81 protein-coding genes and 1 tRNA gene (1 of these 82 only partly in view) are annotated in these 100,840 nt (G+C 43.6%); 43 read left to right on the plus strand and 39 right to left on the minus strand.

The annotated features are described in order from the left end of the window. From AC1XUD_RS13030 to AC1XUD_RS13080, 11 genes are all read left to right on the plus strand, one after another. A protein-coding gene (locus AC1XUD_RS13030) for an MFS transporter (protein ID WP_483361445.1) crosses the window boundary here: on the plus strand, positions 1 to 54 show its end. The gene continues 1,188 nt to the left of window position 1, outside the view; 54 of the gene's 1,242 nt are visible here — the last part of the coding sequence; its start codon lies beyond the left edge, outside the window; its stop codon occupies positions 52 to 54. A gap of 190 nt (positions 55 to 244) precedes the next feature. Beyond that, positions 245 to 766 carry a gluconate 2-dehydrogenase subunit 3 family protein gene (locus AC1XUD_RS13035; RefSeq protein ID WP_483361446.1) on the plus strand — a complete coding sequence of 174 codons (522 nt, stop codon included), beginning with the start codon at positions 245 to 247 and terminating at the stop codon, positions 764 to 766. A gap of 144 nt (positions 767 to 910) precedes the next feature. Further along, complete coding sequence (locus AC1XUD_RS13040) at positions 911 to 2,623, plus strand: GMC oxidoreductase (protein ID WP_483361447.1); 1,713 nt, start codon at positions 911 to 913, stop codon at positions 2,621 to 2,623. Between the two features lie 250 nt (positions 2,624 to 2,873). Further along, the gene (locus tag AC1XUD_RS13045; protein ID WP_483361448.1) at positions 2,874 to 5,225 is read left to right on the plus strand and encodes a TonB-dependent receptor; all 2,352 of its coding nucleotides are present in this window, start codon (positions 2,874 to 2,876) and stop codon (positions 5,223 to 5,225) included. 12 nt (positions 5,226 to 5,237) lie between these two features. Beyond that, on the plus strand, positions 5,238 to 6,398 hold the full coding sequence (locus AC1XUD_RS13050; protein ID WP_483361449.1) for a PepSY-associated TM helix domain-containing protein: 1,161 nt from the start codon (positions 5,238 to 5,240) through the stop codon (positions 6,396 to 6,398). Between the two features lie 252 nt (positions 6,399 to 6,650). Next, positions 6,651 to 10,313 carry a phosphoribosylformylglycinamidine synthase gene (purL, locus tag AC1XUD_RS13055; RefSeq protein WP_483361450.1) on the plus strand — a complete coding sequence of 1,221 codons (3,663 nt, stop codon included), beginning with the start codon at positions 6,651 to 6,653 and terminating at the stop codon, positions 10,311 to 10,313. A 336-nt stretch (positions 10,314 to 10,649) separates the two neighbouring features. Next, the gene (locus AC1XUD_RS13060; RefSeq protein WP_483361451.1) at positions 10,650 to 11,327 is read left to right on the plus strand and encodes an RNA polymerase sigma-70 factor; all 678 of its coding nucleotides are present in this window, start codon (positions 10,650 to 10,652) and stop codon (positions 11,325 to 11,327) included. A gap of 30 nt (positions 11,328 to 11,357) precedes the next feature. Continuing rightward, positions 11,358 to 12,350 (plus strand): FecR family protein, encoded by a 993-nt coding sequence (locus AC1XUD_RS13065; protein ID WP_483361452.1) that lies wholly within the window; start codon positions 11,358 to 11,360, stop codon positions 12,348 to 12,350. A 19-nt stretch (positions 12,351 to 12,369) separates the two neighbouring features. Next, the gene (locus tag AC1XUD_RS13070) at positions 12,370 to 15,849 is read left to right on the plus strand and encodes a SusC/RagA family TonB-linked outer membrane protein (RefSeq protein WP_483361453.1); all 3,480 of its coding nucleotides are present in this window, start codon (positions 12,370 to 12,372) and stop codon (positions 15,847 to 15,849) included. A 40-nt stretch (positions 15,850 to 15,889) separates the two neighbouring features. Further along, positions 15,890 to 17,383: a RagB/SusD family nutrient uptake outer membrane protein gene (locus AC1XUD_RS13075; protein ID WP_483361454.1), complete on the plus strand. Its 1,494-nt coding sequence runs from the start codon at positions 15,890 to 15,892 to the stop codon at positions 17,381 to 17,383. A gap of 207 nt (positions 17,384 to 17,590) precedes the next feature. Next, complete coding sequence (locus AC1XUD_RS13080) at positions 17,591 to 18,451, plus strand: alpha/beta hydrolase (RefSeq protein WP_483361455.1); 861 nt, start codon at positions 17,591 to 17,593, stop codon at positions 18,449 to 18,451. 55 nt (positions 18,452 to 18,506) lie between these two features. Here AC1XUD_RS13080 and AC1XUD_RS13085 read toward each other — a convergent pair whose 3' ends face one another. The 13 genes from AC1XUD_RS13085 to AC1XUD_RS13145 all read right to left on the minus strand — a co-directional run bounded on the left by AC1XUD_RS13085 (position 18,507) and on the right by AC1XUD_RS13145 (position 34,571). Further along, the gene (locus AC1XUD_RS13085) at positions 18,507 to 19,913 is read right to left on the minus strand and encodes a carboxylesterase family protein (protein ID WP_483361456.1); all 1,407 of its coding nucleotides are present in this window, start codon (positions 19,911 to 19,913) and stop codon (positions 18,507 to 18,509) included. A gap of 143 nt (positions 19,914 to 20,056) precedes the next feature. Continuing rightward, positions 20,057 to 21,649 (minus strand): L-aspartate oxidase, encoded by a 1,593-nt coding sequence (gene nadB / locus AC1XUD_RS13090; RefSeq protein ID WP_483361457.1) that lies wholly within the window; start codon positions 21,647 to 21,649, stop codon positions 20,057 to 20,059. A gap of 49 nt (positions 21,650 to 21,698) precedes the next feature. Continuing rightward, complete coding sequence (nadA, locus tag AC1XUD_RS13095; RefSeq protein WP_483361458.1) at positions 21,699 to 22,694, minus strand: quinolinate synthase NadA; 996 nt, start codon at positions 22,692 to 22,694, stop codon at positions 21,699 to 21,701. 301 nt (positions 22,695 to 22,995) lie between these two features. After that, entirely contained in the window at positions 22,996 to 24,417 is a 1,422-nt protein-coding gene (locus AC1XUD_RS13100; RefSeq protein ID WP_483361459.1) for an inorganic phosphate transporter, read from the minus strand. Positions 24,418 to 24,706: 289 nt separating this feature from the next. Next, a complete protein-coding gene (gene rlmN / locus AC1XUD_RS13105) occupies positions 24,707 to 25,765 on the minus strand; it encodes a dual-specificity RNA methyltransferase RlmN (RefSeq protein WP_483361460.1) in 1,059 nt (352 codons plus the stop codon). A gap of 90 nt (positions 25,766 to 25,855) precedes the next feature. Continuing rightward, positions 25,856 to 27,124: an acyltransferase family protein gene (locus AC1XUD_RS13110; RefSeq protein WP_483361461.1), complete on the minus strand. Its 1,269-nt coding sequence runs from the start codon at positions 27,122 to 27,124 to the stop codon at positions 25,856 to 25,858. Positions 27,125 to 27,352: 228 nt separating this feature from the next. Further along, complete coding sequence (locus tag AC1XUD_RS13115; RefSeq protein WP_483361462.1) at positions 27,353 to 27,721, minus strand: DMT family protein; 369 nt, start codon at positions 27,719 to 27,721, stop codon at positions 27,353 to 27,355. Then, entirely contained in the window at positions 27,721 to 28,911 is a 1,191-nt protein-coding gene (locus tag AC1XUD_RS13120) for a nucleoside permease (protein WP_483361463.1), read from the minus strand. Before AC1XUD_RS13120 ends, AC1XUD_RS13115 begins: the two co-directional genes overlap by 1 nt. A gap of 100 nt (positions 28,912 to 29,011) precedes the next feature. Continuing rightward, positions 29,012 to 31,651: a DNA mismatch repair protein MutS gene (gene mutS, locus AC1XUD_RS13125; RefSeq protein WP_483361464.1), complete on the minus strand. Its 2,640-nt coding sequence runs from the start codon at positions 31,649 to 31,651 to the stop codon at positions 29,012 to 29,014. A 198-nt stretch (positions 31,652 to 31,849) separates the two neighbouring features. Further along, positions 31,850 to 32,437 (minus strand): pseudouridine synthase, encoded by a 588-nt coding sequence (locus AC1XUD_RS13130; RefSeq protein ID WP_483361465.1) that lies wholly within the window; start codon positions 32,435 to 32,437, stop codon positions 31,850 to 31,852. A 45-nt stretch (positions 32,438 to 32,482) separates the two neighbouring features. After that, positions 32,483 to 33,061: a Uma2 family endonuclease gene (locus AC1XUD_RS13135; RefSeq protein WP_483361466.1), complete on the minus strand. Its 579-nt coding sequence runs from the start codon at positions 33,059 to 33,061 to the stop codon at positions 32,483 to 32,485. Between the two features lie 47 nt (positions 33,062 to 33,108). Beyond that, entirely contained in the window at positions 33,109 to 33,876 is a 768-nt protein-coding gene (locus AC1XUD_RS13140; RefSeq protein WP_483361467.1) for an exodeoxyribonuclease III, read from the minus strand. A gap of 59 nt (positions 33,877 to 33,935) precedes the next feature. Continuing rightward, the gene (locus AC1XUD_RS13145) at positions 33,936 to 34,571 is read right to left on the minus strand and encodes a hypothetical protein (RefSeq protein WP_483361468.1); all 636 of its coding nucleotides are present in this window, start codon (positions 34,569 to 34,571) and stop codon (positions 33,936 to 33,938) included. Between the two features lie 261 nt (positions 34,572 to 34,832). Here AC1XUD_RS13145 and AC1XUD_RS13150 point away from each other — a divergent pair, with 261 nt between their 5' ends. Next, entirely contained in the window at positions 34,833 to 35,348 is a 516-nt protein-coding gene (locus AC1XUD_RS13150; RefSeq protein ID WP_483361469.1) for a DUF4494 domain-containing protein, read from the plus strand. A gap of 102 nt (positions 35,349 to 35,450) precedes the next feature. Here AC1XUD_RS13150 and AC1XUD_RS13155 read toward each other — a convergent pair whose 3' ends face one another. Continuing rightward, the gene (locus AC1XUD_RS13155) at positions 35,451 to 36,194 is read right to left on the minus strand and encodes a hypothetical protein (protein ID WP_483361470.1); all 744 of its coding nucleotides are present in this window, start codon (positions 36,192 to 36,194) and stop codon (positions 35,451 to 35,453) included. Positions 36,195 to 36,416: 222 nt separating this feature from the next. Between AC1XUD_RS13155 and AC1XUD_RS13160 the strand changes: the two genes are divergently transcribed. Further along, positions 36,417 to 37,229, plus strand: coding sequence for a UDP-2,3-diacylglucosamine diphosphatase (locus tag AC1XUD_RS13160; RefSeq protein WP_483361471.1), 813 nt, complete (start codon positions 36,417 to 36,419; stop codon positions 37,227 to 37,229). A 6-nt stretch (positions 37,230 to 37,235) separates the two neighbouring features. Here the strand turns inward: AC1XUD_RS13160 and AC1XUD_RS13165 are convergent, their stop codons facing one another. The 4 genes from AC1XUD_RS13165 to AC1XUD_RS13180 form a co-directional block, all read right to left on the minus strand. Further along, complete coding sequence (locus tag AC1XUD_RS13165; RefSeq protein ID WP_483361472.1) at positions 37,236 to 37,982, minus strand: carboxypeptidase-like regulatory domain-containing protein; 747 nt, start codon at positions 37,980 to 37,982, stop codon at positions 37,236 to 37,238. Positions 37,983 to 38,139: 157 nt separating this feature from the next. Next, entirely contained in the window at positions 38,140 to 38,973 is an 834-nt protein-coding gene (locus tag AC1XUD_RS13170; protein WP_483361473.1) for a phosphatidate cytidylyltransferase, read from the minus strand. Next, complete coding sequence (locus tag AC1XUD_RS13175; RefSeq protein WP_483361474.1) at positions 38,945 to 39,166, minus strand: putative signal transducing protein; 222 nt, start codon at positions 39,164 to 39,166, stop codon at positions 38,945 to 38,947. The genes AC1XUD_RS13170 and AC1XUD_RS13175 overlap by 29 nt, the downstream gene beginning before the upstream one ends. Before the next feature lie 31 nt (positions 39,167 to 39,197). After that, positions 39,198 to 40,151, minus strand: coding sequence for a CPBP family intramembrane glutamic endopeptidase (locus AC1XUD_RS13180; RefSeq protein ID WP_483361475.1), 954 nt, complete (start codon positions 40,149 to 40,151; stop codon positions 39,198 to 39,200). 116 nt (positions 40,152 to 40,267) lie between these two features. Here AC1XUD_RS13180 and dusB point away from each other — a divergent pair, with 116 nt between their 5' ends. The 4 genes from dusB to frr all read left to right on the plus strand — a co-directional run bounded on the left by dusB (position 40,268) and on the right by frr (position 43,230). Continuing rightward, positions 40,268 to 41,257, plus strand: a complete 990-nt coding sequence (gene dusB, locus AC1XUD_RS13185) for a tRNA dihydrouridine synthase DusB (RefSeq protein WP_483361476.1) — start codon at positions 40,268 to 40,270, stop codon at positions 41,255 to 41,257. Then, complete coding sequence (locus tag AC1XUD_RS13190; protein ID WP_483361477.1) at positions 41,251 to 41,766, plus strand: acyl-CoA carboxylase biotin carboxyl carrier protein subunit; 516 nt, start codon at positions 41,251 to 41,253, stop codon at positions 41,764 to 41,766. Before dusB ends, AC1XUD_RS13190 begins: the two co-directional genes overlap by 7 nt. 64 nt (positions 41,767 to 41,830) lie before the next feature. Further along, positions 41,831 to 42,550, plus strand: a complete 720-nt coding sequence (gene pyrH, locus AC1XUD_RS13195) for a UMP kinase (RefSeq protein ID WP_483361478.1) — start codon at positions 41,831 to 41,833, stop codon at positions 42,548 to 42,550. Positions 42,551 to 42,669: 119 nt separating this feature from the next. After that, the gene (gene frr, locus AC1XUD_RS13200; protein ID WP_483361479.1) at positions 42,670 to 43,230 is read left to right on the plus strand and encodes a ribosome recycling factor; all 561 of its coding nucleotides are present in this window, start codon (positions 42,670 to 42,672) and stop codon (positions 43,228 to 43,230) included. 76 nt (positions 43,231 to 43,306) lie between these two features. Here the strand turns inward: frr and AC1XUD_RS13205 are convergent, their stop codons facing one another. After that, positions 43,307 to 44,299, minus strand: a complete 993-nt coding sequence (locus tag AC1XUD_RS13205) for a UDP-glucuronic acid decarboxylase family protein (protein ID WP_483361480.1) — start codon at positions 44,297 to 44,299, stop codon at positions 43,307 to 43,309. 68 nt (positions 44,300 to 44,367) lie between these two features. Then, positions 44,368 to 45,666, minus strand: coding sequence for a UDP-glucose dehydrogenase family protein (locus AC1XUD_RS13210; protein ID WP_483361481.1), 1,299 nt, complete (start codon positions 45,664 to 45,666; stop codon positions 44,368 to 44,370). A gap of 256 nt (positions 45,667 to 45,922) precedes the next feature. Between AC1XUD_RS13210 and AC1XUD_RS13215 the strand changes: the two genes are divergently transcribed. From AC1XUD_RS13215 to AC1XUD_RS13225, 3 genes are all read left to right on the plus strand, one after another. Beyond that, on the plus strand, positions 45,923 to 47,035 hold the full coding sequence (locus AC1XUD_RS13215; protein ID WP_483361528.1) for an acyl-CoA dehydrogenase family protein: 1,113 nt from the start codon (positions 45,923 to 45,925) through the stop codon (positions 47,033 to 47,035). Positions 47,036 to 47,159: 124 nt separating this feature from the next. Beyond that, a complete protein-coding gene (locus AC1XUD_RS13220; protein WP_483361482.1) occupies positions 47,160 to 48,071 on the plus strand; it encodes an SPFH domain-containing protein in 912 nt (303 codons plus the stop codon). Further along, positions 48,072 to 48,509 carry an NfeD family protein gene (locus AC1XUD_RS13225; protein ID WP_483361483.1) on the plus strand — a complete coding sequence of 146 codons (438 nt, stop codon included), beginning with the start codon at positions 48,072 to 48,074 and terminating at the stop codon, positions 48,507 to 48,509. Positions 48,510 to 48,528: 19 nt separating this feature from the next. Here AC1XUD_RS13225 and AC1XUD_RS13230 read toward each other — a convergent pair whose 3' ends face one another. The 4 genes from AC1XUD_RS13230 to AC1XUD_RS13245 form a co-directional block, all read right to left on the minus strand. Further along, entirely contained in the window at positions 48,529 to 49,548 is a 1,020-nt protein-coding gene (locus AC1XUD_RS13230; RefSeq protein ID WP_483361484.1) for a PDDEXK nuclease domain-containing protein, read from the minus strand. A gap of 174 nt (positions 49,549 to 49,722) precedes the next feature. Continuing rightward, on the minus strand, positions 49,723 to 51,327 hold the full coding sequence (pafA, locus tag AC1XUD_RS13235; protein WP_483361529.1) for an alkaline phosphatase PafA: 1,605 nt from the start codon (positions 51,325 to 51,327) through the stop codon (positions 49,723 to 49,725). Between the two features lie 93 nt (positions 51,328 to 51,420). After that, positions 51,421 to 53,058 (minus strand): alkaline phosphatase PafA, encoded by a 1,638-nt coding sequence (gene pafA / locus AC1XUD_RS13240; protein ID WP_483361485.1) that lies wholly within the window; start codon positions 53,056 to 53,058, stop codon positions 51,421 to 51,423. 232 nt (positions 53,059 to 53,290) lie between these two features. Further along, positions 53,291 to 56,086, minus strand: coding sequence for a M16 family metallopeptidase (locus AC1XUD_RS13245; RefSeq protein ID WP_483361486.1), 2,796 nt, complete (start codon positions 56,084 to 56,086; stop codon positions 53,291 to 53,293). A 205-nt stretch (positions 56,087 to 56,291) separates the two neighbouring features. Here AC1XUD_RS13245 and AC1XUD_RS13250 point away from each other — a divergent pair, with 205 nt between their 5' ends. Together AC1XUD_RS13250 and AC1XUD_RS13255 are read left to right on the plus strand one after the other, a co-directional pair. Continuing rightward, the gene (locus AC1XUD_RS13250) at positions 56,292 to 56,684 is read left to right on the plus strand and encodes a hypothetical protein (protein WP_483361487.1); all 393 of its coding nucleotides are present in this window, start codon (positions 56,292 to 56,294) and stop codon (positions 56,682 to 56,684) included. A gap of 269 nt (positions 56,685 to 56,953) precedes the next feature. Beyond that, positions 56,954 to 57,472: an acyl-CoA thioesterase gene (locus AC1XUD_RS13255; protein ID WP_483361488.1), complete on the plus strand. Its 519-nt coding sequence runs from the start codon at positions 56,954 to 56,956 to the stop codon at positions 57,470 to 57,472. 110 nt (positions 57,473 to 57,582) lie between these two features. Here AC1XUD_RS13255 and AC1XUD_RS13260 read toward each other — a convergent pair whose 3' ends face one another. Further along, positions 57,583 to 62,178 carry a translocation/assembly module TamB domain-containing protein gene (locus tag AC1XUD_RS13260; RefSeq protein WP_483361489.1) on the minus strand — a complete coding sequence of 1,532 codons (4,596 nt, stop codon included), beginning with the start codon at positions 62,176 to 62,178 and terminating at the stop codon, positions 57,583 to 57,585. A gap of 104 nt (positions 62,179 to 62,282) precedes the next feature. Between AC1XUD_RS13260 and tsaD the strand changes: the two genes are divergently transcribed. The 5 genes from tsaD to AC1XUD_RS13285 all read left to right on the plus strand — a co-directional run bounded on the left by tsaD (position 62,283) and on the right by AC1XUD_RS13285 (position 67,659). Further along, positions 62,283 to 63,281 carry a tRNA (adenosine(37)-N6)-threonylcarbamoyltransferase complex transferase subunit TsaD gene (gene tsaD / locus AC1XUD_RS13265; RefSeq protein ID WP_483361490.1) on the plus strand — a complete coding sequence of 333 codons (999 nt, stop codon included), beginning with the start codon at positions 62,283 to 62,285 and terminating at the stop codon, positions 63,279 to 63,281. Positions 63,282 to 63,305: 24 nt separating this feature from the next. After that, positions 63,306 to 64,601 carry an APC family permease gene (locus tag AC1XUD_RS13270; protein ID WP_483361491.1) on the plus strand — a complete coding sequence of 432 codons (1,296 nt, stop codon included), beginning with the start codon at positions 63,306 to 63,308 and terminating at the stop codon, positions 64,599 to 64,601. A 94-nt stretch (positions 64,602 to 64,695) separates the two neighbouring features. Then, the gene (locus AC1XUD_RS13275; protein WP_483361492.1) at positions 64,696 to 65,496 is read left to right on the plus strand and encodes an MOSC domain-containing protein; all 801 of its coding nucleotides are present in this window, start codon (positions 64,696 to 64,698) and stop codon (positions 65,494 to 65,496) included. A gap of 6 nt (positions 65,497 to 65,502) precedes the next feature. Further along, positions 65,503 to 66,336 (plus strand): hypothetical protein, encoded by an 834-nt coding sequence (locus AC1XUD_RS13280; RefSeq protein ID WP_483361493.1) that lies wholly within the window; start codon positions 65,503 to 65,505, stop codon positions 66,334 to 66,336. 48 nt (positions 66,337 to 66,384) lie between these two features. After that, positions 66,385 to 67,659: a porin family protein gene (locus AC1XUD_RS13285; RefSeq protein WP_483361494.1), complete on the plus strand. Its 1,275-nt coding sequence runs from the start codon at positions 66,385 to 66,387 to the stop codon at positions 67,657 to 67,659. Between the two features lie 70 nt (positions 67,660 to 67,729). Here AC1XUD_RS13285 and lpxA read toward each other — a convergent pair whose 3' ends face one another. From lpxA to AC1XUD_RS13305, 4 genes are all read right to left on the minus strand, one after another. Next, positions 67,730 to 68,539 carry an acyl-ACP--UDP-N-acetylglucosamine O-acyltransferase gene (gene lpxA, locus AC1XUD_RS13290; RefSeq protein ID WP_483361495.1) on the minus strand — a complete coding sequence of 270 codons (810 nt, stop codon included), beginning with the start codon at positions 68,537 to 68,539 and terminating at the stop codon, positions 67,730 to 67,732. Further along, positions 68,536 to 69,927 carry a bifunctional UDP-3-O-[3-hydroxymyristoyl] N-acetylglucosamine deacetylase/3-hydroxyacyl-ACP dehydratase gene (locus tag AC1XUD_RS13295; RefSeq protein ID WP_483361496.1) on the minus strand — a complete coding sequence of 464 codons (1,392 nt, stop codon included), beginning with the start codon at positions 69,925 to 69,927 and terminating at the stop codon, positions 68,536 to 68,538. Before AC1XUD_RS13295 ends, lpxA begins: the two co-directional genes overlap by 4 nt. 73 nt (positions 69,928 to 70,000) lie before the next feature. Further along, positions 70,001 to 71,038 (minus strand): UDP-3-O-(3-hydroxymyristoyl)glucosamine N-acyltransferase, encoded by a 1,038-nt coding sequence (lpxD, locus tag AC1XUD_RS13300; RefSeq protein WP_483361497.1) that lies wholly within the window; start codon positions 71,036 to 71,038, stop codon positions 70,001 to 70,003. Positions 71,039 to 71,132: 94 nt separating this feature from the next. Beyond that, positions 71,133 to 72,383 carry an HD domain-containing protein gene (locus AC1XUD_RS13305; protein ID WP_483361498.1) on the minus strand — a complete coding sequence of 417 codons (1,251 nt, stop codon included), beginning with the start codon at positions 72,381 to 72,383 and terminating at the stop codon, positions 71,133 to 71,135. 153 nt (positions 72,384 to 72,536) lie between these two features. Between AC1XUD_RS13305 and AC1XUD_RS13310 the strand changes: the two genes are divergently transcribed. Then, positions 72,537 to 72,610: transfer RNA gene (locus AC1XUD_RS13310), tRNA-Ile, on the plus strand. Positions 72,611 to 72,755: 145 nt separating this feature from the next. Here the strand turns inward: AC1XUD_RS13310 and AC1XUD_RS13315 are convergent. Beyond that, on the minus strand, positions 72,756 to 73,328 hold the full coding sequence (locus AC1XUD_RS13315) for an antirestriction protein ArdA (RefSeq protein ID WP_483361499.1): 573 nt from the start codon (positions 73,326 to 73,328) through the stop codon (positions 72,756 to 72,758). A gap of 420 nt (positions 73,329 to 73,748) precedes the next feature. Between AC1XUD_RS13315 and AC1XUD_RS13320 the strand changes: the two genes are divergently transcribed. Next, the gene (locus AC1XUD_RS13320; protein ID WP_483361500.1) at positions 73,749 to 74,786 is read left to right on the plus strand and encodes a PDDEXK nuclease domain-containing protein; all 1,038 of its coding nucleotides are present in this window, start codon (positions 73,749 to 73,751) and stop codon (positions 74,784 to 74,786) included. A 324-nt stretch (positions 74,787 to 75,110) separates the two neighbouring features. Here AC1XUD_RS13320 and AC1XUD_RS13325 read toward each other — a convergent pair whose 3' ends face one another. Next, entirely contained in the window at positions 75,111 to 75,500 is a 390-nt protein-coding gene (locus tag AC1XUD_RS13325) for a TetR/AcrR family transcriptional regulator (protein WP_483361501.1), read from the minus strand. Between the two features lie 640 nt (positions 75,501 to 76,140). On the opposite strand from AC1XUD_RS13325, the gene AC1XUD_RS13330 reads away from it, so the two are divergent. The 9 genes from AC1XUD_RS13330 (at position 76,141) to AC1XUD_RS13370 (ending at position 89,406) form a co-directional block, all read left to right on the plus strand. Continuing rightward, complete coding sequence (locus tag AC1XUD_RS13330) at positions 76,141 to 76,725, plus strand: RNA polymerase sigma factor (protein ID WP_483361502.1); 585 nt, start codon at positions 76,141 to 76,143, stop codon at positions 76,723 to 76,725. 91 nt (positions 76,726 to 76,816) lie between these two features. After that, on the plus strand, positions 76,817 to 78,010 hold the full coding sequence (locus AC1XUD_RS13335) for a FecR family protein (protein WP_483361503.1): 1,194 nt from the start codon (positions 76,817 to 76,819) through the stop codon (positions 78,008 to 78,010). Positions 78,011 to 78,232: 222 nt separating this feature from the next. Further along, positions 78,233 to 81,565 carry a TonB-dependent receptor gene (locus AC1XUD_RS13340; RefSeq protein ID WP_483361504.1) on the plus strand — a complete coding sequence of 1,111 codons (3,333 nt, stop codon included), beginning with the start codon at positions 78,233 to 78,235 and terminating at the stop codon, positions 81,563 to 81,565. Between the two features lie 34 nt (positions 81,566 to 81,599). After that, positions 81,600 to 83,123 carry a RagB/SusD family nutrient uptake outer membrane protein gene (locus AC1XUD_RS13345; protein ID WP_483361505.1) on the plus strand — a complete coding sequence of 508 codons (1,524 nt, stop codon included), beginning with the start codon at positions 81,600 to 81,602 and terminating at the stop codon, positions 83,121 to 83,123. Positions 83,124 to 83,141: 18 nt separating this feature from the next. Further along, positions 83,142 to 83,792, plus strand: coding sequence for a 3-keto-disaccharide hydrolase (locus tag AC1XUD_RS13350; protein WP_483361506.1), 651 nt, complete (start codon positions 83,142 to 83,144; stop codon positions 83,790 to 83,792). A 35-nt stretch (positions 83,793 to 83,827) separates the two neighbouring features. Further along, positions 83,828 to 86,968: a DUF7133 domain-containing protein gene (locus AC1XUD_RS13355; protein ID WP_483361507.1), complete on the plus strand. Its 3,141-nt coding sequence runs from the start codon at positions 83,828 to 83,830 to the stop codon at positions 86,966 to 86,968. A 5-nt stretch (positions 86,969 to 86,973) separates the two neighbouring features. Beyond that, a complete protein-coding gene (locus AC1XUD_RS13360; RefSeq protein ID WP_483361508.1) occupies positions 86,974 to 87,276 on the plus strand; it encodes a Dabb family protein in 303 nt (100 codons plus the stop codon). A gap of 9 nt (positions 87,277 to 87,285) precedes the next feature. Then, entirely contained in the window at positions 87,286 to 88,524 is a 1,239-nt protein-coding gene (locus AC1XUD_RS13365) for a Tm-1-like ATP-binding domain-containing protein (RefSeq protein WP_483361509.1), read from the plus strand. A gap of 21 nt (positions 88,525 to 88,545) precedes the next feature. Then, positions 88,546 to 89,406 carry a phosphoenolpyruvate hydrolase family protein gene (locus AC1XUD_RS13370; RefSeq protein WP_483361510.1) on the plus strand — a complete coding sequence of 287 codons (861 nt, stop codon included), beginning with the start codon at positions 88,546 to 88,548 and terminating at the stop codon, positions 89,404 to 89,406. Between the two features lie 969 nt (positions 89,407 to 90,375). On the opposite strand, the gene AC1XUD_RS13375 is transcribed toward AC1XUD_RS13370, so the two are convergent. Then, positions 90,376 to 91,194, minus strand: coding sequence for a hypothetical protein (locus AC1XUD_RS13375; RefSeq protein WP_483361511.1), 819 nt, complete (start codon positions 91,192 to 91,194; stop codon positions 90,376 to 90,378). A gap of 85 nt (positions 91,195 to 91,279) precedes the next feature. Here AC1XUD_RS13375 and AC1XUD_RS13380 point away from each other — a divergent pair, with 85 nt between their 5' ends. Then, the gene (locus AC1XUD_RS13380) at positions 91,280 to 91,717 is read left to right on the plus strand and encodes an XRE family transcriptional regulator (protein WP_483361512.1); all 438 of its coding nucleotides are present in this window, start codon (positions 91,280 to 91,282) and stop codon (positions 91,715 to 91,717) included. A gap of 35 nt (positions 91,718 to 91,752) precedes the next feature. Continuing rightward, positions 91,753 to 91,914, plus strand: a complete 162-nt coding sequence (locus tag AC1XUD_RS13385) for a MerR family transcriptional regulator (protein WP_483361513.1) — start codon at positions 91,753 to 91,755, stop codon at positions 91,912 to 91,914. 495 nt (positions 91,915 to 92,409) lie between these two features. Here the strand turns inward: AC1XUD_RS13385 and AC1XUD_RS13390 are convergent, their stop codons facing one another. The 6 genes from AC1XUD_RS13390 to AC1XUD_RS13415 form a co-directional block, all read right to left on the minus strand. Beyond that, on the minus strand, positions 92,410 to 92,994 hold the full coding sequence (locus tag AC1XUD_RS13390; protein WP_483361514.1) for a hypothetical protein: 585 nt from the start codon (positions 92,992 to 92,994) through the stop codon (positions 92,410 to 92,412). Further along, positions 92,991 to 93,932 carry a relaxase/mobilization nuclease domain-containing protein gene (locus AC1XUD_RS13395; RefSeq protein WP_483361515.1) on the minus strand — a complete coding sequence of 314 codons (942 nt, stop codon included), beginning with the start codon at positions 93,930 to 93,932 and terminating at the stop codon, positions 92,991 to 92,993. The genes AC1XUD_RS13390 and AC1XUD_RS13395 overlap by 4 nt, the downstream gene beginning before the upstream one ends. Continuing rightward, positions 93,922 to 94,299: a MobC family plasmid mobilization relaxosome protein gene (locus AC1XUD_RS13400; RefSeq protein ID WP_483361516.1), complete on the minus strand. Its 378-nt coding sequence runs from the start codon at positions 94,297 to 94,299 to the stop codon at positions 93,922 to 93,924. The genes AC1XUD_RS13395 and AC1XUD_RS13400 overlap by 11 nt, the downstream gene beginning before the upstream one ends. Positions 94,300 to 94,422: 123 nt before the next feature. Beyond that, positions 94,423 to 95,352: a toprim domain-containing protein gene (locus AC1XUD_RS13405; RefSeq protein ID WP_483361517.1), complete on the minus strand. Its 930-nt coding sequence runs from the start codon at positions 95,350 to 95,352 to the stop codon at positions 94,423 to 94,425. A 239-nt stretch (positions 95,353 to 95,591) separates the two neighbouring features. Next, positions 95,592 to 96,818, minus strand: coding sequence for a primase-helicase family protein (locus AC1XUD_RS13410; RefSeq protein WP_483361518.1), 1,227 nt, complete (start codon positions 96,816 to 96,818; stop codon positions 95,592 to 95,594). Between the two features lie 17 nt (positions 96,819 to 96,835). Next, positions 96,836 to 97,177, minus strand: coding sequence for a helix-turn-helix domain-containing protein (locus AC1XUD_RS13415; protein ID WP_483361519.1), 342 nt, complete (start codon positions 97,175 to 97,177; stop codon positions 96,836 to 96,838). A gap of 128 nt (positions 97,178 to 97,305) precedes the next feature. On the opposite strand from AC1XUD_RS13415, the gene AC1XUD_RS13420 reads away from it, so the two are divergent. From AC1XUD_RS13420 to AC1XUD_RS13430, 3 genes are all read left to right on the plus strand, one after another. Beyond that, positions 97,306 to 98,076, plus strand: coding sequence for a hypothetical protein (locus tag AC1XUD_RS13420; protein ID WP_483361520.1), 771 nt, complete (start codon positions 97,306 to 97,308; stop codon positions 98,074 to 98,076). A gap of 60 nt (positions 98,077 to 98,136) precedes the next feature. After that, a complete protein-coding gene (locus AC1XUD_RS13425; protein ID WP_483361521.1) occupies positions 98,137 to 98,595 on the plus strand; it encodes a DUF4265 domain-containing protein in 459 nt (152 codons plus the stop codon). A 68-nt stretch (positions 98,596 to 98,663) separates the two neighbouring features. Then, the gene (locus AC1XUD_RS13430) at positions 98,664 to 99,269 is read left to right on the plus strand and encodes a DUF416 family protein (RefSeq protein ID WP_483361522.1); all 606 of its coding nucleotides are present in this window, start codon (positions 98,664 to 98,666) and stop codon (positions 99,267 to 99,269) included. A 670-nt stretch (positions 99,270 to 99,939) separates the two neighbouring features. Here the strand turns inward: AC1XUD_RS13430 and AC1XUD_RS13435 are convergent. Then, the coding region (locus tag AC1XUD_RS13435; protein WP_483361523.1) for a hypothetical protein at positions 99,940 to 100,840 on the minus strand (901 nt) is incomplete at its 5' end.

Here is a 100,840-nt window from a genome sequence, read left to right on the forward strand (position 1 = left end):
ATCATCACCATTCCCGAAACCCACGGAAGAGATATGGACTTCCTGGAAGAATAAAGGATATTCGATTTTGTATTGAAAATTGATGCAATAGTATTATTCGGGTTGAGTTAATATATGGAAATTCGTGAGATGGAGGAAAGGGATAAGGGAGGAAAGGACGAGGCATGATGCAGGGGAGTCATTTGGTTCAAATTATCCGCGGTCTAAAACTAATTACTAAAAGCTAACCGCTAATAGCAAAAATATGGAAAGAAGAGTAGCGTTAAAAAGCATGGCGATGGCCGTGGGAGGTCTGGTGAGTTTACCAGCATGGGCTTCGGGATGGAATGAATCTTCTGTAAAAGGCGGAGGATCATTTTTGTCGGCAGATTCGGCTGACGTTCTGAAAAGTGTGGTCGATGCGATGATTCCAAAAACGGATACACCGGGTGCGGCAGACCTGGGTGTTGACAAATTCGTACAGAAAATGGTGACAGATTGCTACGATCAAAAAGCACAGGATAACCTGACGGCCGGACTTGCAAAGGTGGATGCCAAAAGCAATGCAGCATTCGGGAAGTCATTTTCGGGGATATCACAACAACAGAAGCTGGGTATACTAGAGGAGATGCAAAAGGCAGGCAGTGCGGAAGAAAAATCTTTTGTCAACCTGACGAAAAATCTAACCATCCAGGGGTTCATGAACAGTGAATATGTAATGACCAATATCACTCATTATGAGCTGGTTCCGGGTCGTTATCATGGGTGTGTGCCGGTGGAAAAGTAAGTAGGAAGGAGGAAAGGAACGAAGGAGGAAGGGTAAGAAGGGAACTCCTCGTGACTCTGCGGGATACTCCCTTAACCCCGCGTTTAAATGAAGAAATCCAGTGCTTGATGGCGGAAAGCCGACAGCCGAAGTAAACAAAAAATCATGGCGAATTTTAATATCGATAGTAAAAAGGCCCGCACTTATGATGCCATCGTGATTGGCTCAGGGATTAGTGGCGGGTGGTCAGCGAAAGAGCTGACTGAGAAAGGTATGAAAACACTGCTGCTGGAAAGAGGCAGAAATGTGGAGCATATCAAGGATTATCCAACCACGAATATGATGCCATGGGAGTTCGAGCACCGCGAACGTTTGCCGAAAGCAATTGTGGATGAGAATCCGATAGCAGCGAGTTGCTACAATTTCAAGGAATCGTCTGCTCACTTTTTTGCAAAGGACAATGAGCATCCATATATACAAGACAAGCCTTTCGACTGGATTCGTGGATATCAGGTAGGCGGAAAGTCGCTGCTTTGGGCGCGGCAAACCCAGCGTTGGAGCAAATATGATTTTGAAGGTCCGGCACGGGATAAATTCGCGGTTGAGTGGCCGATAGGATATGACGATATCGCACCCTGGTATAGCCACGTGGAGAAATTTGCGGGAATTACTGGAAATAAAGACGGTCTGGATGCACTTCCTGATGGTGAATTTTTAAGACCCCACGACCTGAACTGTGTCGAGAAATATTTTAAAGAACAGGTTGGAAAACAATATAATGACCGCCATATTATCATCGGTCGGGCTGCGCATATTACTGATCCTCAGCAGATTCACCTCGATCAAGGCCGCGCTCAATGCCAGGGCCGGACGATATGCGAGCGAGGGTGTCCTTTCGGAGGATATTTTAGTAGCAATGCTTCAACGATACCTTGGGCGTTGAAAACCGGAAATCTGACTTTGAGACCGTTTTCAGTCGTTCATTCGATCATATATGACGACAAATCGCAGAAGGCAACAGGCGTTCGGGTGATAGACGGAAATACGAAACAGATGATGGAATTTTATGCAAATATCATTTTCGTAAACGCTTCCGCTCTGAATACCAACCTGATTTTGATGAATTCCACTTCTTCCCGTTTCCCCAACGGATTGGGTAATGATAGCGGTGTGCTTGGTAAATATGTGGCATTCCACAACTACCGGGCGACGGTTTCAGGCGAATATGAAGGATTTTTGGATTCGACGACAGATGGCCGTCGTCCGAATAGCGGCTATATCCCGCGTTTCCGGAATTTATACAAACAGGAGACTGACTTCCTGAGAGGATATGCGGCCGGGTTTGGGGGTAATCGCAATACGTACAACGACCGCAGCGGAATGGGCGAATCGCTGAAAGAGGGATTATTCAAAACCAAATATGGCAACTGGAGTGTTGGCTCGCATATGATGGGTGAAACGATTCCGAAAGAAAGCAACTATGTGGCGCTTGACAAAGATAAAAAAGACCCGTTCGGCGTGCCGATGATGCATATCAATGTTGGGTATGACGACAACGACGAAAAAATGATCAAGGACTATATGGAGCAGGTTTCGGAAATGTTTACCAAAGCCGGGTTTACTAACATCCGTACCAATGACAATGGTCGCAAGCCAGGAAATGATATCCACGAAATGGGCGGAGTACGCATGGGTAAAGACCCCAAAACGTCGATGCTAAACAAATGGAACCAGCTTCACGCCGTGAAAAACGTATTCGTTACCGACGGAGCCTGTATGACTTCGACTTCAACGCAAAATCCATCGCTCACTTACATGGCCTTCTCTGCCCGCGCAGTTGATCATGCAGTGAAGGAAATGAAAGCTAAAAATTTGTAGGAATTCATAATTAATATGAGAGCGGGTTTCTGGAAATGGAGGCCCGCTTTTTTTTTGTTTCGCAGCAAACAATATCCGAACGCCGAACGTCGCGTCCATATTGCTATTTTTATATCAAATTATTTATAATTCTTCACAGATAAGTATTAAACCTGTTATAGTACTATTGGGAACAAAAGATATTTTCTGATTTTATTTGTACTAGTTATAAATAAGCTTACTTTTGGCGAAATTTATCTCTAAAGCCTTCATGAAAATACGCTTACTCTACGCCATTTTAGTCCTATTACTGGTCACGGGTTTCCCAAATGTACAGGCCCAAAATAATAGCACCGGACGAATTACCGGAAGGGTTTTGGATAAAAATCAGCAGCCTATCCCGTTTGCCTCAATTATTGTCGTTGGGTCAAATATCGGAACCACAGCCAATGCCGAAGGTATATTTCATTTGGAAGGGATTGCCGAAGGAAAGGTGGCTTTGAAAGCAACCTTCATTGGATATACCCTTCAACAACAGATTGTTAATGTCACTTCCGGACACTCAAAAAGTGTGAATTTTGAACTGAATGAAAGTACTTCTCAATTGGATGAAGTGATTGTATCGGCCGGCCGGAGGGTCGAATCGCTTGCTGAAACGCCCTCATCGGTAACGGTTGTCGGAGCAAAAGAAATCAACGCCTTGTCAACCATCAGTCCGAATATCGCCAATATACTTGCATTCTCAGTGCCCGGCCTGGGTGCATCGACCAACCAGACAGGAAATTCAGGTCAAACGTTGAGAGGAAGAAACTTGCTCGTTCTGATCGACGGAATTCCGCAGTCAACGCCGTTGCGGGCTGGAGGAAGGGATATCCGGTCGATCGACCCTTCGGTGATTGAGCGTGTGGAGGTTATCAAAGGTGCGACGGCAATCTACGGAAACGGTGCTGACGGCGGCTTGATGAACTATATTACCAAAACACCAAAAACGGACAAGAAAATAGGTGGATATAGCCAGGTGGGTTTTAACGGAAATACGAAAGGCGATAGTACACTGGGTTTCAGAATTTCACAACAGCTGTATGGAAGGATTCAGAAATTCGACTATATCGTTAGCGGGATGTATGAAAAAACAGGTGTTTATCGAGATGCAGAAGGCGAGGTAATTTCTCCTGATTATGGGTTAGGTGAAACGAAGATATACAACGGTTTCGCGAAAGTTGGATATAACTTCACCGATAAGCAGCGCGTTGAGCTGATGTATAACTATTATAGTTCCAACCAGCATTCGGCATATGTCTCCAAGGCTGGAGTATATGGCGTTTCGCCTGCTATTGGGGTTTGGGGCAAAAGAAAAGGAATCGACGAAGGAACACGCTACAATCATAACGCCAACCTTCAGTATACAAACAAGGCCATTTTCGGCAAAACCAGCCTGACGGCAAACATATACCTTCAGGATTTCTGGACGGTATATTCTAATTCGGAATCCTTTTACGGAAGCGGCCAGTCGGCCATTATTTCGAAGAAAAAAGGTTTCCGGATCAATTTGAATACGCCTTTTACGGTTTCCAGCAAGTTGTCTGGCGATGTGACTTACGGCGTTGATATATTAAACGACCAAACCGAACAAAATCTGGTAGACGGTAGGGTGTGGGTGCCACCAATTAATATGAACAACCTGGCTCCTTACGCTCAGTTGACAACCCAATGGTTTACTTATTTTAACCTGAAAACAGGTGTTCGTGCAGAGAATATCAAAATGGATATTGCTGACTACAATACGCTTGCAACCGGCCCGGATGGGAAGGGAAGCATTCCCGTAACCGGTGGAAAACTAAATTATAATGCGCTCGTTTTCAACGCCGGGCTGCGTTATTCGAAATATAAAATCTTCAATCCATTCGTAAGCTACTCGCAGTCATTCTCCATTTTTGATTTGGGAAGAATTTTGCGCGCAGCAACACAAAGTACCGTTTCTGCACTTGAAACCGAGCCGATTATCGTGAACAATTACGAGGGCGGATTCAGCAGTGAGTTGGGTAAATTGAGTTTGACGGCAGCATATTATTACAGTACTTCCAAATTAGGGTCTAATCTGTTACTGGTGGATGGGAAATACACCGCTGAGCGGCTCCCTGAGCGTGTTTGGGGGTATGAAGTACAGGTTGACTACAAAATATACAATGACCTTTTACTGGGTGGAAACTATGCGTTCGTGGAAGGCAAAGGGGATAAGGACGGAGACGGAAGCTTCAACGGCCCAACTGATAAGTACTTGAATTCCAACAGGATTACGCCGGTTAAGATCACCGCCTATGCGCGCTACAATCATAAAAAATTCAATGCGGATCTGAACTGGATATATGTTGGAAACAGGGATCGTTTCGAACCAAATGAGAAAGGTGTTTATCCGATTGGGGAAGGACCTATCAAAACTTATAATCTTTTCAATCTTTCCCTGGGTTACAAAATTACCCGAAGTCTGAGGGCTAATTTGGGAATTGAAAATTTATTGAACACCGCGTATTACCCTTCCATCTCCCAATTTTACGGAACGGATATCAACTACACACGGGGGAACGGACGGAGATTTAATTTGACAGTTGGGTATAGCTTCTAACAACGGAATGAAATGACGGTAAGGAAAATTATCGGTTTTTTACACCTTTGGCTCGGACTTGCGTCCGGGCTTGTTGTGTTTTTGATCGCGGTGTCGGGTTGCGCATATGTTTTTGTCGATGAACTCAAGCCGATAGTATACCACGACAGACTTTTTGTAGTTCCTGAAAATAAACCCAAACTACCAGTCAGTCAGCTTCTTGCGATTGCACAAAAAACACTCGGAGAAGACAAAGTGATTACGCGTATCGAGGTACCAAATGCGCCAGATCGTTCCCTGGCTTTTCGTTCCCAAAAGACAAATCCGGAAGGGTTGACGCATTGGGATTACTTTGAATATTATTACCGGGTGTATGTTAATCCATATTCCGGGACAATTATCAAGGTAGAGGATACCAAAAATGAGTTTTTTCAACTGGCGCTAAGCCTGCATATGCGCATGTTGTTCGGTGAAGAAATAGGCCACTATGTTGTCGGATATTCCGTTCTGGCATTTGTGCTGATATTGATTTCCGGACTCGTTTTATGGTTTCCAAAGTCGAAAAAGAAAATCAATGTCCGTGACAATTTTAAATTGAAGTGGAACGCCAAACGCAAGCGTCTCAATTATGATTTGCACAAAGTGCTAGGCTTTTATGCCTTTCTGATTTTGTTCCTGACCGCGCTTACCGGTCTCATTTGGGTATTTGAATGGGCCGAAGACTCCATGCGCTTTCTAGCCAATGGAGAAAGCATCGAAAAGACAAAGCCTATGAAATCGGATACTGCATTAAAAGGCGAGTCAGCTCTGGATATTGCTTATTTTAAGGCAGTTAACCATAAACCTGACGCTGTTTCCTATTTGGTTCTATTGGCTGCAAAACCTGACGCGACGATTAATATTCTTACCTATCTCAAAGATTGGAACAGATATGACCGCAACGTCGCGAGCTTTGATCGCTATTCCGGGAAATTGTTAAAAGAAACTTCTTTCGAGGACCTGAATAACGGCGACAAAGTATATCAGCTCAATTTCGACCTGCATACTGGTGCTTATATGGGCTTTTTCGGGAAGGTGCTCTCATTTCTGGCGGCTTTGGTATGCGCAAGTTTGCCAGTGACCGGCTTTTATATTTGGTGGGGCAAAAAATCCAAACAAAAAAAGCCTAAGTCGAAAGCGGTACTTGTGGGATGATTTGTTTAAATGAGGAAAAAGGGACGAAGGGAGGAAAGGGAGGAGAGGGAATTGATAAATTTTAGTTTTGGGATATCTTCTATAAACCCTCAATTTGCCCATTGTTCTCACACCAACTTTGCCATTATCCACGTATTCCCTCATTCTCCATTCACTCATTGAACATTGATCTTCTCAATCCCTCACTCATTTTTTAACTTAGGGTCGGGCAAGAAATTGTTTTTGATTATCTTTGCGGCATAATTAGATATCATGATTTATTTCTTCGAAGATCAACTCCAGAATGTTTTTGCTTTACAAACCGAGCAAAACCTCACGAACACGGATATTTCAAAACTTAGCTGGTTATTTGGCGGGGCCCAATTGAAAAATGAATCGGTTATCACCGATTTTTTTGTTGGCCCACGTGCTGCCATGATCACGCCCTGGAGTACCAATGCGGTAGAGATAACGCAAAACATGGATATTCAGGGGGTTATTAGAATTGAGACATTCACGAAGGTAGCGGAAGATTTTACAGCTTTCGATCCGATGTTATCTCAAAAATATACGGAACTTAATCAGGAATTATACACGATTAATATAAAACCTGAAGCAATTCTTGATATTGAGGATATTGCAGCATATAACAAGCAGGAAGGTCTTTCATTGAGCGATGAAGAGGTTGAGTATCTCGAAAATCTGGCCATCAAATTAGGGCGTAAGTTAACAGATTCAGAGGTATTCGGGTTTTCCCAGGTGAATTCGGAACACTGTCGTCATAAAATTTTCAACGGCACATTTGTCATTGATGGCGACGAGCAGCCGATTTCGCTGTTTAAAATGATCCGTCAGACTTCGGAGAAAAATCCTAACGGTATCGTTTCGGCATATAAGGACAATGTGGCTTTTGTAAAAGGACCTACTGTGCAGCAGTTTGCTCCAAAAAGACCGGATGTTCCTGAATTCTACGAGATAAAAGACTTTGAATCAGTACTTTCTTTGAAGGCTGAGACACATAACTTCCCTACTACCGTGGAGCCTTTTAACGGTGCCGCAACAGGTTCGGGAGGAGAAATACGAGACAGACTGGCGGGCGGACAAGGCTCTTTGCCGTTGGCTGGAACTGCAGTATATATGACTGCATATTCCCGTTTGGAAGAAAACCGGACTTGGGAAAATGGCGTAGCCGAAAGGCAATGGCTGTATCAGACTCCGATGGATATTCTTATCAAAGCGTCAAATGGCGCATCTGATTTTGGAAACAAATTTGGTCAGCCATTAATCGTTGGTTCGGTTTTGACGTTCGAACATGAGGAAGGCAATCGCAAAATCGGATATGATAAAGTGATCATGCAAGCGGGAGGTATCGGATATGGCGTTGCCGACCAGGCCAAAAAAGCAAAGCCTTCCGAAGGAGATAAAATTGTCGTTTTAGGTGGTGAAAACTACCGGATCGGAATGGGTGGCGCAGCAGTATCATCTGCAGACACCGGCCAGTTTGGTTCCGGTATTGAACTAAATGCGGTTCAACGTTCCAATCCGGAAATGCAGAAGCGTGTTGCCAATGCGGTGCGGGGAATGGTAGAAAGTGGTGAAAATTCCATCGTTTCTATCCACGACCATGGGGCGGGTGGACACTTGAACTGTCTGTCTGAATTAGTGGAAGAAACCGGCGGAAATATCAATCTCGATAAATTGCCGGTTGGTGACCCTACCCTTTCAGCCAAGGAAATTATCGGTAACGAGTCGCAGGAAAGAATGGGATTGGTCATCAGCAAAGAGCATATTGCCACTTTGCAGCGCATCGCCGACCGGGAACGTGCGCCGATGTATACCGTTGGAAATGTTACTAATGATCATCGTTTTACCTTTGAGTCTGCTTCGACCGGCCTGAAGCCAATGGATCTGAAACTGGACGATATGTTCGGCAGCTCGCCTAAAATGGTGATGCAAGACAACACTGTTGACCGGAAATACGAAGCCGTTTCATATGATATAACAAAAATAAATACTTACCTCGAACAGGTTTTGCAACTCGAAGCGGTTGCGAGCAAAGACTGGCTGACAAACAAAGTGGATCGTTGTGTGGGCGGTCGTGTGGCCAAGCAGCAGTGCGCTGGACCATTGCAATTACCGTTAAACAACGTCGGTGTAATGGCGCTTGATTTTCAGGGGAAAGATGGAATCGCAACTTCGGTTGGTCACTCACCATTGACGGCCTTGATCGACCCGGCTGCTGGTAGCAGAAATGCCATCGCAGAGTCATTATCCAATATTGTTTGGGCCCCTTTGAAAGACGGATTGACAAGTGTATCACTTTCAGCAAACTGGATGTGGGCTTGCAAGAATGCTGGTGAAGACGCGCGACTATATAAAGCAGTGAAAGCTTGCTCCGAATTTGCGATCAGTCTGGGAATCAATATCCCGACGGGAAAGGATTCGCTTTCGATGAAGCAGAAATATAAAAACGATGAAGTAATCGCTCCTGGAACGGTAATTATCTCTGCAGCAGGCCATTGTGATGACATCCGCAACGTCGTTGAGCCGGTTTTGCAAAAAGACGGCGGGGCGATATACTATATCAATCTTTCCCAGGACATCTACAAATTAGGTGGTTCGTCCTTCGCGCAGATATTAAACAAGATCGGTTCTGAAGCTCCCGATGTACTGAGTGCCGAAAGTTTCATAAAAACATTTAATACCATCCAGTCGCTAATTAAGGGCGGGCATATTCAGGCTGGTCACGACATCGGCAGCGGTGGCTTGATCACCACTTTGCTTGAACTTTGTTTTGCAGACCGAAACCTGGGTGCAGAAATTGATCTTTCAGCTTTGGGAGGTCAGGATATCATTGAGACGCTTTTTGCAGAAAATATCGGGATCGTATTCCAGGCCGACGCTGCTGCAGAAGCATTATTAGCTCAGAACAATATCACCTTCCACAAGATTGGTAATGTTACCGAAATCGCAACCTTGCAAGTTAAAAAAGCAGGAGATGCGTGGAGTTTTGATATCGATCAATTGAGAGATACCTGGTTCAAAACATCTTATTTGCTGGATCGCAAGCAAAGCGCTGGCAATAAGGCGAAGGAGCGTTTTGATAATTATAAAAATCACGTTCTTCAGTATCAATTCCCTACTCAATTTGACGGGAAATTGCCGAAGACAGATACTTCGAGACCTCGTCCAAAAGCAGCTGTAATCCGCGAGAAAGGAAGTAACTCTGAACGTGAATTGGCTAATGCGATGTACCTGGCCGGTTTCGACGTGAAAGACGTCCATATGACCGACTTGATTTCAGGTCGTGAAACTTTAGAGGATATTAAGTTCATTGGTGCTGTTGGTGGATTCTCTAACTCTGACGTACTTGGCTCTGCAAAAGGATGGGCCGGAGCGTTTTTGTACAACGAAAAAGCAAAGGCTGCACTCGAAAATTTCTTTAAGAGAGAAGATACCCTTTCGGTGGGTATATGCAATGGTTGCCAGTTGTTTGTAGAACTCGGGCTGATCAATCCTAATCACGAAGAGAAACCAAAAATGCTGCACAACGAAAGCCATAAACATGAAAGCGGATTTACTTCACTGAAAATTCAGGAAAATAATTCCGTGATGCTTTCCACGTTGGCAGGATCAACATTGGGAGTGTGGATATCTCACGGAGAGGGTAAATTTAAATTGCCATATTCAGAGGATCAATATCAAATCGTAGCAAAATATGGTTACGAAAGCTATCCAGCCAACCCGAACGGTTCGGAATATAATACGGCGATGATGTGCGATAATACCGGCCGTCACCTGGTCATGATGCCGCATATCGAACGTTCATTGTTCCAGTGGCACTGGGCCAACTACCCTGCCGGACGCCAGGACGAGGTTTCTCCATGGATGGAGGCTTTTGTAAACGCCCGCCTTTGGTTAGAAAATAAAAAATAATCTTTTCTAAAAGGTTAAACAGAAAATCCTGCTGATGCATTTCGGCAGGATTTTTTTGTTTTTGGCTGAAAGTAGCACGGAATACTCAGGTACATATTATATATATTATTTTCGGTTCTTCCGAGTATAATATTTGTCGACTTTCGCTTCCTCTTGTTGTTAAAGAGTGCCGAATCCGGCTGACTCGTCTGTCACCGTCACCCACATCTCTTCTCCCATTCCTTTTTCAGGACCCCGTTAATAATTTGAATTAAAATAAGTTTTATTTTTTTTAATTTTAGAATAAGGGGAATTCTGTACAATTAAGTCTTCCAATTATTACAAACTCGCCTACTTATGACACAAGTGCTACCAAGCCAGGAAAAAAAGATTTCGAGTCCTTTTTTGCCAACAACTCAAAAGGAGTCGATTATCTCAAAGCAGACTGACGCCAACTTTTTCATCAAGGCAGCATTCGAAGAATGTCCTTCAAAGGGGCTCGAATTGCTTTTTCGGCGATTCTATAATCCGTTGTGCAGCCATGCGGTTCGCTTTGTGTATTCACGGCAGATCGCCGAAGATTTGGTAAGCGAGGTATTCTTTCAGTTGTATCGCACAAAGGCATATCAGAATATTAACTCGTCCTACACGAGCTATCTTTTTCGCGCGGTAAGAAACGAATGCTATACTTATATGCGGCGCGAATTTAATCGTACCGACTCGTTGGACAATACGCAGGAAAGCGATTTATCGAGCTCGAATCAGCAGCCGGATGCTGAAATCCATTATAACAATCTGATTAGAAAAGTAAATGAAACGATCGCCCAGTTGCCTGCGCAATGTCAGCGAGTGTTTTTGATGAGCCGTTTTGAAAATAAGAAATACAATGAAATAGCAGAGGAGCTCATGATTTCCCCAAAAACCGTGGAAGTGCATGTTTCCAAGGCGCTGAAGTTTCTCAGACTGGCTTTGAACAAGGAATGGCTTTCGTCTCAGGCGGTAATCCTTCTTTTTATCGCTCAGCAATCTATCTGACACTCCCAATCACCCAAAGAAACGAACATTATGATATCAAAATATACACTCTTTGAATATCTGTCGGGGAGGTCTAACCCATTAGAGCGACGGGCGATCGAGGATTGGCTCAAAGAACCCGGGAACGCTGAGGCATTCTACGAGTGGGTTATGGAATGGGAGATCCAGTATCCGCAATTTACTCCGAATCAGGAAGCGGCTGTACAAACACTTTTGAAGCGCATCGATTTGGGTGCTGATACCGCTGAATTGGACACAGAAGTCCTTGAAAAAGAAAACTCAAAGCGGATTAACCCACTCAAATTTTTTTTAGCAGCAGCTTCGGTTCTTTTTGTAGTAGGAATAGGCTGGCGATTTCAAGAACCGATTATATACAAGTTTTACAGAACGGCCTATGGACAAACAACAAACGTTTATCTCGAAGACGGCAGCCGCGTCGCACTGAATTCCAATTCAATTTTAAAAGTGCCTCGCATCGGTTTCTGGGGAGATACCCGACAAGTGCTTTTGGAAGGAGAAGCGGAATTTTCAGTAAGTCACACAGTTGATGACAAGCGGTTTATAGTCAAAACCTCGGACAGCTTTAAGGTAGAGGTCTTGGGTACTAAATTTTCCGTTTTTGCCCGACCACGGGGTACCAGCGTCGCTCTGAAATCCGGTAGTGTTCGAATAGATTATCAGCTGAATGAAACGGATCATAACGTATTGATGAAGCCAGGCGACCTGGCTACACTAGACAAATCCGGGGTCGTTCGAGTCGGAAAACAGGCCAACCCTCAAAACTTCGCGCTGTGGAAAACCAAAAGATATGCTTTTAACGGAACCTCGGTCGCTGACATCGCTGCGATTATTCGTGAGAATTTCGGCATTAAAATCAAAGCAGATTCTGAAATTCTGAATCGAAGAATTACAGGAAATTTTCACACAGAAAACGTCGATGAACTTCTAACGACACTATCAGACGTCCTGGATTTAAAAACGCAGTTCCTGTCGAAAGACTCTGTTTACTTATCTAATTACTAACTCACCTAATCCCAAGTTTATGTATCTAAAACTCATTCCATGGAAGTGGACAGGAATCGGGATTGCGTTGCTCGTGCAATCGTCGCCTGCCGTCATGTCGCAATCTATCGCTATGGCAACGTTTCCCGCTTCACAGAAATATGCCTCCGGCAAGCAGGAAATGAAGCTAAAAAATGCACTTTTAAGCCTGCAACGCCACTATGCAGTCGAGATTATTTTTGAAGATAGGCAGGTCAATCCGCTTGAAGTCTCAACAGCTTCTCTGGATTTTAATCTCTCTGTTGAAAAAAACCTGGATAATATACTGAAAACGAATGGCTTGAAATATAAAAAAACTAGAAATGGACAGACATATATTATCGTAGAACAAAAATCCAAATCAATAAATCCTTCGAACTCGCAAGCACCGGCACAGGACCGCACGCCAATTCCCATGGAAGCGATCGGTTCCACAGCTTTACCCACTATTACATCAGTAATGGCGGTGGATAAAAGTGTTAAAGGAAAGGTCAGCGATGAGTCAGGAGCAGGATTGCCAGGAGTAAGTGTTGTACTGAAAGGTACGCAACGCGGTGCATCGACAGACGCTAATGGCGATTTTGCGATGGAAATTCCGGAGGCTGTCGTTGGGCAAGCAGTTCTGATATTCAGTTTCGTGGGTTATGTCAGCAAGGAAGTGGTTCTGGGAAACCAGAGCGAAGTTGCGGTGAGCCTTACGCCTGAAACCAATGCCCTGGCTGAAGTGGTGGTAGTTGGTTATGGTACCGTAAGAAAATCTGATTTAACAGGTGCAGTCGGAACCGTTAAAGGGGATGTATTGCAGGAGCGCCCTGCTTCTTCCCTTAACCAGGGTCTTTCGGGCCGTATTACGGGGGTGAACGTATCATCCAACTCAGGGAGACCGGGTGGCCGGGCCAATATCCGGATACGTGGAGCCAGCTCTATAAGCGTATCGAATAACCCGTTATATGTTATCGATGGAGTCATTTTGAACGCAGTGGATCTCCAGAACGGAAGTACACCGATTGATTATCTTAATCCAAATGACATCGCCTCAATTGAAGTACTCAAAGACGCTTCTTCTACGGCAATATATGGTGCCAGGGGAGCAAATGGCGTAATTTTGGTGAGTACAAAACGCGGAACTTCCGGTGGAGGCAGAGTCACATATGATGTAGATCTTGGAGTGGGATATGCTCCTAAAACATTGCCGGTTCTAAATTCTAAGGAATTTTTGGCTGTTGAAGATCAGCTTTATGCTAATGCTAAAAAGTATGATCCCGTGGGATGGGCTACCGGAACCAAATATACCGATCCTAAATTGAAACGGACCAATCCATTGCTGTTCGATTCAAGTGGCAATCCGTTATATGATACCAACTGGCAAAAGGAAACTTTCAGAAAAGCATTTCAGCAAAACCATCAATTAGGTTTAACAGGCGGAAATGAAAAAGGAAGCTATGGAGCATTTTTAAACTATCGTAACGAAAACGGGATTGTTCAGGAATCTTGGCAAAAAAGGTTTGCAGGTCGTTTTGTATTTGATAGTCAAATCAAAAGCTGGCTTAAAGTGGGAGGAAGTTTAGGCTATACCGACCAGAATGAAAAACAAATAGACGAGCTTGGAGGCGGCGGTATCACTGCTATGCGCCAGGTTTTGGAAGAGCTTCCTATTATTCCGGTTAAATATCCTGATGGCTCATGGGCAAGTAACAGAGATTACCCTGGAATGGAGGGCGGAGACAATCCGATCCGGGTTGTCAATGAAAGGCTATCGTATATCCGGACGCAAACCATGCTGGGCAACATATATGCAACGATCCGCCTTGCAGAAGGTTTAGAATTGAAATCAACTGTGGGAACTAATGTTATTAACCAGCGCAGAGATTACTTCGCTGCTGCCGGACTGCAATACATTTCTGGTACTGGTAATGCATCAATTACCAACAACAGGTTCAATTCATGGCAATTCGAAAATTACCTGACGTATTACAAACAATTTGCCAAAATCCACTCCATTAACGCGATGGCAGGTTTGTCCTGGCAGCACGTGGATCAATTTGGATCAGTTGCACAAAACTCGGGCTATACAGACACTTATTTTGAATACAACAACCTTGGAGCGGGAGCAACAGCTATCAACCCCACTTCCACTGCGTCGGCTTATGGTCTTAACTCCTATTTTGCGAGGTTGAACTATGGCTTGATGGATAAGTATCTGGTCACTTTCACGGGCCGGGTCGATGGTTCTTCGAAATTTGGTGAATCTAACCGTTACGCATTTTTCCCGTCAGCAGCTTTGGCGTGGAGAGTGTCGGAAGAGGAGTTCCTGAAAAATGTACCGTCCATCTCCAATCTGAAAGTGAGAGCGAGCTATGGCGCCACGGGTAACTCAGAAATTCCTGCATATCGCGCTTTGGCAGGTATGGCGAATTACAGCGTAATATTCGGAGGTGCTAACAACCCGGGGATCGGAGTTGGTCGTATGCCAAATTCTGATTTGCAATGGGAAAAAACACACCAGATCGATTTTGGTCTTGAAGTGGGCCTTTTCAACAACAGGTTGAGTTTTGAACTGGATCTTTATCGCCGCAAAGTAAATCAAATGCTTTTGGATGCTCCATTACCGCTGAGCAGTGGATATAGCACGATCTACACCAACATCGGTAGCATGGAAAACAAAGGTTTTGAATTTGCAGTGAACTCGACGAATGTTAAAACCGAAAACTTCTCATGGAGTACTACTTTCAATATTTCAACAAATAAGAATAAAGTATTGGCACTAACAGGTGGTAGCGATATTTTTTCAGGAAATACTGTGATTAGAGTCGGCCAACCAGTTGGGTCGTTTTTTGGAAGAGAGAATCTTGGAACCTGGTCGACAGCTGAGGCCGAGCAGGCAAAAAAATATGGAAGATTGCCTGGTGATATCAAATTTCTGGATTTGAATGGTGATGGTGTCATGAATGACAACGATCGTACTATTATTGGAAAAGGGATACCAGATGGCTTTGGTACTTTATTGAATACTGTCACCTACAAAGGTCTTTCTTTGACAGTTGATCTGCAGTTTATGTACGGAAATGACGTTTTGGACAGAAGTATCCATTCGGCTGAAGACAGACAAGGCATTGCCAATAGTTATAAAACCGTTCTGAACGCCTGGACAGAAACAAACCAAAATTCGCCAATTGCCCAGGTTCGTCCGATTAACGCTTATTATGATACATTCAACGATAGCCACAAAGTAACAGATGGTTCTTTTATCAGAGGGCGAAATTTGCTACTTGCCTATACATTCCCGGCAGCGATTGTTTCAAAAATGAAACTGGATCGTCTGAGAGTTTATGGCTCAGTTCAGAACTTCTTTGTAAAAACCAAGTACTCTGGCTACGATCCCGAAGTTTCCAACTCTGGCTCTCCGTTCGATCAAGGGTTTGGATTATATGATTACCCAAAACCTAGGGTGTTTATGGTAGGTCTTAACATTGGACTCTAATTTTTACTGACACTTTTTTGAAGAAGAAACTATGGACAAGATGTCAAAATATAGCTTAGTAGCCTTAATAGCCGGTGGGTTGTGGCTGACGGGATGCTCCGATTTTTTGGAGGAAAGCGATCCCAGTAATTTTACGGTGGAAAACTATTTCACAAAACCTTCACAGGCCCGCAACTCTGTGAACTCAACATATGCTAGTTTACGCGACCCATTAGGAACAGGTTTTGGTGGAGCAACATGGTATATGACGGAGTTCGCTACCGGATTGGCCGCAACCGATCTGGGCCAGGCGGTGAATAGTTATTATATCAAAGATCTCAGAAATACTTCTGACAATGGCTATGGCCGGTCTTACTGGGCGTCTTACTACAAAGGGATTGCCAATGCCAACCTTTCGATTGCGAAAATACCACCCATCGTAATGGATGAAAATGAGAAAAAGCGACTATTGGGCGAATCGTATTTCCTCAGAGCTTTTTACTATTTCAATCTCGTGCAAATGTTCGGGAATATTCCATTGGTGACAGAGCCGATGAGTCTTACCTCAGAACAACTGAGACCACCGGCCGCAACAGCCGAAGAGGTATATGCTCTGATCGTTTCCGACTTGAAAACAGCAGAAGCTGCAGGTTTGCCATGGGTAGATGCTTCCGGGAAAGTGAGTACAGGAGCAGTGAAGTCATTGCTTGCGAAAGTATACCTGACTATGGCAGGATTCCCTCTTCAAAAGGGTGCTGAATATTACGATCTTGCTGCCAAGAAAGCTGAGGAAGTGATTGACTCCAAACAATTTAAGTTGTTCACTACTTATGCCGATCTTCACAATCCGGCGAAGAAAAACATAGAAGAGAATATTTTTATGGTGCAATGTCTGGCTCCGATCACTACCAACGGTAGCTGGCAGACAGGAATTCTTCCCTACAATAAGAATATTTCTGCGTATTCAGATGAAACTGGCGGGATATATTCCACCATCGATTTTGTAAAGTCCTACGATCCTGCTGATTTGCGTGTCAAAGAAAAACAGTTCTTTTACACTTCCTACACAAATGAAAAGGACAGAACACAGGTGGTTGAGCTGGGTGGATATTTCTTGTGGAAACTTTTTGATGTGGAAGCTCAGACAACAACGCAGACAAGTACCTTGAACTGGCCCGTGATCCGTTATGCAGACATTCTGTTGATATATGCGGAGGCTTCCAACGAAGCTGGTGCACCAACTGCGAAAGCATATGAGGCGGTGAATGCGGTTAGAAAACGTGCTGAATTGAAGGAGTTAGCAGGTTTGTCTCAAGCTGAATTCAGAGAAGCGGTGTGGCGTGAGCGCTGGTACGAGCTTTGCTTCGAGAACATCACCTGGTTTGATATGGTGAGACTTCGTAAAGGTTTCAACCTGACAACCAAGAAATTTGATGACTACGTCGGGTATAAATTTAGCTACGGACCAACTGTAACAACTCGGGAATTGCTTTTCCCAATACCTACGGACGAAGTTCTCAATAACAAAAACCTGAAACAGAACACTGGTTACTAATTGATAGAAAGATATGGTATTCAGAAAGCCATTGGTCATTTTGACTGATGGCTTTTTCTGTTGGTGACGATGAATTGTTCGAACGGACTTTTCCGAAGCACTATATCAGTCCGACTTCGTGTAAAATCGGCTGCCTTTACAGGTATATTTGGTTGCATACCATCTTGTAATATCAAATCGTTCAAACTCATCTTACCGCCAACCCATATGAAAGCAGGTATATTGTCCATTCTTTTTGTATTGATCACCACAGGTCTTTTTGCTCAGACGGGTAAAGTTTATGACAATTTAACAGTGCCCAGCAAACTGCTGAAAGGCGATCGGAAATTTGCCATTTACCTGCCTCCGGGTTATGAAAGCTCGGACAGAAGCTATCCAGTTCTTTATTTGCTACATGGCGCCGGGGATGATCAGACTGGTTGGGTACAATTCGGTGAAGTATTGAATATTACGGATAAGGCCATTCAGGAAGGGAAATCTACCGCGATGATCATTGTAATGCCTGACGCCAATACTGGCCGCCGCGGCTATTTCAATGATATCAAAGGAGACTTTGCTTATGAAGATTTCTTTTTCACAGAGCTCATGCCATATGTTGAAAAGAAATATAGGATCAAGTCTGAGAAAAGATTCCGTGCTGTCGCCGGGCTTTCAATGGGTGGAGGAGGAAGCTTTATGTATGCTTTGCACCATCCGGAATTGTTCTCATCGGCGTGTCCTTTAAGCGCATATGTTGGACCGCTGAATGTAGATGAGCTCAAAAAGCGTTTGTCAAATGATAATCCGAATCTGAAAGATGAAGACGTTTTAAAATATTATCAGAGACACAGCGCATTGCCGTTGATCGAGAACATGCCCGACGATCAGAAAAAAGCAGTTCGCTGGTATATTGACTGTGGAGATGATGACTTCTTGTATGAAGGTAACTCGCTGGTTCACATTGCAATGCGCAAAAAAGAAATAGCCCATGAATACCGTGTCCGTCAGGGAGGCCATACCTGGACTTACTGGCGGACGGCTCTGCCGGAAGTATTAGAGTTTGTTTCTCAAACTTTCCATCAGTATTAATCAGGTTTGCTGAAATAATAGAATGACGATAGCCCTTCTCAACGCCTGAGAGGGGCTAATGTTTTTTCTGGTCAAAAAGCCAGTCCATCAGTCCGGGTGTATTTTCAGCCTCCTCCCAAATGCCATGGCCAGCGTTTGGAAACTCGGTGTAACGGGGATTGCCTCCCGCTTTTTTAATCGCAGCAATCATATCACGCGATCCGCTTACCGGGACATTCTTATCCAATGCGCCATGAAATGCCCAAATGGGAACATCAACAGCATTTTTGGCAAGTTTAGGATCTCCTTCTCCTGAAAAAGGTATAGCCGCTGCAAACATTTCTGGTCTGGTTGACGCAAAATGCCAGGAGCCATATCCCCCTAAGGAATGCCCAAGTACATATATTCTTGTTGAGTCAATTTTAAATTCTTTTTCCAAAGCTGCAATCGCTTCGAAAACAAGTGAATCTTTTGGTATAAGGCCTGATATACCTCCCCAGCTCGTTCCGGGAGGAATCTGAGGGACGAATAAAAATGCCGGATGCTGCTTTCGTGTCTCGTCGGCGGCTACCATATGATCAATTCCGCCGAGCTGGCGTATGTTATCGTTCCCCCAGCCAGCCCCCCCGTGCAGCGCGACGACCAGCGGATACGCAACTTGCGGATCATAATTGAGTGGTTTCTGAAAACGATAGGAAAGTGATTCACCTTTGCTTCCTACAAAACTTCTGGCTTCGAATTTTTGGGCCAGGAGTTTGGTTTGCGCAGACACCTTGCCATGGCTAAGGCTTTCTCCAAACAATTGAATGCCAACAAATAGGGTGGCCAGCAATGTAATCACGGCGATGAAGCCTATGAAGTTCTGGGACAGTTTGTCTCCCAACCGAGTTTTATCAGTAAAGTTTAATTGGTTGATTTCGTCCTTGAAATTTAGAATAAGGAATATCGGTAGTAACCCGCCAATGACAGAAATCCATTCGCCTACCCTTTGCATAGAGGTTTTTACCTCATTGTTAGAGGAATAATGATTGAATATCAGGAAAGACAAGATGATTAGCCCAAATAGCGTGGCACATATACCGTAAACTTTAAGCCATTTGCGTTTTCCCGGTGGCGGCAATATGATACTGGCACCGCCAAGCGTGTTGATAATATAAAACACAAACAACGCAGGCGAGATATAAGCGTCATATTCTCGGTTAAATGTAAGTCTGTTGTACCAAATAAAAATCAGGAAGCAGGACGCTGCGAGGCAAAAGACGGCTAGATAAAAGGTGAGTTTGAACCCTTTATATTGAAAGTATCTGATTAGAAAGACACTGGTAATAATCGAAATAATATTAGTGGCAAGAAACCAGTTGACATAAGACGGCAATGAATAAACCTGATAACCGAGTTGCAGGAAAACCAAACTAAGTAATAAAACACAGCCGATAGAAAGTCCTAGGAATAAGTTCCCGTAAAAGTAAAAGTCCTTGTTCATATAGCTTGATATGGATTAGACGACATTTGATTTTAGTTCAAATTCGTAAAATCATCAAAGCTAAAAGCTCAAATTACACCAATGGCAAATTGAGCATATGCATGGAACCGATTGTAAATCAGGCTCGTGACATTTTGAAGTCGTTAAGGCTGACTATTCTTGGCAACATGATCAGCGTTATAATGAAGCCCGATATTCTCGCGACGCGCCATAGCCATACGAATCACCAGATAGCATACATTGATCATATTACGAAGCTCGCAGATTGCAACCGATACTTTTGATTCTTTATATAGCTCTTCATGTTCCTGATGCAAAAGCTCCAGACGATCGTAGGCACGCTTCATACGTCTGTCTGTGCGAACAATACCGACGTAATTGGACATAATACTGTTAAGCTCACGGGTCATTTCCGTTACTAATACGTTCTCTTCCGGATTAGTGGTGCCGGAATCGTCCCATTCTGGAATATTATCAGGTGTAACGGCATGTTTATAATCAGAAACAGAACTTTCAAAGGCGCGATGCCCGAATACTACTGCTTCCAGTAAGGAATTGGAAGCAAGCCTATTAGCACCATGAAGCCCCGTGCAGGCACATTCGCCAACTGCATATAGGAAATTAATATTGGTCTTGCCGAACTGATCAGCGCGGATACCGCCACACAAATAATGCTGGGCAGGAACTACGGGAATCATATCGGTTTTGACATCGATTCCCAGATCGTGACAGTATTTGGTAATATTCGGGAAATGCTCCAGGAATTTCTCGTGGTCGAGATGGCGTACATCAAGAAAGACATGATCAACCCCGTTCTTTTTCATTTCCGAGTCAATCGCCCTTGCGACTATATCTCTTGGAGCCAGCGACAAGCGGTCGTCATAGTGCTCCATGAACGTGCTTCCGTCCGCATGCTTCAATATGCCGCCAAAACCGCGAACCGCTTCAGAAATCAAAAATGAAGGTTTTTTGCCGGGTTGATAAAGGCTGGTAGGATGAAACTGGATGAACTCCATATTGTCACAAATCCCTTTCGCACGATATGCCATCGCTATCCCGTCGCCTGTTGCGATGGTTGGATTGGTGGTACTTTGATATATACTACCAATTCCGCCGGTTGCTAACAAAGTCGTTTTAGCTAAAAATTTCTCTACTTTTTTGGTCTTACGGTTCAGTACATATGCACCAAAACATTTGATATCCTCCCGATATCGATAAACGGTTTCTCCCAAATGGTGTTGGGTAATGAGCTCCACCGCATAATAGTGCGTGAAGATCTGGATATTTTTATGGCGACCCACCTCAGCCAAAAGCGCCCTTTCGATTTCCGCACCGGTGATATCCTTGAAATGTAAAATACGGTGATCCGAGTGGCCGCCTTCTTTTGCCAGATCATATTCTCCACCTGACTCCTTGTCAAATCGCGTCCCATAGTCAATCAGTTCCTGAATCCTTTCGGGAGCTTCGGTTACGACTATTTCAACAATTTCGCTTTTATTGATACCATCCCCGGCGTCGATGGTATCGTTAATATGCTTCTCAAAAGTATCTGATTCAGCCCATACCGCGGCGATTCCGCCTTGCGCGTATTTCGTATTGGTTTCGTCTGCCTGTACCTTCGTGATTACCGCAATGGAAACTTCTTCTTTATTCTTCTCAAAATGTCTGGCTAATTTCGTGGCATAACTCAGCCCGCCTATACCAGAGCCAATAACAAGGAAATCAAATTGCGGCATATCAATCAGTTGTACTAAAAAATGACACTCAACTACCTGGGATTGTGACTTAAATTCCTTTGCTAAGTTGCAACATTCTGTCCAAAGAAGCATATGCTTTCACACGAATATCTTCCGGAACAAAAATTTCAGGTTGTTCGTAAAGAAGTGCGTTGTACACTTTTTCGAGGGTATTCATTTTCATATATGGGCATTCCGAGCATGCGCAGGTATTGTTATCAGAACCCGGGGCCGGAATCAGTTTCTTGTGAGGAACCGATTCTTTCATTTTGTGGAGAATACCAGCCTCAGTCGCAACGATGAATTTTTCGTGTGGAGAATCCTTTACAAACTTTAATAAACCCGTTGTTGAGCTTACAAAATCAGATTGAAGCAGGATATCTTCTTTACATTCCGGGTGAGCGATCAGCAATGCGTCCGGATTTTCAGCACGGAGCTGAGCCAGTTTTTCTCTCGAAATATCAATATGAACGATACAGGCTCCGTCCCACAAAACCAGATCCCTGCCCGTTTTGTGTGCCACATATCTTCCAAGGTTGGCATCGGGAGCAAATATAATTTTCTGATCCTTCGGAAGACTTTCGACAATTTGAAGGGCGTTCGAGGAAGTACAAACGATATCGGTCAGCGCCTTAATTTCCGCCGAACAGTTGATATAGCTAATCACCAAATGGTCAGGATGCTGTGCTTTAAAAGCAGCGAATTTGTCTGCCGGTGCAGAATCAGCAAGTGAACAACCTGCATTCAGGTCTGGGATCACCACTTTCTTTTCCGGGCTCAAAATCTTTGCAGTCTCTCCCATGAAGTGAACTCCGCAGAAAACGATCATATCAGCCTCAGTTGCTGCTGCTGCCTGAGACAATCCCAAACTATCGCCTATATAATCGGCAATGTCCTGAATCGATCCATCGACATAGTAATGAGCAAGTATTACGGCATTCTTCTCAGTTTTTAATCTGTTGATTTCTGCGATGAGATCAATATCTCCTGCAATTGCTTCGGTAACATACCCGTAACGGTTTACCTGTTCTTCGATGGTCCTCATTTATGGTGAATAAGTGGCTTATAGGATGTTCTAAAAAATGATACCGAAGTACGATAATGCCCTTCAAAAAACAAAACGCGTTTCGCGGACATATATACTATCGCCATCAATAAGTTTCAAAGATACTAAAATCAAAAAGGAGCGAAACATTTTCGGTTTAATCCGATCGTTTCGCTCCTTTTTTAACAAGATATGTATATACTAAATTCCCTTTCCTATTTCTTCTTGGTTGTCACGAAGACTTAAAGACGCGAAAGAATTTTTTTATTAAAGTTCAACCACTGTTCCTTCGCGGCATATATTAAAGTACCCATCTGAAAAACGCGTAAAGCGTTCCAGATAAAATCATAGTTACGGGGAGTGTTAATACCCACGCGATCACGATGTTACGAATCGTTCCAGCCTGAAGGTTTTTTACACCCTTGCTGGCAACCATAGAGCCCGCAATACCCGAAGAAAGGACGTGCGTGGTACTAACCGGCAATCCGAAATATGACGAAACTCCGATCGTACTGGCCGCAACCAATTCAGCAGAAGCTCCCTGCGCATAGGTAAGGTGTTGCTTTCCGATCTTTTCACCAATCGTCACCACAATCCGTTTCCAACCTACCATCGTTCCGAGTCCGAGTGAGAGAGAAATCATCAGAATAACCCAGTTTGGTGCATAGTCGGTATATCGGCGTATCCCTTTCTCTCCATTCACCTGTTCTTTCAAAAAGGCCTTATCGCTGCCGCTCAAATTAACGTCCGGATTTTCCAGTAAAGATTTGGAATACCGGCTGATCAAAAGCAAGGAACGACGTGCGTTCATTCTCTCACTCTCTGGCAAAGTATGATCTTTCAAAGGAGCGTTAATCTGTTTTTGCAATGACAGAAATTCTGTCTTCATCGTATGCAGATGTCCATTGTCAGATGCCGAAAGGCGGGTTGTGTCTATGGACGAAACGATTTGTTCAATTCTCGTCAGCTCAACTTTCATTTTGAGTGGATCGACTGTGTTATCCAACGCGAAATGAGCTGGCACGATTCCGATCAGAATAAGCATCACCAAACCAACCCCTTTCTGACCGTCGTTCGATCCGTGGAAAAAACTTACCAGCGTACAGGTTGTCACTAATATTGCCCTGATCCACATCGGAGGTGGTTGGTTTTTCTTTGGCTCACTAAAGACGATATCGCGAAGTGGTTTAGAAAGTGCCCTTCTCAAAAGGAACATCAATATGATAGCGAGTGCAAAACCAAATAAAGGTGATGTCAGAAGGGACATGAATAATTCCTGCGCCTTCGACCAGTTAACGCCCACCCCCTGAGAGTTTTCAGGCATAAACGTAAATGCTAGCCCCACACCTAATATCGAACCGATCAATGTATGAGAACTTGAGCTCGGCAGACCAAAATACCAGGTTCCAAGGTTCCAGATTATCGCGCTGAATAGCAGGGAGAATATCATCGCTACGCTGTGATAAACATTTTGGTCAATCAAGAGCTCGACAGGAAGCAGGTTTACGATCCCCATGGCCACGGCGATACCACCGAAAAGCACCCCAAGGAAATTCATAAAACCAGACCAGATTACAGCAATATTTGGCTTTAAGGAGTTTGTGTAGATTACAGTCGCAACAGCGTTAGCAGTGTCGTGAAAACCGTTTACAAATTCAAATGCGCAGGCGGCAAGTATACTAAAAGCGAGGAGGAAGAAAATGTCGGTTTCAAGACCAAACATACCAGAGTTTACAGTAAATGGTGTTACAAAGGACCTAAATATAAGAAATACTTGTAGTGAACAGGCTTTCCTTGTGATGATGTTATGCCATAAATTTATGGAAATCAGGCGAATCCTGATGCATATGTCAAAACGTCCGGCAAAGCTACTGATACTTTACCGCTGCAATGTTAAGAAATTGTTAATTTGGACGACCTCTAATGAGTGAATGTGTAGTTGACTAAGTGAGTTAGTTAATGTGGTCCCATAACTCGCTCACTAGTCCTCCGCGAACACGGGTCATTTAACATTAAGCATTCGCCTTTTCCTTATTTGCCAACTGTCCACATGCCGCATCAATATCTTTTCCGCGGCTTCTTCTTACGTGAACAGAAACGCCTCTGTTATCCAGGAAAGCAGCGAATTTGTCCAGTCGGTCAGCGTCTGTATTCTTGAAATCAGCCTCAGCAATTGGATTATATTCGATGATATTGACGCGTGCAGGCACTTTTTTACAAAACTCCCAAAGTTCCTTGGCGTCTTGTAAAGTATCGTTGAAGTTGTTAAAAACGATATATTCGAATGTAATCCGGTTTCCGGTTTTCTTATAGAAATAATTTAATGCTTCTGCCAGATTGTCGAGAGAGTTGCTCTCGTTGATAGGCATGATCTGGTTTCTTTTCTCGTCGTTGGCCGCGTGCAGCGATAATGCAAGTCTGAATTTCACCTCGTCGTCACCCAGCTTTTTAATCATTTTTGCAATACCTGCGGTAGAAACGGTGATGCGTTTCGGTGACATATTCAAGCCATCAGGAGAGGTGATTTTTTCAATCGACTCCAACACGCTTGCGTAGTTGAGAAGCGGCTCACCCATACCCATATATACGATATTGGTCAATGGCGCTTTAAAATGTGTATCAGCCTGACGTGCAATTGCTACTACCTGGTCATATATCTCAGCCGCATCCAGATTTCGTTTGCGATCCATATATCCTGTTGCGCAGAATTTACAGGTCAATGAACAACCCACCTGGCTACTCACGCAGGCCGTCATCCGGTCTGTGGCTGGAATCAGCACACCTTCCACCAAGTTTCCATCAAACAAACGAAACGCGGATTTGACCGTACCATCGTTGCTTTTTTGGAATTTAGATACTTCAAGTCCTTTAATTACAAAGTTTTCGTCGATGAGTTTTCGAGTGGCGAGCGAAAGGTTGCTCATCTCCGAGAAAGACAATGCAGATTTCTTCCAAAGCCATTCATGTATTTGTTTTGCCCTGAACCCTTTTTCTCCGTGTTCCGTCATCCAGTTTTTAAGCTGGTCAAGGCTCAGTTTTCTAATATCAGTTTTTTCCGCTACGCCGATCATGGGATGATCCTTTTGATTTTTAACCGACAAAGGTACGGAATCTCGTCCAATAAAAATGGATTAAGTGCTAATATGCAGATACATAGCTCTCTAAACTTTAATGATAATACGGCGCCGCCATAATATACTTACGATGATATACCAGAATAAAAGATATACCAAAGCGTCGGCGAGCGAACTATTATATGGACTTTCGAAGATCGGCGATAATATGAATTTGTACCAATATTCTTTCGCACCTACAAGCTCATGCTGAGGCGACGGGTCAGTAACTTTGAATACATTCCACGCTCTGGGAATAATGCCCGACAGAAAAAATACAATCATCGGATTTACACCAAACGCAACAAATGGCCCGGTGAATTTTTTCCAGCCTTTTATATCAATCACAAAATACAAAACCGCCAGTGCAAGCACGGCCCAGCCACCGGCAAACAAAACATATGAACTAGTCCAGAGTGCTTTATTGATAGGGAATATCAGGCTGAATAACCATCCCAAAAGGATACCAATAAAAGATGTAAATAACAATATCCTGGCCTTTTGTTCCGGAGTTTTTGGCGAGATTAAGATGCTACCCGTCCATAATCCGATAATTCCTGTGACAATTGCAGGCACGGTGCTCAATATTCCCTCTGGATCCCATGTTTTGGAGGTGACCCAAAGATGGTTTGGTAATAATAAATTGTCTAGCCAGGCAGCAAGGTTGGTTCCTTTTTCGAGATTGGCCGCCCCGAAGCCCGGAACTGGAACCAAAGTCATAAGCGCCCAATAAAATACTAATAACAATATACCGATTGATAATTGAGTGGTCAATGAAGTTGTATTATACAACAACGATATCACTAAATATACAACCGCGATTCGCTGCAATACGCCGGGAATGCGAACTGTTTCGAAATCCGAAAAACCTCCGAAAGCGAGCGTCATCATCAGCGCGAAAACGGTGATTGCGACCGTCAGCTGTAATTTTTTATCGTAGTTACCGAAAAGCGCATATCCTGCCAAAACACTGAAAAACAATCGGACATATAGAAGTGGGGCACCTTCCCAATCCAAAAAATGAATTTTTGAAAAGAAGGAGAGATAAAGTCCGAGACATAATATCCTCAGAAACCGAGTCAGCAGTCTTTTGAATTTCTCCATATCTAATCCGGGTTCAGGAGAGGAAAGAACGGTTGTTACGCCGACTATAAAAAGGAAAGTCGGGAAAACCAGATCAGTTAACGTACAGCCGTGCCATTCAGCATGCAAAAATGGCGGATATACATGCCCCCAGTCGCCGGGATTATTGACGAGAGTCATCAAAATCATTGTAAGTCCGCGAAGGACATCCAGAGAAAGCAATCGATTCTTCATGTAATAAGGAGCATGAGCGTTGAGTTTTCGAAGATAGTGGAAAATTTACTCAAGAGATCTAACCTTAAAAATGCTACCAGATATATTCGAGACTTTGGGTATTTGTGGCAAAACTCTCACGCTAATTCTCGCAAAAAAGCACTTTGACGCGATGTAATCGGAACAAAAAAAACGTCCATCCTGACAAAGTCAAAATGGACGTGGATTTCGAAGCATATGCTCACTGGTTCACTTCCTGAAAATAAAATAAACCGCCAGAATTAAGAATAAAAATCCAACGAAGTGATTCCATCGGAAGGATTCATTTTTGAAAAAAACGACCGTAAACAGGGTAAATATCACGAGCGTAATTACTTCCTGAATTACTTTCAATTCCACAAGTGTAAATGGCCCACCGTTCTCTTTAAAGCCAATCCGGTTGGCTGGGACCTGGAAACAATATTCAAAGAGCGCGATCCCCCAGCTAATGAGTATGATGGAAACCAGCCCGAGTTTGTTAAACCAGGCCAGTTCTTTGAACTTCAAATGTCCATACCAAGCAAGGGTCATAAAGGCATTTGAAAGGATTAATAAACCGATGGTCAGAAACGATTTCATTAAGCAGTGGCTTTCACTTTATTATCTTTGAAGAACAAAACGAAAAGGATCAAGACAACTCCTGCGATACCTGCCGGAACCATCCAAATGCTGGTCCAGTTCTTCACGCCGTCAACAGTATATATATCTGCAACATAACCCGCCAGCCATGAACCTATTCCCATTCCGATTCCATAGGTGGCGATCGATATCAAACCTTGAGCAGAAGATCTGTATTTTTCTCCGGCTTTTCCATCCGTATATATCTGACCGGTTACAAAGAAAAAGTCATAACAAACACCATGCAATACGATCGCCAGATATAACAACCATTCACTGGAAGCATTTCCATAACCGAACCCAATAAAGCGTACGATCCAGGCAATAAGCCCAACTACCAACATCCATTTTACGCCATAACGACGAAATGCAAGAGGTATCAAAAGCATAAAAACAACCTCTGAAACCTGTCCAAGTGACATCTTGTTCTCAACGTTCAACATACCGGAATCCGTCAGCGACGGGTTTGCCATCGCATAATAGAACGACAAAGGAATACATATTAACAAAGACGAGACGAAAAAGATAGCAAAAGAACGGTCTCTGAAAAGCGTAAAAGCATCTAATCCAAGAATGTCAGAGAACGAGGTGTTCTTGCCCGGCTTTGGCGGCGTATTTGGCAGAAAGAATGAATAAACGCCTAGAAACGCTGCCGTAAACATGGATAATTTGAAAATCATAGCTGAGTCACCAAACCCAAAATACCCTACAATGTTTGTTACCGCAATCCAGGCAACTGTACCCATTACACGAATCGGAGGGAAATCCTTTTCGGTATCTCTAACCTGCTGCATTGCAATAGAAGTCGTGAGCGACATCGACGGCGCAAAAGTGATACAGTAAAGTAATATAACCCAAAAGAACGTGTCGGGGTCTTTTACTTCACCCAAAAAATAAAGAATCACCGCTCCTGCAAGGCTTAATATTCCAAGCACTTTCTGGGCGGCGAAATAACGGTCAGCAATCATTCCGATAAAAAACGGCGCGATAATCATGGCAATTGAAAACGCCGCATAGGCACTTCCAACCTGTGCGCCGGATGCACCCAAGGTGGTAAACATATACTTACTCATTTGCCCATACCATGAGCCCCAAACAAAATAGAGCAGGAACATCATGGCCATGAGCTGGATACGCGTCAAATTTTTCATTTTTGGTTAATTGTGGTTAAGCTTGGGAGCTGTTAGGTATTAGGTGTTAGTTTTAATGAATAGTTACACGATCCAACTGTCTGATTACCAAAGAACAATACTATTTTTTTATCAGTCTTTGGAATTCGTTCAGTTTTAATAGGGCTTCTATTGGCGAAAGGGTATTAACATCCAGTTGAAGCATTTTCTCTTTCAACTCTTCTAATTTTGGATCGGTTGGTTCAAAAATACTGAGCTGGTAATTGTTCTTCGGCATTTCCTTTACGCGTTTTTTGTGAGCTTCGGTCACATGGTCCTTTTCCAAATGCTGCATGATCTCACTGGCTCTCAACACGATGGGTTGCGGCATACCAGCAATTTGTGCAACATGGATACCAAAACTGTGCGCACTGCCGCCCGGTCTCAATTTCCGCAGGAATATCACCTTGTTATCTACTTCCTTTACGGCAACATTAAAGTTTTTGATGCGCGGAAAATCTTCGGCCAACTGGTTTAGTTCATGATAATGGGTGGCAAACAACGTTTTAGGCTTGCATCCCGACTGGCTATGCAGATATTCTGTAATGGCCCACGCAATAGAGACACCATCATAGGTACTCGTACCCCTACCGATCTCATCCATTAATACCAAACTTCGGTCGCTCAGGTTATTGAGAATACTGGCTGTTTCCGTCATTTCTACCATAAACGTACTTTCGCCACGGCTCAAATTATCGCTTGCCCCTACCCTTGTAAAAACCTTATCCACTATTCCTACAACCGCGGATTTGGCCGGCACGTAACTTCCCATTTGCGCCATCAAAACGATTAACGCAGTTTGACGCAAAAGAGCTGACTTACCTGCCATGTTTGGCCCGGTGATGATGATAATCTGCTGATCATTATCGTCCAGATACAAATCATTCGGAACATATGACTCTCCTAACGGCAATTGCTGTTCAATAACCGGATGACGCCCCTCCTTGATATCAAGCTCCTTGCCTTCGCTGATTTCCGGTTTTATATAATTGTTTTTACGTGCAGTGAGTGCAAAAGAACTGAGCGTATCGAGAGTTGATATCACTGTCGCATTTTGCTGGATCGTCCCAACATAATCATTAGCCGCCAGCACGATTTCATTAAAAATCCTGAACTCAATTACTGCAATTCTATCTTCGGCAGTCAGGATTTTTTCTTCATATTCCTTGAGCTCCGGAGTAATATATCTTTCCGCATTCACGAGCGTTTGCTTGCGAATCCAATCAGCGGGAACTTTATCTTTGTGAGAATGAGTCACCTCGAGATAGTACCCAAACACTTTGTTATATGAGATTTTAAGAGAGCCGATACCGGTTCTTTCTATTTCTCTGTTTTGAAGTTTCAGCAGATAATCCTTCCCTTCGTATGATATCGCATGAAGTTCGTCTAGTTCGGGATCCACACCACTTTTTACCATTCGCCCCTGATTTGACAACATCGGTGCATCTTCGCGCAGTTCAGTCTCTATTTTGTCGACCAGAAACGAACAGATATTCAGCTGATCAACATATTTGTTCAGGATTGCTTTTGTGCTTTTATGCTCTTTCCCCTCCTTATCGCTTTCACCAAGCTTGACCAATAATTCCTTAATCGGTCCAATCTGCTTGAGTGACTTTTTTAGTTGAACCATTTCCCGTGGGCTAATCCTTCTAACTGCCACTTTCGAGATAAGTCGCTCCAAATCGCCCATATTTTTTAAGCATTGGATGACATGCTCATGCAGATCTTCATTTCCCAGAAAATGCGATACAGTATTCAATCTTTCATCGATCGGCAATTTGTCTTTCAACGGCAGCACCATCCATTTTCTCAGAAGCCGTGCTCCCATTGGAGTCACCGTTTGATCCAATATCTGAATCAGGGGCACGCCACCTTCCTGCTGCGGATATACCAGCTCCAGATTTCGAATGGTAAAACGATCCAGCCAAACGTATTTTTCCTCCTCCAAACGGGTGATCCGACCAATATGGCTGATCTGACGATGCTCTGTTTCACGGAGATAATGCAGAATAACGCCGGAAGCGACGATACCAAACGGCAAATTTTCTATTCCAAAACCTTTTAACGTCGTGGTCTGGAAATGCGAAGTGAGTTGTTCATATCCGTAATCATATCCAAAACACCAGTCTTCCAATTGAAAAGTGTGGTACTTCCCGCCAAATATCTGGCCGAATTCATTTCTGTGTTTTTTGCAATAGAGCACTTCGGACGGAGAAAAACCCTGCAACATTTTATCAACATATGCTGCGCTTCCTTGAGAAGTCATAAACTCCCCTGTCGATATATCCAGAAATGATATACCGTATAAATCTCCGATACCGAAGTGAATGGCTGCGAGATAATTATTTTTACCTACATCAAGTACGTTATCGTTTAAAGATACACCTGGCGTAACCAACTCAGTAACACCACGTTTCACGATACCCTTCGCAGTCGCAGGATCTTCCAGCTGGTCGCATATAGCTACGCGTTCTCCAGCCCGGACGAGCTTCGGTAGATAGTTGTCTAATGAATGGTGGGGAAAACCCGCAAGTTCTTCATGCGCGCCGCCATTATTGCGTCGCGTCAGAACGATTCCGAGGATTTTGGATGCCCTGATGGCGTCTTCACCGAAAGTTTCATAAAAATCACCAACTCTAAAAAGTAAAAGCGCGCCTGGATATTTGGCCTTAATCTGATTATACTGCTTGCTTAGAGGGGTTTCCTTCTTTTCCTTTGCCAAGTATTCGCGTGTTTTTTGGTGATTAGCTGTTGGGTGTTAGTTAAGAATTGCTTTAAGGTCCATTGCGACCATACTATATTAGTGGTCATATAATCTATTCTTAAACCAAACTTTGACAGCTTTGTAAGATTACAAAATTAACCCTTATGTCCGGTTTGGCAAGTCCGGCAAGGAGTTAATACCACTCTAAAATTACGCTTAAAATAACGTAGGAAGGTGCTCTTTATAAACTTCAAAAACGCTACCCGGCACAACCCCCTCAAAATCAGCCAGCGACATACTACCGATTGCCCACCTCACGAGGCGAAGCGTCGGATATCCAACGGCAGCCGTCATTCGTCGGACTTGTCGGTTCTTGCCTTCATGTAGAGAAATGGACAGCCAGGAGTCCGGAACGCTTTGACGAACTCTGATAGGCGGATTTCTTTCTGGCAAGAGAGGAGGTTGAATGGGTGCAGCTTGCGCTGGCAATGTCGTATACCGTTTGCCATTGATGGAGATTTCTACTCCGCCCCTAAGTTTAGCACATGCTTCTTCGTTGATTAAACCCTCTACCTGAACATTATATGTTCGCAAATGTTTATTCTTGGGATCCAGCAATCTGGTTTTCAATCGATTATCGTTCGTTAGCAATAGCAAACCTTCGCTGTCGGCATCCAGCCGGCCCACGGGATAAACATCTTTTGGAAACAGGAAATCCAGATCTGCCAGCGTGGCATGCTCACCTTCTTTGGTAAATTGGGACAACATCCCGAAAGGCTTATAAATGAGGAAGTAGCGAAACACCGCTTTGGGTAAAATGGTAAGAAAATAGGAAAGCTATTTGAAATGCTACTTGAATATTATACTTAAATCGAGCTCAAAACCGAGTAATATGAGCTCTCCTGAAAGCTTGGCATCCAGCGATTCTATTACTTCAATCTTCTGATTGATTCTGTATATATATACCTTGCTATCAAACCGGTCGATCAGCCAACCTAGCTGCGTTCCGTTTTCAAGATACTCAACCATTTTATCCTGTAAATATTTAATACCATCCGACTTTGAACGGATCTCTATCACAAAATCAGGGCATATTGGGGCGAATCCTTCTTTCTCCTCTTCTGTTAGCGCATTCCATTTATCGATTTCTATCCAGGAAATGTCAGGAGACCTCACGGCAGTATTTGGAAGTGTAAAACCAGTAGATGAATCAAAAACCTGGCCCAGACTAGCCACCTTGTTCCATATTCCAAGTTCGATTAATATTTTAGAGTTAAACCCTCCGGTCAAAGAGCCTGTTGGCGACATAACAATTATGTTTTGATCAGAATCCCTCTCAAACTCGAAGGCATCATTCATCTGGCAGAAGCGGAAAAACTCCTCTTCTGTCATGACCCCCCCGGCTTTTAAGGTGATTGGCATATCCATCTGCTCTCCATTTTAATGTTGAATTACCTAAAATACAAACAAAGAATCTATTCAGCAATTTTGACCCAAACTGGACAATGGTCGGAATGAACGGCGTCATTATATTGTCGGCTCGCTAATATCCTCTCCTTCAACGTCTCTGAGATAGAAATATAGTCAATTCGCCAGCCTTTGTTGTTTCCCCGGGCACCTGCTCGATAAGTCCACCAGCTATACTCCTGCAAATCCGGATTCAGATATCGGAACGAGTCAGTGTAGCCGCTGCCAAACCATTTGGTCATCCAGGCTCTTTCCTCTGGCAGGAATCCCGAAGACTTTTTATTCCCCTTCGGATCATGAATATCTATCTCGGTGTGAGCGATATTATAGTCCCCACAAATGATCAGATTTGGCCGCTCCTTTTTCAATTCCTCGATCCAGGAATAGAAGTCGTCCAGGAACCGCATTTTTACGCTTTGCCTTATTTCGCCGCTTGTTCCCGAAGGAAAATAACAATTCAGAAGCGTGATATCCCCGAAATCGGCTCTCAATATCCTCCCCTCACTATCATAAATATGCATCCCAAGCCCCGTCGCGACGAGCTCCGGTTTGATTCTGGAAAATATGGCGACGCCACTATATCCCTTTTTCTCAGCCGAATGCCAGCCGATCAGCTCATATCCCAATTCCTGAAATGGCGCCAAATCGATTTGATCCGAAGTGGCTTTCACCTCCTGGAAACAAACAACATCAAACGCTTTATCCCTGAGCCATTCCAGCAGGCCATTCCTGATTGCAGCGCGGATGCCATTTACGTTATAACTTACAATTTCCATTGGGTTTTTTTTTCCTGGAGGACTCTTTTAAATTTTGTCGACAATCACCAGATTGTCTATCACTTTATTCCGGTTATCATTTCGGAAGTAATGGCCTTTTCAAAAGTGATATAGCCCGGATAATTAATTTGCTGACCAGCGATATCCAAAGTCGGTTTCACTTTCACGATAAATTTGGAAGGATTGGCTCCTGATTTACCCGTTAACGACTGGACAAGATTGATGAACTCATCTCTCGTTTCGTCGTTATTGATAAGCTGATATACGTTCGCGCTTAGTTTAATCGGTACTCTCGTACTTCCGGTACCAGGCATAACCTCGATCAATTGGTTGAGATATCCGCTAAAAATCTCACTTTTTGAAAGCAAAACTTTGTATTCCAATTGATTGATCGCCGCCCGCTTTTTAGTCGGATTGGTGATATCCAGATTTACGTTCAGCTTCAAAGGAATATCTTTTCTCAGTAGCGCAAGACCGAGCCGCGGATACCGTGCGAGATCCAGATCCTCAAAGCTGCGGATATTTTTGAATTCACGAATGTCGATTCCCGCAATATAGACGCTGTCAACGGAACCGATATCATATTTACATTCACCGAAAGTTTTGGCTTCCGATACTTGCTTACTTACTCCACACCCAGCCAAAATGGCGAAACACGTTATGATTATTACAAAACTCCAGATTCCCTTTTTCATTCAATTTTCAATTTTTGTGCAAGATAAAAAGTCCTTCCAACAACGCACGCAGCCTGTCCGAATTATTCAAAAACCCAGAATAATCGATCTGTTTAACAAACAATAACATAATTATCTATCTATCAATCTATTGCGCTTTTGTTTTAAACTGCGTCTAAGAAACGAACAACACGCACTCTTTACCTTTATAAAATCGCGCTTGCTTGCATTCCGGCAACAATATACCTTTGCCGAATTCACAACTTTATTTAGATATCTGGAATGGCTAGCTGGTACTTAGGAAAAATACGTTATCAAAAAGAAGATGAAGCGGGAAGCTTGAAAACGATCAATGAGGCCTATTTGGTCGATGCCGTATCGTACACAGAATCGGAAGCAAGGCTTTACAAACAGATCGTTACAGGTGCAAGTGATTTCAGCGTTTCGAGCATAACACGCATGAGACTTGCTGATTTATTTTCGTACGAAGAGGGCGAACAATGGTTTAAGGCCAAGGTTATTTACTTTTCGGTGGACGAAAGAAGTGGGAAAGAGAAAAAGGTAGTTAACTATATGCTTGTCAATGCCGACGGAATTCACCAGGCTTTGGAACGAATAGACGAAAGTTTGAGAACGATGCTCATCCCTTATGAGACGACGGATATCAACCTTACTCCGATATTGGATGTATTCCCATATTCGGCGGAAGAAGATACACAAGAAGAAATCCCTGCAAATTTCCGTCCTTTATCAGAAGTAAAGGCCGAACAAGCGGAAAAGATCGTAGAAGAACTATAAGATCCATCAGAAAGTATATATAAAAAAGCGTCTGCACCGGGTTGGCCCAGTGCAGACGCTTTTTCAGTCTTCACAATTGAATGACGACCCTTGACTGCTACTCTATTCCGCTATCTTAATTTCCTTGTAATCTTTGGTATTAATAATAATCGGATCGGCTTCGATTGAGATCAGCTTCATTTTTGTATCACTTGATTTGATTTCTGTAACTAGTTGATGTCGGCCAAGTAAAAACAAGTAATCCATAGACACGGGCAAGCTGGCTGTCCCTTCAAGCAGCTCAAAACCGTAAAGATGAGAAACGCTGAAAGGTGTTTCAGTCAACCAGATCACGTCCTTATTTTCAGAAGTCTCATATGTTTGCAAATATTCAACAGAAGGCCAACCAAAATCCGTACGGGTATTACCTGTGGGTTTGAGGTGATCGGCAAAATCCTGCTGACGGTCCTTCTCTTTTTCCGCGTCCGGTTTTAAATCTTTTACAATTTCAGTGATCTTGATTTTTTTTCCTCCATCATCAGCTCCGCAGTAAATATACTTTCCATCAGGAAACCCCAATATAAAATCAAATGATTCGGCCGTGTTGCCGTATGTATCCTTTTTCTCGAAGCACAATGCACCTGTTACAGGGTCAAGGCCTATCTTCATTTGCCCTTTTTCCTTGTCTACCTCATATTCAAAAACTAGCTTATGGCTGAAATAATATTGGCCCAGCTGTGGTTTCCATTGAGCTGCCCGTTTTTTATCGGGTACAATCTTTCCGGTAACCTGAGCATGCACGACGGAAATTGTCAGCACCAGCAGTGACAGACATAAAAAAGACGTTCCTTTTTTTAATTTAAGCAATCGATTTGTGCGAATTAAGTCCAATTTGTAATGATGATTGATTCGGGCGCAATTTAAGTATTTGTCAAGCGAGATCTTATCAATTCTCACAATCTCCTGACCATTTCCTGACAAGACTTGACCAAATATTAAAGTCAAATCCTCCCGATCGCCAGCCGGCAAATCTTACATTTGATCAAATTATAACCGAAGGTTGTAAATTGCGGCCTGATTAATAACCATATGAATTTCAATTTCGAGAAGCGATCCATTTCATTACAACCAGATAAACGCATTTATTTCTCCTCCGATTACCATCTCGGGGTTCCGACAGGCGAGCTTAGCCGTGAGCGTGAAAAGAGAATAGTTCAGTGGCTGGAAGCCATTCGGAGCGACGCGCAGGTTGTGTTTTTGGTGGGAGATCTATTCGATTTTTGGTTTGAATATCGGACCGTAATTCCAAAAGGTTTTGTCAGAATATTGGGAAAACTGTCGGAATTGGCCGATGCCGGGGTCGAACTCATTATTTTTACAGGCAATCATGATATGTGGATGTCCGGATATTTGACCGAGGAACTGGGAGCCTCTTTATATCGAAATCCTGTTCAGTTTGACGTTAAATCGGAAGGCGGTTTATCGAAATCAATATTGGTTGGGCACGGCGATGGTCTTGGGCCGGGCGACAGGACTTACAAAATCCTAAAACGTATTTTCGAAAATAAGTTTTTCCAGGGACTCTTTCGGTTTGTACACCCGGATATTGGTATGTGGATAGCATTGGAATGGTCAAAGAGAAGCCGGATCGCGAATGTCAATAAAGGGGAAGAGCGGTTTATGGGCGAGGATCGCGAATGGCTGTTGATATATTGCCGCGAAGTAGAAAAATGGCAACACCACGATTTTTACATATTCGGGCACAGACATTTGGTTTTAGACCTGAAAGTTGCAGAAAACAGCAGATATATTAATCTGGGCGAATGGGTCACGCAGCAGCAATATGCCGTGTTTGACGGATCAGATATTTCGTTAAAGAAGTTTGCGGATTTGAGAAGCTAGGATTCTCTATCTTTTTATTTTTTCCTGCTTCTCGTCATCAGAAGGAGGTAAAAAATCCTGGCGACCAATATTCTCACGAGGAGTGTTACCAATATCCCGACGATAATCTTTCTTTTTCAAATCGCCGTTTTTTACAGACTTGATAAAATTCGCCCATGCGAATGGGTTCAGGAAGGGAAATGTAGTCGCGAAATTTTTGTTTGCGGCAGACTCCCGCCCAAAAAGTTGCTGGTCCATCGAATATCGATAGTTTGTCTGCGCATTGTTGGGCACCAAAGTCGCCATTCTGTTGATATAGTCAATATCAGTGCTCTTGGCAAGCGCAGCACGATCTGCCTCATCAGGGAGTTTTAATGCTAAAAACGCTCTTTTAAATTCTTCCTCTGTCGCATATGGATAAATCTTTACCTCAGAAAGCATGGTCACATTTTCCTGCATTGCCACGATGGCTGAGTATGTTTCAGAATTGTAGCTACGTGCAATGACATGATACTGAGTCTTGTAACCAACATAACTATATACAATACTGTCACCCGGAAAAACTGGAATAGTAAACTCGCCTCTTCCATCCGCTAGCGTCCCTGCTCCTGCACGTGGTATGAAAATATAGGCTCCCGGCAATCTTTCAGACGATTTACCAGCTACTACTATCCCGTGAAAAATAATAGCCTTTCTTTCTCCCTGGGCAAACAATTCACTGGAGCCGAATATTGTTGCAAACAAAACCAGTAAGATGAATAAGCGTCTTTTCATTATTTTTTCTTTTATCGCACATCAATCCGACCAAACGGACTAAGCTTCAAGGGTTACAAACTATTCACTAAAATCTAATTACTACCAGCTACTTAAATAACCGTTCCTATATGAAACGAAAAAAAATGACTTCGCGACATCGTTCTCCTTCTTTAAATCAGGAAAACAGTTTAATAAAAGTCGCGATAAACGGAGCCGACAAAAGCAATCCGTCGAACCTGTCAAGGAATCCGCCATGCCCGGGAATACTACTTCCTGAGTCTTTTATGGCTATGCTCCTTTTAAACAAAGACTCCACTAAATCCCCATAAGTGCCCACCACGACGATAATAGCACCTATACAATACCATTTCCAGGGTTCGAAGGTACGGAAATAAAACCCTAGCACAAAAGCGATGACCGCCGCAAATGCAGCACTTCCCATGGCGCCTTCCCAAGACTTTTTGGGTGAAATCCGTTCAAACAATTTTCGCTTGCCGAATTTCGTACCTGCAAAGTAACCACCAATATCAGAAGCCCACAAAAGCAATAAGCTACCCAAAACAATTTGGTAATTGTAACCCCCTCCTCTCATTGCCATCGCAATAATGAGTGAGAACGGGAGCGCAACGTATATGATCCCTAAAAAAGTAAACCCTATATTGGTAAAGGGCTTAAGATCATTTTTCTTATACAATTTGATAAAAAATATCATCGACAACAATGGGCTGATGATGAAGTAATTCTCAAACGGAACGATGTCTTGCTCTATCAGGTACGCAAGAAGCATCATAACTGTGCCACAAAATGTTCCATAGTATGTCAACGGCTGATTTCCGTCGAGCCCGAGAAGCTTGTAAAACTCAAGCTGGGTCAGCGAACTGATCGCACAAAACAAAAGCAGACATGACCAATCACTATAAAGAATACTTCCAATAATCACGATAACCCCAGCAAGGCCTGTGATAGCCCTCTGCTGAAGGTTATTCAGTTTCTCCAAACGCTTCTTCATCAGCTACTATTAATTGCGCTTTGGACAACTCCGACTCTGGCACATGAACTTCATACTGCCCGAATACCGGATAATTACTATCTTTTTTATCAAGAATGACTGCTGCTATCTGACTCTGCTCCAGCTTTTCTCTTACTATCTCAGCCCTTATAACTTGCTGACTGGCAAACACTTTGACCCAGTTACTGTTCATTTTTTATTTTTTATTATTAAAAAAGACGAGGCTAAGTTGCCAGTCTTTCGCGCTCAACCGAGCTTTGGTATATTTTAAAAATAATTATTCCACTTAAAAAAATTGAAAACAGCACCGTAATGAGCGGCAACGTCTTCGATTCCTCAATATTAATATCAATTACCTTGATATTGTAGAGAAACATCAGGATCAATACAAATCCGTTGTTTACAAAATGCGCAAGAACAGCTACCCAAAAATTGCCGGTGATATAGTAAAGGTATCCAAAAAGCGCTCCTAACAACATTCTCGGAAAGAATCCGTAAAACTGAAAATGAATTGCACTGAAAATCGCCGCCGAAAGCCATATGGCTCCATGGATGTTCATCACCCTCGACAATTTACGTTGCAAAAGCCCCCGAAACAGAGCTTCCTCTCCAACCGCTGGCAGTAAAACTACGACAAAAAGGGCGATGAGCAACTGTCCGATGCTTTGATAGGAAGTCAGGAATTTTGTCATCTCTTCAATCTGATCTTCCTTTCCCTTCATCCATTTTTCCAGCCCGCTTAGAGCCTCCGGAAATTTCATCATGGTATTCCATTCAATGATCTGACTGTTGAATGGAATAAATACAACCACCAATATGAGGGTGAGAATCCAGGTATGAATCGGAGGTATCACTTTAAAATTCAGCTCGCTGACATGAATTTTTTCAATAAAATGCAGATATAAAAGGGAGGGAAGTAAATAGGAAAAGAAATGAACTACGCCCTGAAAAAGCATCATAATATACCAGCCATTGGTAACGCTCTGTGGCTCCTGAATAAGCTGATTGATCAAATTAGCGGTATTATCGAAACCCGAACCAGTTACAAATGTGATGCACATTACGGCCAACAAATTACCCACCGCCATGCCAATTAACACAAAACCAAGGAGAACCAACAAACTTCCGCCCACTCGGGACACGTGGGGTTCTGATAAATTCGGGTTATTTTTTAGCATAATTGGTGTAAATTTACGGCTAAAATACGTAATAGTAAAAACAAGATATCAGGACTGCCGGGTTCTTTTGAAAAGTGTTGCACCCGCATGATACTCAGATATAACAATAAAAACGAATGGCTAAGATAGGAAATATTGAACTGGGTGACTTCCCGTTGCTACTCGCACCGATGGAAGATGTGAGTGATCCCCCGTTCAGAGCCGTGTGTAAGGAAAATGGCGCGGATTTAATGTATACTGAGTTTATCTCATCGGAAGGATTGATCCGCGATGCGGCCAAGAGTAAACAAAAACTCGATATTTTTGAATATGAGCGTCCTGTTGGAATTCAGCTGTTCGGCAGCGATGTAGAGACGATGGGATCCTGCGCTGAAATTGCCTCACGGGTAAATCCGGATCTGATCGATATAAATTATGGTTGCCCAGTTAAAAATGTAGCCTGCAAAGGAGCAGGAGCTGCGTTATTGCAAGATATCCCCAAAATGGTGCGAATGACCGAAGCCGTTGTCAAGTCTACTCATTTGCCAGTTACCGTTAAGACCCGGCTTGGATGGGACGACAATACCAAAAACATTCTGGACGTAGCAGAAAGATTACAAGATATCGGAATACAAGCCCTTACCGTTCATGGCCGTACCCGTGTGCAGATGTATAAGGGTGACGCCGACTGGACGCTAATAGGAAGATTGAAAGAAAACCCACGTCTTAATATCCCGATATTCGGAAATGGCGATATTGACTCGCCCGAGAAAGCATTGGAATATAAAAACAGATATGGCGTTGATGGCATTATGATAGGCCGGGCCAGTATCGGAAATCCATGGATTTTCAATGAGATCAAGCATTACCTTGCTACAGGTGAAAAACTGACGGCACCGTCCATTCAACAGCGCGTCGATACCTGCCGCCGTCATCTTGACTTTTCTATAAGATGGAAAGGACCTATTGCAGGAGTGTTCGAAATGCGCCGTCATTACACAAATTATTTCAGAGGAATCGAACATTTCAAACCTTTTCGGATGCGACTGGTAGAAGCCGGTTCATTTGAGCAACTCGACGAAATATTAAATGAAGTCGCTCACAGTTTCAGTGAAGTTATATGCTGAAAGTAGCGGTTTCTTCGTCCGGCTCTGATCAACCAAGTTCCTTCGACATTGATTCGAAACAGGGAAAATATTCAATCGATGGACTGCCCTTTGACGGCGATATTGCAGTCATTTCCGAAGACCATTACCATATTATTTGGCAGAACAAATCTTACAATGTTGAGATTTTGGAAAGAGATGCCAACTCCAAAGCCTTTCGCCTACTCATTAATGGAGTCGAAATTAATACCAATACAAAAGACGACTTGGAAATCCTGCTTGCCGGCATGGGCTTTGAAAACAACATTGATACCAAAATCAATAGAGCAGTCGCCCCTATGCCAGGCTTAATTCAGTCAATAGCCGTTAAAGTGGGTGATCAGGTCGAAAAAGGAGATACTTTATTGGTGCTTGTAGCAATGAAAATGGAAAATATAATCAAATCAACAGGTTCGGGAGAAGTTAAGTCAATAAATGCATTGGCCGGAGAAATAGTAGAAAAAAATCAGGTATTGATGGAGTTTATATAAATAAGTTGCTATTCTTGTTTCACACCACTTATTTTTACGGATCAAATCACCTACATCATTAGTCATGCCCCAACCAAAATACAAACGTATACTTCTCAAACTCAGCGGAGAAGCGCTTAATGGCGGAGATAAAGCACAAGTAATCGATTTTAATATTCTTGACGCATATGCTGTCGAAATCAAAAAAATCGCAGCAGAAGGTGTTCAGATAGCTGTTGTAATTGGCGGTGGCAATATTTTTCGCGGAGCTTCGGTAGAAAAATCGGGTATCGACCGCGTGCAGGGCGATCATATGGGAATGCTTGCAACTGTGATTAACGGTATGGCTATCCAAAGTTCTCTTGAGAAGCACGGAATGAAAACCCGCTTGATGTCGGCTATTAAAATGGAACAGGTATGTGAACCTTTGATACGCCGCCGCGCTGTTCGACATTTGGAAAAAGGGCGTGTGGTTATATATGGTGCCGGAACAGGTAATCCATATTTTACCACAGATACAACAGCAGGTTTGAGAGCGATCGAGTCTGAATCAGACGTGGTATTAAAAGGCACACGCGTTGATGGCGTTTACACCGCTGATCCGGAAAAAGACCCTACAGCAACGAAGTACACTCAGTTGACATTCGACGAAGCGCTGGCCAAAAATTTGAAAATTATGGACCTGACAGCTTTCACCCTTTGCAAGGAAAATAACCTGCCGATTATCGTCTTCGACATGAACAAACCAGGTAATTTGCACAGACTCGTGATGGGAGAAGAAGTGGGAACTTTGATCTCAAACTAAGGAAGCTTTTAGGAATTAGCTCTTATTTACGATAATTTGATTCAGGTCGAAGTTTACTTTAAACGCATAACAAACATCCCTTGGAAGTCAAAAACTTGTTGAAATAATTAAGTAAAAAAATGGAAGAAATAGAATTATATCTGGAAGATGCCCAGGAGACAATGGAAGGGGCTATTAAACACCTTATCATTGAATTAGGTAAAATTCGGGCAGGAAAGGCAACTCCTCAAATGCTGGAAGGGCTTCAGATTGAATACTATGGATCTATGACACCGATCCAAAATGTGGCAACGATCAACACGCCTGATGCGCGCACGATTGCCATCAAACCTTTTGAGAAAAAGATAATCAATGATATCGAAAAGGCGATCCGCAACGGAAACCTGGGTTTCGCGCCTTCGAACGATGGTGAAATGATCCGTATTTCTGTTCCGCCACTTAACGAGGAACGACGTCGCGAATTGGCAAAACGCGCTAAGGGAGAGATTGAAACAGCGAAAATCAATATCCGTAATATTCGTCAGGACGCGAATAACTCACTTCGTAAATTAACGAAAGAGGGAGTTTCAGAGGATTTGGTAAAAACTAGCGAAGAAAGAGTGCAGAAATTGACCGATAGTTTTGTGGCGAAGGTTGAACAGATTTACACTCAGAAAGAAAAAGAAATTATGGAAGTTTAGGCTTTTGTGATTTTCACGATTATAATAAAAAAATCCCGCCGTGGCGGGATTTTTTTATTACCAAATTTATCAAATTCTATTTGACATCAGCAAAGCTGTCAAAACCACGGTGATTTGATTCTTCGTACAACCTTTCCTTCGGCAGGCTTTTAAAATAATCAAAAGTGATTTTCAGACCTTCTTCACGGGCAACTTTCGGCTCCCAGCCCAATATTTCCTGAGCTTTCGTGATATCCGGCTGACGTTGCTTTGGATCATCTTGTGGAAGTGGCAGATACACCACTTTCTGGTCAGTTCCAGTCAGTTTTATAATTTCTTCAGCAAATTGCCCTATTGTGATTTCTGACGGATTACCAATATTAACCGGTAGTGCATAATCACTCAAAAGCAATCTGTAAATTCCTTCCACCAAATCGTCTACATAGCAGAATGAACGCGTTTGAGAACCATCACCGAAGACCGTGATATCCTCTCCTCTCAATGCCTGTCCCATAAATGCAGGAAGCACGCGGCCGTCATTCAATCGCATACGCGGCCCGTATGTGTTGAATATCCGCACGATTCGCGTTTCAAGGTCATGGTAGCGATGATATGCCATCGTGATCGCTTCCTGATAACGTTTCGCTTCATCGTAACATCCTCTGGGCCCGATTGGATTTACGTGCCCCCAGTAATCTTCGGTCTGCGGATGAACCAATGGATCGCCATACACTTCCGATGTCGAAGCGATGATAAAACGTGCCTTTTTCACACGTGCCAAACCTAGAAGATTATGTGTCCCCATCGCACCCACCTTCAGGGTTTGGATCGGTATCTTAAGGTAGTCAATCGGGCTTGCGGGCGACGCAAAGTGCATGATATAGTCAAGCTCTCCGGGAACGTGGATATACTTTGTGACATCATGGTGGTAAAACTCGAAATTAGGATCCGGCATCAGGTGCTCGATATTGCGCATATCACCTGTAATGAGGTTATCCATTGCAATAACGTACATGCCTTCTTTCAAAAATCGCTCGCAAAGGTGCGACCCCAAAAATCCGGCCCCGCCAGTTATTAGTACACGTTTCATTGTTGTTTTAAGATTTTACTAGTAAAAAAATAGGAATACCACGCCGAAAACGTGCTTATATAGGGTAGTTATCTGCCAATGCTAAAATAGTCATAGCCCATTTCCTTCATTTGGTCAAGTTCATATAAATTACGGCCATCGAAGATGACTTTATTTTTCAAAAGTTTTGCCATTTTCTCAAATTCCGGTGTCCGGAACTGAGGCCACTCGGTAAAAATCATAAGTGCGTCTGCGTCGTCGAGGGCGGCATATGGCGTATGACAAAAAGTAAGTTTGCTACCGAAAATCTTCTTCACATTATCCATTGCCTCAGGATCGTAAACAATCACTTTTGCTCCTCTTTCCAGTAAGGCTGAAATGTTTTCAAGTGCAGGCGCTTCCCGGATATCATCCGTATAAGGCTTGAAAGCAAGCCCCCAAACCGCAATGGTTTTATCTTTCAAATCACCGTCGAAGTATTTTTCGACCATCGGCAAAAGTCTCTTTTTCTGATCTTCATTTACTTCCATGACCGACTTCAAAATACGGAAATCATAGTCATAGTCGGCTGACGTTTTGGCTAACGCCTGCACATCTTTTGGAAAACAACTTCCACCATATCCGATTCCTGCAAACAGAAAACGCTTTCCAATTCGGCTGTCGGTGCCAATCCCGCGACGAATATCATCGACATTCGCACCCACCTTTTCACACAAGTTGGCGATTTCGTTCATGAATGTGATTTTCATAGCCAGAAACGAATTAGCAGCATATTTGGTCATTTCGGCCGAACGTTCATCCATGAATATAACCGGATTACCCTGGCGAACCAAAGGAGCATACAGCTTCTCCATCACCTTTTTAGCCTTTTCGGATGTTGTACCAACCACAACTCGGTCAGGCTTCATAAAGTCTTCAACCGCAACACCCTCCCTCAAAAATTCAGGGTTTGAAACTACATCAAATTCTACTTTCGCATTTTTTGCAATCGTTGCTCTCACTTTCTCAGCGGTGCCGACCGGTACGGTACTTTTGTCGATCACAACGGCATAATGGTCAAGGATATGCCCAAGATCATCAGCGACTTTTAATATATATTTCAAGTCAGCAGAACCGTCCTCGCCGGGAGGCGTTGGCAACGCTAAAAATATAACCTGGGCGTCTTTAATGCCTTCAGCCAAATCTGTGGTGAACTGCAACCGGCCTTCTTCTACGTTGCGATCAAAGAGCACATCCAGACCCGGCTCGTAGATAGGGATCTCGCCGTTTTTTAGTCTGCCTACTTTAACCTCGTCAATATCAACGCATGTAACCTGATTTCCCGTTTCAGCAAAACAGGTTCCTGTAACTAAACCAACATATCCGGTTCCTACGACGGCAATTTTCATATAGTGTCAGTAAATGTGAATAGTGATTAAAAATAGTTTGCAGCATACCGAATATTGTATTAAAACTATATCGTCAAACCATCATCCCCGCAAAAATAATTTTTTTCGCTTAATCAGCCCTTGAGTATTTCACATTTGTTCGCAAAAGGTACTGGAAATATGTCCTTTTCTTCTTATAATTGAGTAGAACCATTAAAATTACTATATGGAAACTACCACACACACACCGACAGAAGAAAGGGATGAAACCTCCAAAATGATCCGTGAAACGATTTCTTCGTTCGCTGAAAAGAATATCAAACCGTTCGTAAGAGAATGGGATGAAAACCAGCACTTTCCAACCGAAACGTTTCGTCAACTTGGAGAGCTGGGTTTAATGGGAATGCTTGTGCCAGAAACCTACGGCGGCTCAGGCCTGGGATATCGCGAATATGCAAATGCCATTATCGAGCTTTCGAAATTCGACCCTTCCATAGGGTTGTCGATGGCGGCTCATAATTCGTTATGCACCAATCATATATGCATGTTTGGGAGTGAAAGCCAAAAGACAAAATATTTACCTCTGCTCGCTTCGGGTAACTGGATCGGTGCTTGGGGATTAACTGAACCTAATACCGGTTCGGACGCAGGAAATATGTGTACTGTTGCACAAAAAGACGGTGATCATTGGAAGTTGAATGGTGCTAAAAGCTTCATAACGAATGGAAAAAGTGGCAATGTTGCCGTCGTCATCGCCCGAACGGGTGAGCCGGGAGATAAACACGGAGCCACGACTTTTATCATTGAACATGGTACAACCGGCTTTTCAGTCGGTCGAAAAGAGGATAAGTTGGGTATGAGGGCTTCTGAGACTGTGGAGTTGATATTCAATGATTGTGTTGTTTCGGATGAACAACGGGTTGGAGAGGTTGGGGATGGGTTTATTCAATCGCTCAAAGTACTGGATGGCGGCCGAATATCCATTGCTGCCCTCAGTGTGGGAACGGCTTTGGGTGCGTATGAAGCCGCCCTCGCCTATTCGCAGGAACGCCAGCAATTTGGAAAACCGATCTGTCAGTTTCAAGGGATATCTTTCAAACTGGCAGATATGTACACTGATATCCAGGCTTCCACATTACTGACTTTACATGCAGCCGAGCTGAAAGATAAGGGCGAAAAGGTTACTTTGGCCAGTGCTGTTGCTAAATATCACGCCTCCGAAACAGCGGTTCGGGTAGCTAATGAGGCAGTTCAAATCTTTGGCGGATATGGATTTATAAAAGATTATCCTGTTGAAAAATTCTATCGCGACAGCAAGCTTTGTACCATTGGGGAAGGCACCAGCGAGATTCAAAAACTGGTAATATCGAAAGAAATTCTTAAAAAGTAAGCAGTCGAAAACCATCTATACTGACAAAATACCGACAAACTGATGCAACGCGCGCTGGTAAAGTATTGATAGCGGTAGAGCACATATATCACTAATTTCGCCATTATCATAAACCTGACTTAATATGACTCCATTAATTGCGCTGCTTGTTCTTGTAGTTTTGACCATCTTGATGACCGTCAAAGTTGTTCCGCAGCAAAAAGCATATGTTGTAGAGCGATTAGGGAAATTCTATGCTGTGCTTCAGCCAGGTATCAATTTCATTATCCCGTTTTTTGACAGAACCGCTTATAAATACAGTTTGAAAGAAGGAGCGGTGGATATACCGGAACAGATTTGTATTACTCGCGACAATGTTCAGGTTCGGATGGATGGCGTTATTTTCATTCAGGTGATTGACCCGAAAAAAGCAGCATATGGTATTGCAGATTACACATTCGCCGTCACTCAGCTTGCCCAGACAACCATGAGAAGCGAGATCGGGAAACTGGATTTGGACAAAACATTTGAGGAAAGAATGACCATAAACAGGGCGGTGGTAGAAAGTATTGATGAAGCTGCAATCGGTTGGGGAGTGAAGGTATTACGCTATGAAATCAAGAACATCACACCTCCTCAAAGTGTGTTGATCGCGATGGAAAAGCAAATGCAGGCGGAAAGAGAAAGAAGGGCTGTGATCCTGCAATCGGATGGCGAGAAACAGGCAGCCGTTAATGTAGCAGAAGGTCAAAAGCAGAAAGCTGTACTGGAATCGGAAGGTTTGAGATTGAGACAAATAAACGAGGCAGAAGGTGAGGCCGCGGCGCTGCGATCAGTTGCCGAGGCCACTGCCGATAGTATCAGAATGGTTGCAGAAGCAATTCAGCGTGATGGCGGATTTGAGGCTATTCAGTTGAAAGTTGCCGAAAATTATGTGGAACAGTTTGGTAAATTGGCAAAGGCGGGCAATACCTTGATTATCCCTGCTAACCTTGCGGATATAGGCTCATTGCTCGCTACCGCTCTTACTGTGATAAAAACTGAAACAAAGAAATAGATGGATTTGTCTTTGCCGCAAATATGGCTGATTGTCGGACTGATAATGCTGATTCTGGAATTAGCTAGTGTATTTCTTGTCTTTGTCTTCTTTTCTGTGGGTGCTCTGATTACGGCATTACTGGCCTACATTGGCATACTGCCTGGCCTTGAACTACAAATTTTAACATTCTCTGCCATCTCGCTGATATCGATGATGCTGTTAAGAAAACACGCAAAAAGGCTATTCGATCCTAAAGAAAAAAACAACGCATACAATGAGTTCATCGGCGAAACTGCGTTGGTAGTAAAAGATATACCCCCGGCTGCTGAAGGTAAGATATATTACCGGGGAGCCGAATGGAAAGCAACTGCCGCCGACCACTCACCCATTATTGCTGGCAGTAAGGTTATTATTGTTAAAACAGAGGGAATAGTATTGGTCGTGGAAGAATCGTGAAATTGGGTCTCCTAATAATCTAATCCCGGCCTAGCATTTTATTACGCGCAATGGCTACTGCCTTGTGTAGCTTTTCCTGTAATACTTCCTGTGTTGGTAATGCGGTCAGGTAGTCGGCTACTCTGATATTACTTTGGTCTAGTTGCATCAGCTCCACATGCTCGGTATTCTTTCCTGTACACAGGATCAGGCCAATCGGTGTGTTTTCCCCTTCTACCTGTTCGTATTTTTGAAGATATCTTAGATACAGCTCCATCTGACCTTTATACCCCGCCTCGAACTCCCCTATTTTCAAATCAATTACTACCAGGCTCCTTAGTCTGCGATGATAAAAAAGCAGATCAATATAGTAGTCGCGATTATCGATGGTGATCCGTTTTTGACGGGCTAAAAAAGCGAAATCACTGCCTAGCTCAGTTATAAAACGTTGCAGTTCGGCAACGATACTGGTTTCCAGGTCTTTCTCTGAGTAAGTATCGCTAAGCCCCAGAAAATCCAAGAAATAAGGGTCTCTGAAAATCAGGTCAGGATTGATTATTTGCTCGGTTTTAAGTAGATCAAGATCCTGCTGAATTGTATGCTCCGGCTTTTTGCTAATAGCAGTTCGCTCGTACAACAGAGATTGGATACGTTCCTGCAATTGACGCGATGACCATTTTTCGAGTTTACACATCTCAATATAGAATTCCCTCTTGAGCGGGTCATCTATATATAAAAGTGATTTTAAATGTGTCCAACTCAATTGTCTCCGCAGTGCGGAGACAATTGAGTCATCTTCAAAAACCAAGGCAAATTGCATACAATGTCTAAGTTGCTTCTCACTCCAACCAGTCCCATATTCTTGAATTAATTGAATACTTAATGAACTTACAACATGCTTTCCATATTCCGCCCGCTCATTACCAAGAACTTCATCATTTATCCTCTTGCCCACTTTCCAATATAGTAGGGTTATTTCGGCATTTACAGCCAAAGCCACATTTTTGCGGCTTTCGTCAATTAAAAATCGGATGTCGCTGGTGATATGATGACTGCTCATACTGTCAATAATTTAATCTTTATTACTAAGGACTTAAATAAGATATTTAGTCACAATCTGACTGATCTCGACTGTTTTGAGTATCAACCATAGTGTTCAGATATATCTAAACCAAAACCCAAAAAAAATGACGCCCCAAACCGAAGCGTCATTTTTTATTATATGTATATCCTCTTATTTCTTCAAAGCCTCTACAACAGCTTGTCCAACATTCCCACTTGGTGGAAGTATATGCAATAAAGCAGAAACGGTTGGTGCTATATCCGTGATAGAAGTCCTTTTTAAGGTCTCGCCTTTGTTTATACCCCATCCAAATATGACAAATGGAACATGTGTATCGTAGTTATATGGTGTTCCGTGAGATGTTCCTGTGTTTGTGCCGTAGAACCATCCCGGCTGCGTGATGATCTGGATATCTCCGCTTCTTTTGGCGTTCACGTTGTTTTTGTACAATTCCAACTGATAGGTATTCAGTGGGGCTTTACCCATATTGGTCAAATCGAGAACATCAGCAATTCCAGCTTGCGGCAATACTGCTTCACGGACTACCTCAGCCACCTGAGATACAGAGATTTTCTTCTCTCTCAATAACTTATGATCCAGATATAGCTGATTATTCTCTGATGATTTGATAAATTTCCCTTCCCCGAATGCATCCAGAATCGACTGGTTAATCACTTTTCTGAGGTTGCTCATACTTACCAGGCCGTTCGGCAGTTTGTGTTCTTTTGCGAAACCAGGAACATCCACAACGCCATGATCAGCACTCAGGAAGACGGTATATTCTCCTTTTCCAACATATCCGTCCAGGAAGTTAAACAAGTCGGCAAACTCCCTGTCCAGACGCAGGTAATCATCCTGCTGCTCAACCGAATTAGGCCCTACACTATGACCAATCTTATCAGGTGTTGAAAAACTGATTGCTAAAAAATCGGTATCCTTTCCTTTGCCTAATTTCTCACCTTTCACAGCTTCAATGGCGACTTCTTTGGTGATCGTATTTCCCCAAGGAGTTTGAGTAACCACACCAAAGGCATCGCCTGCCAAACCAGCTAATTCATAAGGGAAAACAGGCTTTTTAGCGCCAGGAAGCCTTCCTTCCCAAGCCACGTCATCGGCAGTACTCTGCGTATACTGGTCTGCTGGGAGTAGCAATTGCCATCCTTTTCGCAAATACTCAGACGGCATTTTCTTCGCATTGTAATCCTTCATCCACTGAGGCAGATCATTCATATAGAATGTACTCGTCACCCAATTTCCGGTATTAGAATCAAACCAGTATGAACCGTCGGCAGTATGGCCGCCTGGCAATATTGACCCACGATCCTTGATCGCCACTGCCACCGTTTTGGAGCGGAAATTGGTTGCGATCTTAAGCTGATCTGCAACCGTGCTGGTCAGCAAATTTTTAGGAGACATTTTCCCAACACTTTTATTGGTACTTCCTACGGTCGCGACGGTGCTGTCTTCTACACAATATACCTCCTGACCAGCAAAGGTATCGTACCATTCATTTCCTACTATTCCGTTGATGGCAGGTATTGAACCTGTGTAAATACTGGCATGGCCGGCAGCCGTGACCGTCAAAGCATAACTATAATGATTATTTCGACAATTGAATCCTTCGTTCATCATGCGTTTGAAACCACCCTCGGTATATTGATCGTAGTATCGATACAGATAATCGTAACGCATTTGATCCACTACAATACCGACTACCAGTTTAGGTCTGGCTACCTTGGGCGAACTTGCTGTCACTTTTTTAGCACTTTGAGCCATCACTGAACCAGCGGCAAGAAGACTCAAAACACAAACTGAAATTTTTCTCACTGTTTAGGAATTTGGTTGACTATTTATTTAAAGTTGGTTGACCTATTTTTTCAAAGCTTCGGATACCGGATTTCCAACGTTTCCGCTCGGAGGAAGTATATGCAGCAACGCAGAGATCGTCGGTGCTATATCGGCGATGGTTGTTCTGCGCAAAGTTTCGCCTTTGTTGACACCCCAACCATATAACAGGAACGGTACATGGGTGTCATAATTATATGGCGTTCCGTGGTCAGTCCCTGTTGCATATGCCGATGCAAACCAACCTGGTTGAACGATCAATTGAATATCACCGCTTCTTTTCGCATTGATATTGTTCTTAAAGAGCTCGAGCTGGTAAGTATTAAGTGGCGCATTACCAATATCACGTAAATTGATCACATCGGCTATACCCTGCACTGGAAGAAGAGCTGCACGCACTACTTCAAAGGCATCTTTGACAGTCACTTTCTTGTCTGCCAGCAATTTGGGATTCAAGTATAATTGGTAGTTCTCGAAAGACTGAACGTATTCTGCTTCTCCAAAAGCTTCGTTCAGCGCCCTTACGATGGTTCTCGTTAATGTCGTCGGATTCATTAAGCCTGCAGGCAGTTTATTTTCCTGCCAAAAAGCGGGAACATCCATTGCACCATGATCGGCAGTCAGGAATACGGTGTAGTTCCCTTTGCCTGCCCAACCGTCCAGAAAGTTGAAAAAATCGGCAAATTCCATATCAAGTTTGATATAGTTGTCTTCCTGTTCCACTGAATTAGGACCAAAAGCATGACCTATTCTGTCTGGCGTTGAAAAGCTTACAGCCAGAAAATCAGTGTCTTTTCCTTTACCAAGATTCTCCCCTTTAATGGCAGCAATGGCCATATCCTTCGTCATCGTATTCCCCCATGGCGTCGTTGTGATTACACCATAAGGATCGCCAGCTGTTCCTGCCAGTTCATATGGAAAAACCGGTTTTGCTACACCTGGCAACTTCACTTCCCAAGGCACATCGTCTCTCGTACTCTGAGTATACTGGTCTGCCGGCAAAAGCAAATTCCAGCCTGATGTCAAATATTTGGCCGGCATTTTTTTGTCGTTATATGCCTGAACCCACGAAGGTAAATCGTTCCGATAGTAAGTGCTTGTTACAAAATTTCCTGTCTTGGAATCAAACCAATATGCTCCGTTAGCGGCATGCCCGGCTGGCAAAATCGACGCACGGTCTTTAATCGCAACTCCGATTGTTTTTGAACGAAAATTGGTCGCGATGCGAAGTTGGTCGGTGACTGTACTTACCAGTAAATTTTTAGGCGACATCTTACCAACTGTCACGTTCGAGCTGCCAACGGTAGCCACAGTGCTATCGTCTGTACAGTATACATTTCGACCAAGCTCTTTATCATACCAGTCATTTCCCACAATTCCGTTTATGGCTGGTAGCGAGCCTGTATAAACCGCGGAGTGTCCGGCGGCTGTAACCGTTATGGCATAGTGGTAATGGTTATTACGGCAATTAAATCCTTCATTCATCAACCGCTTCAAACCGCCCTCTTTGTACTTGTCGTAATAGCGGTACAGATAATCATATCGCATCTGGTCCACTACAATTCCAACGACTAACTTCGGCCTGGCCAGCGGTGAAGTTTTTGCGGCGGCTGTATTCTGACCATAGGTAAAACCTGCTGTCAATCCGATAAGGATTAACATTTGTAGGCAAGAGCGGGAGGCTATTTTCATAGTTTCAATTATTGAAGAATAAAAAACAGGATTTAAAAATAACAGCTCGCGCCATTTTCATTGGTGTACAACAGCATTTTATAATGGTTTTTTAACATTTACACCTATTATGCTACGGTGCAAAAGTAAGTATGTACCACCGTATTAAACACAAAAAGCCGGAAGTTTTGAAGTTCCGGCTTTTCATAGAGGTGATGTTTACTTAGTTCTTTCCGCTTCCACTCACCTTGGCAGGTGACGCTTCTGTTCCCTGGCCTTTTTTAGCTTTCGCAAAATCTCCAGACTTCACGATCACTAACTTGCTGTAATCTATATACTTATCGAACGCTGCCTTGATAGTTTCGGGGGTTAATGCTTCAATTTTCTTTTCAAAATCTGCATCCCAGTCCATGGTTCTGTTCAGGTATAGGTTATTGTTTAAAGTTCCTGAAAGTCCTGCATCCTGTGAACGCGAAACCTGACGTGACTGAAGATATCCTGACTTGGCAGCCTTAATTTCTTCAGGCGTAAATCCGTCTTTTACTGCTCGTTCAACTTCTTCCTTAAAAGCCTGCTCCAATTTCTCCAGATTTTGCGGCGCATAGATTGCATATGCCATAAATGATCCGTTTTTATCCAAAGGACTAGCCGAAACCTGCGAACCAACACCATAGCTCAAACCTTCTTTTTGTCTGATCCTGGTGGACAAACGAGAATTCAGAACGCCCTGACCCAAGATATAATTGCCTAATATCAAAGCCGGATAATCAGGATCTGAATCTTGCAGAGCAATAGGAACACCTGCTACAAAAAACGCATTTGCTTTGTCCGGCGCTTCAATTGCCTTGTTTGCCGGTTTCGCAGCTACGAAAGGAGACGCAAGTCTTTTGAAGGTCTTAGGACTTTTCCAGCTTCCCAATTCTCCAATAAGTTGTTTCTCAATAGCGTCCTTATCAAAATCACCTACGATACCAACAGATCCGTTGGATGCTCCATAAAATTCTTTGTAAAACGCTTTCACCTGATCGATTGAAGCCGATTTAATTTCCGCCAAATCTTCATCGAAAGTACCAACATATCTTGGATCACCTTTTGGGAACGGTGATACCAGTCGTTGATATTCAGTAAAAGCAATTGCCTGCGGATCGCTCCGTTGCGACTCTATGCCTGCAATTTCTTCCTCTTTCAATTTGTCAAACTCATTCGCGTTCAGAGCCGGTTCCTTTAATATCTCTGTTACCAATTTCAAAACAGCAGGCAGATTGGCCTTCGTCGTTTCGATATTAACCGTCACCTGATTAGCTCCGCCCCCAATACCAACACGTGCATTCAGCTTATCAAACTCGTCTTTGATCTGCTGACGGTTTTTTGTTTTAGTCCCCTTGTCAAGTAATGATGCCGTAAGCGATGGAATCGCGCCCTTATTCATCAGACTTTTTTCATCACCAAATCGCAAGGTCAGACGAGCTGACACCACATTACCTCTAGTTTTTTTAGGAAGTAAAGCCAGCTCAAAGGTATTTGGCTTTTCAACCTTCGTAGTACGCGATTCGATATTGGCCGGAGAAGGATCAAACGCTTCACCTTGTTCAACCTGCGCCTCGCCTTTGTAGTCTTTTACCAATGCCGCCACGTCCGGAGCCTGTGGTATTTCCGAGCGGGAGGAGTTTGCCTCCGGCACAAATGAACCCACCGTTCTGTTTGACGTTTTCAGATATTGCTGCGCAACCCGGAATACATCGTCAGCAGTCACTTTTCTGATCTGATCTCGGAAAAGGAATGCCAGACGCCAGTCTCCCACGGCGATAAACTCGCTGATCCCAAGCCCCACTCTTTCTGAGTTACGGAATTCCAGATCCCAGTTTTTCAGAATAGTAGTTTTCGCGCGCTCAATGTCTTCCGGTTTTGGTTTAACCTTTCCTGCTGAATCCAAAGTCGCCAGAAAAACAGATCTTGCCTCATCTAAAGACTTGTCTTTCAATACTTCCATACCAAAAAGGGTATATCCCGGATCATGTAACTGGAAAGTAAGGTTAAATACTGAAGTCGCTTTTTTCGTCTCCACCAGGTTTTTGTAAAGCTTTCCATATGGTTCAGCAGAAAGCAGTTCTGTTAATACTTCAGTCGGGGGATAATCCGCATGAGAACCCGGTGCGATGTGATATGCAGCCATTACCAACTGCACGTCACCCGTGCGTCTTACTTCCACTTCGCGCTGGCCGTCCTGCGTTGGCTCTTCGGTATGGGTGTTCGGCAATATGCGCGTTGGTTTCGGAAGTTTCCCGAAATATTCACTTACTAAGGCCAATGTCTTTGCCTCATCAAACTTCCCTGCAACCATCAGAACAGCATTGTCAGGCTGGTAGTATTTTTTATAAAAAGCCTGAATATTCTCAATCGGATAACGTTCTATGTCCGATTTATTTCCAATCGTCGATTTTCCGTAGTTATGCCACGAATATGCAGCATCGGCCACACGCTGCATCAACACCCTGAAAGGGCTGTTTTCACCGGACTCAAATTCATTTCTTACGACACTGAATTCCGTGTCAAAATCCTTTTTAGCAATATAGGAGTTGAGCATTCTGTCAGCTTCGAGGTCAAGTGCCCATTTAAGGTTTTCCTCAGAAGATGAGAATGTTTCATAATAATTGGTACGGTCGTACCAGGTAGTTCCATTGGGTCTGGCACCGTGTTCGGTCAATTCCTGCGGGATATTCGGATGTTTTGGAGTGCCTTTAAAGACAAGATGTTCCAGCAAGTGAGCCATTCCCGCTTCTCCATATCCTTCATGTCTCGAACCAACGTTATAGGTGATATTCACTGTTACGGTCGGCTTGGAAGCATCCGGAAACAACAGTACTTTCAGACCGTTGTCAAAGTTATATTCGGTAATTCCTTCGACTGAAGCGACTTTTTTAATGTTTTTTGGTAAATCCTGAGCCGACAGCGGAGCCACCAGCAATCCAGACAAAAGGAAGGAATAGACCGCTCTTGAACTCAACAATTCTCTAATCATATGTTATCTGATTGACTGATGAAATTTAATCTATGAATTTAATTGCCGAGGTTGAATTTTCAACATTTTTCTTGATAAATGGTTACCTGATATATACAAACAGTAACATGTCGCGAGATATATGCCCCTTGTTGCAACATTTACCTAAGAAAGTCATGTATATAAATCAGAAAGATTTAAGTTTGGTATTCGAATTCAACGATATATGTCAGAAATTAAACATTTGATAAAGCCTGTTATCGCAGCAGCCATTTTTGTACTTGGGAGCTGCGCGAGCGGGATTCCAATTTCCAGCCACTCCAAATATCCTATAGATGTGGTATTGGAAAACGAGCCTGTTTCCCGACCGTATTCAGAAATCGGTTTCGTAGAGATTGGTAGCGAAGACTCTTTGACCAGCGACCAGACCAAAGACAATACGATGATCATGCGTGGAAACGATGCCAAGACGAAGGAGCTTCTGATGGCAAAACTGGTTTTAAAAGCACAAAAAATCGGAGCCGACGCCTTGATCAATGTCAAATACAAATATTTTACGTCGGTTAGCAAAGAAGGGTATATGCTGTCGGGCGTGGCGGTGAGGTATCGGGGGGAATGAGCTTAAAGGAGTATGGAAGAGAGGACGAAAGGGAGGAAGTGGGAAGACGGGTTAAGAATGAATGGTTAAAGGTTAACGGATTTCGGCATCAGCAGTAGTTCCATACCCTAGCGTTGAAGATGTTTCAATGTAAAAACATTACACTTTTCGGCAGTCCCTTTAAACCTTAACCTATTAACCGTTAACCCCAAATTCATCCTGAAAGTCTGATCTCCGCGTTCCTTCTTCCCTTTCCTCCCTCTTCCTTTTATCCAAAAAAAACAACAACTATGCTCTTCAAAGCCAACTTTTCTGAAATGCCAGTTGAAGCTGAAAGCAGGGTTATTGTCCGGTTTCAGGATTGTGATCCGCTGATGCATCTCAACAACTCTAAGTATTTTGACTATTTCTTCAACGCCCGGGAGGATCAGGTTTCGAAACTGTACGGGTTTAGTTTTGAAGCCATGTATCGGGAGTTAAAGACGAGCTGGGTGGTTTATCAGCATCAAATCGCGTACGTGAGACCGGCTTTGATCAGCGAATGGGTCCGAATCACTTCGCGCGTCATCCACTATAACGAAGACACGATGGTTACTGAATATTTTATTACCAATGATCACCGGACTGAGCTCAAAACGGTACTTTGGACCACTTCAAAGCATATCAGTATTATTAGCGGAAAACGTACGCCTCACCCGCAGGAAGTGATGGATTATCTAAAAGCAACCTGTGTACCGGGGCTGGATTTTGAAACGCTGGCGTTCAACGACAGGATACATGCTATCAAGGAATCTCTTAAAAATGACTAACAAGCATTTTTGGTCAATAATGGTCAGGGAGAAGTCAGTGGTTGTCATTTTAATGGCGCTGGAAACGGACTGCCGACATTCTTCAGGTACTATCATGGATTGTGCAAAATCTACTTCGAGTCTTTAATCGTTTTCGTTGAGATCAACTTTCCCGCGGTGGAATCGTGTTTGATTGAATCTGCCGGAAGAAATGGTATTCTGAGACCGGGCTTGGCGAGGGGGATGAATCTATTGAAGCTATGTGTAAACTGCATACTCATCCCGCCGGTAGTCACCGTGCTGAAATAGAACGAATTTTGAACATTACGGTTATACGCCTTGATTCTCACCGAGCCCTTCGGATTGAGCCAGTATTCCAAAGTCCATTCTCCAATCAAACTCGCGGCATCATATTGCGTCGTACCTCCTACGGTTCCATTACTGATCCTGCCATCGCGTGTTACCCTGAAACGATCGTTAAGAAAACGGTATGAAAACCTAAGCTGCAAATTATTTAACGCGTTTTGATCCAAAGATAAACCCGAAACGCCCACTTCCAGGTTCTCATTAATCTCAGAAGCCCAGCGGCTGATCTGATTGGAAACAAGCTCACTCAAACTATTTCCAAGGAAGTTCGTACCAGTTGTTGTCTGTCCTGACAAACTGGTTTCCGGCAATAACTGATTCATTACCAGCAAACTAGTCACCTGTCGACTAAGCTCCTGTTCGTCAGTTTTAAGTTTGTTCTGAAATGCCTCCAGATATCCCTGGTAATTGCTGGAACTTAAAGTCGGACTATCCAGAATTCTAAGATCATATTTGATTTGGGGAGACATCAGACGATCGGAAAGACCAATTGTTACTTCCACGGGATAACGCCTTGATAAAACATCCCCACCGGAAGTACTTGTAGTCTGATTCGGTAACACGCCTAAAAGCGAAACGGATTGCGTATATCCAGCTTTAACGTCCAGCTGTGCACCATATGGATCTCCTGACCAGATAATACGACTTCCAGGCTTGATGGTAAATTTCTTGTTGATCACATTTTGCAATGTGAAATTGTAATCTCCTTTGTCGATTTCGTAGGTCCCAGCCATTTTGAAGTCTCCTTCAGTATCGATATTAAGATTAATACGGCCACTTCCAATACCCCGAATGATATCACCTGTCTGCCGGTCGAAAATAATCTCGCAGGTTGCGTCAGGCGTAATATTGAAATTAAAATCCATCTTGATCCCGCCCACTTCCCGGATCTGCTCAGTCGTGTCACCTTCAACCCGAGCCACTTTTGGCATTTTACTTACAAACTGAATGTAATCCTGAGTTTGAACTTCGGTTGCTCCATCCAGCGGAATAAATATCTTGGTACCCTTATTGCTTGTAGCATTGGCCTCTATGTTAAGATTATCATATGGGCCATACACGCTCACCGGCCCAGTGACATATGCCGTTCCGTAAAACATGCTATTGTCTTTTGCCGTTGTGTTCAAAATTTTGAAACTGCGCAAATCGGCATTAAATCCCAGGGAGAAATACTTGAAACCATCATGAAAAACACCACCTCTGACTCTTGCCGTATTGCCATCCTCATCAGTTAGGAGCATATTGTTTACTGAAATCTCGCTTTCAGTAAAATTGATTTTATCACTGAATGTGAAAACAGATTGCAGATAATCAAACTTCATTTTTCCATTTTCGACCATCAACGACCCTTCCAAAACGGGTGCAGTCACATTCCCGCCAATCAGAACAGTGCCTTGGGCTGTGCCGCCAATATCCGAAACATAACCTTCCGCAAACGGCTCCAGTGCCTTGAAGTCAACACGATTGAATATAGCTTTCATCTTTAGGGTATTCGTCTGAGCCGAAGGACGATAGTATCCCGTCAGATCAAATACCCTTCTTAAATCCTTATTCAAATGCGCATCAACAAGCAGTTCAGCCTCATTCTGGTCCCATTCGCCGCTTCCTTCGAAATTACCAAACTCATATCCACCATATCCCAAGCTTTCAATATTACAACTTGCATCGAGTTCTGACCCGTTATAGATATTGCGAATATTGGCTTGCCCGTCCATAATACCGCCTAGTTTAACATCGAAAACCGGGTTAATGGAGTTGAGCTTAAAATTGGTGACCTCCAGCTTCAGGCTCTTATCCGGATTGTCCGAAATGAAACCATTGAGCGCCAGGCGCTGCTTTCCGCTGATAAGACCGACGTTGCTAAAATACATATCCGTGCCTCGTACCGATATCAGGCTATTGGCCGGCATATTCCAGTCTTCATCAAGCAAACTAAGCCGCGAGTTCTTGAAGCTGATGTTCAGCCCTTCCTCCAAAAAGCGAATCTCACCACCCAGATCGGCTTTATTGGAACTGTTAACCTGTTGAATTGCGCCGTTAAATTCAATATGATCTTCATCCCAGGTCCCTTCAAGCTCCATACCTTCTGTCGGAACCATTGATTTAATCTGCTGATTATTAGAAGTCACGAACGCAGAAGCTAATACCTCCGCACTGTTCACAAATTTGGAAGTCGTCACATCCAGTTCGGAAGTCACAAACTGGCTCTTGCCATATCGCATCGTATCCGCCTTCATGTTGAATGTCAGGAAAGCGGTATTATCCATCTTGAACATCCCCTCTGCTTTGGCACCTTTTGACAAATAAACATCAGGGCTTAAAAATGCCAGAAGGCTGGCGATATTCCGCGTTTCAACCTCATAGTCAATCTGATAGCGGTTAGATATCAGTTGCTTCGGCTTCAGCGCGTAGTACTCGTTCCGGTTCGTTTCGTTTTCAATAAAATAGAGTCGGTACTCTTCCAGCAACTGACTCAGGTCTTTCCAGGTTTTTGTAGGCAAAAAATCGCCCTCCAACTTTGCGGTCAAGAATTCACTTCCCAATGTAACTTCCCTTTGTCCGTCTCCTATTTTTGAAGAAAGCAACAATGTATCGATCACCAGGTTTCGATCCTTATGGGTGTGTACCAGAGAAGTATTAAGCAACCTGGCTTCTCCGGTAAGCTCATCAATACTATTTCCGGATATCCGGAAATCAAGATCGGTTTTTAGGGTTATACTATCCTTGGTAAAACCTAGTTCGCCCAAATTTGCCCGTTGAATAGCACCCTTGACATCGAAATAATTTTTCTCCCTTGTTAAATCAAATTCGCCGTCAATATTCAAAACAAGGTTACTGTCCCGTGCACTTACGTTACCGTTGAAATATTGTTTTTGCAGATTCCCATTCACGTTGATATGCTCATAATCATACCCTCTGAAACCGATTCTGCCGATTGCCCCATCAAGTCTCGTCGAAGCATATGCCAGCGTCAAACCCTTCCCAGTAACATTTCCTTCAAAATCAAGCAACTGATATGTTTTCTCGTCGTCCAACAATTTTCCAAGCTCAAAACCTACCGTTTTTAGACTTCCAAGATATGTGGTAGACTGGTCGTCTCTGATTTGAAATGCGAGGTCACAACCCAGCTGCCCTAATTCCGTCGAAGCGTTTCCTTTTATATCAAAATCACTCAGTGTCCCCTTAAAAGATCCGTCCAAAATCGTTAGACCAAACTTGGCCAAAGTTTCGTGCGACTCCCATTCAGGATAGTATTTGACGATATCCTCCGGAAGGATTTTGGAAGTCCCCAATTTCAGATCCATTTGAATCCCTTCCAATTGTGGCAAGCCTTTAAAACCTAAATCGCCCACAATCCGGCTGTCTTTTCCGAATCGGAGATCAGTATTGGACAACACAAAATCATCCACCTTCCCATTGAAATCGCCGGAAACCAGCCAATTTTCCTCCATGGCGTCGATATAACTTGAAAATAATCCCAAGTCTGTTGAGCTTATATAACTCCCTACCAAATGACCTTTCAGAAGCACTTTGTGGTTGAAGTCGCCCAGCTCGCCGGAACGGTTGTAGGCAAAAATGATCTCGTCCCTCAAATGCGATTTTCCGATGTGAGCATCGAGACTTTTCAGTTCCATTCGCTTCTGACTAAACAGAAAGTCAGTAGTGAGTTCGTGCATTTTGAGACCCGTCTGGCTGTCGACCGTATGCAGATTTTTGGCATGGAACGCGATGGTGTCTCCCTGAATCAGGAAGTTTTTCAAATCTCCTTCGATATCCTTCAGTACAAAATGGTAGTAATCAAATACCCGTGGATTTCTGATATGCGGTTCACGGGGATCATCGTAGCTGAATGTGCCATCAATTACCCTGGATTTGCTGATCACAAAAGGCGTGTTATTCTCAGGCGCGTTGTCGGGTCGAGGAATCTCGGGAGCAGTCAGTTCGGCGATTTTATCAATAAATCCGTCCAAATTGAGTCTGCCACCACCGGGCACCACTTTCATTTTTACATTGGGCTGATATACATTTACCTCATCCAACCTGATCTCCCTGGCCGAATTTTCGATGATATTATTAACATTCAGATTGACATCAATCCGCCCCACCCTGATCATATCTTTCTGGTTTGTGTCCAGAACAGATACTCCTTCCAGCGAAACCACATCAAACCATTTTATGTTAACCCTCTCAATATTAACAGGATAGCCAAGTTTTTTGGAGATATTGGAAGTAACCAGACGGACCGCATAGGTCTGAACAGAGGGAAACTGAAGAGCCATAGTACATATCCCCAGCGCGAGAAGCGCAAAGATAAATACTACCACCAGGCCGTTCAAAATCGCCCTCAGAATTCCTAACATATCACTTTTCTATGGCTAAAGCATTTAAAAATCGAGGCTGAGACCCTGCAAATCGGGTCGCCATTAATAAATGCTTACTTTTGCATATTATTATTCAGATACTCATGAACATTCTTGCAATTGAATCATCTTGCGATGAAACTTCTGCCGCTGTTATCGTAAACGGTGAAATCAAATCAAATGTTATTGCCACTCAACTAATTCATACCCAATATGGCGGCGTTGTCCCTGAGCTTGCTTCACGTGCGCACCAGCAGCATATTCTGCCGGTTGTCGACAAAGCGTTAACTGATGCAAAAGTAGCAAAAAATGACCTTGATGCCATTGCGTTTACTAAAGGACCGGGATTATTAGGCGCATTGCTCGTCGGAACATCCTTTGCAAAGGCCATGGCGCTGGGCTTGAAAATTCCGCTAATTGAGATAAATCATATGCAGGCGCATGTATTGGCACATTTTATTGAAGATCCGAAACCTGAATTCCCTTTTTTGTGCCTGACGGTTAGTGGCGGGCATACGCAGATTGTGAAGGTAACTGGTCCGTTGGAAATGGAAGTTATCGGCGAAACGAAGGATGATGCTGTCGGCGAAGCATTTGACAAGACGGCCAAACTCATGGATTTGCCATATCCGGGCGGACCTTTGGTTGACAAATATGCTCGCCTGGGAAATCCGGCCGCATATCCTTTCCCACTTCCGGAAATACCGGGACTGGATTTTTCTTTTAGTGGTATTAAGACTTCTTTTTTATACTTTTTGCAGAAACAGGTCCGGGAAAATCCTGACTTTATTAAAGAAAACCTGAATGATATCTGTGCGAGTATTCAATATACTTTGGTGGATATCCTGTTGAAAAAACTCAAAAAAGCGGCCCGGGAAACTGGAATAAAAGAAATAGCAATCGCTGGTGGAGTTTCTGCAAATTCAGGGTTAAGAGAGGCGCTGATCGAATTGGGCGAAAAACAAAGATGGAATGTGTTTATTCCAAAATTTGAATATTGTACTGACAATGCCGCAATGATCGCTATGGCCGGTTACTTCAAATACTTAAATAGAGATTTTTGCGATCAAACCGTCAGTCCGCTGGCACGTATGGAAATGTAATTGCAACTCACTCCTTATTGGTTTATGACGACTTCACACCATAAAATTGGATGGCTTACAGCTTGTGCGCTGGTTATTTCGAATATGGTGGGTACGGGCGTCTTCACCAGTCTCGGTTTCCAGCTTAGCGGTTCCAACAATACCTGGACCATCATCATTCTCTGGCTGGCAGGCGGAATATTGGCTTTAATTGGCGCATTCACATTCGCCGAACTTGGCACACGTTATACAGAAGAAAACGGTGGCGATTACGTCTTTATATCAAAAGGAATTCATCCATTTTTGGGATATCTGTCGGCACTCGTTTCCTTGGTCGCGGGTTTTGCTGCTCCTGTGGCCATTGCCGGAATTGCGATGGAAGCGTATCTCGCTCCATTTCAGCTACCCAACCTTCGTGTTCTGACCATATGCATTATTCTGATGATCGGGTTAATTCATTCGTTCAGTTTAAAACATAGCGGCTGGTTTCAGAACTGGGCAACAATCGTCAAAATTACTTTTATACTGATCATACTTTTTGTTGGAATTCACTTTCCGGCCATCCCGGATAATGCATTCAACTTTAGCAGCAGCTATAAAGAGGAGATATTTACCGGCAATTTTGCCACTTCTCTCCTATATGTAACCTATTCATATACAGGATGGAACGCCGCTGCATACATCGTCAGCGAAATCAGAAAACCGGAAGAGAATTTACCTAAATCACTAATTATAGGAACTTTAGTCGTCACTGTTTCCTATATTTTATTACAATTGATATTCCTGAAATTTGCCTCACTGGAACAGTTACAAGGCAAAGCGGATGTTGCGGTGATTTCATTTTCGAACATTTTTGGAATCAGTGGTGGCAAGTGGGTGAGTTTTGGAATTTCGATTCAACTCATCGCAACCATGAGCTCATATATCTGGATCGGCGCTAGAGTGACGAGCAGGATGGCGAAAGATTATGCGCTCTGGAATTATTTTAGTTCGACCAACATTCATCACATCCCAGTGAGGGCTATATGGCTCCAGATCGCCATTATTTTGCTGCTGCTTTTTTCAGGAACATTGGAGCAAGTGTTGGTTTATACATCCTTTACACTCCAACTTATGGGGACGCTGGCGGTGGCGAGTTTGCTTTTTACAACTCGCCGACCGCGTAATTTTAAGAGCCCTTTGCGTCCATATATTCAGATACTTTTTATCGCATTCAGTTGTTTTGTTTTAGGTTTTATTACAATTGACAATCCTATTCCGTCCGTTATTGGATTTGGTATATTGATGGTTTTTGGGTCAACCTATTGGTTCAGATTTAATAATGATCCTTCCGAAAAGTAAAATATCATCTGAAAACAAATAATTTAATCCGTCGGAAATTTACAATTAAGTCGCCAGATCGTTTATTTGCACACTTTTTCAACAGAGCCCACACATGACAATATCCGAAATCTGGATTTACCCTATCAAATCCCTCGCTGGTATTAGACTTTCGCGAGCAAAGGTCGAAGAAAGAGGATTACAGTACGATAGACGATGGATGATTGTGGACGAAAATGGAGTCTTCATCACCCAGCGATTATACCCAAAAATGGCGTTGCTCGATGTTTCTATCGAGTCAAACGGACTGGTCATAGTGGACAGAAAAAACCCCAAAAGTTGCGTATCAGTAAGCTTCGAGCCGTCGCAGTCAAACTTAATTTGGGTAACAATATTTGACGACGAAGTAGAAGCAGAGTTGGTTGACGATGAAAAGGTTGATAACTGGTTAAGTGATCATCTGGGGATTCCAGTAAGACTTGTTAAAATGCCTTCGGACGGGAAACGGGTAGCCGATCCCAGATATGCACGAAATGGAGAAAATGTGAGTTTCGCGGATGGCTTTCCATTCTTGCTTATATCGGAGGCGTCGCTGGAAGATTTAAATGAACGTCTGATCGAACCAATCACGATGCGCAGGTTCAGACCCAATTTTGTCATTAACGGCATGTCGCCATATCAGGAAGATATTGTCAAAGAAATTCAAATTGGAGATATCGGGTTCTCGCTGGTTAAACCATGCGGCCGGTGCGTCATGACGACCATCGACCCAATTACAATCCAAAAAGGCACGGAGCCTCTCAAAACTTTGGCCACCTACCGCAGGCTCAATAACAAAATCCTTTTCGGCCAAAATCTGACCGCCAAAAATCATGGCGACATCAAAGAAGGCGACAACGTTATCATTATTGAATAATCCGAATTGAAAACAATAGCTCCCAAGACCCGAAAAAGCATATCGGGAGATTCTAATCTGTCCGTATTTTATAGTCTCAATCCGCACCTGCTGGCTACTGCGCTGGTTTACTATCTTTTATCATCCAAGTTGCCCACCGGACAACCCGTCGGTAATGGATTGAATGCCTTGATACTAATATTATCTGTATATGCATTCAGCATGCTGAACGATCTTTTCAAACCAAAGGGATTGTCTGATATATTTGGAAAAAAGATACTGTTTAAACAAAATCAAGTCTTCTTAACCCGGTCTATTGTTGGCACACTCATTGGCGCTGTTATCATTCTCTTTGTTTACCAAAAGGATTTGTGGCTCTTTGCAGTCATCATGACTGCTTGCACTGGCGCATATATCTATCTGTTCAACTTCACATTCACCGACAATAGCTATTCGACGATAAGATCATTTTGCGCATCACTGTTGATGACGGCCGCTTGTTTTGGTTTGAGCTGGATCTCCGGGTCAGTGGGCAAAGAAAGCAAATTCGCGTTTGTGCTCTCACTTATGGTGATATGGCAAAATGGACTGGTTAAAAAAGAGTACACCTCCGTTTCCAAAAAAGGGAACAGTACCGTGGGTAACAATATCGTCCCTGGAATCAGCTTATTGATAATCATTATCGGTATATCAGCCTGCTATTTATCTGAATATCGGTTCTCTCAACGATTTTTTACGATTTTGATAATGACTGGCATCGCCCAGGGGTTTTGTTCATGGAGAAAGGATATACTTCTAAAAAATAAATATATCCAACTGACAATAAGAACTTTATCATTAATTCCAGTGGCGATTCTCTGATAAACACTGATGCTTTAGAACTTTTACTATTAAACTCCCTCTCTATAAATGAACCGACTTCTTTATCCGCTATTTCTCATCGCCATTTTCCTTTTGCCCAAATCAAACTACGCACAAAGCAAGTGGGAACCAGGATATATTGTCACTGCCCAAATGGACACCTTAAAGGGCTTGATTGAATACAAGAATTGGAAGATTAATCCTGATCAGATCAGTTTTAAAACGGAGGAAAGTGAGCAACCAACGACCTATTCACAGGATGACCTGGCTGGATTTGTAGTTCACAACGAAAAATATCTCAAAGCGACTGTTTCAGTTAATATTAGCTCAGACAAAATAAATGAACTCTCTGAAAAGCCGACTCCTGATTTGGTCAGCAGGACAGTGATGTTGCTTGTTCTTTTTGAAGGAAAGAAGAATCTCTTTTTGCTGCACGATCATCAGGATAAATCCAGTTTCTACATAAATGAGAACGGCGAATATACCTTGCTTGTCGACCATACTTATCGAAGATATTCCTCAAACGACCGATCGTATATCATTCATAGCGATCAATATAAACAGCAATTGCAACACTATTTGTCAGGTTGCGCAGCCGCAGCCTCAAAAATAAAATCTACTTCTTATTCAGAGAAATCAATAAGTCAGGTTTACGAATCTTACTTTTCGCAATGCACGAACGAAAAACCATCGGTCAAATTCGTGAAAGAGAAAAAGCTTTTTGAGTACGGCGTTCTTGCAGGAGCTACTTTCACAAAGGTTAATTTCAAGGGCTCGGACGCACCGGATTACCTTAGCGGCCGGATCCCGGCTTCAGTAAATTTCTCCGGAGGTATATTTGCCAATTTCATACTTGCCCGGACCCAAAGGAGATTTTCCGTGTACGCTGATCTGCTTTACACAAATTATAGTGTTGAAAATTCGCAAACATCGAAGATCAGTTTTAACGATAACTTTGTCCAGACATCGACTTCAAAAATCGGGTTCAGCTATCTGAAATTGAGTACGATGGCACGTTATAAATTCCCCATTTCTACAATTACCGGCTTTATTCAGGGTGGAATCACCAACGCGTTGGCGATATCAGAGACCAATTCGTACACAAGAGTAAGAACGCTTAATGGAATTCCATCCTCAACCAGCGAAGGTGAAGCACTAAGTGATGTTAGAAAATATGAACAAGGATTTGTTTTCGGGGTAGGTACAGGTTTTCAGAGGTTTGGTATTGAGCTTCGATATGAAAACAGCAACGGAATGGCAGTTTATAAAAATCTGAATTCCAATGTTCAGCGAGGTTATTTGCTCGTGAGCTACCAACTGTAAAAATATAAAATAGCATAAAAAAAGCGCTTGAAATGAGTATTTCAAGCGCTTTTTTATATTCGGGAAAATCTTATCCCTCTGTTTCAGTAGAAGATCCTCCTGATTGGAAAGGGCTTTTCATAATCCCTCTTTCTGAGTTTCTTATGAAATTAACAATGCTATCGCGTTCCGTCGACGAAGGCAATTCAATTTCGATCAATTCCAGTGCTTCTGCGTTATTCAATCCCTTCATGTATACATAACGATATACATTCTGGATCTCAATTATTTTCTCATTGCTATATCCGCGGCGTCTCAGACCAACTGAATTGATCCCTGCAAAAGATATCGGTTCTCTGGCAGCTTTCGTAAATGGAGGAACGTCTTTACGAACCAGTGTCGCACCAGAAATAAATGCATGCGGCCCAATTTTAACAAACTGATGCACAGCACTTAATGCACTCACTATAGCCCAGTCACCCACGTGTACGTGACCAGCCATTTGCGCATTATTACCAATGATACAGTTGTTTCCAATGCGGCAATCGTGGGCAACGTGTGCATATGCCATAATCAGACAGTCCGATCCGATTACAGTTTTCCAATGCTCTTCTGTGCCCCGGCTTATTGTGGCATATTCCCTTACAGTTGTGTTGTCACCTATGATTGTAAGCGTATACTCATTATTATATTTCAAATCCTGAGGAGTTGCAGAAATTACCGCTCCCGGATATATTTTACAATTTTTACCAATCCTTGATCCGGAGTTGATAACGGCGTGTGATCCTATCCAGGACCCCTCACCTATTTCAACGTCCTGATGGATCATTGCAAATGGTTCTATTTCTACTGAATCGGCGATTTTCGCGTCAGGGTGGATGTATGCTAACGAATGTGTCATTTTTTCTTAACCAGGCTTGCAATCATATCTGCTTCACACACCAATTGGCCAGAAACGTATCCTCGGCCGCTCATCTTCACAATACCTCTTTTCATTGGAGATGTAAACTCACATTTAAATATTACGGTATCACCGGGGAATACGTTTCTCCGGAACCGGCATGCGTCAATTCCAATCAGATATGGCCAGTAGTTATCCGGATCCGGTACGCTACTCAAAACGAGTATACCACCTGTCTGGGCCATCGCTTCGAGTTGCAAAACACCAGGCATAACCGGATTTCCAGGAAAATGCCCCAGAAAATACTCTTCATTTATTGTCACATTCTTAACTCCAACAACACTGCTTTCGTCCAATGCAATGATTTTATCAATCATCTGGAATGGATAACGGTGCGCAAGAAGCTCTCCGATTTGTTTGATATCCAATACTGGAGCCTTGTTCGGATCGTATTGAGGTATATCTCCTTTCCCGGATTTGATTAGTTTTTTGATCTTTTTCGCAAGTGCAACGTTCGCGGCGTGTCCCGGCCGGGCTGCGAGGATTTGCGCTTTTATCGGACGACCGATCAGGGCCAAATCACCGATCAAGTCCAGCAGTTTGTGGCGTGCCATTTCATTTGGATAATGTAAATCCACATTATTCAAAATCCCTTTGGTCTTGTCAACACTTACTTTAGGCTTGTTTAAAAGCTGGGAAAGGTGATCCAGTTCTCCGTCCGCCACTTCACGATCCACGATCACGATGGCATTGGTCAAATCGCCTCCCTTGATAAGATTTTGCTTATAAAGCGCTTCCAGTTCGTGTAAGAATACGAATGTGCGGCAAGAAGCTATATCGTCTTTAAAAAGAGTAATATCGTTCAAAGAAGCATGCTGGCTGCTGATTACGGTTGAATTGTAGTCCACCATAACCGTTAGCCGGTAGTCCGATAATGGCAAAGCCACCATTTCGGTGTCTTTGTCTTTATTTTTGTAACCTACATATTCAGGTACCTCAAAGTAGTTTCGGTACGCATTCTGCTCCTCGATTCCGGCATCAATCAGCGCATCGACAAACTTAACGGAGCTTCCGTCCATAATGGGAGGTTCCGGACCGTCGAGCTGGATCAGCACGTTGTCAATCTGAAGCCCAACTAAGGCTGCAAGCGTGTGCTCCACAGTATTAATTCTTGCTCCATTTTGTTCAATCGTCGTACCACGAGACAAATCGACCACATTATCGACATCTGCGTCTACGATAGGCTGTCCGGGAAGGTCGACCCTTTGAAATTTGTATCCGTGGTTTGCTGCTGCGGGCACAAATGTCATTGTTGCGACCACACCAGTATGTAACCCCACTCCCGTTACCGATACTGCCTTGGAAATGGTTTGTTGTTTTTCGTTCATTATATTCTACTTATACAGCAAAAGGCTTTCGGAGGAAGCCTTGTTAATCAGAGCATTGATATATTGTAATGACCTAGTGGGTCGAAACTTCATTTTTACTTTCCAATTCCCTTATCCTTTTTTCAATATCAGGCATCCTGCGTGCAGAGGCCATTGCCCGTAAGTGCTCGCTAAGATCCCTCGCTGGTGAACCTGACAGGGACAATCCTTCTTTTTTAATGGATTTACCCAACCCACTTTGGGCGCCTATCTTCGTATTATTGGCGATAGTGATATGCCCGGAAATTCCAACTTGCCCTGCAATGATACAATTATCACCCAAACGTGTCGAACCGGAAACTCCTGACTGCGCCGCGATTACCGTATTCTGCCCTATTTCAACATTGTGCGCTATCTGAATCAAATTGTCCAATTTCGCCCCTTTGCGAATAATCGTCGAACCCATTGTCGCACAGTCGATTGTAGTATTCGACCCAACGCTTACATCATCCTCAATAACGACATTTCCAAGCTGTGGAATCGCCTTATAGGTACCATCCGCCTGAGGTGCAAAACCAAACCCATCTCCGCCAATAACCGTATTAGCAAAAATAGTACAATTCTTTCCGATAATAGTATTATCATATATTCTTACACCCGGATGGATCGTCACGTTGTCACCCATTTCAACGAAGTCTCCGATATATACGCTTGGGTAAATTTTTACATTATTTCCAAGCTTGCAATTCTTTCCAATATACGAAAATGCACCTCTATACGCCCCATCTCCAATTACCGAATTCTCACCTATAAAACTAGGTTGCTCTACCCCCGTTTTCTCGCTTGTCAACCTTTTTTGGTACTCGTGAAGCAACACTGTAAATGCGCTATAGGCATTCTCTACATATATTAACGTAGCCTTTACCTCTCTCTTTGGAGTAAAGTCATTATTAACTATTACTACAGATGACTCGGTATCATAAATGTATGATTCATATTTGGTATTGGCCAGAAAAGAGATACATCCTGGTTTCCCCTCCTCAATTTTAGCAGCGGAATCTATTGTAATTGTCTCATCTCCAACGATTGTTCCATCAAGCATCTTTGCAATTTCGCTGACAGTAAATTTCATATTTTCTAGGCTAAATTCCGGTTGCGTATTGAACGTGTTTAATACTAATTAATATGTAGGCTATACTGCCCCTTAATCCCAATACCTGTCTATATTATGAACCACGCAAAGATACATTTTTACCCCAACATACATAATACTTGCGCACAATCTTAGTGAGCGCTTCGATGGTCGGAATATCAGATGCTTCGGCAATATCCAACAGTTGCCCATTTTTCATTTTGACCTTGATGGGATCCTGTTCCTTTTCGTATGCCCAGTTGGTCGTTTCCCCAACAATCAGGAAATATGACAAATCGGCATCTGAAACCCCTGCCTTGGTTAAAAATGCCTTGGTATCGTCCAAAACAGTTTGATCCGGTAGCGAATCAAAAAGCTTGATTTTAAAAAGATGCCGGTTGATAAGTCCGTAACAAAGCGTGGATAATATGGCATCGTCACAGTTCATCCAACTCTTCACGCATACCCATACGTCATTATCGTCCAAAGCGTTGAACGACTGTAGCAAGTCAGGCATTCGCTCGAAATCTTCGATGGAATAGTAGTGCGTTAAAAAACGCTTAAAATCTGCTGTGGTGAAGAGAACAACCCCTTCCTCAATCAATTTTCGGGCACGTCGCAGAATTTGAGTAAGCATTGCCTGAGCACTGAGCAGCGTTTTGTGCAAGTAAACCTGCCAGTACATGAGCCTGCGTGCATGGAGAAAATTTTCAATACTCAATATCCCTTTTTCTTCCACAACTAACTGGTCATCCGCGATATCAAACATTTTAATCAATCGGTCGGCACCAATTGAACCTTCCACGACACCCGTATAAAAGCTATCCCGATTCAGATAATCCATCCGATCCATATCGAGTTGGCTGGAGATCATCTGATGAAAAAACTTGCGGGGATATGTTCCTTCAAACATCTGGATCGCCATATTCAGCCGTCCATGCATTTGCCGATTCAGGTCTTTCATTAAGGCAAGCGTGATGGCCTCATGCGGGACACCGGGCATCAACACACTTTCGAGTACATGCGAAAACGGGCCGTGGCCAAGGTCATGCAATAATATGGCAGCTTGCGCAGCTTCGACCTCCGGTTCCCATATCAAATGACCCTTTTCCTGAAGCGCCTTTAGAGTCTGGCTCATCAGGTGCATCGCGCCTAAAGCGTGGTGGAAACGAGTATGGAGAGCGCCTGGGTACACCATATCCGCCAAACCGAGCTGTTTTATCCTCCTTAATCTTTGGAAATAAGGATGCTCAACCAGATCAAATAAGAGATCGGAAGAGATGGAAATGAATCCATAAACAGGATCGTTGATGATTTTTCGTTGCCCCAAAACGCTTTTTTTCACAAAAGTAGCAAACTACAAACGGAAGAAAGTATTTATTCTTATTAATATCGCTTGGAAAATTAAAGTGTTTACTTAATTTTGCACTCCAATATCGCTTACGCGAGGGCCTAAGAGTAACTAATTTGTAATCAGTAGGTCATTCATAAGGGATAGGGGCCTATAGCTCATTCGGTTAGAGCAACTGACTCATAATCAGTAGGTGCCTGGTTCGATTCCAGGTGGGCCCACTTGAAAATCAAGGACTTAGCTTCAAAAGCTGAGTCCTTTTTTATTTGGTTGCAATAATAGTTGCAATAGTTTTTGAAGTCCGGAATTGCTTGCGATGGACTGAGTCTGTCACTTTAAGAGCACTCACATTTATTGCAAGTGCCCTCAAAGTTTTGAATATTTATCTATCGATAAAGACAAATCCATTGATTTCGGTATAGCTTTCAAGAAATAAATTTCTTCTAAGGCTTCGTAGTCAAAATATCTTTCCAGAATTTCAGGTGCTCCCGAAAGCATTCCGGTATCCTCAACATACTGGTAAGTAAACTCTGTTTTCGGATCTTTGAAAGCTCCTCCATAATATCCCTGATAGGCCTCTTCAAAACTTTCCAGTGTTTCTTTCAGATCATTTCCGTTGGCTGGCCAGGATACAATGTCTGAGCAGTAAACCTCAAATGCTTCAGCTCTGTCATCATCCATTTCAGAAACTGCTTCAAAGTATTTGAATGTGTCCTGATGTAAAGTGCTTTCCGAGATCAGAAAAGATGGGATATACTCCCAGTCCTGGAACATTAACTCTGGATCAGATTCATTCCGGTGGTACTCATAGCAGTCTTTGTAAAATTCCTGTGCATCTGAATAGTCTGAAAGATCAAACCATTTCCCAAAAAGCGACCCGGATTTGTACATCCCATAAGTGCCTACGTAAATCTTTGGAGCGTTTTTTGAATTTTTCATCAGTGAAAGACATTTGAAGTAGCTAAGCCCGGCTTTGTGCCAAAGGGCAATCGCATGTCCCACTTGAATGAAAAATGGCGGGGGTTTATCCCCCCAGGGTTCAAAGCCCAGACGGCGGTTTAAGGAGCGGCCAGTTGCCGCGGTAAATAGCCGGCTGACGGAGTGAAGGCTTGAAGCCGTCATTTTTCACTTCGTAACTTTCGTTTGCACTAACTGGTAAACGTGCGGCTGGTTGGCATTTCAATGGCTGTTGAACATAAAATGTTACACAATAAAATTTTATTGGCTTTCAAGGTATTTTTATCAAAATGGCGTTCTACAAAGATTAGGTCCGGCTGCTTTCATCTACATAGTTATGCCACATTGATTTTTCCCACCAATGTTTCTTATATTGGCTTCTTAACAAATAGGAAGAAATAAATGAGTGTTTTGCCTGATCATTACCCGGTAATCCTTTCCGAAATAAAAGCTGCCATACGTCAGAGCCGTTTGAAAGCGCTGCTGTCGGCAAACGCGGAAATGCTTTTACTTTACTGGAAAATCGGAAAGACAATTCTAGACCAGCAAGATCAGTCCGGATGGGGGGCGAAGGTAATTGAACAATTGGCAAAAGATCTTAAAAGTGAGTTTACGGATATGCAGGGCCTTTCTGTTAGAAACCTCAAGTATATGCGTCAGTTTGCCAAGGCCTATCCGGATTCTGAATTTGTGCAAGCGTCACTTGCACAAATTACCTGGTACCACCATATTACTCTGTTAGGTAAAATAAAGGATGAAAGTGAAAGGCTCTCTTATATTCAGGAAACAGCCAGGAATGGATGGTCTAGGGACATCATGGTCATGCAAATTGAGTCTGGCTATCTGAAAAGAAAAGGCAAAGCCATTACCAATTTTGAAAACCGTCTCCCTCCAATCCAGTCTGATCTTGCACAGCAAGTTACAAAAGATCCATACCTGTTTGATTTTGTCTCTCTGGCTGACGACTATAAGGAGAAGGACCTGGAAAATGCATTAACTGACCATATTGTCAAATTCTTGTTAGAGTTGGGAGCAGGCTTTGCTTTCGTAGGCAGGCAGTATCACTTAGATGTTGGCGAATCCGATTTTTACATTGATTTGCTATTTTACCATTTGAAGTTAAGGTGCTATGTCGTTATTGAATTAAAGACTGGTAAGTTTATTCCGGAATATGCCGGAAAGCTAAATTTCTATCTTTCTGTTGTAGATGATGTCCTAAAAACCGATATAGATCAACCAACCATTGGTCTGCTGATTTGTAAGGACAAAAACAGGGTAGTTGCTGAGTATGCTTTGAAGGACATAAACAAACCAATAGGGATTTCAGAATACAAGATCACAGACAGCATTCCGAAAGATCTTAAAGGAAAGCTTCCAAGTATCGAAGAGCTTGAAAAGGAACTTGAAGCTATTACAAGCGCGGATAAAGATCCTATATAATCCAAATGTCCTTGACTAGTATCAATAATACCAATGTAAATTATTTTCTGAACCTACTTCTTGGGCCATAGTCTAGGTACTGATCATACTTTTGTAAGCAATTTAACTGGTGGTTCAAAAAAGTATGGCTTTCTGGACCATACTAATCAGCCATAATGTCAACCAATTTAATAGCATATGAAAAATATAATCACGTCCGATATAACGCTCGGCTAAAGCTGTAAAATTTATTGAGGCTGATTGAAGTTACAGTCTATAACAGGCTGAGGTGGGGATTAGCTAAGCTTTCACCCTCAGCAAGGTTTTTTCAATCTATGCTACGGACTACACTTTCATTGTCGAAGGCAATGCTAAAAACCTGCTGTCCTGGTTAGCCATTTCTGTTATGGTATTTACCATGAAGCACCCACGGCCATCTGGATCTGACAAAATTTCGTCCCGAAGAGATGTAAGTAACAGTTTCATGATATCCTTAACCGGCTTGTTTTCAGCAACCGATTGGCGCATCCAGTCATGCTGGTAGCACATATACGTTTGCAACGCAGTCAAGAATAACTGACGATTATCTCCAAAGGTATCAAAGAGGCTTGGAGCATTAATTTCCATACTTTTTGGGAGATCGGCCATCGAAGTTCCACCACACCCTTTTTTCCAGAAAACATCGAGTGCCGTCAGTAGCACGGCAGCTTCATCAAATTTTTTTGGACGGGCCATAGCACATTTTGTATCGTTCCTCACAATATAACAAAGGCCGAATGATTTTGTTCTTTTAATATCCTCCGGAGTACTATTTTATCGAAATAAAGATGGGCGCATTTTCCCAAATTTATAGAGTTGAATGTACATGACGGCGGCTGTGCTTGCAAAACGGACAATGAAAAAGAGAATGGTAAAGTATCAATTGCCTTTACAAGTAACATTATCAAAAACGAGCAGCGGCTTACCTTCGTACTCTGCCGACAGACGTTCGTTTGGACTTGCAACTGAATGACAAGCCACTTTCGGTGCTTCTAGTTCAGGGCGCCCATTTCAAACATTTTTTCGTTTTGCTAATAACCTTCTTTTTAGGATTTGTCTTGCACTGGCTTTAAGTCCTGTTTACAAGATCGGATTTGGTTTTATTACCTGGGTATTTTTATCACTGATGATACGCTTTTCAAACAAGATATATTTTAGAAAAAACCGCCGATCGATTTATGCTTTCGTTGCTTCCATGCTTATTTCGGGGTATCCACTTCATTTAAGTGGTTTTATGGTAAAACTAAATATGGACATTAATAAAATTACATTTGTTCTAGCATAATTTCCATTATAACTTTGCAGAGTATCGAACTATTGCTTACCTGCATCAAAAATGTCCGAATTACCCATCTTAGACGAAGACAGTGAGATACTTCAGCTCGTTGCGCGGGGGGATGAAAAGGCTTTCAGGATTATTTTCAATAAATACCACAACCGTCTCGGCTACCATTTGTTCCACATTACCAGGTCGCATGAACTGGCGCAGGAGGTGGTGCAGGATATATTTTTAAAGATATGGATCAACCGCGAGGAGCTTTTGTCAGTTCGTAATTTCAAAGGATATTTGTACGTGATATCGAAAAATCATGCACTGAACTGCCTGAAAAAAAATGCATTGCAAAATAAATTAACCAGTGAACTCGACGATAGCCTTGACTTCGCAACCGACGAAACCTTTGAGGAAAATATCCAATACCTATTGCTCGACGAGGCGATCGACCGGCTTCCGCCCCAGCAGCGGCAGGTGTACCTGATGAGCCGACACGAGCGATTGAAATACACCGAAATAGCCGCGCGCCTGAGTCTGTCCCGGGAAACAGTAAAACGGTATTTGCAGATATCTTCCGAGTCGATTACTTCTTACATTCGTAAAAAGCTGATTGTGAGCATCTTCCTCTGCTCATTTTTTTTATTTTAAAAAAAATTGAAAGGCAATACCCCCTTTTATTCAAATTTTCCTGTCTTAGATACAAGACCGTATTCTTTCAAATTCTAAATGCTCTTTTGGTATGGAAACATCCTCTTCCAGGTTGGCGCTGCTATTCAGTCGATACTATTCCGGGCTGTCAACGGATTCGGAAACGAATGAGCTGATGCACCTGATCAGGATGTCCGAAAACGATGAGACGCTTGCCGGCCTGATCAAAAATGCCTGGGAAAGCCTGCATCCGGACGAAAAGGAATTCTCTGAGGAAGAGAGCGAAAAAATGCTCTATTCCATTTTACAAACAGCTGAACAACAGCATGAAGAATATGAGGAGGAAGAGAAGGTTCGTCCGTTGTGGTGGCTTAGATATGCCGCAGCTTCTTTATTGATCATCGCCGGATTTTCGTTTTACTGGCTCAAAAACCGGCAAGATAAAGTCCCGGAGATTGCAGTCTCCGCGCGGCAGGTCACTGATATTCCGCCCGGTGGCAACAGGGCAATGCTCGCTTTGTCGGACGGTCGCCAAATCCTGCTCGACAGTGCCGCCGACGGGTTGCTGGGAAGTCACGGCGCGGCCAGTTTTACCAAAACCGGCGACGGAAACCTTAGCATCGCAGTCATTAATTCTACACAAAAACTTGAATATCAATCCAATACCCTTTCCACACCGAAAGGCGGGCAGTACCAGGTTACGCTTCACGATGGCAGCAAGGTCTGGCTGAATGCGTCGTCGTCGATCCGTTTTCCAACTGAATTTTCACCCGATAATCGCACGGTCGAGATTTCGGGTGAAGCTTACTTTGAAGTGGCCAAAGACAAAAAACGGCCATTCAAGGTCAGGTTTGGCACTTCGGAGGTGGAAGTTCTGGGGACAAGTTTCAATATCATGGCTTACCAGGATGAGAGAGCATCCAAAACTACGCTGGTGGAGGGTTCAGTTAAATTGCGGGATGGAAAGGGATCGAAAAAACTTAAACCGGGCCAGCAGGCAACGGTTTCATCAAGCGGGGCGATACAGACGGCAACAGTTGATATTGACCGGGAAATTGCCTGGAAGAATGGCTTGTTCTACTTCAAAGATTCTAGAGTTGAAGAAGTTATGCGACAGACAGCCAGGTGGTACGATATCGAAGTGAGCTATGAGGGCAAGATTCCGAAACGACAGTTTACCGGCAAAGTTTCCCGAAATGTCAATATTTCCGAGCTGCTGAATATGCTGCGCTACGCAGGGGTGAATGCCAGGATCGAGCAAAACAAAGTGGTAGTAAAGTTATAGTTAAGACTACGTATAAACACTACCGTTAATACTTAAAATCCAACTAGTCCTAAATCTGAAAAACTATGAAAGACAAAAGAAAAGCACCTTCATAAGTCCTCTACTGTGCTGCCGGACAGAGAAAAGGGAAGATGCTGCGAACATCTTCCCCGGAAAGTCCAGACAGTGTGAAAAAACCTTTGTGACAAAGTCTAATACATTTTATCTAAACCTTACAAATATATGCAATTAAACCTTTTACTACAGAAAGGGGGATGCAGCTTCATATCCGTGCCTCCCAGACTGGTCTTGACAATGAAACTAATTACGTTTCTACTGGTGGCCACCTTATCTCAGGTAGCGGCCAATGGATTTAGTCAAAAAATTTCGCTGAACGAGAAAAACGTTCCCCTGGAAGCCGCGCTCACTGCCATTGAAAAGCAGAGTGAATATCTGTTTTTGTACGACAAGCTCGATATTCCAAAAGGCTTGAAAGTTAGTTTGAACATTAGAAATGCATCTATTGATCAGACGATGAACCAGTTGCTGAAAGACCTGCCGCTGTCTTACAAGATATTTAACAAAAGCATTGTAATCCGGAAAGAAGCCCGGGCGAAGGAAGAAAGTATGGTATTGCCCACAGTGCCGGTAAAAATCGTGCATACGATTGCCGGAAAAGTGTCCGATGACCAAGGCGACGGTCTTCCGGGGGTGAGCGTTTTGCTGAAAGGAACCCAGAGCGGCACCACTACGGACGCGCAGGGAAGGTATAGTCTGGATGTAAATGACGAAAATACCACATTGATTTTCAGCTTCGTGGGTTATGTCAGTCAGGAAATAGTTGCGGGCAGCCGCACGGAAGTGAACGTGCAGCTGCTGGGCGATATCAAGGCACTGAGCGAGGTGGTGGTAATCGGATACGGTACGATCAAGAAAACGGACCTTACCGGCGCGGTAGGGCTGGTTTCGAGCAAACAAACTGAAAACCAGGCAGTACCTAATCTCGCACAGGCATTGCAGGGAAAAGTAGCGGGCTTAAATGTGCGCCAGACCAATGGCGGGCCCGGCGCAGGTGCTGAAATACGGATCCGCGGAATGGGCAGCTTCGGAGCGAGTGCTTCCCCGCTCGTAGTAGTCGATGGTATCATCACAAATGGCGGATTGACCGACCTTGACCCCAACAGTATTGAATCGGTAACTGTGCTGAAAGACGCCTCTTCGGCGGCGATCTACGGTTCGCGCGGCGCGAATGGTGTGGTGCTGGTGACTACCAAAAGAGGGGCTGTTGGTAAAGAAGTGATCAGCTTTCAATCCATGTACAGCTTCGACCGGCCGATTAACAAGATCGGAACCGTGGACGCGGCCACTTATGGCGCGATGGTGAATGATTTCTATGTAAATCAGGGCAAGGCAGCACCTTATGCAGATCCTTCGTCGCTGGGAAAAGGCACTAACTGGCAGGATGAAATATTCCGCACCGGCGGCAAACAGAATTACTCACTTTCTTTCAGCGGCGGTACCGAAAAGAACCTGCACGCGATCACAATGAGTTATTACAAGGGCGACGGTATTGTTCTCAATTCCAAATACAGCCGCGCAAACTTTCGGGTAAATAATGATATTCAACCATTAAAAGGCCTGAAAATAGGCAGCAGCTTCGGGTTCAGCTACGGTGCATTGAAACAGGGCGATCCGCAGGGTGCAGTGAATGCAGCACTGATTTATGCCCCGAACGTACTGCCTTACAATCCCGACGGAAGCTACGGAATCGCAGATCGCGCCGGCCAGCCTACGACCATGACCGCGCCGCTGGTTTACGCTTTTGAGCGGGAAAATGTCGATAACAGGCTGGGCTTATTGGGTAATTTGTCTGCTGAGTACCAGATCATTCCGGGATTGAAATTCAAAACAAGTATTAGTGCCGAATACATCAATCTGGATATGAAGAACTTCGTGCCTTCCTACAACTTCGGCTTGGGTAACTCCAACGGGATCGCGACACTCAACCGGCAGGTGAACAGCACGAAAAACTACATTATTGACAACATTCTGACATACAGCAAATCTTTCGGAACCAATCACCAAGTCGATTTAATGGCGGGTTACACCTTCCAGGATGAGCGTTTCGAATTTGTGCGTGCATTCAGGAATACATTCAGCAGAAACGATGAAAATCTGCAAGTGCTAGACGCCGCTACTTCCAACGATCTGGCGCGCGGTAATTACACCGAGTGGGCTTTGCAGTCGTATCTGGGCCGGCTAAATTATGCATTTAAAGAAAAATACCTGCTTTCTTCCAGCATCCGGATCGACCAGTCTTCCCGTTTTGAAAAGAGCAACCGGACGGGGATATTCCCTTCTTTATCAGCGGGATGGGTACTTTCGAAGGAGGAATTCATCTCGGGCAAGCTAGGTCCGGTCAGTTATGTGAAGCTTCGCGCAGGATATGGGGTATTGGGCAATCAGGATGTGGGGATTTACCCTTACCAGTCGCTGATCGATTACAGCCTGTTCTATAATTTTGGTTCTTCTCAAAATGTGGTTTCAGGAGCAGGCCCTACTGCACTCGCCAACCGCAATATCTCATGGGAAAAAACGACTACGACCGGTGCCGGTCTGGAATTCAACCTTTTCCGAGATAGACTAGGGTTCGTCATCGATTACTACGACCGCAGGACCTCCGACGTACTGGTGCGCGTGCCACTCCCAAGCATTTCAGGGTTAGCCACTTATCCTTATCAAAATGTGGGCAGTGTGCGTAACAGCGGAATGGAATTTACAGTCGATTACCGTGGCAGCGCGCTGGATCAGAATTTTACTTATAACGTCGGCTTCAATATTACGATCAATAAAAATGAAGTTACCAAGCTGGACAAAGGGCTGGATATTATCCAGGCAGGCGGCGGGCAGGGCGGTGTTGAAACGCGCACTTCGCAGGGTAACGGGATCAATTCATTTTATGGTTATGTCCACAACGGCATTTTCCAATCCACCGACGAGATAGCGGCTTCGCCTTTTCAACCCAATGCACAGCCGGGCGATATCAGATTCAAGGATTTGAATGGCGATAATGTGATCGATGACAAAGACAGAACCTATATCGGCGATTTCCTGGCCAAACAGATCATCGGTTTCAATGGCAGCGCGCGATACAAAAAATTCGATTTCGCAGTATCAGTGACGGGCGATTTTGGTCGGTACCAGAACATTTTCGCCAGCGGATTCGCCGCAGCGCGCGCCGCAGAATCGACCAATATCATGTGGGCCGATCGCTGGACTGCTCCGGGAACGAGCAACTACGTGCCGCGCATTATTGGCGGTGACCCGAATAACAACTCCCGCTCTTCGGATTTTTGGGTGAGAAGTCAAGATTACATCCGCATTCAGAACGTACAATTGGGCTACGACTTTTCAGGAGAGGCGATTAAAAGAGCAGGTCTGGGCAAGATCAGATTATTCATAGCAGGCCAAAATCTGTTCACATTCACCAAATACCCAGGTTTTGACCCGGAAACGAATGCGACCACCTACCCTATCGCCCGCTCGCTTTACATGGGATTGAACCTTGGTTTTTAACAATAACTGTCAACAACGTATCCATTATATACGAATGAAAAAACTAACTTTTACAATCGCGCTGCTGGCTGTGCTGGCAGGCGGCTGCAACGACAAACTCAACCTGCAACCCATCGGTTCGGTCTCTCAAGACGGATTTTACACCAGCGCCGAAGACGCAAATGCTGCGGTCGCGGCCTGCTACAATGCGATCCTGGCCTACCATACCGGCGGAAGCACCAGTAATGTGACGGGTATGGATATGTGGGGAGATATTCAAAGCTCCGACGCCGAACCGCACCCGGACGGTGTGGCCTGGAACCAGATCTATCAATATACCTTGCAGCCAAATAACGGAGAATTGTCCAATCAGTGGTTTCAGATCTATGAAGGTATTTACCGCTCCAACCAGGCTATGGAAAAAATACCTGCCATCGAAATGGACGAAGCCTTGAAAGGCCGCTTGATCAAGGAAGCCTATTTCCTCCGCGGCTGGTGGATGCTACGCCTCGCGAAGATGTACGGCGACGCGCCACTGGTGACGACCACATTGGGTATCGACGACCTGCTCGTGCCGAAATCGACGCAGGCAGAATTATTTGCCCAGGTTGAAAAAGACCTACTCGAAGCTGCTACCCTGCCCGACTCTTACGACGATGCGAACCGGGGCCGTGCGACTTCCTACGCTGCCAAAACGGTGCTCGCTGAACTGTACTTGTGGCAGAAAAAATGGGCTCAGGCTAAACCTTTGCTTGAAACGGTGATCAATTCGGGCAAGTTTAAGTTGTTGGATTCCTATTCTGCACTATTCGACGGTTCCGTTGAAAATCACAGTGAATCCATTTTCGAAATACAATACAAAGCAAATACCGGCAAAAACCTGGGCAACTTTTCAACTACTTACAGTGCGCCAAACGGAGAAGGATATGTACCCGGCGGTGGCTGGGGCTGGATCCGGCCGACGCAGGATCTGGTTAATGAATATGAAAAAACACCCAAAGAAGATCCCCGCCTTACCTATTCGATATTCCGCAAAGGCGACAATTTTGAAGGACAGATTTTCAAAGATGTAGTGAACGGAACCGGCTTTGCATTGAAAAAATGGGTAATCTCAGGAAAGACAGGCGCGGAGATCGAACAGAATTACCCGTGGCATACCTCTGCGAATTTCGCATTGTATCGCTACGCCGAGGTATTGCTTATGTACGCCGAGGTTTTGAATGAAACGGGAAGTCCGGCAGCTGCTGTACCTTATATAAACCAGGTCCGCGCACGTCCGTCGGTGAATATGCCGGCGCTGCCTACCAGTCTCAACAAGGCGCAGGTTTTTGAAGCGATCCGTCACGAGAGAAGGGTTGAATTTACTTTCGAGGGGAAAATCGCATTCGATTTGCGTAGATGGGGTATTGCAGGCAGCTTTTTAAGATCGAAAGACCGCTGGCAGAACGATACGAAGATCAACCCGCAGTGGGGTGGTAATTTCTTCAAATACGTAGACGGAAAACACGATGTATTTCCTATCCCGCAATCTGAAATCGATAAATCGGGCGGCACGCTGGTGCAGCACCCGAAATGGTAAACTGTTAAAAATGGTACAATGAGATTATTTCAAAACAAAAACCTGCTGTTACAACTTGCATTCGCTAGCATTTGCGGTAACGCAGTGGCTCAGTCTACCGGAAAAACCATTTCCCTGTTTGACGGAAAAACGCTCACCGGCTGGAAAACCATCGACCCGGCAGAAATGAAGCTCTGGTCGGCAGCGGACAGCTCGCTGAAAAGCGGCGACGGCCAAAACAAGATAGATGCGAACAGGTATCTTTTCACAACCAAAGAATACGGCGACTTCGAGTTCCGCTGCCTCTTCCGACTCACCGGCGACCCTAAAACGGGTATGATCAACAGCGGCATTCAGTATCGGTCGGTGATCGAGGGTGGTAAAATGGTGGGTTACCAGGCGGATATAGGAACCGGTTACTGGGGCGATATTTATGATGAACACCGCCGCGGCAAGCTGGTCGGCGGTGATTTGAAAACGCTCAGTCACGTGCTGAAAGAGAACGATTGGAATACCTATATCATCCGCTGCAAGGGCAACCGGCATGAGCTGTATATCAATGGCGTTAAAACCTGCGAGTACACAGAAACAGACCAGAAGATCCCGCAAAAGGGAGTGATAGCAGTACAAATACACAGCGGCGGTGTGGGCCAGGTCGAGTTCAGAGACCTGGTACTCATCGAGCTCTGACAAAATCTGACCTAGTAACAGCAAATCCATTTACTATGAGGCTTGAAAAATTCGCTGCGATAATCGTGGCAACGATCGCTTTATGCTCGCCTGAGCACATATTGGCGCAGAAAAGAGATAAAACGCAGTCTGTCCGTACCAGAGTCAATACGCCCGAACAGGAAATGGCGGGCTTTAAGTTAGCGCCCGGTTTTGTAATCGAGCTAGTCGCCAGCGAGCGCGACAGCATTGTGAACCCGGTCGATCTGGCATTTGACGACGCGGGCCGGCTCTGGACGCAAACAGCCAGAATGTATCCCCTCGACCCTATTGCCGATATCCAGTGGAATGACCTGCTGCGGCTGATGGACAACCAGGACGAACAGAAAACGCACCCCAATTTCAAGCGCATTCTCGACCTGTATCAGGGAAAAACGAAGGGTACCGACAAGATCATCGTTATTTCCGATCTCTATAAAAAAACACCTGTGAAAGCAACGATCTGGGCCGACGGACTGACGATCCCGATGAGCATTCTGCCTTACAAATCGGGCGTTTACGTGGCGCAGGGTTCTGAAATGTTCTTTTTAGACGATGCAAATGGCGATGGAAAAGCAGATCAGCGCGATCCTTTGCTAACCGGTTTCGGATTCACAGACACGCATACCATGGCGCATACACTCGTTCGCGGGCCGGGCGACTGGATCCATTTCAGTCACGGCGGACTTAACAAAGGCGAGGTAACTTCGCTCAAAAGCGACGCAAAAGCCAAGATTGATTTCAGCAAAATTGCGCGGTTTTCGCTGGATGGAAAAAAGGTCGAGCTGGTGAGCTCCGGGCTGAACAATATCTGGGGTTTTCAGTTGCGGCACAATGGGCAATGGTATGGTTCTGAGGCGAATGACCTCGGCTATTCGGTTGTGCAACTGGAACCAGGCGTTGGTTTTCCGGGTATCGGAAATGACCGTTTACGTACCTACCAGCCCTTTATGCCGCCGCTGCACACTTTCAGAGTGGGCGGAACAGGGATTTCGGGTACTGCTTTTCCCGACGATGCTTCCGGCACTTTTCCGGCTGAATACAAGGACGTAGCCTTTCTGGCAAATCCTATTACCAGCTCAATTAATGCTGTGAAAATGGTTCGGAATGAAGATGGTACTGTGACTTCAAGCCACTTGCCAGATCTGCTTACTTCGGAAGATGACTGGTTCAGGCCCGTTAATATGGAGTTCGGCCCCGACGGTTGTCTGTATATTGCCGACTGGTACAACAAGATCGTGTCGCACAATGAGTTACCTACTACCCACCCCGACCGCGACAAAACGCACGGGCGGATCTGGCGGATCAGGCATGTAAGTCAGCAGCCGCGCGAAGTACCTGATTTTTACAAAATAAAAACCGAAGACCTGACCGGCTACCTGAAATCCCCTTCACTTTGGGAAAAACGCGCAGCCTGGCACCAGATCTCCGACCGGCCGCTGGCAGAAACTTCCAACCTGGCGCCGCAACTGGTCGCTATTGCCGTAGACAAAACGGCCGATCCGGTCGCCCGCATTCATGCACTGTGGTCGCTGGAAGGTATTAAACAGTATGACGCTGCACTTGTGGGCAAATTGTTGCAGGACAACTCTTCGGATATCCGGCGCGAGACCATTCGCTCGCTCAACAGCTTTTCATTGAAAACGCCAGAAATTGCTTCCCTGACGAAAAACCTGATCGAAGACAAAAACCCCGCAGTTCGCTCGCAGGTAATCCGTACACTCACCGACGCAGGTAATGCGGATCAGAATGTCATTGAGATTCTTGTAAAAGCCTCCAAACCGGAACTTCCCGGCAATGCGATGGGGGGCAGTTACGAGCGGCGTTTTGAAAGGTTTTTGGCAAGAAAAGCACTGGAACAATCTCCGGCGGCATTGCAGCAATTCATCAGCTCACCGGCTGCCGCGAATGTACCGGCGGTCAATATGCTTTGGGCTGTGCAGGCTTTGCCGGAAGGACAGCGGGAAACTGCATTTCTTCAATTCTGGCCAAAAGCAAAAATGTCGGTATTCGACGAATCGACTTTCGTAAGTATGGCTAGCATGCTCAAAAATAAGGATATTGATAAGGCTATGAAGCAGTTGGCAACTGATCCGGCGAATGCAAAAACTTATACGACGTTCGCTTTACAGAACCAGTCGCATGTACAATCGCCCGAAATGGCAGTAATATTGGCCGCGCCCGTGAAAAATTTACTGGCAAGTAGCACGCAGGCTGACAAAGACCTGGCACTCGACGCGATCGGTAAATTCAGGATCGCACAATTGAGCAAGGCGGTAGCAGGCATGATCAACGATCAGCTGCCAGACAATACTTTGAGGCTCGCCTTGAAAGCATTGGAAGTAAGCCCGAAGGAAAATCAGCAGGTATTTGCAAAACTGGTTGATGATAAAAAAATGAGTTTCGATGTGCGCGCGGCGGCTTTAAACAGTCTCTCCAAAACCGACCCGGCCGCAGGTAAACAGGCTTCGCTGAAATGGGTTCCAGAATTGAACCGGACCGAAAAAGCAGAGCTCGCCTCTATCCTGTCTGCTTCCAGCCAGGGCGCTGAACTGCTGGTTTCCATGCACGAAAAAAAGCTGCTTGACCTGTCTGCCTTCGATCTTCCAGCGGCCGAACGCATTTTGAATGCAAACAAAAACGACAAACGCAGCGTCGCGATCATGGAAGGTGTGAAAAAGCGCGACGAGGAAAAGAAGAAAGAATTCAAAGGTAAGCTTACCAGATATATGACGGTGGCTGAGAAGAAGGGCGGGAATGCTGAGGCTGGAAAGGTATTGTTTCAAACCTGTCTGGCTTGTCACCAGGTAGGCAGCAAGGGGCAGAGTATTGCGCCCGCGCTCGACGGGTCTGCCAATCGTGAAAATGAAGCATTACTTACTGCCATTCTCGATCCGGATGCTGCTGTGGAGTCTGGTTATGCAGTTTATCGGGTTAATAAAAAAGATGGTACCAGCTTGGAAGGTTACCTCGTGAATCGTGATAACCAGGGAACTACGATTGCGTTCATGGGCGGGGCGAAGGTTTTTGTGGAAGCGGCGGCGATTAAAAGCCAGAGTTTCCTCGGCGGTCGCTCATTTATGGTGAAAGGCTTGATTGACAGCTATTCCGACAAGCAGGTAGCCGATTTGCTTTCTTATATTAAAACATTAAAATAGCGGTAATGGTCAGACATTTTGGGGTTTTTCAATTCAAAAACACGGTTACGGACGAACAAATCGTACATTGTTTTAAAACGATGATGGAAATGGTCCGGCAGATCCCGGGACTGCTGGCCATGGAACACGGGCCTTACGAAAGTCCGGAGGGCATGAACGATGGATTTACGCATGGATTTGTCATGACTTTCGACAGTCCGGCTTCCCGCGACGCCTACCTGCCCCACCCCGTGCACGAGCATGCGAAAGAGGTGGTGGTACCCAATCTGGAACGGGTGGTTGTTTTTGATTTTGAGGTTAAAAATTAATGCGTTGATATGTTTTCAGACGAAAAGTATATTTTGTTACTAGGCTGTTTCGATACGAAAGGCGACGTTTTCACCTTCCTGCGGGAACGCATTCTCGCCCAAAACGAACAGACAATTACGATCAATACCGGCATTTTCGGTACAATCGACGCATTTCACGTTGACTTCGAAGCCGAGGCAGTTGCGATGGAGGGAGGATACAACCTGGCATCACTGCGCTCGGAACACGACCGTGGAAAAGCGATGGATATCATGGGTCGCGGCGCAGCGCAGATCGTGGGCCGGCTGGTGGAGGAAGGAAAAGTGAAGGCGGCGATCGGCATGGGCGGAGGCGGCGGGACTTATATTACCCTCGCAGCCATGCAGCAGATTCCCTTTGGTATACCCAAACTTTGCCTCAGCACCGTAGCTTCCAAGGACCTTTCCCGGCAAATCGGTGACAAGGATATTACTTTAATGCCCTCGGTAGTCGATGTCGCGGGCACAAACCATATTCTCAAAAGGCTCGTTGCGCAGGCGGCGGCGGCGATCTGCGCGATGGCGAATGTGCCCGTAACCGAAGACAGCAAGACCGCCTGCCGCATTGCGATCAGTATGTTTGGGAATACCACCGCCTGCGTGGACAAATGCACCGAACTTCTGACCAAAGAAGGTTACGAAGTGCTCGCATTTCATGCGACAGGCGTAGGCGGGAAAACCATGGAAGCACTGATCCGCGAAGGCAGTTTCGACGCGGTACTTGATATAACGACCACCGAGCTGGCCGACGATCTCTGCGGAGGCATTTGCAGCGCGGGACCTACCCGGCTTACCGCCGCTACTGAAATGGGTTTGCCACAGGTAGTCGTGCCCGGCTGCATGGATATGGTCAATTTCGCCCATCTGGACACCATACCAACCCAATACGAAAACCGGCAATTGTACAGCTGGGCGCCTGACGTGACGCTGATGCGCACTAATGTGGAAGAGAATAAAATACTGGGTCAGCAGCTGGCGAAAAGGGTAAGTGCCTCGCCTGCTCCGGCTTCTATCATTATTCCATTACGCGGAATCTCACAGCTGGACTCGGAAGGCGGGATATTTTACCAGCCTGAGGCAGATGCAGCATTATTCGGTTCCCTAAAAGATCACGCGGCCAGCCACGTGGATTTGATCGAATCTGATATGCATATCAACGATCCTGCATTTGCCGAGACGCTGGTTAATAATCTACTGTTACTTTTGCAGAAACGAAAGCTTACTATTTAAGTATTACTACCATACATTATTATGCCGAACCAATGGACCGGTAAGGGAAATCCTTACACAAAACAAGAAGTCAGAGATCGCCTGAAAAAGACCCTCGATGAGGGAAAAGCGATCATCGCAGCAGGCGCGGGAACGGGAATCAGTGCCAAATTCATTGAAAAAGGTGGCGCGGACCTGATTATTATTTACAATTCCGGCCGATTCAGAATGTCAGGCCACGGCTCTACGGCTGGCTTAATGGCTTACGACGACGCCAACGCGGTTGCGATGGAGATCGGTGAGTTTGAGGTTTTGCCGGTAGTCGAAGAAATTCCGGTCATTTGCGGCGTCCACGGCTCCGATCCACGTCGCAGAATGTGGCACCATTTGTTGAAAGTGAAAGAAATGGGTTTTTCCGGTGTCAATAATTTCCCGACCCACTGTATCGTCGACGGGCATTTTCGGCAGGTTTTGGAAGAAACCGGAATGGGCTTTGCCAAGGAAGTCGAAATGATTAGACAAGCTACGATGATGGATTTATTCTCTATCGTTTACGTGGCAACTCCCCAAGAAGCGCGGCAAATGGCGGAAGTCGGCGCTGATGCGATTGTGGCGCATGTAGGCACTACAGTGGGCGGCTCCGTCGGCGTAACAGGCGCAGCTGTTTCCATGAAATATGCGATCGAACGTACCCAGGAAATTGCTGATGCAGGCAGAGAAGTGAATAAGGATATCTTTTTTCTTGCTCACGGCGGGCCGGTCAATACCCCTGACGATGTACGCGAAATACTTAGTAAAACCGACGTGCATGGTTTTGTCGGGGCTTCATCTCTGGAAAGAATGGGCATTGAACAATCACTGACCAACCTGACACGCGATTTTAAAAGCATTAATCTGAGATAAAAACGCTCGCCGGTTACCGCCAGGATGGCACAACTTTTGTTGTTGCGGAAACATTACCAACCATAAGTCCGTGCAGATATGGTTGTAATCGGCGAACATATTAGAAAGACGCTTTGCCACATTTGAGGTGGGGGGGCGCGAACATTGCTACGAAATTTCCCATCGACCAAATGTTAACCTAGCTTCTGTCTTGCACTTGCCTTTATGTATTCGTAAAAAGTAGGCTTTCTAATATCTCGCATATTTCTTGACCGTTGTCTTTTTAGCTTCATAGAGCGGAACAACCAACTGCTGCTTATTTGAATTCAGAATTTTCGGGCGCCCTCCCTATCTCCCCCGGGAACGGGCAGCTGGTAATCCTATCACTGTTCGCTCCCGGATCAAGTTACGTTCGGGTAGTCGACTCCAATAACAGCAGCTGCCTCGTGATTATCACTGTTTGTAAGCTGCTCTTGGGCCTGATTGAATAGATGTTGCTAGTCTGTCCAGCACCATGTGAGTGGTCAAATGAGCCAATTACATCAAAATTTAATCTCGCTGCTCTTGCGGGTTGTGGTGCTCATGCCCTTCATGATGTTGTGCAGGTTCATGCTGCTGGGTTTGTATGTGGTGGTGGGGTACAAAGTCTTGGTCTGCAACCTAAATGTAGGCAACCGCAAACAATATTCGACCAAGTAACTTTTTAGCCATAGGGGAAAAAGATATGAATCATTTTCGATAGAATCTGACTGGCTATCAACTCTAAGTAGCTTTGTTACTCAGCCAAACTAAAAAGGCAACACGTAGGGAGAGCATTTCATGTTACAATTAAAGGTAGGATCAACCAGCCTAAAATGAACTAAAAGACCCGCATATAACCCTTGAAAGGACAAGAAATGAGAAATGGCAGGCTAACGTCATTTTACAGAAATACCTCGGTATTATTGAACCCCAAAAAGCTGCACAATTAAATATATTAGTTGGACACCCTTATTCATCTTGCTCTTCCTGGCTGCGACCAATCAGATACAAAGCTTCTGCAAGCCTAATTGAATGTACAAAAACCGGAAGTACGTCTATCCAAACACCCCATTCATGGGCTGGATGTTTGTTTAATGCGAAATCATTGATTTCGATTAAAGACTTCTTCCACTCGTTCAGGGATTTGTATTCAAAAAAGGACGTAACGACTTTGTGAGGACTCAGTATTTCTTCCTTTGTTAGCAAGGAGTGAGACATTTCTTGAGTTACAGGAAATTGCTGATCTCCTGATTTGGACTTTGTGTCTATATGGCTCAGGTCTTCTCCATTCATAAGATAGGCCGCATTGATGATAGACTCAAGCCTTTCAAGATGGTGCGCAACACTATTTGGGCTTCCTTTTTGACAAAAATAATCCTCTGATGTTACTTCCAATATTTCATATAAATTAGTTTTGAAGCTCATTAGTGAAGAGTAGTCAAAGAAACTACGTATAACCTGGAAGGGGTCATTTATTCTTTCCCTGTACCAAACGGAGTGATCCTTTAGCTTTTTATGTTTCTTTTTAAGCTTACTCATGCCAGTTTGTCCGGTGAACGGAGAATCGTCGGGAGCGTTCACGGAGGAGTTTTTGTCTGATAACGGACTTTCGATATTCTCATGTGAGGCCTTGTTTTCGGAACTTACGACTATTGTTTGTTGTGCATCAGAATGTTGCAATAAGAAGACCGGCTCGATAAAAGGCATCAGGTTTTCAAAAAAATAAAGCTGTTCTCCGGCAGATGCGTTTGCATCCGGATTTTTAGCTGAAACGGAATTGCTTAACATCTGCCAAAGAAAAAATCTGCAATCTGCAATGCTGTGCAAGCTGCAAAATTGACGAATGAACTCGGACGGATCGCTAATTTACGGCATGAGCTCATCATCTGATATGACCAAAAACATACACCAAGGCAGAAATGTGAAGCGTTTCCCGGAAATGCTGGGGATTAAACAGGAGGGGCTTGCGTATGAGTTAGGTGAAGATTGGACACAAAAACGGGTATCGCTTTTGGAACAGAAAGAAACCATAGAACAGGATATTCTGGATCAAGTCGCTAGAATATTACATGTTCCAGCCGATGCTATTAAAAACTTTGACGAGCAACAGGCTATAAATATCATTTCTAATACATTCCACGATACCAATGGTCTGGTGAATTACAATCCATCATTTAACATAAATCCGATTGATAAATGGGTTGAGGCACTTGAAGAAAATAAAAAACTCTATGAGCGGCTTCTAAAAGCAGAGCAGGACAAGAATGAACTACTGACCAAGATAGTAGAAGGGAGATTAAATCAGAAATAAGTTTATAATGGTATTTTTTACAGATTTCATCATTCATGGCAGAAGAAACAACAATTTCCCTAATCCCATCTGACTCTGAATTAAGTACCCAGCAGGAAGCGGATATTCTGAATGTGTCCAGACCACATATAATAAAGCTACTTGAAACAGGAGTAATCCCATTTAAAAAGGCGGCACCCATAGACGAATTTCGTTAGACCCATTACTGGCATATGATACGGAGCAAAAGCAAGTAAGAAAAACCAGCCTGTTTTTTTGGCTCAGCAGGCTCAGCACTTAAATCTGGGTTACGAATGATTTCTTCATCCCTGTTTGTTGCTATTCTCGATGCTTGTGTTTGGTATCCGGCGCCAATCAGAGATTTGTTACTAAATTTAGCAGATGTTGGTTTGTTTATTCCGAAATGGTCAGATCAAATCCATGATAAATGGACCAGAAACCTTCTGATAAATTGCAAAGTTGGACTTAACAATACAGCTCACAATTTGATGGAATTGCTAAGAAAAAAGGGCTAATAACTACAGTTGTCACTTACGTTTCGTCTCATTCAGCAATACCTATATCTTAGTTCTGAAAGATTAATCCTGCCAAAAGTTAACTTTTTCTACCAAACATAAACTTTCATCAACTTTTGCTGCCGAATTCATCGATTTATGTCAATAAGAGGAATTATTTGGCTACAAAAGTTAAAATCAATTCTTTTTCAGTTTTTTGACGAGATTCTGAGCATTTTTGATTTCCTGCTGTTTCTGTTTCAAAAGCGCTTCCGCATCCTTTAATACCAATTCGTGAGCTTCTCGTTTTTCTGTCTCCTGCTCCGCAAGCTCCGGATTCTGGTAATATATGCTATCCGCCCAGGTGGCAATTTCCGGATTTACTTGCCGGATCATCCGGTATTTAACATCCATTGCATGTAGCCGATTGTTTTCATTGTTGTTGGTGACGGCAATGCCGACACTTATTGTCGAGACAATCAACAGTACGGCGGCTGAAATAATAAAACCCCTGGATTTTAGGTCAAAATGATGGTGGTGCTTGACCTGGGATTGCTGCGAAATGGTCTCAATACTCTTTTGTAAGCCATTGATTTGAGCGGTTAACAACTGCCCGGATGGCTGTTTCTTTAACTGGGTATTGATTTCAGCCAGCATAATGCTGATCCTATCATCTGGCGTGACTTTTTGGTTTTTGTTATGTTCATCGGCAGCAGAGATTTTCCTGACTAGCTGCGTGAGCACTTCCTCTATTGCGTCAAGTTGTTCTTCTATCTTTTTCATAATGATTGTCCTTTAAACATTTTTCTTCTTTTTCGTTGTCTGAGCTCATACGGGTCCGTTTGTGAATGCGACTCGACCGGACTCATTAGGTCTTTTAGTAAATTATCTTCGGAATGCACTCGTCTGATTGATCCTTGAAAAGTATGCAGTTGACTTTGTATGCCTGGCTTTCCTGAGACCGGCGAAGCAGCCAGTCCTACAATCAACCGTTTCTGATTCTGCTGGATTTTCTCAGCCAGTCTGCTGTAGCTCAGGCTTCGGTCGATTTTAGATCCTTTCATCTTTACATCACCTTTACTAAAGCTAATTCCCTGGATCTGCTGAGTTCCGGATTTGTATTTCAGCACCAGACCCATTCCTTGCTTTTTCAGAGCCGCTTCCAGCTCGTTCCAGTTTTGCGCCGTTTGACTAGCAGCCGCGATGGCGTCATAAAGTTCATACTTGATCTTATCCGCACCGGTTAACTGCAAACGATTGACCTGGCTTTTATCTTTGCCCAGGTAGTAGCCGTATTTCAAAGTCATTTCTTTACAGATCTTTTGATTTCTTTCTCTTTGAAACCGGTCAGAGATTGTTTTGCCTTCGTTGTTGACGCGGTTATAAATCAGATGTACATGCGGGTGACTTTTATCCTTGTGTTCAACGAGAAGATACTGAGTCGAATTGATCTTCATCTTTTGCATGTATTCCTTTGCCCGCTGCATCATTATTTCAGTCGTTAATTTGTCGATGTCATTTTTACTCCAGCTCAGGGCCACATGGCCAACTGCCCGGCGAAGGTCCGGGTTCAGTTTCCGCTGCATATTAAAATCATCGATTGCATTCTGAACGTTTTCCATTCTGATTCCCTCTGCATGGATAAACCTGGCTTCCGGTTTTTGAATGACATACCGCACGACCCCGGCAAAACTGCTGCCGACTGTTACCTTACCGATCATCTTCTTGTAGTTTTTTAAGTACATCGTCAATATCAGAAAGCAACTCCCGGCATTTTTTCTGAACAGATAATAGCCCGTCCTTATGCGCCAGATGCGCCAGTTGATTCAGGTTATTCGCCATACCGGCCAGCATTCTTAAAAGTCCTGCATCCTCGGGTTTTAGCCTGGCGATAACCCTGGCTCTTTTAGCGGCCTGCCGAAACCATGCGCTGGGTTTCATACCTGCTTCTCTGGCTTTCATTTCGATCAGAAACCGTTCAGTTTCTGTCAGCCTGACCATCAGCTGACTTTCACGCTTGACCTTCTTGGTCGGTCTTCCACCTTTTGGATTATAAGATTTCTGGTCTTTTTTTTCTGTTTCTTCCATCACACATACCATTATCTGTTTCAAACCTTTTTTGACCAGCGGGAGAAAAAGGCAAGTTGAAGTCACGCGGGAGCGGGACGGGTTTTTGCGAAGCGAAAACACAAACTTGCTCCCTAAAGACATTTATAAGCCGTACCCCCTGGACCTTCTCAGATCCCTGCGTTGGTTTTGCTCTTGCTGCCTTGACTGCCCGTATAATAAATACTCATTGAGATCTTTAAACTTCTGATACGTACCAGATGCATCAATGGTGTTCAGACCAGCTGCTTCGTATTTTTCCAAAGCCTTTCTGCCTGCATTATCATTGTCCAAATAGAGAAACACATTTTTGTAATCTTTCAAAATGTCCATGCTGCGATCCACGAAACTGATAGAGTTCAGGATCAGAAAATCACTGCGGACCAGGCTTTCTTTTCTCAGCGTCAGAAGGGAAAGAAAATCCATGAACCCTTCCAATACACACACCGACCGGTTACCATTTTCGATGTGGCTGATATCCTTGGGAGAAGATGAGCCCTTGAAGTATTGACTTCTTAGTTCATATCCGCCGGAGTTGTTTTTAAAGCCTGCTGCGAAGTAGCTTCTACCCTCGACCTGATAGTATACTTCCTTGCAGTAAGGCTTGCAAATCCCTAGATCAATTCCTCTGTTTTGAAGATATGCGGCAATCGCTTTATTACCTCCAAGCGATCTAACTTCACTGATTACAATACCCGCAGAAATGGATTTTTCCGGCTGAACGTCTGGGTATATATGTCGCATCAAAGAATGTTGCTGCTCAAACATAAAAACGTCGCTGACTTTTGCAATCAGACCTGTTGAATCCAGATGTGGATTCAACCTCTGAGCCAGATCAAAGAGTTTTCCGCCCTGCTGCAATCCGTAATCATACCAACGGTTAATCTTTGTGTTTACTCTAAAAGAGGGCGTCTGTTCAGGTTCTCTAACCGGAGAAATATACCAATAATCCCCACCCTTTTGATAGCTGGCAACGATGCCAATTTTGTCCAGAAAATCCGAAATCGGAATCTGATTTAGCTGCTTGATATTCATGATTTTATCTTTTTGAAGAGCAAAGATTTTTTAGGCAGGCTAGTGGTAGCCCTATTAATGATGAGCTGATGAGAAATACAGATAAATATCTGATAGGCAATACAGTTCCGGGCTCATCATAACCTCATCATCGATAATCACAATGATGAGTTTTATCATCATACTCATCATACCTCATCATAGAATCAAATACTTTGATGAGCACATTATTAGCTGATGACTAAACACTTAAGCCCCATTTAGGTATTCTCATCAAACTTTTGGCTCACCCAATTCATCGAAATGCTGTAATACCTCCCGGTAGAATGTACACTAACTAAATCATTGGCGCTGTTGTACAAATAAGTTTGGTAGTTCAAACTATTAGCTGCCGGCCGAAGCCCCCAGTCGTTTTGAAGCACATTGGATACCTGTTGCCTAGTCAATCTGGGCATATTGCGCTTCAAGAGTTCCAGCATATCTTTATTGGTAAATTCCAGCTTGTCAGTCCCCGTATTCTCAAAGATTTCACGGAGTATGAAAAGCATTTCTGTTTCCAAGCGGTTGCGGTTGTTACGAATCACCCGCAAAAGTGCTTCCGTTCGTATTTGTCTTTCTAAAAACCACATTCTTGTCAACGGCACAGGAACTGACAAATTCCGGGAAAGCAGATAATAGAGAAAAGAAGGAATTTCCCTGGCCATCATATCTAAAAGGTGGATATTTTCCGAAGGCAATACCGGAACCTTACGGATCCAGTAGCGTGTTTCTGCAGGATCAATGACAATGAAATTTTCCTCGTTGTTCGAGCATAACACAAACTTTCCAAAGAACTCGGTTTCCTTCCGGTCTTTTCCCTTCGCTTCTATTTTGGAGTTTCTGGCCGTACTCAGGTTTTTGATCTTTTCAGAGTCTTCTCTTCTGTCCAGCAGCACTTCGTCCACTGCAATGATGAGCGTATTCATCCAGTCCGAATTAAACTGTGAGCGAAAGTCACTGTTGCCATTAAAGGTCATGTTCTTTCCGAAAATCAATTTGAGCAAATTCAGAAAGGTAGTCTTTCCGGTTTTCCGCTCTTTGGATACCAGGCATAACACGGGTAGCTTCTGTGTTGGCCTTTGGTACAGTAGACTTAAATAATCCAGACCGATCTCATACTGTTCAACGAATATATGTTTGATAAATCCCAGGGTAGCCACCGGCTCCCCTGGCTCAGGCCTAGCTTCCAGCCGATGGTACAGATTGTAAAAGTTACCAACGATCTCTTTGTAATCCAGATGATCCGGAACACAACAGAAACCATCAAACTTTTTAATCTTCTTGATCTGGCTGGGCAAAAGATCTTGTCTCAGCATTTCGGCTGACCATGGAATCCACATTTCTGTGAATTCTTTGTTGACAGTCGGCTGCATACACTTTTTGTAGTAGCCGGTCTGCACTCGTATGTAACTGCCTGGCAGGTTCAACGGGTAGTTATTAGCTGACATGATATACAAACTAGTGTCTAGCGTAATTTCCCTTTACCAATTCTGGTAATTGCCGGGAATTCCTGTTTTAACTCTGCCAAGGTTTTCTTCTTGCCTGAGCGGATCCAGTCTTCCAATTCAGACTTGTAGAAATAAAGCCGCTTCCCTTTTTTGCTGACAGGAATTTCCTTGTGACAAACCTTACCATATAAGGTCTGTACCGATAGATTAAGAAATTCAGCAGCTTCTGTAATTGTCATCAGCTCAACGGCCGGTGGCACTGCCTGCCGTGATTCCAAAATAAGATCCTGAAGGACGTCAAGCTTCTGATGAAGCTCGGAAACTGCGCGTGGCAGCTGATCAAATGAGTACTGTTCCATAACAATGCGTCTTTGTGTTTGATACCGCAATGTTATGTGGTTACTTTGGTGGGTTACAAGTAGGTAGGGGTTTTACCCGACTTTTTGCCTACTAATATTTTTCAATTGTTTCTGTACACTGATGCTTCATGGACAATGAAATGAATCGTAAAACTGAGAACTCGATTTTGAGGCTAAATCATTTTATTAAAAAGTATAAGTTTGATCGTATCATAAGAATCGATTCTGATAGAATTGTGTTAGACGTTAACGATCGCTCTATTGGCGGCTCGATCTTCTTTTTTGCGTTTATGTTAATTATGCCATTCGGTTTGTTGATTTATTTCTTGCTTCTCAAGAACAATTTGACGGAATCAGTAGCGGTTCTTTTGTGGTTAGTCTATGGCGCATGCCACGCATACTATTTGACTCGGGGAGACAATATATTGATAGTTAATCTCGTTCAGAGACATTTTGAAGTTGAAAATATCAATCCGGTTTTCAAGTGGCTATTTCATAAGCGGATTTTGGGGTTTTCGCGAATTGAAAAAACCACCCTTTTGCAGAAGAGCGCAGTAATAAGAATTAAATGGCTAGAAATCAGCGTTCATGATAAAAACAATAAAAAACATGTCTTATCAAGTTTTAAGGATACATTTCCCTCTAGGTCTATCGCAAACGTGGTTAAAGAAATGTTAGACGTTATTTTGAAGGAACATGGAGACAAAACACATTTAACAGGATCGGAGCTCTATGAAAAGCAAAAATCGCTTGTTGAAGTCGGACGCGATGAAGATTGGAATATTTACTACTTGGACGCTGAGGGAGGTAAGTGGGTCAAAAGTTATCCTAATTCGAGCCATCATGGTGGTGGCTCTCCTTTGTTGACTAGGGTAGATCAATTTCCAGATAAACAATGAAACAATCTGACAGTACATCGTGAATATGTGTACGTCTTCAATTAAATATCACTGCATTATATGTCAAAGACGGACTATGTGAAAATTCTTTTCGAATTTCATAGCGACGTGCTAGATGCTTGGACAGTGGAAACGGTCTGGGCAGAAATCACCAATGAAGACAAAGGACTTTACAAAATTGACAATATTCCATTTTATGCTCCGACCAGCACGGGAAACATCGTATACGCAGAATACGATGAAGGCAAAGAAAGGTTGATATACCGGGATACAATTGAGTATTCGGGAAATTCCACTATCCAGGTCGTGATACTTATGAAAAATGTAGTTACTAATGAAATCAGGGAAATTTTCAACGCGTTGAATTGCGAGTCAGAAAAGTTTAAAGAGGGTTACTTTGTAATCAATGTTCCGGCAAATGAGTCATATCTGCCTGTTAGAGAAAAGCTTTTGAAACTACAAGGTGAAGGTATTATTGACTATGCGGAGCCTTGCCTGGGGAATAGCCACTGGTATTGAACTGTCAACAACATTACATTAAGACAACTAATTTAACCTCCTCGTCTAATTTGACCAGACAATAACTGATGGACCAGTACCAAGAAAATCTTAGGATTGGACTGACAAAGTTGTCCGACAAGGGAAAACTATTATTTGCAGCACTGACTTGCGACCACCTGTATCCTAACTACCTCCACTTTCACAATTTGGCAACGTGGGGCGACCCGGAAGTACTTCGAGATGCAATTGATAACATTTTTTTGCACTTAATTAATGCTAATCTGTGCGATACCCAAGAGTTTAAGAGATTTTGGGCAGCAGTAGATATTGTCACTCCGGATGCGGAGGATTTCCCTGAATTAACAGCTTCATTTGCTTTAAACGCATGTACAGCAATTCTGGGGACGATAGATTTTATAATTGAACCTAAACTCGAATCCATCATTGAAGTCGCAACTTATGCCAGAGACACCGTAGACATGTATATTTTGGTAAGAGATGATTTTGACAGCAATGATTCAAACGTTGAAGTCCGAGTAGAAAAGGATCCTCTAATGATAAGAGAGAAGCATAGGCAATTTAATTTGATAAAAAAGCTTTCAATACTAGACCTATCCAAAATTACGGATTCGCTTATCACCAGTCTTCGAAGTGATTCGGACATCATTGATGGATATTCTGGAGCGTGTTAAATGTCGACACCAGTCGATTTGACTTTAAATACCAGGCACTTGCCTTTATAATTTACAAGCTTCAAAACGGTGGTAAAAAAAATTCCTCTAAATAATTACTGTTTAAAAATTAAGGTTGTTTTTAACTTTCGATTTATTCATATTTTAACGAGGCGACGATAATTCTAAAAAATTTGAGTAGTGAAAATGAATAAGCATCCTGACATTGAAACGAATGCGTATTAATGAATTTGATCACAATCCCTTTTGTAAGTTATATGTATAAATAAAATCCCACAGAAATATGAAAAACGTCATCCTTTTGTTGCCACTCATTCTCATAATATACTTATTTAAGAATGGTTTCTTTTACCGTGGATTAAAGTTCGACGCTCATTTTTTTTATGTTAGTGAACAGCATCGAATCCCTCTGTCTTCAATACATTCGGTTAAACTTACGAACATGTCCGACGTTTACAATAATCGTTTCTGGACAGTTAGGTATTTTTCGGACAAAGAACAATCTGTTAAAGTTTTGCCTTCTTTAATTGATGATAATTTTGCAAGATGCCTTCGGGCAGTAAAGGTTGCAAATCCATCTGTTGACACGGATATTTTTGAATTCAAGTTGTATTATGGTTGGCTTCCTAGGACAACATGGCGTCACAAAACAAAATCCTAATCTAGAAAACTATGGATTCTTACCTCTCTTAATCCAGGCAATAGGAATCAATTGTGAGCCATCTTTCGAAATCTTGAAAATAGGTGACTTGCAAACCTTGACATCGGACGAAATAATACTGTTAAGGTAGCCTATTGTGAATGGCTTAACAAGAGAATTTGATACGTACTGGAAATTATCTACAATCCAACCTTCAAGCTCAGCTTTGCTATAAGAAACAATGAGATTTGCTTCAATGAGCTGTTTGAAGGCATCTGCGAGTTGATTTACATTACTATTAAACAGGAGTTTGTTTTTAGGCAGGACGTTATCATTAAGAAGCGAATACAATGTCTTCTGTTGCTCATTTAGGAAGTATTTCTCTAGAATCTTGAAAAGCTGGTCGGCAATCCCATCAGCAAAAACAGGACGCCTTTTAATTTTGACAGGGACCTGTTCACTGGACACCTCTGGATTTTCTTCGGCTTTATTACTTGGCGAATCTAATTGCAGAATTTCACTAACAAAGACGGCAAGGCTCTCCTCTCTCTCCCGGACAGAATCGCAAAGATCTTCCACAAACTCCCAAGAAACAATTATGTCCGTTTTACCCGGTTCCAGAATATTAGCGTAGAAGATTTTGCCAAATCTGATAGCTAGCAAGAAATTATCAGCGATCGTTTCCGAACCCATTGGATAGTGCAGGTGATAATTTTCCCAGAATTGATTAAACCTTTCCAGAATTTTGTCGACCTGTTTTAGAAATTCAGAGCGTCTTTCACTGTCTGATGAGATCAGGTCAACCACTGCGAGATCTTTCAGTATCCTGAGATGGCTGGAAAACTGGAAAGAAAAATATGGATTTTGATGGCGAATGTCATATCCCCTTCCATACACGGGTCCCTTTTTAGAAAATATCAGTTTATCTCTT

It is taken from the genome of Dyadobacter sp. HNCC25DJ184 (assembly GCF_056895215.1).

Excerpts from the sequence above, each read along its gene's own strand:
- AC1XUD_RS13035 (WP_483361446.1), top strand. The coding sequence starts at position 245 with ATGGAAAGAAGAGTAGCGTTAAAAAGCATGGCGATGGCCGTGGGAGGT.
- AC1XUD_RS13040 (WP_483361447.1), top strand. The coding sequence starts at position 911 with ATGGCGAATTTTAATATCGATAGTAAAAAGGCCCGCACTTATGATGCC.
- AC1XUD_RS13045 (WP_483361448.1), top strand. The coding sequence starts at position 2,874 with ATGAAAATACGCTTACTCTACGCCATTTTAGTCCTATTACTGGTCACG.
- AC1XUD_RS13050 (WP_483361449.1), top strand. The coding sequence starts at position 5,238 with ATGACGGTAAGGAAAATTATCGGTTTTTTACACCTTTGGCTCGGACTT.
- purL (WP_483361450.1), top strand. The coding sequence starts at position 6,651 with ATGATTTATTTCTTCGAAGATCAACTCCAGAATGTTTTTGCTTTACAA.
- AC1XUD_RS13060 (WP_483361451.1), top strand. The coding sequence starts at position 10,650 with ATGACACAAGTGCTACCAAGCCAGGAAAAAAAGATTTCGAGTCCTTTT.
- AC1XUD_RS13065 (WP_483361452.1), top strand. The coding sequence starts at position 11,358 with ATGATATCAAAATATACACTCTTTGAATATCTGTCGGGGAGGTCTAAC.
- AC1XUD_RS13070 (WP_483361453.1), top strand. The coding sequence starts at position 12,370 with ATGTATCTAAAACTCATTCCATGGAAGTGGACAGGAATCGGGATTGCG.
- AC1XUD_RS13075 (WP_483361454.1), top strand. The coding sequence starts at position 15,890 with ATGTCAAAATATAGCTTAGTAGCCTTAATAGCCGGTGGGTTGTGGCTG.
- AC1XUD_RS13080 (WP_483361455.1), top strand. The coding sequence starts at position 17,591 with ATGAAAGCAGGTATATTGTCCATTCTTTTTGTATTGATCACCACAGGT.
- AC1XUD_RS13085 (WP_483361456.1), bottom strand. The coding sequence starts at position 19,913 with ATGAACAAGGACTTTTACTTTTACGGGAACTTATTCCTAGGACTTTCT.
- nadB (WP_483361457.1), bottom strand. The coding sequence starts at position 21,649 with ATGCCGCAATTTGATTTCCTTGTTATTGGCTCTGGTATAGGCGGGCTG.
- nadA (WP_483361458.1), bottom strand. The coding sequence starts at position 22,694 with ATGAGGACCATCGAAGAACAGGTAAACCGTTACGGGTATGTTACCGAA.
- AC1XUD_RS13100 (WP_483361459.1), bottom strand. The coding sequence starts at position 24,417 with ATGTTTGGTCTTGAAACCGACATTTTCTTCCTCCTCGCTTTTAGTATA.
- rlmN (WP_483361460.1), bottom strand. The coding sequence starts at position 25,765 with ATGATCGGCGTAGCGGAAAAAACTGATATTAGAAAACTGAGCCTTGAC.
- AC1XUD_RS13110 (WP_483361461.1), bottom strand. The coding sequence starts at position 27,124 with ATGAAGAATCGATTGCTTTCTCTGGATGTCCTTCGCGGACTTACAATG.
- AC1XUD_RS13115 (WP_483361462.1), bottom strand. The coding sequence starts at position 27,721 with ATGAAATCGTTTCTGACCATCGGTTTATTAATCCTTTCAAATGCCTTT.
- AC1XUD_RS13120 (WP_483361463.1), bottom strand. The coding sequence starts at position 28,911 with ATGAAAAATTTGACGCGTATCCAGCTCATGGCCATGATGTTCCTGCTC.
- AC1XUD_RS13135 (WP_483361466.1), bottom strand. The coding sequence starts at position 33,061 with ATGGATATGCCAATCACCTTAAAAGCCGGGGGGGTCATGACAGAAGAG.
- AC1XUD_RS13140 (WP_483361467.1), bottom strand. The coding sequence starts at position 33,876 with ATGGAAATTGTAAGTTATAACGTAAATGGCATCCGCGCTGCAATCAGG.
- AC1XUD_RS13145 (WP_483361468.1), bottom strand. The coding sequence starts at position 34,571 with ATGAAAAAGGGAATCTGGAGTTTTGTAATAATCATAACGTGTTTCGCC.
- AC1XUD_RS13150 (WP_483361469.1), top strand. The coding sequence starts at position 34,833 with ATGGCTAGCTGGTACTTAGGAAAAATACGTTATCAAAAAGAAGATGAA.
- AC1XUD_RS13160 (WP_483361471.1), top strand. The coding sequence starts at position 36,417 with ATGAATTTCAATTTCGAGAAGCGATCCATTTCATTACAACCAGATAAA.
- AC1XUD_RS13165 (WP_483361472.1), bottom strand. The coding sequence starts at position 37,982 with ATGAAAAGACGCTTATTCATCTTACTGGTTTTGTTTGCAACAATATTC.
- AC1XUD_RS13170 (WP_483361473.1), bottom strand. The coding sequence starts at position 38,973 with ATGAAGAAGCGTTTGGAGAAACTGAATAACCTTCAGCAGAGGGCTATC.
- AC1XUD_RS13175 (WP_483361474.1), bottom strand. The coding sequence starts at position 39,166 with ATGAACAGTAACTGGGTCAAAGTGTTTGCCAGTCAGCAAGTTATAAGG.
- AC1XUD_RS13180 (WP_483361475.1), bottom strand. The coding sequence starts at position 40,151 with ATGCTAAAAAATAACCCGAATTTATCAGAACCCCACGTGTCCCGAGTG.
- dusB (WP_483361476.1), top strand. The coding sequence starts at position 40,268 with ATGGCTAAGATAGGAAATATTGAACTGGGTGACTTCCCGTTGCTACTC.
- AC1XUD_RS13190 (WP_483361477.1), top strand. The coding sequence starts at position 41,251 with ATGCTGAAAGTAGCGGTTTCTTCGTCCGGCTCTGATCAACCAAGTTCC.
- pyrH (WP_483361478.1), top strand. The coding sequence starts at position 41,831 with ATGCCCCAACCAAAATACAAACGTATACTTCTCAAACTCAGCGGAGAA.
- frr (WP_483361479.1), top strand. The coding sequence starts at position 42,670 with ATGGAAGAAATAGAATTATATCTGGAAGATGCCCAGGAGACAATGGAA.
- AC1XUD_RS13205 (WP_483361480.1), bottom strand. The coding sequence starts at position 44,299 with ATGAAACGTGTACTAATAACTGGCGGGGCCGGATTTTTGGGGTCGCAC.
- AC1XUD_RS13210 (WP_483361481.1), bottom strand. The coding sequence starts at position 45,666 with ATGAAAATTGCCGTCGTAGGAACCGGATATGTTGGTTTAGTTACAGGA.
- AC1XUD_RS13215 (WP_483361528.1), top strand. The coding sequence starts at position 45,923 with ATGATCCGTGAAACGATTTCTTCGTTCGCTGAAAAGAATATCAAACCG.
- AC1XUD_RS13220 (WP_483361482.1), top strand. The coding sequence starts at position 47,160 with ATGACTCCATTAATTGCGCTGCTTGTTCTTGTAGTTTTGACCATCTTG.
- AC1XUD_RS13225 (WP_483361483.1), top strand. The coding sequence starts at position 48,072 with ATGGATTTGTCTTTGCCGCAAATATGGCTGATTGTCGGACTGATAATG.
- AC1XUD_RS13230 (WP_483361484.1), bottom strand. The coding sequence starts at position 49,548 with ATGAGCAGTCATCATATCACCAGCGACATCCGATTTTTAATTGACGAA.
- pafA (WP_483361529.1), bottom strand. The coding sequence starts at position 51,327 with ATGGCTCAAAGTGCTAAAAAAGTGACAGCAAGTTCGCCCAAGGTAGCC.
- pafA (WP_483361485.1), bottom strand. The coding sequence starts at position 53,058 with ATGTTAATCCTTATCGGATTGACAGCAGGTTTTACCTATGGTCAGAAT.
- AC1XUD_RS13245 (WP_483361486.1), bottom strand. The coding sequence starts at position 56,086 with ATGATTAGAGAATTGTTGAGTTCAAGAGCGGTCTATTCCTTCCTTTTG.
- AC1XUD_RS13250 (WP_483361487.1), top strand. The coding sequence starts at position 56,292 with ATGTCAGAAATTAAACATTTGATAAAGCCTGTTATCGCAGCAGCCATT.
- AC1XUD_RS13255 (WP_483361488.1), top strand. The coding sequence starts at position 56,954 with ATGCTCTTCAAAGCCAACTTTTCTGAAATGCCAGTTGAAGCTGAAAGC.
- AC1XUD_RS13260 (WP_483361489.1), bottom strand. The coding sequence starts at position 62,178 with ATGTTAGGAATTCTGAGGGCGATTTTGAACGGCCTGGTGGTAGTATTT.
- tsaD (WP_483361490.1), top strand. The coding sequence starts at position 62,283 with ATGAACATTCTTGCAATTGAATCATCTTGCGATGAAACTTCTGCCGCT.
- AC1XUD_RS13270 (WP_483361491.1), top strand. The coding sequence starts at position 63,306 with ATGACGACTTCACACCATAAAATTGGATGGCTTACAGCTTGTGCGCTG.
- AC1XUD_RS13275 (WP_483361492.1), top strand. The coding sequence starts at position 64,696 with ATGACAATATCCGAAATCTGGATTTACCCTATCAAATCCCTCGCTGGT.
- AC1XUD_RS13285 (WP_483361494.1), top strand. The coding sequence starts at position 66,385 with ATGAACCGACTTCTTTATCCGCTATTTCTCATCGCCATTTTCCTTTTG.
- lpxA (WP_483361495.1), bottom strand. The coding sequence starts at position 68,539 with ATGACACATTCGTTAGCATACATCCACCCTGACGCGAAAATCGCCGAT.
- AC1XUD_RS13295 (WP_483361496.1), bottom strand. The coding sequence starts at position 69,927 with ATGAACGAAAAACAACAAACCATTTCCAAGGCAGTATCGGTAACGGGA.
- lpxD (WP_483361497.1), bottom strand. The coding sequence starts at position 71,038 with ATGAAATTTACTGTCAGCGAAATTGCAAAGATGCTTGATGGAACAATC.
- AC1XUD_RS13315 (WP_483361499.1), bottom strand. The coding sequence starts at position 73,328 with ATGAAAAATTCAAAAAACGCTCCAAAGATTTACGTAGGCACTTATGGG.
- AC1XUD_RS13320 (WP_483361500.1), top strand. The coding sequence starts at position 73,749 with ATGAGTGTTTTGCCTGATCATTACCCGGTAATCCTTTCCGAAATAAAA.
- AC1XUD_RS13325 (WP_483361501.1), bottom strand. The coding sequence starts at position 75,500 with ATGGCCCGTCCAAAAAAATTTGATGAAGCTGCCGTGCTACTGACGGCA.
- AC1XUD_RS13330 (WP_483361502.1), top strand. The coding sequence starts at position 76,141 with ATGTCCGAATTACCCATCTTAGACGAAGACAGTGAGATACTTCAGCTC.
- AC1XUD_RS13335 (WP_483361503.1), top strand. The coding sequence starts at position 76,817 with ATGGAAACATCCTCTTCCAGGTTGGCGCTGCTATTCAGTCGATACTAT.
- AC1XUD_RS13340 (WP_483361504.1), top strand. The coding sequence starts at position 78,233 with ATGCAATTAAACCTTTTACTACAGAAAGGGGGATGCAGCTTCATATCC.
- AC1XUD_RS13345 (WP_483361505.1), top strand. The coding sequence starts at position 81,600 with ATGAAAAAACTAACTTTTACAATCGCGCTGCTGGCTGTGCTGGCAGGC.
- AC1XUD_RS13350 (WP_483361506.1), top strand. The coding sequence starts at position 83,142 with ATGAGATTATTTCAAAACAAAAACCTGCTGTTACAACTTGCATTCGCT.
- AC1XUD_RS13355 (WP_483361507.1), top strand. The coding sequence starts at position 83,828 with ATGAGGCTTGAAAAATTCGCTGCGATAATCGTGGCAACGATCGCTTTA.
- AC1XUD_RS13360 (WP_483361508.1), top strand. The coding sequence starts at position 86,974 with ATGGTCAGACATTTTGGGGTTTTTCAATTCAAAAACACGGTTACGGAC.
- AC1XUD_RS13365 (WP_483361509.1), top strand. The coding sequence starts at position 87,286 with ATGTTTTCAGACGAAAAGTATATTTTGTTACTAGGCTGTTTCGATACG.
- AC1XUD_RS13370 (WP_483361510.1), top strand. The coding sequence starts at position 88,546 with ATGCCGAACCAATGGACCGGTAAGGGAAATCCTTACACAAAACAAGAA.
- AC1XUD_RS13375 (WP_483361511.1), bottom strand. The coding sequence starts at position 91,194 with ATGTTAAGCAATTCCGTTTCAGCTAAAAATCCGGATGCAAACGCATCT.
- AC1XUD_RS13380 (WP_483361512.1), top strand. The coding sequence starts at position 91,280 with ATGAGCTCATCATCTGATATGACCAAAAACATACACCAAGGCAGAAAT.
- AC1XUD_RS13385 (WP_483361513.1), top strand. The coding sequence starts at position 91,753 with ATGGCAGAAGAAACAACAATTTCCCTAATCCCATCTGACTCTGAATTA.
- AC1XUD_RS13390 (WP_483361514.1), bottom strand. The coding sequence starts at position 92,994 with ATGAAAAAGATAGAAGAACAACTTGACGCAATAGAGGAAGTGCTCACG.
- AC1XUD_RS13395 (WP_483361515.1), bottom strand. The coding sequence starts at position 93,932 with ATGATCGGTAAGGTAACAGTCGGCAGCAGTTTTGCCGGGGTCGTGCGG.
- AC1XUD_RS13400 (WP_483361516.1), bottom strand. The coding sequence starts at position 94,299 with ATGGAAGAAACAGAAAAAAAAGACCAGAAATCTTATAATCCAAAAGGT.
- AC1XUD_RS13405 (WP_483361517.1), bottom strand. The coding sequence starts at position 95,352 with ATGAATATCAAGCAGCTAAATCAGATTCCGATTTCGGATTTTCTGGAC.
- AC1XUD_RS13410 (WP_483361518.1), bottom strand. The coding sequence starts at position 96,818 with ATGTCAGCTAATAACTACCCGTTGAACCTGCCAGGCAGTTACATACGA.
- AC1XUD_RS13415 (WP_483361519.1), bottom strand. The coding sequence starts at position 97,177 with ATGGAACAGTACTCATTTGATCAGCTGCCACGCGCAGTTTCCGAGCTT.
- AC1XUD_RS13420 (WP_483361520.1), top strand. The coding sequence starts at position 97,306 with ATGGACAATGAAATGAATCGTAAAACTGAGAACTCGATTTTGAGGCTA.
- AC1XUD_RS13425 (WP_483361521.1), top strand. The coding sequence starts at position 98,137 with ATGTCAAAGACGGACTATGTGAAAATTCTTTTCGAATTTCATAGCGAC.
- AC1XUD_RS13430 (WP_483361522.1), top strand. The coding sequence starts at position 98,664 with ATGGACCAGTACCAAGAAAATCTTAGGATTGGACTGACAAAGTTGTCC.